We start from the raw sequence: 109,107 nt of genomic DNA on the forward strand, positions 1-109,107 counted from the left end.
CGTCCCTCCACGTGGTGCGGGGCCGTCTCGCCCCGCGCCAGCGCGCCGAGCGCGTCCAGCAGCTCGTCCCGGGACGCGCCCACGACCGCCGCGCGGTACGGGAACCGCGACCGGGTCGCCAGCGAGAACGCGACGTCGGCCGGGTCCAGCTCGGCGGCGGACGCGGCGAGCCGCGCGGCGTGGTCGCGCAGCGCCTCCGGAGAGCGCGCCGACAGCGGCCACACGGCCGGGACGTCCGGCCGCTCGGCGGCGGGCTCGCCCGGCGCCTCCTCGATGATCACGTGGGCGTTGGTGCCGCTGATGCCGAACGACGACACGGCGGCGCGGCGCGCCCGGCCCGTCTCCGGCCACGGGCGCGGCTCGGTCAGCAGCTCGACGGCGCCGGACGTCCAGTCCACGTGCGGCGACGGCGCGTCCACGTGCAGCGTCCGGGGCAGCACGCCGTGCCGCATCGCGTGGATCATCTTGATGATGCCGCCGACCCCGGCCGCCGCCTGGCTGTGCCCGATGTTGGACTTCAGCGAGCCGAGCAGCAGCGGCGTCTCGCGCTCCTGCCCGTAGGCGGCGAGCAGGGCCTGCGCCTCGATCGGGTCGCCGAGGGACGTCCCGGTGCCGTGCGCCTCGACCGCGTCCACGTCGGCGGGCGCGAGGCGGGCGGCGGCGAGGGCCTGCCGGATGACGCGCTCCTGCGACGGACCGTTCGGCGCGGTCAGGCCGTTGGACGCGCCGTCCTGGTTCACGGCCGTGCCCCGGACGACGGCGACGACCGGGTGGCCGTTGCGGCGCGCGTCCGACAGGCGCTCCAGCAGCAGGAACCCGGCGCCCTCGCTCCAGGCCGTCCCGTCGGCGGACGCGGAGAACGCCTTGCAGCGCCCGTCCGGCGACAGGCCGCGCTGGCGGCTGAACTCGATGAACGTCGCGGGCGTGGACATGACCGTCACGCCGCCCGCCAGCGCCAGTTCACACTCGCCGTTGCGGAGCGCCTGCGCCGCCAGGTGCAGCGCGACGAGCGAGGACGAGCACGCGGTGTCGACCGTGACGGCCGGGCCTTCGAGCCCGAGCGTGTAGGACACGCGGCCGGACGCGATGCTCGCCATGCTGCCGTTCCCGACGTACCCCTCGAAGCCCTCGGGGGCGGGGCGGAGCCGCGCGCCGTAGTCGTCGTACATGACGCCGGCGAACACGCCGGTGCGGCTGCCGCGCAGCGCGCCCGGGTCGATGCCGCCGCGCTCGATCGCCTCCCACGCGACCTCCAGCAGGATGCGCTGCTGCGGGTCGATGGCGAGGGCCTCGCGGGGCGAGATGCCGAAGAAGTCCGGGTCGAACGCGGGCGCGTCGTGCAGGAACCCGCCGTGCCGGGAGTAGGACGTGCCGGTGTGGTCGGGGTCGGGGTGGTAGAGGGCGTCCAGGTCCCAGCCCCGGTTCGCGGGGAACGTCGAGATGGCGTCCACGCCGTCCGCGACGAGTTTCCACAGGTCTTCGGGCGAGTTGACGTCGCCGGGGTAGCGGCACGCCATCGCGACGATCGCGATCGGGTCGTCGGCGGCGGCCGTGGCGCGGACGGTCACGGCGGCCGGACGGTCCGCGCCGCTCACCCGCCTCCGCAGGAACGCCGCGACCGCGGCCGGGGAGGGGTGGTCGAACACCAGCGTGGCCGGCAGCACCAGGCCCGTCGCGGTGTTGAGCTGGTTGCGCAGCTCGACGGACGTGAGCGAGTCGAACCCGAGTTCCTTGAACGCGCGGTCGGTGTCGAGCGCGTCCGGGGAGTCGTGGCCGAGGACGGCGGCGGTCGCGGTCCGCACCAGGGCCAGGATCTCTTCCTCCTGCGCCGGGCCGGACAGTCCCGCGAGGCGCTGCGCCAGCGAGGACGGCGCGGCCGTCGCGGCGCGGCGGGCCGGGGCGCGGACGAGCCCCCGGAACAGCGGCGACAGCGTGCCGTCGGCGGCCCGCGCCCGCAGCGCGGCGGTGTCGAGCGCGACCGCGACGACCGTCGGGTCGGCCAGGCCCAGCGCGACGTCCAGGAGCGCGAGGCCGTGTTCGGTGCCGAGCGCGGCGACGCCCTGGCGGCCGAGACGCGAGCGTCCCGCGCCCGCGTTCTCCCCGGCCATGCCGCCGGACTCGTCCCACAGGCCCCACGCGATGGACGTCGCCGGGAGGCCGCTCGCGGCGCGGTGCTCGGCGAGCGCGTCCAGGAACCCGTTGGCCGCCGCGTAGTTCGCCTGGCCCGGGTTGCCTATGACGGTCGAGATGGACGAGAACAGCACGAAGTGCGTCAGGTCCGGGTTGTCGGCGGTGAGCCGGTGCAGGGTCCACGCGGCGTCGGCCTTGGGCCGCAGGACGGTCGCGAGCCGTTCGGGGGTGAGCGACTCGACGGTCGTGTCGTCCAGCGTCCCGGCCGCGTGGATCACGGCGGTGACCGGGTGCTCGGCCAGCAGCGCGGCGAGCGCGTCGGCGTCGGTGGTGTCGCACGCGGCGATCGTGACGGACGCGCCGTGCGCGGTGAGTTCGGCTTCCAGCTCCAGCGCGCCGGGCGCGTCGGGGCCGCGCCGGCTGACGAGCAGCAGGTCTCGGGCGCCGTGCGCGGTCACCAGGTGGCGGGCGACGAGGCCGCCGAGCGCGCCGGTGCCGCCGGTGATCAGCACCCGGCCGTCCAGCGCGGGCGCCGGGGCGGCCGGGGCCGCGAGCCGGGCCAGCCGGGGCGCGTAGTGGGCGCCGTCCCGGACGGCGAACTGGTCGGTGCCGCCGGTCGCGACGGCCCGCTCGGCGGTCGCGGGGTCGTCCACGTCGGCGAGCACGATCCGGCCCGGGTGCTCGGACTGCGCCGTCCGCAGCAGGCCCCAGGCGGCGGCGACGCGCGGGTCGGGCGGGGAGTCGTCGGCGCCGACGCGCACGGCGCCCCGCGTCACGACCGCCAGCCGGCCCTGGGCGCCGGACGCGAGCCATTCCTGCACGCGGGCTAGCGCCCCGGCGGCGGCGTCCAGCGCGGTCGCGGGGTCGTCGGGGAGCCGGACGACCGTGAGGTCCCCGGCCGCCTCCTGCGCGGGCACCGGCACCCACTCGACGTGGAACAGCGCGTCGTCGGCCTCCGCCAGCGCGGCCGGGTCGGCCTGCCGCAGCGTCAGTTCCGCGACCGACACGACCGGCGCGCCCGCCGCGTCGGTGAGCGTCAGGGAGACCGCGTCCGGACCGGACGGCGTGATGCGCGCCCGCAGCTCCGTGGCGCCGCGCGCGTGCAGGCCGACGCCCGTCCACGCGAACGGCAGGCGCGGCGGCCCGGTGGGCTCCTCGCTCAGCACGACGAGGTGCAGGGCCGCGTCGAGCAGCGCGGGGTGGACGCCGAACCGCGCGGCGTCCGGTTCGAGGTCGGCGGGCAGGCGCAGGTCCACGAAGGTCTCGTCGCCGCGCCGCCAGGCCGCCGTGACACCCTGGAACGCCGGGCCGTAGGCGTAGGAGCCGTCGGCGAGGCGGTCGTAGAGGTCGGCCAGGTCGAGCGGGGCCGCGCCCTCGGGCGGCCAGACGCCGCCCTGTGGGGTGGCGGACGCGTCGTCCCAGGTCAGCGTGCCGGTGGCGTGCCGGGTCCAGGGCGCTTCGTCGTCCCCGGCGGGACGGGAGTGGACGCCGATCGTCCGTCCGCCGTCGCCGGTGACCGGGCCGACGATCGCCTGGATCTCCACCGCGCCCGTCGCCGGCAGGATCAGCGGCCGTTCCAGCGTGAGGTCGGCGAGCCGGTCGTGCCCGGTCTGGCGTCCGGCCTCCAGCGCGATCTCCACGAACGCGGTGCCGGGCAGCAGCGTGGCCCCGGCGATGACGTGGTCGGCCAGCCACGCCCGGTTCGCGAGGGACAGGCGTCCGGTGAACAGGATCTGGCCGCCGTCGGCGAGGCTGATCGGGGCGCCGAGCAGGCCGTGCGCCGCCGCGAGGCTCGTCCCGGCGTTGGGGGCGAGCCAGTACGAGCGGCGCTCGAAGGGGTAGGTCGGGACGTCCACGCGTCCGGCCGGGCCGGTGAACGCGGGCCAGTCGAGCGCGACGCCGCGCGCGTGGAGCTGCGCGAGCGCGAGGACGACCGTGCGGGCCTCGGGCCGCGACCGGCGCAGCGCCGCGAACGCCGCGTCCACGCCGTCCAGGCCCGTGCGGGCCAGCGCGGACAGGACGGGGTCGGGGCCGAGTTCGAGGAACGCGGTGACGCCCTGCGCCTGGAGTTCGCGCAGGCCGTCGTGGAAGCGGACGGCGTTGCGGATGTGGCCCACCCAGTACTCGGCGGTCGTGATGTCGCCGGTCGTGTTCGCCGCGATGGGGATCTTCGGCTGGTGGTAGGTCAGCGTGGCCGCGATCTCCCGGAACTCGTCCAGGATCGGGGCCATGTGCGGCGAGTGGAACGCGTGGCTGACCGTCAGACGCCGCGCCTTGAAGTGCTGGGCGATCTCCTCGGCGGCGGCTTCGTCACCGGAGATGACGATCGAGTTCGGGCCGTTCACGGCCGCGATGGAGACCGCGTCGTTCAGGTAGGGCTCAACCGACTCTTCGGTGGTCTGGAGGGCGATCATCGCGCCGCCGGTCGGCAGGCTTTGCATGAGCCGGGCGCGGGCGGCGACGAGTGTGCACGCGTCGTCCAGGTCGAGAACCCCGGCGACATGCGCGGCGGCCAGCTCGCCGATCGAGTGGCCGAGCAGGTGGTCGGGCTTGACGCCCCACGACTCGTACAGCCGGAACAACGCGACTTCGAGGGCGAACAACGCGGTCTGGGTGAACTGGGTGTCGTTGAGGCGGGGGTCGTCGCCGAACATGACGTCTTTGAGAGGCAGGTCGATCCGTGCGAATACTGCGTCCAGAGCCTCGGCGAAGACCGGGTAGGTCTCGTAGAGTTCGCGGCCCATCCCGGCCCGCTGGCTGCCCTGGCCGGTGAACAGGAACGCCAGCCTGCCCGATCCCGCCATCGCCCGGACGAGGCTCGGGTGTGTCGCGCCGGACGCCAGGGCGTCCAGCCCGGCCAGCAGCTCGTCCCGGTCGGCGGCCACCACGGCGGCGCGCTCCTCGAACGCCGTCCGCGTCGTCGCGAGCGAGAGCGCCAGCGCGCGCACGTCGGACGACGGGTCAGCCTCGACCAGCGCGTGCAGCGCGGCGGCCCGGTTCTGGAGCGCTCCGTCCGTCCGCGCCGACACCGGCACCGCGACCGGGCCGGTCCCGGCGGACGTCGCGGCGGGCTCGGCCGCCGGGGGCTCCTCGATGATGACGTGCGCGTTCGTCCCGCTGATCCCGAACGACGACACGCCCGCGCGGCGCGGACGGTCCCCGCGCGACCACGGCCGGGGCTCGGTGAGCAGGTCCACCGCGCCCGCCGACCAGTCCACGTGCGGGGACGGCGCGTCCACGTGCAGCGTGCGCGGCAGCAGCTCGTGCCGCATCGCCTCGATCATCTTGATGACGCCGCCGACGCCCGCCGCCGCCTGGCTGTGCCCGATGTTGGACTTCAGCGAGCCGAGCAGCAGCGGCGTCTCCCGCCCCTGCCCGTACGTCGCGATGATCGCCTCGGCCTCGATCGGGTCGCCGAGGGACGTCCCGGTGCCGTGCGCCTCGACCGCGTCCACCTCGTGCGGCGCCAGGCCCGCGCCGGCCAGCGCCCGCCGGATGACGCGCTCCTGGGACGGCCCGTTCGGCGCGGTCAGCCCGTTGCTCGCGCCGTCCTGGTTGATCGCCGAGCCCGCGAGGACCGCGACGACCGGGTGGCCGTTGCGCCGCGCGTCCGACAGCCGCTCCAGGACGAGCAGCCCGGCGCCCTCGGCCCACGCGGTGCCGTCGGCGGCGGCGGCGAACGCCTTGCACCGGCCGTCGGCGGCGAGGCCGCGCTGCTTGCCGAACTCCACGAACATGCCCGGGTTGGCCATGACGGTCACGCCGCCCGCCAGCGCCAGCCCGCACTCGCCCTGCCGGAGCGCCTGCGCCGCCAGGTGCAGCGCCACCAGCGACGACGAGCACGCGGTGTCGACCGTGACGGCAGGGCCTTCGAGTCCGAGCGTGTAGGCGACGCGGCCGGACGCCACGCTCGCGGTGTTGCCCGTCAGCAGGTAGCCGCTCAGCCCCTCCTCGGCGGCGTGCAGGCGCGGGCCGTAGTCCTGGGCGGTGGCGCCGACGAACACGCCGGTCGCGCTGCCGCGCAGCGCCGACGGGTCGATGCCCGCGCGCTCGATCGCCTCCCAGGACGTCTCCAGCAGCAGCCGCTGCTGCGGGTCCATCGCGGCGGCCTCGCGCGGGCTGATCCCGAAGAACGCGGCGTCGAACCGGTCGGCGTCGTGCAGGAACCCGCCCTCGCGGGCGTAGGTGCGGCCGGGCCTGCCGGGCTCGGGGTCGAACAGGGCGTCCAGGTCCCAGCCGCGCGTCGTCGGGAAGCCGGACACCGCGTCCACGCCGTCGGCGACGATCCGCCACAGGTCCTCGGGGGACCGGACGTCGCCGGGGTAGCGGCAGCCGATGCCGATGATCGCGATCGGCTCGTCGGCCGCGACGGTCGCGACGGCCGCGGCCGACGCGGTGCCGCCGCCGGTCAGCTCCGCCCGCAGGTGCCGGACGAGCACCTTCGGCGTCGGGTAGTTGAACAGCAGCGCGGGCGGCAGCCGCAGGCCGGTCATCCCGGCGAGGCGGTCGCGCAGCTCGACGCTGCTCAGCGAGTCGAAGCCGAGGTCCTTGAACGCCCGGTCGGTCTCGACGGCCTCCGGCGTGACGTGCCCGAGGACGATCGCGACGGCCGTCCGGACGAGGTCCAGCAGGACGCGCTCCTGCTCGGCCTCGTCCAGCCCGGCGAGCCGTCCGGCCAGTTCGCCCGCGTCGCTCCCGCCCGTGTCCTCGGACGTCTCGGCCAGGCGGAGCGCGGCGCGTGCGGCCCGGGTCGTGTCGAACCAGTACCGCTCGCGCTGGAACGGGTAGGTGGGGAGCGTGACGCGGCGTCCGCCGGTGAACGTCCGGGTCAGGTCGACGTCGCGGACGTGGGCGACCGCGGTGAACAGCGTCCGGAGTTCCGGCCGGCCGCGCCGCAGGGCCGACGCCGCGACGGCGTCGGGGAGCGCGGTCCGCGCGAGCGCCGCGAGGACGGGGTCCGGGCCCAGCTCGACGCACGCGGTCACGCGCTGCGCCTGCAATTCCTGAAGGCCGTCGTGGAAACGGACGGCGTTCCGGATGTGGTTCACCCAGTATTCGGGCGTCGTGAGATCGCCGGTCGTGTTCGCGGCGATCGGGATTTCCGGTTCGCGGTAGGTGAGCGTGGCCGCGATTTCCCGGAATTCGTCCAGGATCGGGTCCATGTGCGGCGAGTGGAACGCGTGGCTGACCGTCAGACGCCGGGCCTTGAAATGCTCGGCGATCTGCTCGACCTTTTCGGCGTCGCCCGACACGACGATGGACGCCGGGCCGTTCACCGCCGCGATGGAGACCGAGTCGTCCAGATACGGCCGGACGTCGTCCTCGGTCGCCTGGAGCGCGACCATCGCGCCGCCGGTCGGGAGGCTCTGCATGAGCCGGGCGCGGGCGGCGACGAGCGTGCAGGCGTCGTCCAGGTCCAGGACTCCCGCAACGTGCGCGGCGGCGAGTTCGCCGATCGAGTGGCCCAGGAGGTGGTCGGGCGTGACGCCCCACGACTCCAGCAGCCGGAACAGCGCCACTTCCAGCGCGAACAACGACGTCTGCGTGTACTGCGTGTCGTTGAGGCGCGGGTCGTCGCCGAACATGACCTCCTTGAGCGGCAGGTCGATGCGCTCGAACACCGCGTCCAGCGCTTCCGCGAACACCGGGTAGGTCGCGTACAGCTCGCGACCCATTCCGGCCCGCTGGCTGCCCTGGCCGGTGAACAGGAACGCCAGCTTGCCGGGCGCGGCCACCGGCACGTCGCTCGTCACGCCGTCCAGGCCCGCCAGCAGCTCGTCCCGCGTGCCGCCGACCACGACGGCGCGGCGCTCGAAGGCCGTCCGGGTCGTGGCCAGCGAGAACGCCGCGTCCGCCGAGTCGAGGCCGGCGCGCAGCCGCGCGGCGATCCGCTCCGCCTGCGCCTGGACGGCCGCACCGCTCCGGCCCGACAGCAGCAGGGGCAGCGGGCCGCGCGCCGGCGAGGCCGCAGGGACGTCCCGGGAGGGCGCCTCGGCCAGCACGACGTGGCAGTTCGTCCCGCCCATGCCGAGCGAGCTGACCCCGGCGACGAGCGGCAGGTCCGGCGCGGGCCACGGCGTCAGGTCCGTCTGGACGTCCAGCCCGAGATCGTCCAGGGGGATCTCCGGGTTCGGCGTCGCGAAGTTCAGGCTCGGCGGCAGTTCCCGGTGGTGGACGGCGAGCGCCGCCTTCAGCAGCCCGACGATGCCCGCCGCGCCCTCCAGGTGACCGACGTTGGTCTTGGCCGACCCGACCCGCAGCGGGGGCCGTCCGAGCCGCGCGGTCCCGAGGGCCGCGCCGAGCGCCGCCGCTTCGAGCGGGTCGCCGACCTTCGTCCCGGTGCCGTGCAGCTCGACGTACTGGACCTGCGCGGGCTCGACCCCGGCGTGCCCGTAGGCGAGCCGCATGACCTCGGCCTGCGCGTCCGCGCTCGGGACCGTGAGCCCGTCGGTGCCGCCGTCGTTGTTGACCGCGCTGCCGTGCAGGACGCAGTAGACCGGGTCGCCGTCGGCCAGCGCCGCCGCGAGGGGCTTGAGGACGACCGCGCCGCCGCCCTCACCGCGCACGTAGCCGTTGGCGCGGGCGTCGAAGGTGTAGCTCGTCCCGTCCGGCGACAGCCCGCCGAACTTCGCCGCGCCGACCGTGCTCTCCGGCGCCAGGTTCAGGTTCACGCCGCCCGCGATGGCCAGCGACGCCGCGCCGGTCCGCAGCGCCTCGCACGCCAGGTGGACGGCGACCAGCGACGACGACTGCGCGGTGTCCACCGTGAGGGACGGCCCGTGCAGCCCCAGCGTGTACGACACGCGGTTGGCGATGATGCCGCGGTGCAGGCCCGTCACCGAGTGCGGGGTGATGGCCTCCAGCCCGTACCGGTGCAGCAGGGTCGCGTAGTCGTCCCAGATCGCGCCGACGAACACGCCCGTGCGGCTGCCCGCCAGGTCGGCGGGGACGATCCCGGCGTTCTCCAGCGCCTCCCAGCTCAGTTCGAGGAACAACCGCTGCTGGGGGTCCATCGCGGCGGCCTCGCGGGGCGAGACGCCGAAGAACGCCGGATCGAAGTGGCCCACGTCGTCGAGGTAGCCGCCGCGCCGGGTCGGGACGAGGCCCGCGTCCTGGAGCGCCGCCGCGTCCCACCGGTCGGCGGGCGTCTCCCCGATCGCGCTCCGCCCGGCCCTGAGCAGTTCCCAGAAGGACTCCGGATCCGGCGCGCCGGGAAGGCGGCACGACATTCCGACAATGGCGATCGGCTGATCAGATCCGGTGAACCCAAAGCCACGCGTCATCTGTTGGACTGCCCCTCGTGGTGAACACCCTGTGGGAAAACACGGGCTTGCATCCCTGCCCGGTATTCAGTGTGTCGGGGCGGTCTAACAACGAACTATGAATGACCTAAAGCCCGAACCGGCGCCGGGCCTTCTGCGCGGTGAGCGACGCCGTCAGCAGGGCGCGCGGGACCTGCCGTCCGCCCGCCATCTTGAGGATCGACAGGATCGTCCACAGGCCGACCTCTCCGGTGTGCGCGGGGGAGCCGTGGACGTCGTCGTAGGCGACCACGCCCAGCGTCCGGACGTGCTCGCGCAGCAGCCGTACCTCGTCCTGCGGGATGATCTCGTCGCGCAGGCTCGCCGCGTACGCGACGGGGATCGTCAGGTTCTCCAGCGTCTCGGCCGGCAGCGCCCAGTCGCGGATCTCGTCGTAGACCTGCGACGGCTTGGTCCCGACCAGGTGCGCGAGCGTGTCCGTCGTGATGCGCGGCACCCGCGCCTGCCACGCGGTGTCGGTGAAGAACGCGCTGATCGGCGCGCACGTCGTGACGACGCCCTTGATCCGCTGGTCCCCGGCGGCGGCCCGCAGCGCGAGATGGCCGCTGAAGCTCATCGCGAGGGCGTAGGTCGTGCCGACGTCGGCGCGGTCGGCCAGCTCGTCCAGGATCGCCGACAGCAGCGACGACGACCGCGCCGAGTACGGCAGCGTGTTCTCGCCGACGCCCGGCAGCTCGATGACGACGCCCGCCAGCCCGAGCCGCGCGCCGCGCGCGAGGACGGCCGCCCACTGCTCCTTCACCGTCACGATCCCGCCGGAGACGATGAGCAGCGGCTTGCGGTCCGTCGTGGACAGGCCGCTCGTCCAGCAGCGGACGGTGCCGTCCGGGAGGTCCAGGTCGAGGCGCTCGATGCCCGGGACGTCCTTGCGCCACCGGTCGAACACCGCGAGCCCGCGCTCGTGCGCCGCGCGCCGCGCCTCGCCGTTCACGAACGGGAAGCGCGCCATCGCGTAGTGGCGGGACGCGCCGAGCAGGTCGCCCGCGCCCTCCAGCCGCTCCCCGGCGCGCGTCCACTCGACGGCCCACGAACCCGGCCCGTCGTCGTCGCTGTCGATCCGTCCGAGGATGGCCCGGTAGTGGTCGGGCGCCATCCGCTGCCCGCGCGCGTGGACCTCGACGTACTGCTTCAGCTCGGCGAGGTCGTTGGTCGTCTCGGTCACGACACCTTCTCCAAGGCCAGTCCACCCTTGATCCACTTGCTCGACTCGACCGCGATGGCGACGGCCCGGTCCTGGTCCGTCAGCCGGGGCAGGAGCCGTTCGAGCTGGAAGAACGGCAGCGCGTTCCCCGTGTTGGCCGTCTCGGCGACGACGCTGACCTCCTGCGCGTCCGGCAGCGCGAGCCGCTTGACGATGAGGTCGGTCATCTTGCCCGAGAGCTGCGGCGGGAGGAGGTAGTCGACGTCCTTCCAGTCCAGGTCGTCGAGCATCTCCTCCAGGATCTCCACCGCCATGGTCGGCACGGACTCCTCGATGGCCTTGTAGTCCTCGCCCACCGACGGCGGCGGGTCCGCGAGGTCGGCGGGGCCGTACCACTCCACGACGTGGCCGGGCTTGCGGCCGAGGCCCGTCAGGCGGACGAGCACCTTGCGCAGGACCGCCGAGCCGTCCGTCGGCGTCGTGCTCAGCACCGCCGCGCCCGCGCCGTCGCCGAACATCAGGCCGGGCACCAGCTCCGACGGCGACAGCTTCGCCGGGTCCAGGTTCAGGTCGAGGTGCTTGGTGCAGGTGTCGCCGCCGATGACGAGCGCGGTGCGGTGCCGTCCGGTCTGGAGCGCCTGCTGCGCGACGTCCAGCGCCTGGACGGCCCCGGTGCAGCCCGACTGGAGCTGGTACGTCGGGACATTGTTGATGCCGAGCTGGTCGGCGATGACGTTCACCGTCGCCGGCATGAGCTGGTCCGGGCTGGACGTGCCCATGACGATGACGTCCACGTCGGCTGTGGTGAGCCCGGCGGCGTCCAGCGCCTTCTCGGCCGCGATCCGGCCGAGGTCGGCCAGCCGGAACCGCACCTCCGCCGTCGCGAGGTCCACCGAGAAGTGGCGGTTGCGGGTGCCGACGAACGTGTCGGCCCACTCGGCGAACAGCGCGTCGCCGCCGAACCGCTCGGCCAGTTCGGCGTTCGAGATCGGGGCGCCGGGCAGCGCCGTCCCCGAGGAGAGTAGGTGTACGTCCGGCAGGTCCACGGCGTGTCCTCGCTTCCGGTGATGATCGCCCGGCTCCATGCTCACGGCCGTGGTTAAAGCCGATCTAGGGTCATCTGAAACCGTTCGTCCGCGCGGCCCGCGCCATAATCGGCGCGGGCCGCGCGGACGAACGCGTGCCGTGTGCGGCGCGCGAGGATCAGGGAGCGGCCCAGGCGGTGGGGGAGACGTAGCCGGGGTCGCCGTGGCGCCAGACGGCGCGCGGGGCCCGGCGCGGCGGCTCGGCGCCGGTCGCGGCGCGGCGGCGCAGGGCGAGCAGGACGACGGTGAGCGCGGCGAGGTCGTCGGCGTCGGCCGCGCCGCGCACCACGCGGATCTCCGGCGTCACTGCGGCTGGTTCCCGTGCTTGCGCGCGGGCAGCGGACGGTGCTTGGCCCGCAGCATCGCCAGCGCGCTCGCCAGCGCGGACCGCGTCTCGGCCGGGTCGATGACGTCGTCCACGAGCCCGCGCTCGGCCGCGTAGTACGGGTGCATCAGCTCGGTCTTGTACTCCGCGATGCGCATCTGCCGGACGGCCTCGGGATCGGCGGCGGCCGTGATCTCCCGCCGGAAGATCACGTTCGCGGCGCCCTCGGCGCCCATCACCGCGATCTCGTTCGTCGGCCACGCCAGTGACAGGTCCGCGCCGATGGACCGGGAGTCCATGACGATGTACGCCCCGCCGTAGGCCTTGCGCAGGATCACCTGGACGCGCGGGACGGTCGCGTTGCAGTACGCGTACAGCAGTTTCGCGCCGTGCCGGATGATCCCGTTGTGCTCCTGGTCCACGCCCGGCAGGAAGCCCGGGACGTCCACGAGCGTCACCAGCGGGATGTTGAACGCGTCGCAGAACTGGACGAACCGGGCCGCCTTCTCCGACGCGGGAATGTCCAGCACCCCGGCCAGGTGCAGGGGCTGGTTCGCGACGACGCCCGTCAGGTGCCCGTCGATCCGCACCAGAGCGCACACCACGTTCGGCGCCCACAGCGGGTGGACCTCGAAGAACTCGCCGTTGTCCACGATCTCGGCGATGACCGCGCGCATGTCGTAGGCGCGGCTGGACTCGACCGGGACGAGGTCAAGGAGCCGTTCGGTGCGCCGGTCCGCCGGGTCGGCGGGGACCGCGTCGGCGGGCGGCGCCTCCCGGTTGTTGGACGGCAGCAGCGACAGCAGGTACCGGACGTCGGCGAGGCAGGACTCCTCGTCGTCGTAGGCGAACGTCGCGACGCCCGAGGACGTCGCGTGGACGTCCGCGCCGCCGAGCCCGTCATGGCTGATGACCTCGCCGGTGACGGCCTGCACGACGTCCGGGCCGGTGATGAACATCTGCGAGATGTCGCGGACCATGAACACGAAGTCGGTCAGCGCGGGCGAGTACGCCGCGCCGCCCGCGCACGGGCCGACCATCACGCTGATCTGCGGGATCACGCCCGAGGCCCGGACGTTGCGCTGGAAGATGCCGCCGTACCCGGCGAGGGCGGTGACGCCCTCCTGGATCCGCGCGCCCGCGCCGTCGCACAGCCCGACGATCGGCGCGCCCGCCGCCTCGGCCATGTCCTGCACCTTGTGGATCTTGGTGGCGTGGGCCTCGCCGAGGGCGCCGCCGAAGATCCGGAAGTCGTGGGCGTAGGCGAAGACCGTCCGGCCGTTGACCAGGCCCCAGCCGGTCACGACGCCGTCGGTGTGGGGCCGCTTGGTCTCCAGCCCGAACCCGGTCGCGCGGTGCCGCCGCAGCGCCTCGATCTCGTGGAACGTGCCCGGATCGAACAGCAGCTCGACGCGCTCGCGCGCGGTCAGCTTGCCCTTGTCGCGCTGGATCTGCGTGGCCTTGGCGTTCGGCCCGGCCGCGACCCGCTCGCGCAGGAGGGTCAGCTCGGCCACCCGGCTGCGCATCGGCGGGGGACCCTGGCCTGCGGTGGCGGTCGGATCGGGAGGGAGCTGCAGCTCCTGCTCGCCGGCGATGCTCATCCTGACCCTCCGGGGAGTTCCGAGGTTGTGCTGCCTCTGCCCGAGTATCTCTGGATCTCCTTAAGCGCGCCTAGATTCCGTGGGCCGGGCCGTCCGCAGTTGGACGGCCCGGCCCACGGAAGATCAGCGCGCCGCGACGAGCAGCTCGTCGGGCGCCCGCGTCAGCAGGCCCGTCTCGACCGGCGCGAACCCGTCGGCCCAGCGCAGGTCCGGCAGGCGTTCCAGCAGGACGGTCACCGCGATCTCGGCCTCCATCCGCGCGAGCTGCGCGCCGAGGCAGAAGTGGCGGCCCGCGCCGAACGCCAGATGCGTGGACGCGCCGGTGAACTCCCGTTCCACCGCCGCGCTCCGGCGCGGGTCGAACCGGTCCGGGTCCTCGAACCGGCGCGGGTCGCGGTTGGCCGACCCCACCAGGCACGCCACCGTCGCCCCGTCGGGGACGCGCCCGCACGGCAGGTCGACCGGCCCGTCCGCCTGCCGCAGCACCACGTGGACGGGCGGGTTGCGGCGCAGCGACTCCGCCCACACCGCGCCCGCCAGCCCCGGATCGGCACGTAGTTCGGCGAGGACGTGCGGCGCTTGGAGCAGGTTCGCCAGCAGCGACGCCAGCGCCCGGTCCGTCGTCTCGCCGCCCGCGCCGAGCAGCGCGCCGCAGAATCCCTTGACCATCGAGTCGGGCAGCAGTTCGCCGTCCACGCGGACGGTGCAGAGCACCGACAGCAGGTCGTCGGCGGGCCGTGCGCGCCGCTCGGCGACGTGCGGCTCCAGGTAGGCGTACAGCTCGTCGCGGGAGGTCAGGCCGCGCGCGAGCGTCGCCGGGTCCTGCCGGTAGTTGCCGAGGTAGGAGAACCCGGCGCGGTACCAGTCCTGGAACAGCGGCGCGTCCTCGGCGGGCAGGCCGAGCGCCCGCACGACGACGTCGATCGGGAGCCGCCGGGTGAAAGCCTCGACCAGGTCGGCGTCGTCCCCGTCGGCGATCCGCGCCGCGACGTCGCCGGCGAGCCGCTCCGCCGTCGCGCGCACCGACGCCGCGAGCCGGTCCAGCGCCCGCCCCCGGAACGCCGGGGTCAGGAACGCGCGGTGCGCCGCGTGCTCGCGTCCCTCCATCTGCAGGACGGTCGGGCCGAACATGGGCGCGAGCTGCCAGGCGTAGTTGCGCGGGGTGAGGCGCGGCTCGGTCAGCGCGGCCCGGACGTCGGCGTGCCGGCTGACCAGCCACGCGTCCAGCGGCTCGTCGCGGACGAGGGGGAAGTCGTCGCGCAGCCGCTCGTACAGCGCGTACGGGTCGGTCTCGAACGACGGCCAGAGCAGGCTCGGCGGCGACTGGCGCGTGTCGACCCGCTCGGCGGCCTGCCAGTGGTAGCGCGGGACGGACCGGTGCCAGTCCAGCGAGGCGGCGAGCACGTCCGCGAGCCGTCCGGCGTAGGCGGGGTCGGCGGCCCGGCGCGCCGAGCGGAACTCCCCGGCCCGCTCGACGATCATCCGGTGGGCCGCGTCGACCGCGTCCTGCCAGGACCCGCCGCGCTCGTCGCGCAGCAGGCAGACGAGGTTCGCCGGCTCGCCGAACGCGAGGTCCTTCTCCAGCGAGTAGACGTCGTTGGTCCAGGCCAGGACGTCGGCGGCGCTCGCGCGCAGGACGGCGGGCCGCTCGCGCGCCGACAGGACGCGTCCGTCGGCGGCCTCCATGAGGTCGAAGAACAGGTCCGCGCCGAACAGGTCGCGCCGGGCCGCGACATAGCCGCGCACCTCCATCGGCTTGCCCGCCGTGCGGCGCTCCACCTGGTCGCACTGCGCCCACAGGTGGCGGGCCAGGTGCTCGCCGAACCGGTGCCGCCAGGCCGCGTCGGCGAGCGCGGCGGTGCGCGGCCACAGGTCGCCGGCGAGGTCGGCGAGCATGGGCTCGTCGTCGTGGGCGCGGTGCGCCGGGTCGGGGACGCCCCGGACGATCGCGAGCGCGGACTCGGTGAACGCGGCGAGCATCCCGTCCTGCGCCCAGGGGCCGTCGTCGATGCGGTCGTCCAGCAGCAGCACCCACAGGAACCAGTCGAGGACGACGCGGGCGCGGCCGGGTTCGGCGGCGCCGGTGAGCGCCACCCCGAGGTCGAGGTTGCGGCCCGTCATCAGGCGTTGGTGGCCGCGCGGGCCGAGGACTCCCCGGCGCAGCGCCCGGTCGCACGTCTCGGCGCGCAGCCGGTCGCCGTCGGGGCGGGGCGCGGGCGGGGGGAAGGGCAGGGTCAGGTCCGGAAGCCGGAATTCGGCTCGGATTCCGGACGTCGGGGCGCTCTCGGTCACGGGACGTCGTCCCACGTGACCGGGTCGTTCCCGGTCGTTTCGGTCGTGTCGGTCGGCACCGCCACCTCCAGGGATCGAAAAGCCGTTCGTGCCTCGAATCTCCGGGAAGGACGCAGGTAACGCCGCACCGCCGCGCCATGCTTGACCAGCGCTTTACCAACCGCCGCGCCCCGGGCAGGGCACGGTCGAGCGAGTTTCGGACGTCCCTTAAGGACCGCTTCCGAATTGCCCCGATACCGGGTTACGGATCATCCGGTCACGGGTCGCGGAGAGGAAAGAATCGCCTCCGCGAGGGAGCGCAACGACGTCCGGAACCGTTCGGTGCCGCCGTCGGCGGTGAGCGGCCCGACGAGGTCGGCGTCGAACAGGCCGAGCAGCGCGTGCGCGCAGAACGCCGCGTCCAGGTCCGGCCGCGCCGCGCCGATCAGGTCCGTGACGTGGCGGTGCCAGCGCAGGTACGTCGGGTCGGTGAACCGGTCCTGCGCGCAGGCCCGCTCGTTCGCCGCCAGCAGCGCGGTGTTGCGGGCGGCGAGGTCGGCGAGGGCGTCCAGGAACGCGGTCAGCCGCGCGCCGGGCGGGGCGCCGGGGCCGAGCGGCGGCGGGCCGCCGGCGATGCCCGCGGCGATGGCGTGCGCGCGTTCCTCCAGCAGCGCCTGGAACAGGCCGGTCCGGCTGCCGAAGCGGCGGAAGACCGTTCCTTTGCCGACGCCCGCCGCCGCGGCGACCCGGTCGAGCGAGACGTGCTCGCGGCCGTGCTCGGCGAGCAGCGCCTCGGCGGCGCGCAGCACGGCGCGGCGGTTGCGTGCGGCGTCCGCGCGTTCGGGCATCGGCCTGCCTCCCGGTTGCCGAATCGGACCGTCGGTCCGTATATTACCCGGAACGCTAACCGGACCATTGGTCCGCTTTGGAGGAACGATGCGAGCAGTGATCACCGACCCGGACGCGCCGCACGGCATGCGGATGGGGACCGTCCCCGAGCCCGAACCCGCGCCGGACGAGACCGTCGTCGAGGTCCGGCACGCGGGGGTGAACCACGGCGACCTGCGCACCGACGCCCGTCCGCCGGGGACCGTGCTCGGCGCGGACGCCGCCGGGATCGTCGTCCGCGCCGCCGCCGACGGCACCGGCCCCGCCGCCGGAACCCGTGTGATGGCGCTCGCGCCCGGCGCGTGGGCGGAGCGCGTCGCGGTCCCGGCGGGCGCGCTCGCCGAGGTCGCCGCGGCGGTGGACCTCGCCGACGCCGCCGCCGTCCCGCTCGCCGGGATCACCGCGCTGCGCAATCTGCCCGCCCCCCTCGCGGGCCGCCGCGTGCTGATCACCGGCGCGTCCGGCGGCGTCGGCCGGATGGCCGTGCAGCTCGCGGCGCGCGGCGGCGCCCATGTGATCGCCGCGGTCGGGTCGGCCGAGCGCGGCGCCGGGCTGGACGCACTCGGCGCGGCCGAGGTCGTCGTCGGACTGGACGGCGTCACCGAACCCGTGGACCTCGTGCTGGACAACGTCGGCGGGCCGCTGCTCGTCGCGGCCTGGAACCTCCTCGCGCCCGGCGGGGACCTGCGCAGCATCGGGTGGGCGTCCGGCGAGCCCGCCGTCCTGCCGCCCTACGCGACGTTCGCGCTCGGCCCCGCCCGCACCCTCCACTCGTTCGGCGACGTCACCGACCTCGCCGCCGACCTCGCGGAACTCGCGAGCCTGCACGCCTCCGGCGCGATCACCGCCGGCGTGGCCTGGCGCGCCCCCTGGGACCGGGCCGCCGACGCCGCCACCGCCCTCGCCACCCGCCGCATCGCGGGCAAGGCCGTCCTCGACGTCACCTGACCGCCGCACGGAAAACCCGTTAAGGCCGACGGACGTCCGGCGCCAGCGTGAAGAACGCCTCGCGGCTGCTGAACCTCGGGGAATCTCCGTCACCGTCTCCCGGCGACGCTCCCGCACGCCCTTCCGACGGCGTGCGCCTGGGGGTTCCGGCCGGGCCAGGTGGTGTCGATGACGCACAGCGGCTCGCTGTCGCTCGGGCACCAGGCGAACGCGTCCGGGCTGAGGCGGGCGAAGGCCAGATGGCCCGCCCACCTGCCCGAACCGCGCAACAAGCTGTTCCCCCTGCCGCTGGACGACGAGGAGGCGTGCCGCGGCTACCTCCTCCCGCGCCGGCGACGCGGAGCTGGACGCCTTCCTTCGTGCGTTCCGGGTCGTCACGCCGCTCGACCGCCGCGCTCCGGGGACCGTCCGCCGGCCGGACGTGCTCGCGGCGTGGCGCCGGGACCTCAAGCAGGAGGCTCCCTGGGTCTACAAGGACATCGGCCCGGTCGTCTCAAGCCTTGACCGGGGCGGGGTCGCCGTCCCGGTCGTGGAGTTGCGGCCGCTGCTGACCGTCAACGGATGAGACGACCGCCACGAGCAGGACGACCAGGCCGCAGCCCGCCACCAGCAGCCAGGCGGGGCGGGTCGCTTCGGCGAGGCGGGCGGTCGGCGCGCCGGTGACGAGCCCGCCCGCGACGGCGACGCCGACGGCCGCGCCGAGCTGGCGCGCGGTCGAGGTGATGCCGCCGGCGACGCCGGCGCGGGCGCGCGGGAGGCCGCCGACGGCCGTGTTGGTGATCGGGGCGTTCGCGAATCCGAAGCCGATTCCGATCAGCAGGTAGGCGAGTGCGATGAGTCGGATGTCGGTGTCGTCGCCGAGCCGTGCGAGCGGGAGGCCGCCCGCCGTGAGGAAGGCGCCGGCGAGCAGCAGCGGCGGGCGCGGGCCGTGCCGTCCGGTGAGGACGCCGGACAGCGGCGCGCACACGGTCGCCGCCAGCGCCATCGGGAGCGTGACGAGACCCGTCGCGAGGGGGGACAACCCGCGTGCGTGCTGGAGGTAGAGGGTGTTGAGCAGCAGCGTCGCTCCGAGGGCGGCGAACACCGCGACCGCCCCGGCTACGGCGGCGGCGAACGACGGGCGCCGGAACAGGCGTGGGTCGATCAGGGGTTCGTCGCGGCGCGTCTCGACCCGTCCGAGCGCTACCGCCGCGACGGCCACGACGCCGTAGCCGGCGAGCGCGGCGGGCGAGCCCCAGCCGACGCGCGGGCCCTCGATCAGCACGGCGACCGCGCCGCCCGCGACGAGCGCCAGCAGTGCCTGGCCGAGGCCGTCCAGGCGGCGCGGGCGCTCCGCGCGGGACTCCGGGACGACGAGCGCCGTGAGCACGAGCGCCGCCGCGACAACCGGAACATTGATCCAGAAGACCGACCGCCAGCCCGCCGCCGCGACCAGCGCGCCGCCCGCGAGCGGCCCGGCCGCCATGCTGACGCCGAACACCGCCGCCCACACGCCGATCGCGCGGGCGCGCTCCCGCGCGTCGGTCATCACGTTGACGACGATCGCGAGCGCCACCGGGCTCAGCATCGACGCGCCCGCGCCCTGCGCGACGCGCGCCGCGACGAGCACGCCGGCGTCCGGGGCGAGCGCGCACACCGCCGACGCGCCACCGAACACGACGAGCCCGAGACGGAACACGCGGCGGCGCCCGAACCGGTCGGCCAGAGCGCCCGACGAGACCAGCAGCCCCGCGAACGCGAGCGTGTAGGCGTCGACCGTCCATTCCAGGCCGTGCGTGCCGAGGCCGAGGCCCGCGCCGATCGCGGGCAGTCCGACGTTCACGATCGTGGTGTCGAGCCCGACGAGGAAGAGGCTCAAACAGCAGACCGCCAGGACCGTCCAGCGCCGTTCCATGGTCGCTCCTTTCGGTGGGAAGGCGACCACTGTCGGGCCGCCGCGCACGGCGCGGACAGGGATTTTGCGGGAACTGCAAAACTGGGCGGCATGGACGCCGAACTGGAAGCCACGCTCGCCGCGATCGGGCCCCGGCTGCGCGCGCTGCGCCGCGACCGCGACATGACGCTCGCGGAGCTGTCGGCGGCGACCGGCATCTCCGTCAGCGGCCTGTCGCGGCTGGAGTCGGGACGGCGGCGTCCGACGCTCGAACTCCTCATCCCGCTCGCGCGGGCGCACCGCGTCGCGCTCGACCAGCTCATCGGCGCGCCCGCGACCGGCGACCCGCGCGTCCACCTCAAGCCGCTGCGGCATCCGCGCGGAATGCTCGTGCCGCTGACGCAGTACCCGGGCCGCCTCCAGGTCTTCAAGCAGGTGATCACGCCGCGCCCGCGCAGGCTCGTGACGCACGAGGGCTACGAGTGGCTGTTCGTCCTCGCGGGGGAACTGCTGCTCGTCCTCGGCGACCGCGAGCTGACGCTGGGGCCGGGCGAGATCGCCGAGTTCGACACGGGCGAGCCCCACTGGTTCGGGCCGGCCGGGGACGGCTCGGCGGAGATCCTCCACATCTTCGGCCGGCACGGCGACCGGGCGCGGGTCCGGGCACGTCCGGACGTCTGAGGCCGACGGTCCGGCTCCCCGTTCGCGGCCGGGCGTCCGGGCACGGGCCGGGTCAGACGGCCGCGCTGCCGCCGTCCACCACGATGTCGCCGCCGGTCATCCACGCCGACTCGGCCGAGGCGAGGAAGACGGCGGCCCCGGCGAGGTCGCCCGGTCGTCCGGGCCGGCCGAGCGGGATGTCCTTGCTGCGCTCGTGCCACACGCCGGGATCGTCGCGCCACTGCGCGGCGTTGGCCTTGGTCGCGGTGAGGCCGGGGGAGATCGTGTTGACGCGGATGCCGTCCGGCGCCAGCTCGTAGGCCGCGCCGCGCGTCAGCATCGACAGCCCGGCCTTGCTGCACTGGTAGTGCGCCATCGCGCTGACCGCCTTCGTCGCGCTGATCGAGCTGATGTTGATGACGCTGCCCGGGGCGCCTGCGGCGCGCAGACGGGCGGCGAACGCCTGCGTCAGGAAGAACGGGAACCGAAGGTTGACCGTCATGACCTGGTCGTACTGTTCCGGGGTGATGTCGAGGTACGCGGTGCGGGTCAGGGTCGCGGCGTTGTTCACCAGGACGTCGATGAGTCCGAGCGCGCGGGTCGCCTCGTCCATGAGGCGGCCGGGGGCGGCCGGGTCGGCGCCGTCGAGCAGCAGGTACTCGGCGCGGACGCCGTGTTCGCGCAGCTCGGCGGCCGTTTCCCGGGCGGCGGACGCGTCGCTCAGCGCGGTGAAGAAGACGTCGCATCCCTCGCGGGCGAACGCGGTGGCGATTCCGCGTCCGACGCCGTTGGCGCCGCCGGTGACGACCGCGCGCCGTCCGCTCAACCTGCCCATCACGCACCTTCTCTCGTCGAGCCGGCCGTCAGCGCGGCGGCGACGTCCTGCGCCGTCCTGACGAACCAGGCGATTCCGGGCGACCGGCTGCCCGCCGGCCACAGCGCGAGCGTCCGGTAGGGCGCCGCGTCCCGCACCGGACGGTAGACGACATCGGGCCGGACATTGCGGACGGCCAGCGACGCGGGCACCAGCGCGACCGCCTGCCCGAGCGCGACCACCTCCAAGAGTTGGGCCGTGTCCCGCACGACCGGCCCATCGGCGGGTCGGTCCGGCTGCCCGAGCCAGAAGGCGCGGTCGAGGACGGGGGAGCCGCCCCACCGGGGCGCTGGCTCGGCGGCCAGGTCGGCGATGCTGAGGACGTCCCGCTGCGCGAGCGGGTGGTCCGGGGCCAGCGCCGCGACGCGCGGTTCGGTCGCCAGCGGTTCGGTGTCGAGTCCGTGGCCGTGGAAGCATCCGGCGAGGGCGGCGTCGGCGCGGCCGGTGCGGACCAGGTCGGCCTGCTCGCCGAATCCGCTGACGACGACGCGGAGTTCCGGCGCGTCCGGCTCCGCGCGGGCCCGCGCACCGACCTTCCGCAGCAACTCCGTCGCGACGCCCGGCTTGGCGGTCACGACGAGGGCGGCGCGGGGGAGTCCCGCCCGCCGCGTCCGGCGCACGGCGGCGTCGAGGGCGTCGAGCACGGCCGCCGCCTCCTCGGCCAGCGTCGTCCCGGCCCGCGTCAGCGCGAGCCGGGGCCCGGTGCGGTCGAACAGCGCGACGCCGAGCCGGCGCTCCAGTTGGCGGACGGCCCGCGACAGCGGCGGCTGCGCGATGCCGAGCCGTTCCGCCGCGCGGGTGATGTTGAGTTCCTCGGCGACGGCGCGGAAGTAGCGCAACTCGCGGATCTCCGGCTCCGGCATACCGTCAGGGTAGGGCGCGGCACCGATCGGGTCTTCGTCTTCCGGACGGCTCTGTGGATGGGATGGGGGCATGAAGGAAATCGCACTCGTCACGGGCGGGAACAAGGGCATCGGACGGGAGATCGTCCGCCGTCTCGCCGAACAGGGAATCGTCGTCTATCTCGGCGCCCGCGATCCGGAGCGCGGCGGCCGGGCGGTCGCGGAACTGCTCGCGGAATCGTCCGGCGCGGACGTCCGGTTCGTGCAACTCGACGTCACCGATCCGGCTTCCGTCGCCACGGCCGTCACCGCGATCGGGGCCGGGGCGGGACGGCTGGACGTGCTCGTCAACAACGCCGGAATCATGACCGAATGGGGCGTCCGGACGGCCGACGTCACCGCCGCGCACCTCCGCGAGGTCTACGAGGTGAACGTGTTCGGGGTCGTGACGGTGACGGCGGCGTGCCTGCCGCTGCTGCGCCGCTCCCGCAATCCGCGCATCGTCAACATGTCCAGCGGGCTGGCGTCGCTGACGCTGCTGAGCGACCCGTCGATTCCGCTGCGCAAATTCCTCGCCTACAGCTCGTCCAAGGCCGCTCTCAACGCCCTCACCCTGATCTACGCCGACGCCCTTCGCGCGGACGGCATCAAAGTCAACGCGGTGAGCCCCGGAATGGTCCCGACCGACCAGAACGCCGCCGCGCCTTTCCCGCGCGGCGACCGCACCCCGTCCGACGGCACCCGCGTCCCGACGCTGCTCGCGACGATCCCCGCCGACGGCCCGACCGGCACTTTCCACGGCCCGGACGCCACCATTCCCTGGTGATCCGGCGCGACGGAAGTGGACGGTGCTTCGTCCCCGCCGTTCGATACCGCCAGGCAGCCGCTCGCTAACCCTTCTTCCTCGGGGTGCGTGGTCGGGCTTCGCGGCGGGCCGAGCCGGCGGCCGGTGCACCGAGGTGCGGGGTTCAGCTGTTCTTGAAGGGGTTGAGGGTGCGTCCTGCGAGGTAGCTCAGGCGGATGGGCAGGGGTTTCATGGCGGTGGCGGAGATCTTGTTGACCAGGCCGGGGATGCACACGGGTTTTCCGTTCTGGACGGCTCTCCAGCCTTCGGCCACGACGGCTTCGGGTTGCTGCCACAGGATGCGGGGGAGATGGTCGGCTTTGTCGCGGGTGTCCATGACGTCGTGGAATTCGGTGCGGGTGAAACCCGGGCACAGGGCGGTGACGTGGATGCCGTGCGGTTTGAGTTCCATGTCGAGGGCTTGGGACGTGTTGAGGACGTAGGACTTGATGCCGGTGTAGAGGAGGCTGGCCGCGGGTGGTGCGAACGCGGCGACCGAGGACAGGTTGACGATGCGGCCCCAGCGGCGTTTCTTCATGCCGGGGATGACCAGGTGGGCGAGTTCGGTCTGGGCGGTCACCATCAGCTGGATCTCCCCGGCCAGGGTGTCCCAGGGAGTGTCGGCGAACGCGGTCTTGCCCGACAGTCCGGCGTTGTTGATGAGGACGTCGATGTCCAGGCCCTGGGCGTTCGCGTAGTCCATGATCGCCTTGGGAGCGGCGGGATCGGTGAGGTCGGCGGCGAACACCTCATAGCGCCGCCCGCCGTGCTGCCGGGTCAGCTCCGCGGCCAATTCCTGGAGGCGGTCGGTGCGGCGGGCTGCCAGCAGGAGCTGGTAGCCGCGGGCGGCGAGGTGGCGGGCGAACGTGGCGCCGATGCCGGCGGAGGCGCCGGTGATGAGCGCGGTGCGGGGGGTGGTCACCGGGAGGTTCCTTCGGTCGTGTCGGGGGTGGTGATGGTGAGAGGGCCGCTGCCGGAGAGCCGGGTGATGAGGTCGGCGCCGAACAGGGTCGCGGGCGTGTGCGCGCCGGGGCGGGGGTCGGGGGCGGCGAGGAGATCGGTGACGGCGGTGAGGGCACCGTCGATGGTCAGCCGGTAGGGGTTGGCCGTCGTGATGCGGGCGGTGGCCCACCGGCCGGCCGCATCGGTGGTCTCGCCCCACACATGGGCGGTGCCGGTGGCCCGTTCGTTCGCGTCGGGGCCCTTCACCGTCTTGTCGATCAGCTTGTGCGCGGCGGCGCGGACACCGGGACGGGCCAGCAGCCCGGCGAGGCGTCTGCTGATCCGAGTGCCGAGGATCAGCGGGGAGGGCAGCGGTAGGTAGACCTCGATGTTGGGGATCGAGGTGCTGTGGTGGGCGCTGTGGAGGTCGGCGGCCGGGAAGGCGAGCGCGGGTCTGGTGCCCTTGCCGAAGTCGATGCGGTCCGTGCGCCCACCCAGCGGGGTCACGGTGATCCTGCCGTCGATGCGGGCGCGGCCTCCGGCGGCCATCCCGTCCAGGACCGTCTTGACCGTCCCCGGGGACAGCGCCAGCGGCAGGTCGAAGCCGAGCCGCAGACCGGTGGCCTCGGGCATGGCCTGGTGGAGTGCGACGGCGAGGCAGTCGGTGGGGATGACGTCGAAACCGACTCCGGGACAGACCACGACACCAGCCGCGCGGGCCAGGCCGTCGATCTCGCGGGCGTAGGCGAAGACGTCCATCTCGCCGGTGATGTCGAGGTAGTGCGTGCGGGTGCGCACGCACGCGTCGATCATCGGGGCCGCCGTCACCGAGAACGGCCCGGCGCAGTGCAGCACCACCTCGATGCCGGACAGCCGCGCGTCGGCGTCGCGCAGGTCGAAGATCCGGTACTCCAGGCCGAGGTCCTCGGCCAGCGGCTTGACCGCCGCGAGGTTCCGGCCGGCAAGAACCGGTTCCAGGCCCCTCTCGCGGGCCTCCCGGGCGATCAGCTCACCGGTGTAACCGTTGGCGCCGTACAGCAGCCATTTCGTCACTGGGCGGCCTCCGTCCGGCCGGGCAGTTCGCGCGGGCCCGGGGTGAAGCCGCGGCGAACGGTGCCGATGTCACCGCGGTAGGCGCCGACGGGGCCGGTGAGCAGGAAAGGCAGCGGAACGCGGCGCCGCCGTGCGGTGAATCCCCACGTTCCGATGCCCAGATAGACGCCGGGCGCCGCGCGGCGGACCTCGTCGACCATGTTGATCGCCCCGCACACCGAGGCGTGAGCGCGGTAGATGAGCGTGTAGGCGGGACGGCCGTCATAGCGCGACGGTGCGATGAGCGTGTGCATCGCATAGCGCTGCCGGACGCGGCCGAACTGGCGGAAGGTGTTGTAGCCGCGTCCGGTCTGGCGGTCGACGGGCCGGAACGCCTTGCACAGCCACGGCGCGAACGGGTTCGACACCGTCGCGCGCCCGGTCACCGAGGCGAACGCGCCGGGCTGGGCCAGCAGCCGGGCGGTGTACTCCCCGTCCATCTCCTCGATGGACGGGGCGGGCAGCGTGGCGAAGAACGCCAGCAGTTCGGACGTGTCCAGCCCGAGCAGCCCGGCAGCCGTGTCGTCGGTCTCCATGGGGGTCGCACCTCGCATCTTGAGCGGTCTTCAAGAAACTTAGCGCCTCCTTGAGGACCGTTCAAGATAAGGTGTGGGGGTGCCCCGGAACCGACGCCCCCAGGACCGCGAGGAGAAACGCGAGGAGATCCTCGCCGCAGCCCGGCGGCTGTTCATCGACGACGGCTACGAGTCGGCGTCCATGGGCCAGATCGCCAAAAGCGCCGGCGTCACCGTCAACACGATCTACTGGTACTTCCGCGACAAGGACGACCTGCTCGTCGCCGTCCTGGACCGCCTGCTGACCGAAGCCCTCGCCCAGTACACGACCATCGCCGACCGGCCGCTGGGCGACCGGCTCCTCTGGGCCGTCGACCGGCTCGAACAGCTGCACGGCCTCGTCAACACCGTCCACGCCCGCGCCCCGGCCTCACCCGCCGTCCACGCCTGGCACACCGCCTTCCACGAACTCGCCGACGCCCTGATCGCCGACGACCTCCGCCAAGCCGGCGCCGCCGAAGCCGACCTCCCCGCCATGATCGCGATCGGCACCTTCGTCATCGAAGGCCTCCTCACCCACCGGCGCGACGACGCCGGCAAACGAGCCGTGATCGACCTCCTCGTCCAGAGGCTCACCACCGTGCCGACCCGAACCTGACCGGAAGCCGGCAGACCCGCCGAAGACCTTTTCGACCCCGAACCCGCGATCCTCACCGGCGCGCTCGGCAGGTTCACCCGGGTCTCCACCAAAGACCAGCGCCTCGACCGCCACTCCCTGACATGCCAGGGCTCCTCACCGGTCCGCCCGACGTCCGCGGGCCGCGCCCGAAGTCCGGCGTCGCGCACCGGAACTCGGCCAACCCCTGCGGATCCCGGCAGTCGATGACCAGCTCAGATCTACGACGAGCCGAAATCGCCCCCTACGAGCGGCCCGATTCGTGAGCGGGGACGCTAGCTCTCGTCGGCGCCCTCTCCCTGACCGGCCTTCGCAGCACGCTCGGTCGCGGTGTCGTCGGCGGCCCGCTCGCGTGCGGCGGCGAGTGCGGCTTCCGCCAGGGCGGCGCGTTCGCGCTGGGCGGCGGCGTCGGCGCGGGCGGCCGCGAGGTCGTCCTCCAGCCGCGCGCGGACGGCTCGCTGGGCGGTCGACGCGGCGGCGGCCTCCGCTCGCTCCCGTTCGATCGCGCTCCGCAACGCCGACAGCCGTCCGTCCAGCTCGACACCCCGGGCGACGGCTGCCTCACTCTCGCGCCGGGCGACGTCCAACGCCTGCTCGGCGGTCTCGGCGCGCGTGCGCTCGGCACGCGCCTCGCCCTGCGCGGTCGCCAGAGCCTCCCGCGCCGCACTCAAAGCGGCCTGTGCGTGGGAGAACTCGGCGCGCAGCGCGAGCACCTGCTCCTCCTGCCGGGCGGCGGCGGCCTGATACCGGGTGACGTCCTCCTCATGGGCGTGCCGGGCCTCACGAAGCTCGGCGGTCTTGGCGTCCCGGGCGCCCTCGGCGACCTCCTGCGCACGCTGGGCGGCGTCGCGGACCTGCTGATGGGCGGCGACGAGCGCGGCGCAGTCACTCCGGGTCCGCTCGGCGTCCGCGACGGCCCGCCGCGCCTCAGCCCGCGCGGAATCCCGCTCGGCGACCGCGGCCTCGGCCTCCTGGAAGGCCCGTCGGCGGGCCAGCTCGGCCGCCTCGGCACGCGCGTCGGACTCGGCCGCGGCCTGCCGGGCGGCGGTCGCCTCGCCCTCGGCGCGCCGGACGCGGCTCAGTGCACCTTCCTCGGCCTGCGCCAGCAACGCCAGAGCCTGCGCCAACTGCTCCTGCAGAGCGCTGATGGCGGTCGGCAACTGACGAGCGAGCGCCTCGGCCCTGGCCAGCGGCTCGTCCACTGTCGCCGCGTCCGCAGCACGCCGGTCCCTGCTGGCCTGATCGGCGTGCGCCTTGCTGCAGTACTTGGCCGGCCGCCCCCGCCGGGCCGCGGGCAAGGCCAGCTCGCACCCGTCGAGCGCGCACACACCACCGTCCACCGGTTCCACTTCGACATCCACTCGTCCAACCTACCGATCTTTAAGCGCCTCAATACGCGAAACGACTAACGCGCAACGCGAAACGCTAAATCTGAGGCTCGAAGGTCATCCATGATAATGACCCTTATCCCGGTGTGGCGGTCGAGGGAGTGCCGCGGGGCGGTCGGCCTGGCAGGTCACATCTCCTGCTCCCACCATCCGCGCGTGTCGACGCCTGAGGCGTCCGCCAGCGCCTCAAGTTCCGCGATCTCCTTGGTGGTCAGCTCGATACCTCGAGCTCGGACCAACCCATCGATGTAAGCCGCCTTCGTCACCCCGACGATCGGGGTCGTCCCCTTGGCGATCGCCCAGGCGGTGGCGACATCGGCGGCGGACGCGTTTCGGTCCTCGCCGATCGCCTTCATCCGGTCCGTCAGCGCCCGCAGCCGGGGCAGGACGCCGTTGTACACGGCCGCCCGGCTGCTGCCCTCTGGCAACGGGTTCGTCGGGCCGTACCTGCCGGTCAGCGCTCCTTGCTCCAGGACCATGTAGGCGAAGAACGGCACGTCGTGCTCGCGGCAGTAGTCGAGAACGCCCGCGCGCTCGGAGCTCCGGTACAGGAGGCTGTAGTGGTTCTGGACCGCCTCCACGCGGAAGCCAGCCTCGCCGAGGATCTGATCAGCGAGAGCGATCTCCTCCAGGTTGTGGTTCGAGACGCCGACATGCTTGATCTTGCCGCTCGTGAGCAGCGGGATCAGAGACGGCGTCCAGCGCGCCACGTCGGCGGGATTGTGGATCCAGAAGAGATCGACGTAATCGGTGCTCAGCCGGTCGAGGCTCTCCTCCAGCATGTCCGCGACCGGATCGTCGCCGTCGCCCGCGATCTGCGGGGTGAACTTCGTCGACAGCTGGTATTCGCTGCGGTCATAGCCCTTCAGCGCCTGGGCGAGGACGGTCTCCGAGCGGCCCATGCCGTACGCCACGGCGGTGTCCCACAAGGTGAACCCGTTCGAGTGCGCCTTCTCGACGACCTCCCGCAGACCGGACTCGCTCAGCTCACTGCCGAAGTAGCCGTCGCCCGGCTCGCCGCTGTCACCCCAGGCCCAGGTACCCAACGCCACCGCCGGCACAGCGAGCGTCTTGCTCTTCATGGTTCTCCTCCATCGCTTATTCCTGCGACCGTGTTGGAACTTTCGATCCCAAGGAAACCCCGGTCGCCGCCACCGGAGAAGGTCGCGCTTGTGGGGGGATAAGCTCAACCCCCTTAACGCCGTGACCAGCGGTTACCATGAATGACATGGACCAACCGGCCGGGAACCGCGAAGAAATCCGGGACTTCCTCACCCGGCGGCGCGCCAAGATCACCCCGGCGCAGGCCGGCCTCCCGACCAGCGCTCGGCGCCGGGTCCCCGGGCTGCGGCGCGAGGAGGTCGCCGTCCTCGCCGGCGTGAGCACGGAGTGGTACACGCGGCTGGAGAAGGGCCACATCGGCGGCGTGTCCGAAGACGTCCTCGACGCGGTCGCCCGCGCTCTGCGACTGGACGACGACGAACGCACCTACCTGTTCGACCTGGCCAGATCGTCGCGGCCCGCGAGCCGCACGCCGTCGCGGCGCCGGGATGTCGAGGTCCCGCCCCGCGTCCAGTGGCTGCTCGACTCCATGACGATGTCCGCGGCGTTCGTACGCAACGGCCGCACGGATATCGTCGGCGCCAACCCCCTGGCCCGGGCCCTGTTCGCGCCGATGTTCGACAGCGCCACCGCCGACAAGCACGGCCGCCCCAACATCACCCGCTATGTCTTCCTCGACCCCGGTGCGCACGACTTCTTCGTCGACTGGGACGCCGCCGGCGTCGCCACCGCCGCCCTTCTTCGCGCCGAGGTCGGACGCGAGCCCCGTGATCGGGCATTGCGGGAACTCGTCGGCGAACTGTCCACCCTCAGCCCGGAGTTCCGCAGCCAATGGGCCGCGCACGACGTCCTGATGCGCCACGACGGCGTCAAACGGCTCCAGCACCCCGACGTCGGCCACCTGGAACTGACCTTCCAGTCCCTCGACCTACCGTTGTCGGACCGAGCCGTGCACGATCTGATCATCTACACCGCCGAACCCGGCACCCCGTCCGAAGACCGTCTTAAACTCCTCACCATCTGGGCGGCAACACAGTCTCGGGCGGAACAGCCCACCGGCCATTCTCCTCAGCCCGGACCCTTCTGATTCTTCGCGGTCCGCCGCCGGGAGCCCGGAGCTCGGCCATTCACTTCAGGAGTCGGTCGGCAACTGGAGGTCAAGAGCGTTTTCGGCCGCGTCCACCTGCTCAGCATGGAGATCGGCCCGCGCGCGCCGACATTCCCGCGCAGAAGCCCTGGCGGGTCCAGAATACGGCCCGGGAAAACAGAATCAAGGGGGTCATCGTGAGCCCCGAGCCGGAGAACATATCTCTGCGGGAGCAGGGGTCGCCACGCCTTGCCGGGAAGGCGTTCCTCCCTCTGCGGGTCAGCGCTGCGATCCGGATTCCGCCGCGGGCAACCTGTCCGGTGCAGTGTCCTCGGTGACGCTCAGGTCCTGGGTTCCTATGACGGACAGCAGTTCCAGCTGCTCGGCTCCCGGGCTTCCGGGCGGTGCGGTGAACCACAGCAGGCGCTGGCGTCCGTCCTCGCTGAGCAGGTTGTAGCAGTCGAGTTCGATGACGCCGAGCGTCGGGTGGACGATCTTCTTGTGGTCCATGCGGCGCACCGCGACGTCGTGGGTGTCCCAGAGGGCTGCGAACTCCTCGCTACGACGGCGTAGCACAGCGATCATCTTCGTGACCTCCGCGTCCCTGCCGCGCCGGGCGGCCGCTGCCTGGAGGTCGGCCACGAACACCCGGGAGTGGTGGGGGTGGTCCTCGTGCGGGTATCTCTCGCGCGCCTGCGGGTCGGTGAACCAGCGGTACACGAAGCTCGCCGCCGGGCCGCGGTGTGCCGGGGACTTGCCGAGCAGGTTCCGGGCCAGGTCGTTCTCCACCAGGGTCTCGTGCAGATCGGTGATGACGCGCGCGGGCGTGTTGGACAGCCGGTCCAGGAGTCCGAGAAGTGCGGGCTGCACGTGTGCCGACGGTCCGTGTGCTGAGGGCGGGACCGGCCGTTCGGCCAGGTGGAACAGGTGGTCGCGCTCGTCGCCGTTCAGGCGCAGGGCTCGGGCGAGGGCCGCCAGGGTCTGGGGCGAGGGCTGCACGCCATTCTTTGCGCTGCCGCGTTCCAGCTCGGTGTAGTAGTCGGCCGACAGCCCCGCCAACTGGGCGACTTCCTCGCGGCGCAGCCCGGGGACGCGACGGCGCGGGCCTTGGGGGAGACCGACCTCGGCAGGACGGATGCGGTCGCGGCGTGTCCTGAGGAAGGCGCCGAGTTCTGGAAGGTTCACCCCTCCATGGTCGCGCGCGTGCCAGGCGGTAGCCAGGGGGTGGCGTCCCCTGGGTGAACGCAGCCCTGGCTAGGGGCGGGGGACCGGCCGATCGTTGAGGACGCAGCAGGGCGACGGCGAGACCGCGGCCTGATCGCATCCACCACAGGAGTCAGTAATGCCTATCCCCACTTCCGACGGGATCGCTGCCCCGGCCCAGCCGTCCGTCTCACCCCGTGTCGCGATCGTCACCGGCGGCTCGCGCGGCATCGGCCGCCGGACCGTCGGCCGGCTGGCCGCCGACGGGTACGCCGTCGTGGTCGGCTATGCCGGCAACCAGGGCGAGGCCGAAGCCGCCGTGAAGGAGGTCGTCACCAGCGGCGGCCGGGCGATCGCAGTGCGCGCGGACGTCGCCGACGAACACGCGGTGGCGGCCATGTTCGACGCGGCCGAAGCAGAGTTCGGCGGCATCGACGTCGTGGTCCACGCGGCCGGGCGGGCGCATATGGCACCGATCGCCGAGTTGGACCTGGCCGTCCTGGACGATCTGCACCGCACCAACATCCGCGGCACGTTCGTCGTCGTCCAGCAGGCCGCCCGTCGTGTGCGCCCCGGCGGCGCGATCGTGACGTTCTCCACGTCCGTGGTGGGGCTGGCCTTCCCGAACTACGGCGCGTACTCCGCCAGCAAGGGCGCGGTCGAGGCGCTGACGCTGATCCTGGCCCGGGAGCTGCGGGGCCGGGACGTCACCGCCAACACCGTCGCGCCCGGCCCCACGGCCACCGACCTGTTCCTGGACGGCAAGGACGAGGAGACCATCGCCCGCCTGTCCGCCCAGCCCCCGATGGAGCGCCTCGGTACCCCGGCCGACATCGCCGAGGTCGTCGCGTTCCTGGCCTCCTCGGCCGGCCACTGGATCAACGGACAGGTCATCCGCGCCAACGGCGGAATCATCTGAACCGCCCGCAGCCACCCCGTCGATCAACGAAAGGCCCTGCCATGAGGAACGACGGAACAGGGAAGGTCATCCTTGTCACCGGGGCCTCCAGCGGCATCGGGGCACTGTCCGTGCGTGTCCTGGCCCTCGCCGGTCACACCGTGTACGCGGGCATCCGCCAGATCGCGACCCGCAACGCGACCGCGGCAGCCGACCTGAAGCGCTACGGCATCGACCACCAGGTCGACGTGCACGCCGTCGAGCTGGATGTCACCTCCCAGGACTCCGCCGACGCCGCAGCCGACCGGATCTTCGCCGAGCGCGGCCGACTGGACGTGGTCGTCCACAACGCCGGGCACATGGTCCTGGGCGCCGCCGAGGCGTTCACCGTCGAGCAGTTCGCAGACCTGTACGACGTGAATGTTCTGGGCACCCAGCGCGTCAACCGCGCCGCCCTGCCGAAGTTGCGTGCGCAGGGCTCGGGGCTGCTGGTGTGGATCGGCAGTTCCAGCACCCGCGGCGGCTGCCCCCCATTCCTGGCCCCGTACTTCGCCGCCAAGGCCGCGATGGACGCCCTGGCCGTCAGCTACGCCGCCGAGGTGCTCCCGTTCGGCATCGACACCGCGATCGTGGTGCCCGGCGCGTTCACCACGGGCACCAACCACTTCGCCAACGCTGGCGCCCCCGCCGACGTCGACTGTGCGGAAGCCTACGACCAGCGTCACCGACCCCTGATGGAAGATCTGGGCAAGCGCCTAGCCGCGCTCATCCCTTCGGACGCCGATGTGACCGAGGTCGCTGAAGCCGTCGCGCGCCTGGTCGCGATGAAGCATGGCACTCGGCCGCTGCGCACCCACATAGACCCCAGCCGGGACGGCAGCGAAGTCGTCTCCGCGGTCGCCGACCGCGTCCGCGCGGACTTCTTCCGCCGCATCGGACTGGACAGCCTGCTCACCGCAGGCAGTTCCCTGTAACGCCCCACTGAGAGAAGGAACAACCAGCCATGCCTTTCGCGAACTTCAAGGTCCCCGAGAAGACCCTCACCCCGAAGCAGAAGGAGGAGATCGTCACCCGCACCACTGAGCTGTATGTCGAGATCTATGGCGAGCGCGCCCGCAACAACACCATGGTTCTGGTCGAAGAGGTCGCCGACGGCGGCTGGGGCATCTCCGGCAATGTGCTGACCCTCGCCATGCTCGGCGACGCGACACCGACCGACGCCGGCGAGGCCTGACCGCACCGGCCGTCATTGTGTCCCCGTCCCCGCGCCCCGGCGGACACCGCCGGGGCGCGGGGACGGACCCTGCAACCTCCCGCACACCCCCGGACCCAGCTCCGTCACCACCCTGTGCGCGAACGCCTCCTCGAACCGGCGAAGCCCCGACCCCACCACCCGCTCCACCTGCCCAGGCGTCGGAAGCTCAACATCATCACTGCGGCACCGTGGCCACAGCGCCTCCGCCAGCCGCTCCCGACTCGTCTCCGTCGGGCACATCTCATTCGCCAGCCACTTAAGCCCAGCGCGCCTCATCCGTCTCAGTCGCCAGCCGCGTAGCCCCCGCCTTGCACCGACTACGGACCGTTGAACCGGTTCGCGCGCGGCAAGATCGACTTGAACAATTTCTGGTGGCATTGGCCCGACATCCTGCGCGTCGTCGTCTCGATCTGCTCCGGTGAGGTTCGCGCCCACGACATGCTGCCGATGGCTGAAAGACAATGACCGTATGGTCCTTGATCCTGACTCGGCCTTCGAGCCCACGGTGCTACTGGAACGGATCACCGCTGCGACCGAGCGCCTGTTGGTCGCTGCCGCGACTCTCACTGATGGGGAAATGCGAGAGCCTTCTCTGTTGCCAGGCTGGTCGCGCGGGCACGTGCTGACCCATCTGGCGCGCAATGCCGACGGCGGCGCCCGGTTGCTGGGTTGGGCACGCACCGGAACACCGGCAGCCGAATATCCCGGTTTGCGGGAGCGGGAGGCTCAGATTGAGGCCGGTGCCGGGCGAAGCGCCGCCGACCTGATCGCCGATCTGCGTGCCAGTGCTGCCGCGTTCGCCGCCCAATACGCGCAGATGCCTGCCGCTGGCTGGCAGAACACCGTCCAGTGGGCCGCCGGGCAACGCCACCGCGCTGCCCGGGTCGCGGACGCCCGGCTATGCGAGGTCCTTATCCATCACCTCGACCTGCGAGTTGGTCTTACCCCCGACCACTGGCCCGCTGACTTCGTCACCTACGAACTGAAAACGGTCACCTCGGCGTTCGACACCCGCGACGACGCGCCTTCTTTGCGGCTGCACGCCACCGACACCGACATTCGATATGAGATTCGCGCCGACGATGACGCCGTGGTGGTTCACGGCCGCCAGGCGTCCCTCCTGGCATGGCTGATGGGCCGAACACCCGGCGACGACCTCATCACCGACGACGGCAATACTCCGCCCACCCCACCATTCCTCTATTGAGCCGACAGAAAAAAGCTTTGGGCCGACACGGCCACCCTGACCTGGTCGGGGTCTCCGCCGAACGCGGCGATGTTGCGCTGGACCCATTCCAGGGCCGGTCGGACCCGGGCTCGGGGCGCGCGAGTCGTTGCCCGGGCGCCCCGGAGCACATGAGTCAGAGGTTGAACCCGCCGGAGGCCTCGATGTCCTGAGCGGTGATCCAGCGGGCCTCGTCGGAGAGGAGGAACGCGATGACGGTGCCGAGGTCGTCGGCCTCGCCGACGCGGCCGAGGGCGGTGCGCGCGGCGATCGGCGCGATCACCTCGGGGTACTTCTCGAAGGCGTCGTCGGCGATACGGGTGCGGGTCGGGCCTGGCGCAACAGAGTTGACGCGGATGCCGCGGGTGCTGAGTTCCTTGGCGAGGTACTTGGTCAGGACGATGAGGCCGCCTTTCATTGAGGCGTAGGCGGAGTATCCGGCCTCGAGTCCGGAGGGCAGGGCGGAGTTACTGGAGGTGTTCACGATCGCCCCGCCGTCCTGGATGAGCGGCAGCAGTGTCTGGGTGAGCAGGTACGGGCCCTTGAGAAGGACCCGGTAGAAGCGGTCGAGCAGTTCCTCAGGGGTGTCCTCGAACATGGACATCTGTCCGAAGCCCGCGTTGTTCACGAGCCCGGTGATGGTCGTGGCGCCCCAGGTCTCAGTGAGCGTCTGCTCGAGAGATTGGCGGAAGGCGGGAAAGGTCTCGCTCGCGCCGACGTCCAGCGGAAGAGCGACGGCGGTGCCGCCGGCCTCGCGGATGCGGGCGACGGTCTCCTCAGCGCCATCCTTGTTGCTGTTGTAGATCGCGATGACGCCCGAGCCGAGCTCGGCCGCGCGGATCGCGGCGGCCTGGCCGATGCCGGAGCTGGCTCCGACGACGACGGTGATCGACATGAATGCCTCTGTCTTCCGTTATCGAGTAATGCTCGGACTATGCGAGCGCAGGCAGAGCTGCGCAACGAGCATCCCGACCATTCCAAGGCATCCGATCGACGAGGCGTGACCCCGATCCTCGCCAGGCATTGCCTGATACTGCTCAAATCTTCGAGTTTTGGGCAATGAGCTGTGTGACGATGCTTGACTGTCTTCGTGGACTTCGAGGAGCTGCGCACACTGATCGCACAGCACGCGGAACCGGGGACGAGCGAGCCCATGGACGGCGTGTTCCTCTCGTCCGAGACACAGCCGGGAGCGCCGCAGCTGTCGACGACGGGGATCGGCTTCGCGCTCATCGTGCAGGGCGCGAAGCAGCTCACCCTCGGAGCCCAGACCCTGGCCTACGGGCCGGGCGAATACCTCGTCACCTCCGTGAACCTCCCGGTCGTCGGACGCTTCACCGAAGCCAGCAAGCAGGAGCCCGCGCTGGGGTTCGGCATGACCCTGAACCCCGTCGACATCGCAGAGCTCCTTCTGACGGCCGGATCGCTGCGCCACGCAGAAAGTGGACTGCGACAGACGGCGCCGTCCGCGCTGCTCGTCGGCCGCGCCGGCGCCGAACTGATCGACGCCATCGCACGGCTCCTGCGCCTCCTCGACCGAGCTGCCGATCTGAGGGTCCTCGGCCCGATGGCGCGCCGCGAAATCCTCTGGTTGCTCCTGACCGGACCGCAGGGCGAAACCATCCGCCACCTCGGACTCGCCGACAGCAAGCTCGCCCCTATCAGCAAAGCCGTCACATGGATTCGCGAGAACGCCACGGCGCCCCTGCGCGTCGATGAGCTCGCCGCACGGGTGGGGCTGAGCACGTCCGCCTTCCACCGCACGTTCCACGCCGTGACCGGCTCCAGCCCGCTCCAGTTCCAAAAGCAGCTGAGACTCCATACCGCCCGACAACTTCTCGTGACAGGGAACAGCAGCGTCAGCCAGGTCGCCGTCGACGTCGGCTACGAGAGCGCCACTCAGTTCAACCGCGAATACCGGCGCCTGTTCGGCAACCCGCCTGGTCGCGACCGTCTCGCAGTGCTGCGTGCGCCAGGCTGAGCGCCACTGGCGACTTCGGTAAAAGAGGGCAACGCAGAGAAACCGCCCCGCCCTGTGCAGGAACGCATCGGGACGAGAAGTCGCGCCAGCATCAAACCTGGCGAACGGCTAGCGCGACTTCTCGTCCCGATGTAAGTCGGCCCCCAAGCCTCAGCTATTGGCCAGGGCGCGGTTGAGGAGGGGGAGCAGGCGGTCCCAGTGGCGTTGAAGCCCGGAAGGGCTGAAGGCATCGGTGTCGGACATGGTGAATCCGTGGACGGTGCCCGGGTAGATCTCGGAGGTGTAGTCGACACCTGCGGCATCCAGGGCCTGGTTGAGTTCGCCGAGGGCCTCGGGCGCGATGTCGGTCTCTGCGTGGCCGAAGTGGATCTGGGCGGTGAGCTTGGAGAGGTTGTCGGGCCCGACAGCGCCCACGGGGCCGTGGAATCCGGCGACGGCGGCCACCTGCCCGGGATGGGCTGCGGCGGTGCGCACCGCCAGGAGGCCGCCTATGCAATAGCCGGTCACTGCGACCGGCCCGGCACTGACCTCGGGCTGGGCGGTGAGGAACCTGAGGTAGGCGTCGGCGTCGCTCAGGACACGTTCGGTGGTGTGCGCCTCGATCAAAGGCATCACCTGGGCCATGACCGCGGGCCGGGCCTCTTCTCCGATGTATTCGGGAAGTTCGATGACCGGTGCCGGGCCGTGCCGGTAGAAGAAGTTGGGGACGAGCACGTAGTACCCGTGCCCGGCCAGTTCGCAGGCCATCTCCCGCAGTACGGGACGGATACCGAAGCCGTCCGCGTACATCAGCACCCCCGGGTGCCGGCCGCCACCGTCGGGGAAGGCGGCGAAAGCGTCGGCCTGACCGTCTGCGGCGGGAATCCGCAGGGACTTGGTGGACATGATCTCTCCTGTCGTCGTTGATGTGTCGAGCTCGTGATCAACACGACGGAGGCGGAGCCCGCGCGGCAGCGCGAGACCCTTGATCGAAGAGCGGGCCCGCACCGGCCCGCGCGGCGCTCAGGAGAGCACCGGGTCACCGATCCGTGTGTGGCGCAATGCCGTCCCGGTAGTCATCGCCACACAGCATAAGCCACCGGACGAAACGGCTGTTCCTGGTTTCCTCAACCGTCTCCGACAGCCGTTCCGTTCTTCGGCCGAGGTGTTCTCACGGGAAGCGTCCGCGTTCCAAGAGGCTGGCAGAGGCTCGTCGCGCACCGCGCAGACGTAGTGGTCGTCTTTCAAGATGTTGAGCTGGCCGCAGCTCTCGCGGTTCCGGAATACGTAGGGGAAGCGGCCTGGATGGTTGAGCCCTCCGACTCTTCGGGGCCGACGTACTGATAGCGGCGGCGTGCGTCGATGCCCAAGGCGACTGCGAACGCTGAGAATGCGGGCGCGACGAAAGGTCCGCCGCCTCGCCGTGACCGACGACATTCCACACCGTCCGAAATCTTCGCCGTCGTGACCAGGCGCAACCCCATCGCGAGGCCCGGGGGCGAGGGCTGACGGTAGGGGGCGTTCGGGGTGCGGTGGGTTAGTAGGCGGTTGGTTGGAAGAAGCCGCGGACGTAGGGGTCGTCGAGGGCGGCCAGGGTGGTGAGGTCGCCGGTTGCGACGATTTTTCCGGTGCGCATGAGGGCGACGTGGTCGGCGATCTTGGTGTCGGCGAGCATCGGGACGTCGTGGGTGATCACCAGGACGGCGGCTCCGGTGTCGGCGTACCGGCGCAGGGCGGCCCAGACGTTGTAGGCGGTGTCGGCGTCGAGGGAGGCCGTCGGTTCGTCCGCGATGAGGACGCGCGGTCTCGGCAGGAGGGCGGCGGCCAGTGCGGCGCGCTGGATCTGGCCGCCCGAGTGCTGCTTCGGGTAGAGGTCGGCCATCTCGGTCGGGTAGCGGGTGGCCGCGCAGGCTCGGGCCACCGTCCATCGTCCGTGACGTTCTTCCAGGACGCGCAACTGTTCACCGACGGTCGCCTCGGGGTCGAAGGCCGTGATGCCCGCCTGGGGGAGTCGCCCGACGGTGCCGTCGCGGAGGCGTTGCCATTCGCGCTGTCCCTTCACCGGAGCGCCCTCGATGAGCACCTGACCCTTGCTGCGCGCGGACGCGGGCAGCGAGCCGGTGAGCGCCGCCGCGGCCATGGACTTGCCGCAGCCGGACTCGCCGAGGAGGGCGGTGATCTTCCCGTCCGGCACGACGAGGTCGACGGCGTCCAGGACCGTGTCCTTCCACCGGCGCGTCGAGACGCGGACGGTCAGCTCACGCAGTTCGGCAGGCATCGGGGCGATCCGTTTCTGGAAGGGGACGCCGTCAGCGTAGGCGATCTGCCGGGTTTGTTGCGCTGCGTAGGATCGGTCGCATGGCGACACGGCTGGTGCAGATCGCGATGGACGCTCGTGACGACGCCGCGCTCGGACGGTTCTGGGCGGACGCGCTGGGCTGGGAGATCTCCAGCGAGGGGCCCGGCGTGACCAACCTCGAACCCGTGGGCTTCGACTATCCCGATCCCGCCGCCCTGTGCATCGACATCATCGTCGTCCCGGAAGCGAAGACGGTGAAGAACCGCGTCCACGTCGACCTCGCCACGACCTCCGCGGCCCACCAGGCCGAGCTGGTCGCCCGCCTGCGGGAGTTCGGCGCGACGCCCGCCGACATCGGACAGGGCGACGTCCCGTGGACCGTCCTCGCCGACCCCGAGGGCAACGAGTTCTGCGTCCTGGAGCCGCGGCCGCTCTACGAGGACACCGGGCCGATCGCCGCCGTGGTGGTCGACTGCGCGGACCCCCGGGCCGTCGCCCGGTTCTGGGACGACGCGATGGACTGGACGCTGCACGAGGCGACCGACGACCTCGCGCGGCTGCGGTCGGCTAAGGGCGTCGGCCCGTACCTCGAATTCGTCCGGACGCCGGACGCGAAGACCGTGAAGAACCGCGTCCATCTCGACGTCCGGCCCTACCCCGGCGACGATCAGGCGGCGGAGGCGGCGCGGCTGCGGACGTTCGGCGCGACCGACGTCGACCTCGGGCAGGGCGACGTCCCGTGGACGGTGCTCGCCGACCCCGAGGGCAACGAGTTCTGCGTGCTCGCTTCGCGCTGACGCGAAGCGGCCACGCTCGGAGCAGTTGCCGTACGCGGGTGACGTGCTCGGGCAGGCTCGTATCTCAGGCCTTTTCCCGCGTCCGCACCATGGCCCAGGCGACCAGCGCGCCGGCCGCGACGGTGAGCGCGAGGCCCGCGATCGTCGCCGCGTCCTGGAACTCGGAGGCCTGCCGCGTGGTCCAGTGCGGCGCGGCGATGGAGCCGGTGAACAGGGCCGCGAGGACGGTGCCACTGAGCGCAATTCCGGCGCCGGACGTGACCTCGGACGCGGTGTCGGTGAGCGCCGCGCCGATCGTCGTCCGGTTCTCGGGCAGGCCGCGCAGCACGTTGACCCCGGCGACGACGCCGACCACGCGCATCCCGGCCGCGACGAGGACGAGCGCGAGCGCGACCCACACGTAGCCGAGCCGGCCGAGCGTCCCGTAGACGGCGAGCCCGAGCACGACCGCCGCCGCGCTGAGCCACGCCGCCCGGTCGAGCCCGGCCCGCCGGACGAACGGGGACACGAACGCGCCGCCCGCGACGAGCACGACGACCTGCGGCAGCATCCCGATCGCGGCGTGCGCGGGCGTCCAGCCCCAGGCGAGCTGCAACTGGAGCGTCACCAGGTACCCGAGCCCGGCCGTCGCCAGCGCGGCGGCGGCCTTGTAGGCGAGGCCGCCGGAGACCGCCGGACGGGCGACGAGCCGCAGGTCGAGCAGCGGGTGCCGCGCCGAGCGTTCGCGGACGACGAAGAGCACCGCGCACGCGAGGGCGGCGGCGGTGGCCGTCCACGGCTCCCACGCGCCGGTGCCCTCGTTGACGAAGAGGGTGGGCGCGACGAGCGTCAGCACGATCGTGGCCGTGCCGAGCAGGGCGCCGGGAACGTCGATGGGGTCGCGGTGCAGATCCTCGGCCCGGTCCGGGGCGATGCCCGTCCGGATGCCGGCGATCGCGAGCGCGGCGATCGGCACGTTCACCAGCAGGAGGACCTGCCAGGGCGCGGCGGCGAGGACGAACCCGCCCGTCGTCGGACCGGCCGCGAGCCCGATCAGGCCGACGGTGGAGATGAGGTTGGTGGCCTTGACGCGCAGGCCGTCGTCGTCGAACAGCCGGAAGGCCAGCGCCATCGACCCGGGCGTCGTCATGGCCGCCGCCGCGCCCGTCACCGCGCGGACGGCGATGAGTTGCCCGACGGTCGTGACGAACGCGGTCGCCAGGCTCGCGGTACCGAGCAGGACCAGGCCGGCGAGCATCATGCGCCGCCGGCCGAACCGGTCGGCCGCCGCGCCGAGGACGAGCATCAGCCCGCCGAACACGACCCCGTACGCGCCCGTCACCCATTGCAGGGCGACGGTCGAGGCGTGCAGGTCGCGTCCGATCGTGGGCAGGGCGACGTTGAGGATCGAGTTGTCGAGCATCTCGAACAGGAACACGGCCGACAGCCCGGTGAGGGCGGGCCAGGCCGCGCGGAGCGACCGGGGTGCGGTGACGGTCATGGACCCTCCCTTAGGATAGAGACGTCTATCTAACGACCCTCAGCGTAGGTCGGCGCGTTAAGATAGGCAAATCTATCTAAGGAGGTGGCGGATGGCCGAGCGGCGGCGCGGCGCGGCACTGGAGAAGGCGCTCCTGGACGCGGCGTGGGACGAGCTGGCCGAGCGCGGCTACGCCGGGTTCACGATGGACGCCGTCGTGCGGCGCGCGGGCACGAGCCCGCCCGTCCTGTACCGCCGCTGGCCGGACCGGGCGGCGCTCGTCCGGGCGGCCGTCGTCCACGCCCTGAGAGAACAACGCCTGGACGTCCCCGACACCGGCAGCCTGCGCGAGGACGTCCTGACCCTCATGCGGGAGATCAACGCGACGCGCGTCCCGTTCATCACCGCCATGAGCGTGCACCTGGCCGGCTACTACCAGGAGACCGGCGACGCGCCCCTGCCCGACCCCCTGGCGACAGGCCGCAACGAAGCCCTCGACGTCCTGTTCGGCCGCGCCGCCGAGCGCGGCGAGATCGCCCCCGGCCGCCTCACCGACCGCGTCCGGTCCCTGCCGTTCGACCTGCTGCGCCACGAGATCCTGACGACGTTCGCGCCCGTCCCCGACCACGTCCTGGAGGAGATCGTGGACACGGTGTTCCTCCCGCTCGTGCGCTGACCTATTCCCGCGTGTGGAGGACGTCGCGGGCCTGTTCGGCGGCGCGGGTGATGCTCTCGCTGATGAAGTCCAGGAAGCGGGCGACGTTCTCCAGCCGCGCGGCGGCCGGGGTGCCGGGGCCGAGGACGCCGACGCCCTGGCGTGCCGCCGCGACGAACCGCGCGTTGTCGCGGGCGCTGCGGATCATCGACTGGTACCAGAGGTCGTCGTCCACGACGTAGCGCTCGCGGCGGCGGTCGTCGCGTTCGCGGCGGACGAGTTCCATGCCCTCCAGGTACGTGATCGCCTTGGACACCGACGCCGGGCTGACCTGGAGGCGCCGGACGAGTTCGGACGCGGTGAGGCTGCCCGCGTCGGTGGTGTAGAGGCAGGCCAGCACGCGCGCCATCATCTTCGGCAGGCCGCTCCGCATGAGGACGCCGGCGAGGTCCTCTTCGTAGGCGCGGACGGCCTGGGCGTCGCGTCCGTCCGTCCGGGCGGCGTCCGGTCCCGGCGCGGGCGCGGTGGGACCGCCGCGCTTGCCGCGCCGCTGGGCGGCGTGGTGCGCCAGGTCGGCGCGGTAGCCGGCGGGGCCGCCGTTCCGCATGACCTCGCGCGTGATCGTCGAGGTCGGACGGTCCAGGCGGCGGGCGATCTCCGCGTAGGCGAGCCCGTCGGCCAGCCCCAGCGCGATCTGCTGGCGGTCCTTCTGTGTGAGCCTGCCTCCGGGCACCGCGTCCTCCTTCGTCTCGGTGACACGCCACGATAGCGTTCACCACTGGTCAATGCAACGAATCCGGGGCGCGCTTGTTGCGTTACCCGCCAGAACGTTGCAACGAAATACTGCGTCTGAAGTGCAGATACACGACTTCGATGCAACATCGATGTTGCCAGAATTGAGAACGCAACGTAGCTTTTCCACTGTCGGAAACAAGCGGCCCGCAAGGAGAAGCACGATGCAGAAGTTCGCCACCCCCGCCCCGATCACCGTCGTCCTGGACGTCCCCGCCGGACGCGTCCGCCTCATCGCCGCCGACCGCGCCGACACCGCGGTCGAGGTCCTCCCGGCGGACGCCGCCAAGGGCCGCGACGTGAAGGCCGCCGAGCAGACCGCCGTCACCTGCGCCGACGGCGTCCTGCGGATCGAGGCCCCCGCGAAGAACCAGCTCCTCGGCGCGTCCGGATCGGTCGAGGTGACGGTCCAGGTGCCCGCCGGGTCCCGCGTCGAGGGCACGTCGGCGGGGGCCGAGTTCCGGGCCGTCGGCCGCCTCGGCGACGTCGCGTTCACGGGCGTCCACGGCCGGGCGAAGGTGGACGAGGCCGGGAGCGTCCGCCTGACCGCGCTCGACGCCGACGTCGAGATCGGCCGGCTCGGCGGCCCGGCGGAGATCGCGACCGAACGCGGCGCCATCCGGATCACCGAGGCCGCGGGCGGCACGGTCGTCCTGCGCACCCGGTCCGGCGACATCTCGGTCGGCGCCGCCGCCGGAGTCTCGGCCGCCCTGGACGCCAAGACCGGGCACGGCCGCGTCAGCAACGCGCTCAAGAACGACGGCACCACCGGACTCGACATCCGCGCCACCACCGACCAGGGCGACATCACCGCCCGCAGCCTCTGAGGACCCCCCTTGACGAACCTCGCCATCGCGGCGGACGGCCTGCGCAAGTCCTACCGCGACAAGATCGTGCTCGACGGCGTCGACCTGGCCGTGCCCGAAGGGACGGTCTTCGCCCTGCTCGGCCCGAACGGCGCCGGGAAGACCACCACCGTCCAGATCCTGTCCACCCTGGTCCCGGCCGACGGCGGCACCGTCCGCGTCGCCGGGCACGACCTGGCGCGCGACCCGGACGGCGTGCGCGGCGCCATCGGCGTCACCGGCCAGTACTCGGCCGTCGACAAGCTGCTCACCGGCGAGGAGAACCTGCGCCTCATGGCCGACCTCCACCACCTGCCGCGCCGGGAGGGACGTCGCCGGGCCGCCGCGCTCCTCGACCGCTTCGACCTGGCCGACGCGGCGCGCAAACCCGCCGGGACGTACTCCGGCGGCATGCGCCGCCGCCTCGACCTCGCGATGACGCTGGTCGGCGACCCGCGCGTGATCTTCCTGGACGAGCCGACCACCGGCCTGGACCCGCGCAGCCGCCGCGCGATGTGGCAGATCGTGCGGGAGCTGGTGGCGGACGGCGTCACGATCTTCCTCACCACCCAGTACCTGGAGGAGGCGGACGGCCTCGCCGACCGCATCGCGCTGCTCGACCACGGCCGGCTGATCGCCGAGGGCACCGCCGACGAGCTGAAACGCCTCATCCCCGGCGGGCACGTCCGGCTCGCCTTCGCCGACGCCGGCCTGCTCGACGCCGCGCACCGGATCGTCGGCACAGGGACCGCCGACCCCGACACGCTCACCCTGCGGGTGCCGGGCGACGGCGTGCGCGCGATCCGCGAGCTGCTCGTCGCCCTGGACGAGCACGCGATCGACGTCGCCGGGCTGACCGTCCACACGCCCGACCTCGACGACGTCTTCCTCACCCTCACCGGCCCGCAGAAGGAGCCCGTCCGATGACCGCCCTCGCCCTCGCCGCGCGCGACTCGTCCACGATGGTGCGGCGCCAGCTCAAGCGCCTGCTCCGCTACCCGTCGATGACCGTGCAGCTCGTGGTCACGCCGGTCGTCATCCTGGTGCTGTTCGTCTACGTCCTCGGCGGCACGCTCGGGAGCGGGCTCGGCGGTGGCCGTGCCGCCTATGTCGACTATGTGGTCCCGGGGATCCTGCTCATGGCTGCGGCGACGGCCGCGACCGGGACGGCCGTCATGGTCGCGACCGACATGTCCGAGGGCATCGTCGCCCGGTTCCGTACGATGCGGATCTCCCGGGCGTCGGTCCTCACCGGGCACGTCGTGGGCAGCGTCGTCCAGCAGCTCCTCGGGATGGCCGTGGTCGTCGGCGTCGCGCTGGCGATCGGCTTCCGCCCGAACGCCACGCCCGTGGAATGGCTCGCCGCCATCGGAATGCTCACGTTGTTCGTCGTCGCCATCACGTGGCTGTCGGTCGCCCTCGGAATGAAGTCGCCGACGCCCGAGGCCGCGAGCAACGCGCCGATGCCGCTGATCCTGCTGCCCTTTCTCGGCAGCGGATTCGTCCCGACCGATTCCATGCCGACCGCCCTTCGGTGGTTCGCCGAGTACCAGCCGTTCACGCCGATCATGGAGACCGTCCGGGGCCTGCTGCTCGGCACCCCGATCGGCCACGACGCCGCGATCGCCGTCGCCTGGTGCCTCGGAATCGGCGCCGTCTCCTACCTCTGGGCCAAGCGGACCTTCGACCGCGCCTGAACCCCCCCCGGGAAAAGGGGCCGCCGGACCGGCGGCCCCTTTCCTGCATCATGGGGCGATGGAGTTCCCGGAGTGGCGGCTCACCGGCGACACGCGCTTTCCCGCCGCCGCCAACATCGACGGATGCTGGCTCGTGCTGCGCATCAACGGATTCCCCGACCATCCGCTGTGGACGCCCTTCGTGGACGGCGTCGCCCGTCCGGACCTGGCGGACACCTTCCCCGGCGCGGGCCGTCCGCTGTCGGGCTCGGCGCCGCCGCTGGACGCCGGCCTCGCCGAACAGGTGCTGGCGCCCGTCCGCGCCTTCGCGGTCTACGGCAGCGAGATCGGCGAGCCCTGCGACGACCCGGTGTGCTGTCCCGTGATCTGACTCACAAACCGTCACGCCGGCGGGCGGCGCGGTGTCTTCAGGGCGAACCACCTGGAGACGGAGGACAGATCATGAGCGGAACCACGCACGTCGTCGTGATCGGCGGAGGATACGCGGGCGTCATGGCGGCCAACCGGCTGACGCGGCGCGCGGACGTCGCCGTCACGCTCATCAACCCGCGCCCGGACTTCGTGGAGCGCATCCGCCTGCACCAGCTCGCCGCCGGGACCCACGACGCGGTCGTCGAGTACCGCAAGGTCCTCGCCGGACGCGTCCGCCTGACGGTCGACACCGTCACCGCCATCGACGCCCCCGGCCGCCGCGTGACCTGCGCGTCGGGCGACACCGTCGGCTACGACCACCTCATCTACGCGGCGGGCAGCGCCGCCGGCGAGCCGCGCGTCCCCGGAGCGGCCGAGCACGCCCACCCGGTCACGACGCTGGAGGAGGCGCGGCGGCTGCGGGACGTCCTCGCGGCCGCGCCCGGGACGGCGGCCGTGACGATCGTGGGCGGCGGCCCGACCGGCATCGAGACCGCCGCCGAGCTGGCCGAACGGGGACGCGCCGTCACGCTCGTCTGCGGCGGCGCGCTCGGCCCCTACCTGCACCCGCGCGGCCGCCGCTCGGTCGCCGGACGGCTCGCGGCGCTCGGCGTGACCGTCCTGGACGGCCCCGGCACCACGGTGACGGAGGTGACGCGCGACGCCGTCCGGCTCGCCGACGGCCGCGAGCTGCCGAGCGCGGTGACCGTCTGGACCGCCGGGTTCGGCGTCCCCGACCTGGCCGCGCGCAGCGGGCTCAGCACCGACGCCGTCGGGCGCCTGCGCACCGACGAGACGCTGACGAGCGTGGACGACGTCCGCGTCGTCGCGGCCGGGGACGCGGCGGCGCCGTCGGACCTGCCGCTGCGGATGAGCTGCCAGTCGGCGACCCGGATCGGCGCGCACGCCGCCGACACGGTGCTAAACCGGATCGCGGGGGAGCGGCCCGCGCCGCTCGACCTCGGCTTCTTCGGCCAGTGCATCAGCCTGGGGCGGCGCTTCGGGATCTTCCAGTTCGCGCACCGCGACGACACCGCGACGCGGTTCCACCTCGCCGGGCGTCCGGGCGGGCGGCTCAAGGAGTTCGTGTGCGTCCAGACCGTCGAGCACCTGGCCAGGGAGGCGCGCAAGCCCGGCTCGCTGACGTGGGTCAAGGACGCCTCGCGCCGCGCCCGCCTCGCCCCGGCGGCTCCCGAGCGCGTGGCCTAGCCTGAGCCGACGAAAGGACGGGACATGAGCGACACGGCGACCGAAACATTCGTCACCTACCGCAACCTGCTGTTCACCGTGGCCTACGAGATGCTCGGCTCGGCGGCCGACGCGGAGGACGTCCTGCAGGAGACGTGGCTGCGGTGGGTGCGCGTGGACCCGGACGAGGTGCGCGACGAGCGCGCCTACCTGGTCCGGATCGCGACCCGGCAGGCGCTCAACCGGCTGCGCGCGCTCCAGCGCCGCAAGGAGTCCTACGTCGGCCCGTGGCTCCCCGAACCGCTGCTCACCGCGCCGGACGTCGCCGAGGACGCCGAACTCGCCGAGAGCATGTCGATGGCGCTGATGTTCGTGCTGGAGACGCTGTCGCCGACCGAGCGGGCGGTGTTCGTCCTGCGGGAGGCGTTCGACCTCGGGTACGACGAGATCGCGGCCGCCGTCGGGAAGACCCCGGCGGCGTGCCGCCAGATCGCGCTCCGCGCCCGGCGGCACGTCGAGGAGCAACGGCCACGGGCGGCGGTGTCGTCGGGGGCGGCGCGGGCGGCCGTGGACGCGTTCCGCCGCGCGTTCGAGACCGGCGATCCGCAGGGCGCGCTGGACGTGCTCGCGCCGCAGGTCGTCCTGGTCAGCGACGGGGGCGGCGTCAAGAAGGCCGCGGCGCGCCCGGTCACCGGGGCCGACAAGGTCGTCCGGATGCTCTTCGGGCGCGTGGCCAAGCTCGCCGGGACGCTCGCGATCGAGCCGACCGTCGTCAACGGCAGCCCGGCGCTGCTCGTCCGCCTGGACGGCGAGCTGGACGGCGTCCTGGCGGTCCGCGTCGAGGACGCCCGGATCACCGGGCTGTACTACGTGCGCAATCCGGAGAAGCTGACCCGCGTTCACACCGCGACGCCGCTCACCCTGCGCTGAGGGCGCGGACCCGTCCGGGGAAAAGAAAAAGGCAAGGGTCTCCCCTCGCCACTACCAATGTATAACACACCCGGGGGCTTGCGGCAAGACCCCGGGCGTGCTGCAAAATCTCCGGCCGGGGCCAGACCGTGCGGGGGATTCGCGTCTTCGGACCGCGCCCGGAATCTGGCCGGTAGAGCACTCACCAGGGGATGGGCGATTGATGTACGACGTGATCATCGTCGGCGGCGGGCCGACGGGCCTGATGCTGGCCGCCGAGCTGCGGCTGCACGACGCGCGGGTGCTCGTGCTGGAGAAGGAGCCCGAGCCCACCAAGGTCGTCCGGTCGCTCGGCCTGCACGTCCGCAGCATCGAGGTGATGGACCAGCGCGGCCTGCTGGAACGCTTCCTCGAAAAGGGCCGGAAGTTCCAGTTCGGCGGCTACTTCGCCGGAATCGACCGGCCGTGGCCCGAGAAGATGGACACCGCGCACTCCTACGTCCTCGGGATCCCGCAGCCGATCATCGACCGCCTGCTGGCCGAGCACGCCACCGAGGCGGGCGCCGAGATCCGGCGCGGCTGCGCGCTGTCCGGGCTGAGCCAGGACGACGAGGGCGTCACCGCCGAGCTGGCCGACGGCACGCGGCTGCGGGCGCGCTACCTCGTCGGCTGCGACGGGGGCCGCAGCACGGTCCGCAAGCTGCTCGGCGTCGGCTTCCCCGGCGAGGCCGCGCGGGCCGAGTGGCTGCTCGGCGAGGTCGAGGTCGGCGAGGACCCGCAGACCATCGCCGAGATCGTCGGGGAGGTCCGCAAGAAGCACCACATCTTCGGCGTCGGGCCGATCGGGGACGCGTTCCGCGTCGTCGTCCCGGCGGCCGAAGTGTCCGAGGGCCGGGCCGCGCCGCCGACCCTGGACGAGGTCCGCGAGCGGGTCCGGGTGTTCGCCGGGACCGACTTCGGCATCCACTCGCCGCGCTGGCTGTCGCGGTTCGGGGACGCGACGCGGCTCGCCGAGCGCTACCGGGTCGGCCGCGTCCTGCTGGCGGGCGACGCGGCGCACGTCCATCCGCCGCTGGGCGGGCAGGGGCTGAACCTCGGCGTCCAGGACGCGTTCAACCTCGGCTGGAAGCTGGCCGCCGAACTCGGCGGCCAGGCGCCCGACGGCCTGCTGGACACCTACGAGACCGAGCGTCGTCCGGTGGCCGCCGACGTGCTGAACAACACGCGGGCGCAGTCGGCGGTGATGTCGCCCGAGCCGGGCCCGCAGGCGCTGCGGCGGCTGATGGCGGAGCTGATGGAGGAGTTCGAGGAGGTCAACCGGTACCTCATCGAGAAGATCGTGGGCGTCGGCATCCGCTACGACTTCGGCTCGGGGCACCCGCTGCTCGGGCGGCGGCTGCGGGACGTGCCGTTGAAGCGCGGACGCCTCTACGAGCTGATGCGCGGCGGCCGGGGCCTGCTGCTCGACCAGACCGGACGCCTTTCGGTGGACGGCTGGACGGACCGCGTCGACCACGTCGCCGACGTCAGCGAGGAGTTGGACGCGCCCGCCGTCCTGCTGCGCCCGGACGGCCACGTCGCGTGGGTCGGCGACGACCAGGCCGACCTGGCGGCCCACCTGCCCACCTGGTTCGGCCCCGCCGCCTGAGCCCCGTCGGCCCCGCCCCGGCGGCGGGGCCGACGGTCTTTCAAAAAAGTTCGGGCGACGGTGTCGGGTCGGCGAGGGGGCGTTCGTAGCAGGGGTGAGGCCGCCCACGAGGGGCCGCCCCGAACAGCAGGGACCGACCATGAAGACGATCATCACGCGGGTGCCGCGATGACGACCATGACCGCGGCCGCGGCGCCGGCCCGTCCGGCGTCGGCCCGGACGATGTGGGCGATCCTGGCGCTGGTGCTGCTCGCCGACGCCCTGGACGTCATCGACGCGACCGTCACCAACATCGCCGCCCTCACCATCGCCGGGGACTTGAACGGCGGGCCGGACCTGATCAAGTGGCTGGGCACGGCCTACATGCTGGCGATGGGCGTGCTGCTCATGGTCGGCGGACGGCTGGGCGACAAATACGGGCAGCGCAGGCTCTTCCTGGTCGGGATGGCCGGCTTCACGGCCGCGTCGGCGGTGGCGGGCCTGGCCCCCGGCCCGGCGCCGCTGCTCGCGGCGCGGGCGGCGCAGGGGGCGTTCGGCGCCCTGCTGATCCCGCAGGGCATGGGGATCATGACGAGGACGTTCTCGCGCGCCATGCTCACCAAGGCGTTCGGCCTGTTCGGACCGCTGCTGGGCGTGGCCACCATCGGCGGCCCGGCACTGGCCGGGCTCATCATCAGCGCGGACGTGCTCGGGCTGTCGTGGCGTCCGATCTTCCTGATCAACGTGGTCCTCGGCGTGGCCGGTCTCGCGGTGGCCGTCCGGATCCTCCCGCGCGACGACGGCGACCGCGCCACGGTCGTGGACGTCCGGGGCTCGGCTCTGCTCGCGGGCGCGATGCTCGGCCTGCTGTACGGGCTGATCGAGGGGTCCGGCGACGGGTGGGGCACGGTTCCGGTCGTCTCGGTCGTCGCGGGCCTGGTGTTCTTCGCCGCGTTCGCGCGCCGTCAGTCGACGGCGTCCGATCCGCTGCTCAGGCCGTCGCTGCTGCGGAACCGCGGCTTCACGTCCGGCCTGGTCGTCGGGCTCACCGTCTTCGCCGCGACGATCGGGCTGGTCTACGTCCTGTCGCTGTTCCTCCAGGAGGGCCTGCGCGCCTCGCCGCGCGCGGCCGCCCTGACCCTGCTGCCGCTGACGGTGGGCGTGATCGGGTCGGCGTTCGCCGCGATAGGCGGCCTGGTCGCCCGGCTGGGCCGGACGCTGGTCTTCGTGGGGCTGGCGGTCATCCTGGCCGGCTGCGGGTGGGTGCTCGCCCTGGTCGCCGCCTCGGGCACCGGCGTCGGCCTGTGGACGCTCACGCCGGCGTTCTTCGTGATCGGCGTCGGGCTGGGCTGCTGCTACAGCACGATCTTCGACGTCGCCCTGGGCGACATCGACCCCGCCGAGGCGGGCAGCGCAAGCGGGTCGCTCAGCTCGATCCAGCAGCTCGCGTCCGCAATAGGATCGGCGGCGGTGACCTCGATCTTCCTCCGGGGCTCGGCGGAGGGCCTGGACCGCGCCATGACGACCAGCCTGCTCGTCGTGCTCGGCCTGATCGCCCTGAGCGTCCCGCTCGTCGCGCTGATGCCCCGCCGCGCCGCGCAGTGACCGCCGCTTTCGACATTGTTCTGACACCACGGGAGGTGACCGCGCGATGCGGTATCTGGTTTCGGTGATCGACGACAAGGACGACCCCGGCAGCACGGACAGGGGCCCCGCGATCAGCGCGTTCAACAAGCGGCTGATGGCCGAGGGCCACTGGGTCTTCGCGGGCGGGCTGGCCGACACCGACGCGGCCACGGTCGTGGACAGCCGGGGCGAGCAGGCGGTGTTCAGCGACGGGCCGTTCCTTGAGTCCAAGGAGTACCTGGCCGGCGTCTGGGTGTGGGAGGCCCCGGACCTGGACGTGGCGCTCGCCCTCGCCGCCGAGGCGTCGGAGATCTGCGACCGGAAGCTGGAAGTGCGGCCGTTCCTGTGACCGACGCCGACGCCGCGGTCACCCGCGCCCACCGGGACGAGTGGGCGCGGGTGGTCGCCGGTCTGACCAGGCGTTTCGGCGATCTCGACATCGCCGAGGAGGCCGCCGCCGAGGCGTTCGCGACCGCCGTCCAGCGGTGGCCGGCCGACGGCGTGCCGCCCAACCCGGGCGCCTGGCTGACCACGACCGCCAACCGCAAGGCGATCGACCGGATCCGCCGGGAGAGCAAGCGCGACGACAAGCACAAGGAGGCCCGGACGGTGTTCGACGACGATCCTCCCGAGCCGGTCGGCGCCATCGACGACGACCGGCTCCGGCTGATCTTCACCTGCTGCCATCCGGCGCTGGCGATGCCGACCCGCGTGGCGCTGACGCTGCGGATGCTCGGCGGGCTGACCGTCACCGAGATCGCCCGCGCGTTCCTGGTGCAGGAGACCGCGATGGAGCGGCGGATCACCCGCGCGAAGGCCAAGATCAAGGTGGCGGGGATCCCGTACCGGGTGCCGTCCGCCGAGGACCTTCCGGGCCGCCTGTCGGGTGTCCTCGCCGTCCTGTTCCTGGTGTTCAACGAGGGCTACCTGGCGACCGGCCCCGGCACCGATCCCGTGCGCCACGACCTGACGGCCGAGGCGATCCGCCTCACCCGCCTGATCCGCGCCCTCCTGCCCGACGACGGCGAGGTCGCCGGACTGCTGGCGCTGATGCTGCTCACCGAGGCCCGCCGCACCGCGCGCGTCTCGGGCTCCGGCGAACTGGTCCCGCTGGCCGAGCAGGACCGCGGGGCCTGGGACGCGTCGCTGATCGCCGAAGGGCACCGGCTGGTGCGCGAACGCCTCGCCGCTGCCGCCGCTGGCACCGCGCCGGGCCGCTACCAGATCCTCGCGGCGATCAACGCCGTGCACACGTCCGTCCGCGACATCCGCGACACCGACTGGTCGCAGGTCGTCGCCCTCTACGACCAGCTCGTCCGCCTCGACCCCTCGCCGATCGTCGCGCTGAACCGGGCGATCGCGGTCGCCGAACTCGACGGCCCGGACGTCGCCCTGGCAGCCGTCGACCGCCTAGAAGACCAGCTCGCCGACTACCACGCCTACCACGCCACCCGCGCCGACCTGCTCCGCCGACTGGGCCGCAGCGCCGAGGCGCGCACGGCCTACGACAGAGCCATACAACTAGCCGGCAACACCGCCGAGACCGCCTACCTGACCCGCCGCCGCGACCAACTGCACTAACCCCCAACCCCCACCCCCACCGACCCACGCTGACCGACGCTGCTCTGCACTGCCCAGCCGCAACGCGGAACCGCAGCGATCCCGCGGGCGAGAACCCGCCCAGCCGCTCGCCCTACAAGCTCGCCCTGATCACGCTCGACGGTGCAGCACGCGGCGGAACACCCGCCGAAACACGGAAAGGACGCGGGGCGTCCACCGAAACGCGAAGGACACGGGCGGACGCGCGCCCGGGTGCTTGCCGGGCCACGAGACGGACACATGGGCGCATGCCGGACGAACGCGGCGCGAACGGGCACGGCGCGGACGCGCAGATGCGCGGACCGGTACGGCGCGGACGCACGGACCGGCATGGGGCGGACGCACGGACCGGCATGGGGCGGGTGCGCGGGCGGGCACCGGGCAGATGTGCGGGACCGGCACGGCGCGGGCGCGCGGGCAGGCACCGGGCAGATGTGCGGGCGGACGCGGGGACGGGCACCGGGCGCAGGCGAAGGCGAAAGCAGGGCCGCCGCAACGATGCAGGCAAGCCAACCCTGTCAATGCCACTTCCTTACGCGGCTCACCGCGGGCCACAACCAACCGGAACGCCGTTCCGGCAATAATCGGAACAACGTTCCGGTTTATTCGTCGTGGATGGCGGATCAGTGATGGCCCGAACGTATACGGAACATTGTTCCGCTATCTGCATGGTTCATGACCGGAGGCCCGCGATGAGGAGGCGCACCAGGCGGCGGGCGTCGTACCGCGGGTCGGTGTCAGCGCCGATACAGAGGTTGCCGACGCCGCGCATCAGGTCGTAGGCCTCCAGGCGGGCGTGGATCTCTCCGGCCGCGACGGCCGCGTCGATCAGCCGCGCGCACACCGGCAGGAGCCGGTCGAGGAAGTAGGCGTGCAGCGCGTCGAACTCCTCCCGGTCGGAACGCAGGGCGGCGGCGAGCCCGTGCTTGGCGACCAGGAAGTCCACGAACAGGTCGATCCACCGGCCCAGTGTGGCGTGGGGGGCCGTGCCGCCTTCGAGCAGGGCGGTCCCGGCCTCGGCGCACGCCTCCACCTGGTGCCGGTAGACGGCGATGATGAGGTCCGCCCGCGTCGGGAAGTGGCGGTAAATCGTGGCCACGCCGACGCCCGCGCGGGCTGCGATGTCGCGGACCGGCGCCTCGACGCCGGACGCCACGAAGACCGCCGCCGCGGCGTCGAGCAGCGTCCGCTCGTTGCGCAGGGCGTCCGCCCGCCTGCGCGGGGCCTCGCCGTCGTCTCCCACCTGCCACCTCCGGAGATTTGCCAAAACGGAACACGGTTTCGTATCGTTGCGGAACAACGATCCGTTTAAGTCATGATGCCAGAGCGGGAGAGCCGGCGGCCAGACGGCGCACGGCCCCCGCCGGAGGAGGCACGCCATGCAGTACCGCACATTGGGCCGCACCGGGGTGCGGGTCAGCTCGCTCGCGCTCGGCGCGATGAACTTCGGCCAGATCGGACGCACCACGCAGGACGAGGCCACCGCCATCGTCGACGCGGCCCTGGACGCCGGGATCAACGTCATCGACACCGCCGACTGGTACGGCCGCGGCGAGTCCGAGGAGATGGTCGGCAAGGCCATCGCGGGCCGCCGCGACGACGTCGTCCTGGCCACCAAGGCGGGCATGCCGATGGACGACGACCCCAACCACCAAGGCGCGTCGCGCCGCTGGCTGGTCGCCGAACTGGACCGCAGCCTGCGCCGCCTCGGTGTCGACCACGTCGACCTCTACCAGGTCCACCGATGGGACCCGGCGACGAGCGACGAGGAGACGCTGTCGGCGCTGACCGATCTGCAACGCGCCGGAAAGATCCGCTCCTTCGGCTCATCGACGTTCCCCGCCTACCGGATCGTCCAGGCGCAGTGGGCCGCCCGGGAGCACCACCTGAGCCGCTACGTCACCGAGCAGCCGAGCTACTCGATCCTGCAGCGCGGCGTCGAGGCGCACGTGCTGCCGGTGGCCGAGGAGTACGGCCTCGGGGTGCTGGCGTGGAGCCCGCTGGCGTCCGGCTGGCTGTCGGGCGCGGTGCGCGAGGGCCGGGAGGTCGCCACGCACCGGGCGGCGCTGCTGCCCGACCGCTTCGACCTGTCGCTTCCGCACAACCGCGCCCGGCTTGACGCGGTGGAGCGGCTGGCGCGGGTCGCCGAGGAGGCCGGGCTGACGCTGATCCAGCTCGCGCTCGGCTTCGTCACGGCGCACCCGGCGGTGACCGTTGCGATCATCGGCCCCCGCACGCAGGACCACCTGCGGACCCAGCTCGCCGCCGCCGACACGGTGCTGCCCGCCGACGTCTTGGACGCGATCGACGCGATCGTCGCACCGGGCATCGACCTCGCCCCGCACGAGAAGTTCGACACCCCGCCCGCACTCCTCGACCCGGCCCTGCGCCGCCGCTGACAAGACGCGCACCAACGCCCCGACCGGCCACGGTCCCGCGCCGTCGCAGACCGGTCACGGCCCCGTGCCGCTGTTGGCCGGTCGCGGCCGCGTGCCCGTCGCTGACGGAAAGCGGCGGCCATCCGCAGGGAACGTGGATCGGGGTGCCTCGCTGCGCCAATGAGAAAAATCGTCATCGGGCAGTCATCGGCCTCGACGGTCAGAAAGCCGTCCTCGCTCACCCCGAGACCGTTTCATGGGTGCGTTTCGCAGGTCGAGCGTATGCGCCAACCTGTGGAACGTCGTCCGGCCTGGTCGGCGGCGCGGTGCTTCACAAGTGGCCGCCTATGAAAAGGCGCGCGGTTCCAGATCCAGTTACCGCCCACCGGAACAGGTTTCTGGCGTATTCCGGCCGTTCGCCATGAAGGTCGTCAGCGCGGCGGCGACGGCTTCGGGTTGTTCGTCGGGGATGAAGTGCCCGGCGTCGGGGATGGTGAGTCCGGTGATGTTGTCGGCCCAGGGATTGATGGACGCTGCCATGTCGGGGATGGAACCGTGGCTGCTGGAGATTCCGAGGACGGGAAATGTCAGGCGTTGGCGACTGAGTGCCTGGTGGTTCTTGCGTGCTGATTCGTGTGCTGCCCGGTAGTAGGCGAGGGAGGCTCGGAGGCCGCCGTCGGTGGCGAGGGCTGCCGCGTAGTGGTCGAAGTCGGTCTCGTCGAAGGTGCCGGGAGCGAAGGTCTTCGCCGTCAGGAACCAGTGGGCGTACTCCCGTTCGCGTCCGGCGAGCAGGATCTCGGGTAGGTCGGGCACGAGGTGGAACGCGAAGTGCCAGGTCTTGTGCGCCCGAGCCGGGTCGGTGGGAACGGTCTCGGGGAGGGTGATGCCGGGGATCCCGGCGTCGAGCAGCACGAGTCCGCGCAGTTGGCTCTGGTAGTTGAGCGCCAGGGAGAAAGCGACCCAGGCGCCGATGTCGTGGGCGACCAGCCAGTATTCGTGGACTCCGATTTCCGCGACGGCGGCATGGACGTTGGCGGCGACGGTGTGGGTGTCGTAGCCGTCATCCGGGCGTTCGGAGTGTCCTTGCCCGGGCAGGTCGATGGCGATGACGTGGAACCGGTCGGTGAGACCGGGCATGACCTTTTCCCAGGCTCGCCAGTTCTGCGGGAACCCGGCGAGCAGGACCACGGCCGGACCTTTTGGTTGGCCGCCTTCGACCGCGTGCAGATGGACGCCTCCCGCGTCGACCCAGCGATGGGTGAAGCCGTCGAGGTCGTGCAGCGGCAGGGCGGGCACCGGGTTACTGATCAAGTCGCTCACGGGGTCCTCCGTCGGTGTTGGTGTGTGCTTGTTCGGCGGTGCGTCCGAAGATGAAACGGATGACGTTGGCGGCCAGGGCTGGGCTGGAGATCCGGGTCCCGGAGACCTGATCCATCAGGCCTAGGAGCAGGACCGGAACGGTCGCCCGCGCAGGTCACGGCCACGTTCGTGATGCCCGGTTCGCGGTGCAGGACGTAGGCGACGAAGACCGGGGTGGTGGTGACCGGCCCGAAGCCGAACCGCGATGGAGTGCCCGGTCATGGCCATGGCTATAGACTAACCCATCTTGAACTGATCAGTCCAAGATGGAAGATGGACACCGCAGGGCACACCGTCGGCGAGGAAGTGCACCGTGGCAGGCAAGAAGCAGTTCGACATGGACGCGGCTCTCGACGCCGCGATGGTCCAGTTCTGGCACGCCGGGTACTCCGATACCTCGGTGGACGATCTGTCCCGGGCGACCGGCATGAACCGCAGCTCGATCTACTCCTCGTTCGGGGACAAGGACGCCCTCTTCCTGCGTTGCCTGGACCGCTATGCGGCGCGCTACGGCGAGAAGTACACCGCTGCCCTCTCGGGTGCCGACGCTGAGCCCGTCGCGGCCGTTCGCGCTTTCTTCGACGTCACATTGGAACGCATCTCCGATCCAGCGCTGCCCAACGGATGCCTGGTGGCCCAGTCGGCCATGACGGTCCCGGTGCTGAGCCCGGCGATCGCCGCGCGGGCGGAAGAGGCGCTCGGCTCCCAGCATCAGCGCCTGCGCGCGGCCCTCACAAGCGGGCGCCTCACCGATCGAGAAGCCGACGCCTTCGCCGTGCACGTGGCAGCCGTGAACCAGTCACTCGCGGTAATGAGCAGAGCCGGAACGAGCCCGGCACAACTCCAGGCCGTCGTTGATGTGACCATCGACGCGCTTGCCAAAACACTTCGGGAACACGACTAGACGCGTAAGTCCGAAGTCGATGAAATGTCGAGAGACGGGCGACGGTTATTCAAGTTGGTCGCGGGCCGGGCGCCCTGGTCGGCCGACGCCCTCGTCCCCGCGCTCGACCGACTCGGCGGCGTCCACCTTCCGCTGGGCGGCAGCATGTACGACCCCTCCGACCCCATGTCGAAAATGTTCTTCAACGTGCTGGCGATGTTCGTCGAGTTCGAGGCCGATCTGCTGATGCGCACACGCGAGGGCATCGCCGTCGCCCGCTTTTGCGGCAAACTCAAAGGCCGCGCACGCGAGCCGACCGCACGCTACCGGCGACTACCATCACCGAACTGATGGAAGCGTTCACCGTCGGCCGGGCCTTGGACCGCGCCGCCACCACCGGGCTCGGTCATGCCACGGATGCGTCATGACCACAGGCGTGCGCGTCATCGACTTCGTCGTCCGGCGGCGACCCGACCTGCAGATCCACGAGGTGGTGCCCGCCATCGACGGTCAGTTCCTCCTCGATCTGATCGACCGATTCGAGGTCGGCGCGGACATGCGGCCGGCCGGTGGCGCCTACGGTGGCCTCATCCCCGAGTACTACCGCTACGGCCCACTCGACGAGCACTTCCTGGGCAAGGAGAGCCTTGGGCTCGGCCCCAAGACGGCGGTGCTGGGCTGCGAGTGCGGCGAGGTCGGCTGCTGGCCGCTCATGACCCGGATCACGCCGACCGGGAACGTGGTTCTCTGGGACGGCTTCGAACAGATCCACCGTCCGTCCCGCGATTACACGGGCTTCGGGCCCTTCCTGTTCGACCGAGCGCAGTACGACCGAGCGCTCGACGCCTTGCTCCAGACCGAGGGGACGACATGAAGCGCCGCGAGGCTGCGCTTGATCGGGACGTGGCCACGCCGCTGGTGGCCGTCCCGCAAGGGCGCTTCCGCCAGCAGCTTTCAACAGGCGATGACCCGGCGGCCGATGGGCTGGACCTGGCACACCACCGGCCCGAACGGGCGCGCATGGATGCTGGACCACGTCCAGCGCGGCGGGCGAACCTGGACGCCGCCACCACCCCCGTCCCCCGCAAGGGTTCAGCGCCGCTGACGCTGCGCCAGCGGGCTGGTGGGACGCTGGACGGTCAAAGCCCCTGCCGGGCACCGGTCGCTGCTCCCAGAAGCGCACGTTCTCAAGGCCCTGGACACCGACGCGGTATGCGCCCTGTTCGAAGAGGCCGGACGGCTCCGATGTACGACGGCGAACAGGTCACCGGCATGGTCGCCGTACTCCCGGAGACCTTCACGGCATTGCCCTCAGATCTGCCCCGGCGCGAACAGTTGCGACTCGTCCACCGCGCTCGGTTTATAGAGCGGGACACGTACCTCTGGGGCCGAGACCACGAGCCCGAATGCGGCCCGGAGGTCTGCGGTTATACCCCCGAAGCCTCGACCGACAAGCCCCCTCCGACCACCTGACGTCGCCGACCGCGCCCCCTCGGCGGCCGACTGGTGCTCCATGTGGTCGCCGTCCTCGCGGAGGTCATGCGCGAGCTGATCGTCCGAGGCGCCCGTGAGGGCCTGGCCGCCGCGTGCGCCTGCGGCGACCCCCGGTCGGTCGTCAGCCGTGTCGGGTCGGGCGGTAGGTCAGGACCTGGGTGTTGCCGTCGAAGGTCCGGGCGTCGAGCAGTTCGAGGTCGAAGTCGTCGGCGCCGTCGAAGATGCGGTCGACGCCGGTCGATCCGGAGATCACGGGGAAGATCGTGATCTCGATGGCGTCGACCAGGTCGGCGTTCAGCAGGGCCCGGTTGAGCTTCAGGCTGCCGTGGGAGCGCAGGGGCACGTCCGATTCGGCCTTGAGCCGCTTGATCGCCTCGATGGGGTCGCCGGGCTCGATGGTGGTGTCCGGCCAGTCGAGCGGGACGGTCAGGCGGCTGGAGAGCACGGTGACCGGGGACGCGAACATGCGGGTGATCCATTCGTCGAACTGGCCGCGGTCGAAGTCCGGGTCGAGGAACGGGGCGTTCGAGGTGTAGGTGTTGGCGCCGAGCACCATGCGCAGCGGGTCGCGGTAGGCGGTGGCGCGGTGCGCGAGGAACTCGGGGCCCTGCTTGCTCCAGTAGCCGCCCCAGTCGCCGTTGTGGTTGGCGAAGCCGTCGAGCGTGGAGAAGATGTCGAAGGTGTAGGTGGCGGTCATGGTGTCTCCCTCGGGGGTCGGCAGTGCCGCGTCTTGCAGCCTCACCCTTGCTACGAACGCTTCCGGCCCGACCCGACACCGTCGGCAGGATCTTTTGAGAAACTTCCGGGACACGGCTCGGGGGACGAACGGGGTCAGGAGGGGTGGCGTGACCGGTTCCGACGATGATGTGCGCGTGGTGCCCGCGCCGTCCGCTCCTGCTGTGCCGGGTGGGGACGCGTTCGCCGAGGCCGTCGCGGTGCTGCCCGTTCTGCCGGACGACGAGCCGGGCGAGCGGTACGGGCTGCGGACGCTGACGGCGGCGTGGTTGCGCGGCCAGCGCAGCGACGCGACCCGCCGCGCCTATTTCCAGGACCTGGCGGGCTGGCTGGACCACTGTGCCCGCACCCGGCTGGATCCGCTGGCCGCGCGGCGGGCGGACGTGGACGACTGGACGGCGACGATGACCGTGGCCGTCCGGGGCGGAGGGACGCGGCCCGCGGGGTCGGCGACCAAGGCGCGCAGGCTGGCGGCGGTATCGTCCTGGTACCGGTACCTGCAGTCCAACGACGCGGCGGAGCGCAACCCGACGCTGCTGGTGCGGCGCCCGTCGGCGGCGGAGATCGAGGCGGCGGCGCGCAAGGCGCCGACGCTGAGCGTCCGGGAGACGGCGGCGCTGCTGGACGCGGCCGAGCAGCGCGCCCGCCGCGACGGCTCGGAGGCGGCCTGGCGGGACGCGGCCGTCGTGGCGCTGCTGTTCTACACGGCGCTGCGCGTGTCGGCGATCACCGGCGCGGACGTCGCGGACCTGGACACCGAGGCCGGGTACCGGGTGCTGCGGCACGCGCTGAAGGGCAAGGGCCCGGACGCGCGCGGCTACGTCCGGCTGGACGGGGACCTGTGCCGCGTGCTGGACGCCTACCTGGCCGTCCGGGGCGGCGGCGACTCGCCGTCCGGCCCGCTGCTGGTGACGACGCCGCATCCGCACGATCCGGGCCGTCCGGGCGGGAAGCGGCTCACGCAGCGGGACGTCACCAACATCCTGCGCGCGCAGGCCGAGCGCGCGGGCCTGCCCGCCGCGCGGTCGCTGACCCCGCACAGCGGACGCCGGACCGTCATCACGACGCTGCTCGGCAACGACGTGCCGCTGCCGAAGGTGCAGGACCTGGCGGGCCACGCCGACCCGCGCACGACGCGCCGCTACGACGACACCAACCACCGGCTGGCCGCGTCCCCGGTGACGGACCTGACGCGGATCATCGCGCGGCACCGGGGCGAGCCCGGCTAAGGTTTCGGCCGTTCACCCGCTTCAGGACGGAGGCCGCATGGCGCGTGCGGGCGTCACCGCCGAACGTCTCGCCCGGACGGCGGCGGAACTGGCCGACGAGTCCGGTTTCGACCACCTGACCGTCTCGGCCGTGGCGCGGCGGCTCGGCGTGAAGGACCCGAGCCTGTACGCGCACATCGCCAGCGCCCGGGACCTGAAGACGCGGGTGGCGCTGCTCGCGCTGGACGAACTGGCGGGCCGTGTCGCCGACGCGCTGGCCGGCCGGTCGGGCCGGGACGCGCTGGTCGCGTTCGCCGACGCCTACCGCGCCTATGCCCGCGAGCATCCGGGGCGATACGCGGCGGCGCGGTTCCCCCTGGACGCCGAGACCGCGGCGACGAGCGCGGCGCCGCGTCACTCGGCGATGACGCGGGCGCTGCTGCGCGGCTACGGCCTGCGCGAACCGGACGAGACGGACGCGGTGCGGTTCCTCGGCAGCGTGTTCCACGGGTTCGTAAGCCTGGAGGCGTCGGGCGGGTTCGCGCACACGCCGCGCGAGGCGGACGCGTCGTGGGCGTGGCTGCTGGAGACGGTGGACGCGGCGCTGCGGTGCCGCCGACCGGACGACGCCTGATCAGGACGCACCGGGGAACATCGCGGCGCCGGGACGCGGTCGAGCCCGAGGGCGCGGCGCTCCTCTCGCCCGATGCGGGACCGGCGGGTGCCGCGGACGGCGCCCGGACGCCATGAGGGCCGGGCAGGCTCGCTGTACACCGCGGCCAGCGTGCCGCTCGCGTGCCTGCGGGGCGGCAGCGCGTCCCGTGGAGGTGCTGACGGCAGCGTGCCGGACGCTGTTCAGGAATCCGGCGCGGTGTGCCCGGGCGTCGTGGGGACGGCGCATCGGGTGCTGGCGGTGCGCGCCTGCCGGCGGTGGGGCCGGCAGGCGCGCGTCCCGTCAGACGCCGAACGGGGCCGGGTAGCGGATCCGGCCGGCGGGGACGGGGCCGTCGCGCAGGGCGAGGGCCATGAGGGCGTCGTCCGGCACGTCGAACCCGGCGGTGATCCCGTACCGGGACGCCGGGACGAACCCGAACCTCGGGTAGTACGCCGGGTGCCCGAGGAGGACGGCGAGGGCTTCGCCGGCGTCGCGTGCCGCGCCGAGCGCGGCGGTGACGGCGGCGGTGCCCGCGCCCGTCCGCTGCCGGGCGGGGTGGACGGCGACGGGTGCGAGGGCGAGCGCGGCGGCGTCCCCGACGTGGCAGCGGGTGAGCAGGGCGTAGCCGGTGACGGGTCCGCCGGGCGGCGCGGCCGTCCACGCCAGGCCCGGCAGCCAGGCGGGGTCGCCGCGCAGCGCGTCGACCAGGTCGGCCTCGGCGGGGGTGGGGAACGCGGCGCGCACGACGGCGCGGACGGCCGCGTGGTCGGCGGGGGTCTCGGGGCGGGTCGTCCAGGTCATCGGCGGTCCTCCCGGGTGCCGCGCTCGCGGTAGATGCGCCGCTGCTCGCGGACGATCTGCTTGTGGCGGCCGGTGCGTTCGGCGCGCAGGCGGGCGTCGTCGCGGGACCGCGCCCACTCGTCCTCGCGCAGCAGCCGCCGGTAGCCGTCCAGGCGCCGTCCGGGCAGGGCGCCGGACGCGACGGCGGCCAGGACGGCGCAGCCGGGTTCGGCGACGTGCGCGCAGTCGGTGAACCGGCAGCCGCGGGCGAGGTCCTCGATGTCGGAGAAGACGTGCCGGATGCCGTCGGCGGCGTCGTGGAGCCCGACGCCCCGCAGGCCGGGGGTGTCGATGAGGGCGCCGCCGCCGGGCAGCGGGTGCAGTTCGCGGCGGACGGTGGTGTGGCGTCCCTTGCCGTCGGCGGCGCGGACGGCGCCGGTGGCGAGCCGGTCGGCGCCCAGCAGCGCGTTGGCCAGCGTGGACTTGCCCGCGCCGGACGCGCCGAGCAGTGCGACGGTGCCGGTGAGCAGGGCGCGGACGGCGTCGAGTCCGGTGCCGTCCGGGGCCGCGACGGTCCGGACGTCCACGCCGGGTGCCGCCGCGGACGCCTCGGCGGCGTCGGCGGCGGGGTCGGGGCTGCGGTCGGCCTTGGTCAGGACGATCACGGGCCGGGCGCCGCTCTCCCAGGCCAGCGCGAGCGTCCGCTCGATCCGGCCGGGGTTGACGGGCTGGTCCAGGGCGGCGACGACCGCGACGGTGTCGACGTTGGCGGCCAGGACCTGGCCGTCCGACGTGCGTCCGGCCGAGGCGCGGACGATCGCGGTGCGGCGCGGCAGGAGCGCCGCGACGTGCGGGTCGCCGGGAGTGAGGGCCGCCCAGTCGCCGGTGCAGGGCGCGAGCCCGGGGGCGCAGGCGGCGCGCAGCGGGCCGTCGGGTCCGTGGGCGTCGCAGCGTCCGCGGTCGACGGCGGTGATCCGCGCGGGGACGAGCCCGGCGGCGCGGTGGGGGGTGAACAGGGCGTTCCAGTCCTCGTCCCAGCCGAGGGAGAGGAGGTCGTGCGGGAAGTCCAAGACGGAACCTTCAGGTCGAGGTCCCGGCGGGCAGGGGTCAGCCGCGGGACCGGAGGACGACGTTGGCCGGGGCGCCGCGCAGGGCGGCGTAGGCGACGACGGCCATAGGTCGCGCCTCCCTCCGGTTGTCGTTTGCTCCGTCTGCCGTGGACGTTACCGGGCGCTCCCGGTCCCGCGCGACTGCTTTTTCGCGCCGCCGCGCGGGAACCGGAGGGCGGGGGCCGGCGGTTATCGTGGCAGGAGACCGACGAGTGGGGGCGCGGCGTGGACGGACGAGCGGACCGGGACCCGGGCGGCCCCGACGAGCCGGTGCGGGACCTGGTGACGCGGCTGGACCGCGCGGCGGCGGGCCGGCTGGAGGAGCTGTGGGCGGGCCTGCGCGACGAGCTGGCGCCCGCCGCCCGCCGGGCCGGGGCGCTGACCGAACCGGCCCGCGGCCTGGCCAAGGACGTCGCGGGCGACATGATCCGCGACCTGGCCGGCGCCAGCGCCGACACGGCCGCGGCGCGGATGCTGGACCGGCTCGCCGGGACGCCCGCGATGCGCGCGGTGGAACGCGCCGCCCACGACGCGGCGGTGCGGCTGGCGGTCGCGGCGGCCGAGCGGGCGGTGGCGGACGCGCGGGCTGTGGCGGCGTCCAACCCGGTGACCGGCGCGGCGCTGGACGCGACGACGACGGCGGTCGCGCTGGCCGGGCAGGCCGCCCAGCGCGCGGCGCGGCTGGCGGGTCCGCTGGCGGGGCCGTTCGCACGGGCGTCGTCGCCCGCGCTGGAGGCCGTCGCGGACGCGGCGGGCCGCACGGTGTCGGCGACGGTGACGGCGCCGGTGGTGCAGGCCGCGTCGCGGGCGGTCGCGGACGCGGTGCTGGACGCGGTCGCCGAGGCCGCCGTGGAGGTCGCGCTGGACGTCGGCCGGGACGTGGCGGTGCAGGTGGTGCGGGAGACGGCGCGGGAGGCCGTCCGGGGCGCGGCGACGGCGGTGCGGGCGCGCGCCGCCGACACCACGGGGCTGCGTCCGGTGTCGTCGGCGGCGGCGGACCTGGCGGTGCGCGCGGCGGGCAGCGACGCGGCGCGCACGGCGGGCGGGATGGTCGCGGCGGTCGCGGGCGGTGTCGCGGGCAGCGCGGTGGCGCGGACGGCGCGGGACCTGGCGGGCCGCGCGGCGGCGCGCGCGACGGTCCTGGCGGTCGAGGCGGTCCTCTCGGAGCTGCTGCGGGAGGCGCTGAAGGCGGCGCTGCGCGAGCGCGTGCGCGGCCTGCTGCGCGACGTGGCCCGCGATGTGGTGGTTGACGTGACCCGGACGACCTGGACGGCGGCGACCCGCCCGTCCCCGCCCCGGCCCCCCACCGCCTGCGAGGCGGCCGCCGACAGCCCCGCCCCGGCCCGCGCGGCGGCGGACGAGCCGTCACCACGGCGCATCCCGGCACCCTCAGAACCGGCAAACGACGCATGGGCCACGGCCACCCGTGCCCCGTCCGGCCCGCACACCGCCGGAAAGCCGGCGCCCGAGCAAGCACCAGACGCCCCGGCCAGCGAGCCGACGCCCCCGAATCCCGCGGCCGGACCCGCGCGGCTGACGCCCACGCCCGGCCCGGCGGACCAGCCGCCGACAGCCGGAAGGCCTGCGGGCGCACGTCCGCCGGTTCCGGAACCGGCGGACGGGTCTGCGGAGGCGGCGTCCGGCCCGGCGAACCTGCCTGGGGCGTCCGGCGAGCCTGCCAGTGCCCGGAAGCCGACGGTCTTGAAGCCGGCGGACGGATCTGTGGAGGCGTCCTCCGGCCCGGTGGACCCGCCGTCGGCGTCCGGAAAGCGCGCCGACTCCCGGAAACCGACAGTCCCGGACGTTGCGGACAAATCCGCATGGGCGAGGGCCACCCGCGAGGCGGCGGACCTCCCGTCGGCCGGAAAGCCCGCGCGCGAGACCGGGAGGCCGACGGCATCAGAACCGGTGGACGGATCAGCCTGGGCGATGGCAACGCGCGAAGCGGGCGGTCGCTCGGCGTCGCGGGACGCCGCACGCACTGACACGGCACGCCCTGACGCGGCGCAGGCGGACGACGCGTGGGCGACGGCCGTCCGCGACGCAGGACGGCCGTCGGCGGCCGGGGAGCCCGTCGTCGTCCGCAGGCCGGTGGTTCCGGAACCGGCGGACGGGTCCGCGCGGGAGGCGGCCACGCGTGCGCGGGACGCATCCGTGGTGAAGGCGCGGGCAGCGGTGCCGGACGCGGCGGGGTCGCCGTCGGTGGGAAGGCCCGCGCCGGGCGGTGCGGCCGGCGGGGCGGGCGTGCGGCGGACGCCGGTCGGGGCGGTGGGCGGTGCCGTCCGGTACGCCGTGCGGGTTCGCGCGGTGCGGCTGCCGGTGGCGCGGCTGCCGTGGGGGCTGAGGGTCGGCTGAGAAGTTCCTGAGAGCGGCATGAGAATCCCGGCGGCGGCGGTGGGGCCGCCGGGACGCGTGGTTACGGTGGGTGCATGGAGGCGGGGACGCAGGACGCGGCGGCGCGGATCCTGATCGTGGACGACGAGCCGGCGGTGCGGGAGTCGCTTGCGGGGAGCCTGGAGTTCGAGGGCTACCGGGTGGAGGAGGCCGCCGACGGGGCGCTGGCGCTGGACCGGGTCGCCGAGCGCCGCCCGGACCTGATCGTGCTGGACGTGCTGATGCCGCGGATGGACGGCCTGACGACGTGCCGGCGGCTGCGCGCGCAGGGCGAGGTGATGCCGGTGCTGATGCTGACGGCGCGCGACATGGTCGGGGACCGGGTGACGGGCCTGGACGCGGGCGCCGACGACTACCTGGTGAAGCCGTTCGAGCTGGACGAGCTGCTGGCGCGGATCCGGGCGCTGCTGCGCCGGACCGCGATGGCGGCCCCGGCTGGCGCCGAGCCGGGCGGCGTCCTGACGTTCGGGGACCTGCGGATGGACACGGTGACGCGGGAGGTGACGCGGGCGGGCCGTCCGCTGGGCCTGACGCGCACCGAGCACATGCTGCTGGAGATGTTCCTGCTGCATCCGCGGCAGGTCCTGACGCGGGAGCAGATTTTGGAGACGGTGTGGGGGTTCGATTTCGAGCCCGCGTCCAATTCGCTGGACGTGTACGTGATGTACCTGCGCCGCAAGACCGAGGCGGGCGGGCTGCCGCGGGTGGTCCACACGGTGCGGGGCGTGGGGTACGTGCTGCGCGCGTCGGCGTGAGCCGGGCGTGGCGGCCGCTGGGGCGGCTGCCGTTGCGGGGGCGGCTGGCGCTGCTGATCGCGACGGCGGTGGCGGTGGCGGTGGCGGCGTGCGCGACGCTGTCGTGGTTCCTGGTCCGCGACCAGCTCTACCGGGAGCTGGACCGCAGGCTGGGGGTGCTGGGCGGCCCGCCGGGGCGGGCGGGCGACCCCGGGCGCGGCGCGCGGTGGGCCGAGGACCTCACGCGGCTGGCGGCGGTGTGCTCCCCGGACCCCACCGAATCCGGATCAACGTTCCGTTTCCCCGGCCCGTACGACATCGTGCAGGTGGTGAAGGCCGACGGGACGCGCTGCACCGTCCCGGACGCGGGCGCGCTGACGGTGACGCGCGCGGACCGGGAGGTCGCGGCGGGCCGGGCGGCGCAGGCCGTCCACAACGGGTCGGGGGTGACGGCGGGCGGCGCGGGCACGCGGGTGCGGGTCCTGACGCGTCCGGCGGTGACCCTGGACGGGACGCGGGTGGCGCTGTCGTACGCGATCCGCCTGGACCAGGTGAACCGTCCGCTGAACGACCTGGCGCTGATGCTGAGCGCGGTGGCGGCGTTCGGGGTGCTGGTGTCGGCGGGCGCGGGACTGATGATCGCGCGGGCGTCGCTGCGGCCCGTGGACGAGCTGACCGACGCGGTGGAGCACATCGCCCGCACCGAGGACCTCGGGACGCCGATCCCCGCGCACGGCGCCGACGAGATCGCCCGGCTGAGCCGGTCGTTCAACCTGATGACGTCGGCGCTGGCGGCGTCGCGGGAGCGGCAGCGGCAGCTCATCGCCGACGCGGGCCACGAGCTGCGGACGCCGCTGACGAGCCTGCGCACCAACATCGACCTGCTGCTGCGGTCGGAGCAGACGGGCCGGGAGCTGCCGGCGGGGACGCGGCACCGGCTGCTGGTGAGCGTGAAGGCGCAGATGGTGGAGCTGTCGAGCCTGGTGGGGGACCTGCTGGAGCTGGGCCGTCCGGACGAGCGGGGCCCCGAGCAGGCGGCGGTCGCCCTCCACGAGGTGGTGGGGCGGGCGGTGGAGCGGGCGCGGCTGCGCGGCCCGGGCCTGCGGGTGGACGCGGCGGTGGAGCCGTGGTTCGTGCGCGGCGATCCGGGGTCGCTGGAGCGGGCGGTGGTGAACCTGCTGGACAACGCGGTGAAGTTCAGCCCGCCGGGCGGGACGGTGCGGGTGCGGCTGGCGGGCGGGGAGCTGGTGGTGGCCGACGAGGGCCCGGGGATCCCGGCGGCGGACGTCCCGCACGTGTTCGAGCGGTTCTGGCGGTCGCCGTCGGCGCGGAGCCTGCCGGGGTCGGGCCTGGGCCTGTCGATCGTGGCGCGGGTGGCGCGGGAGACCGGCGGGCGGGTCGCGGTGGACCGCGCGGACGGCGGCGGGGCGCTGCTGCGCCTGTCCCTGCCGGGCGGGCCCGCCGAGCCGTCCTGATTCTCATGGCGCGTTCATGCGCGCCTCACCGGTCCCCCAGACCGGGCCCCGACGGTGGAGCGCATGAGCCACCTGATCACCGAGAGCGGCGCGCGGGACGCGCCGTCCGGGCCGCCGCCGGGGCACGCGCGGCTCGTCGAGGTCGTCGTGCCCGTCCACAACGAGGAGCGGGTGCTGGCCGCGAGCGTGCGGCGCCTGCACCGGTACCTGGACGGGACGTTCCCCTACCCGTTCCGGATCACGATCGCCGACAACGCCAGCACCGACGGGACGTGGCGCGCGGCGCAGGCCCTGGCGGCGGAGCTGGAGGGGGTGCGGGCCGTCCGGCTGGACCGCAAGGGCCGGGGCCGGGCGCTGCGGCACGTGTGGAGCGGCAGCGACGCCGACGTCGTCGCGTACATGGACGCGGACCTGTCGACGGACCTGGACGCGTTCCTTCCGCTGGTCGCGCCGCTGATCTCCGGGCACAGCGACCTGGCGATCGGGTCGCGGCTGACGCGGGGCGCGGCGGTGGTGCGGGGCCCGCGCCGGGAGGTGATCTCCCGCTGCTACAACCTGTTGCTGCGGGCGGCGCTGGCGGCGCGGTTCACCGACGCGCAGTGCGGGTTCAAGGCGGCGCGGACGGAGATCGCGCAGGCGCTGCTGCCGCGCGTGGAGGACGAGGAGTGGTTCTTCGACACCGAGCTGCTGCTGCTGGCCGAGCGCAACGGGCTGCGCATCCATGAGGTCCCGGTGGACTGGGTGGACGATCCCGACAGCCGGGTGCAGGTGTGGCGGACGGCCCGCGACGACCTGCGCGGGATGGCGCGGGTGGCGCGGCGGATGCTGACGGGCGGGTTCGGCGCGCCGGTCGGCCGCCGGGACGCGGCGGCGGGCCTGCCGGCGGGGATGGCGCGGCAGCTCCCGGTGTTCGCGGTGATCGGGGCGGTGAGCACGGCGGCGCAGCTCGCCTTGTTCGTCCTGCTGCGCACGGTGCTGGGCCCGCTGGCGGCGAACGCGGTGTCGCTGGTGGTGACGACGGTCGGGAACACGGCGGCGAACCGCCGGTTCACGTTCGGCGTGACGGGGCCGGGCGGCGCGCTGCGGCACCAGGCGCAGGGCCTGCTGGCGTTCCTGCTGGGCCTGGCGCTGAGCACGGGCGGGCTGGCGGCGCTGCACGCGGCGGCGCCGGGCGCGCCGCGCGGGGTGGAGGTGCTGGCGCTGGTCGCGGCGAACGGGCTGGCGACGCTGGCGCGGTTCGTGCTGATGCGGGCGTGGATCTTCCGTCCGCGCGGCGAGGGGGGCGCGTCGTGACGGCGGCCGGGACGGAGCCGAAAGCGGCGCCGGGAGTGCTGCGCCGGGCCGCGCTCGGCGGGGACGGGCCGCGCTGGTCGCGTCCGGCGCTGTGGGCGGTGCTGGTCGCGGCGTTCGCGCTGTACGCGTGGGACCTGCCGGGCGGCGGGACGGCGAACGCCTACTACGCGGCGGCGGTGAAGAGCGCGACGCAGAGCTGGAAGGCGTTCTTCTTCGGGTCGCTGGACGCGGGGTCGTTCATCACGGTGGACAAGCCGCCGCTGGCGCTGTGGGTGCAGGCGCTGTTCGCGCGGGTGCTGGGGTTCGGCCCGTGGGCGCTGCTGCTGCCGCAGGCGCTGGCGGGGACGGCGGCGGTCGCGGTGCTGCACGCGACGGTGCGGCGGGCGTTCGGTCCGGTGGCGGCGCTGGCGGCGGCGGTGGTGCTGGCGCTGACGCCGATCACGGTCGCGATCGACCGGGACAACAACCCCGACGCCCTGCTGGTGCTGCTGCTGGTGCTGGGGGCGTGGGCGGTGCAGCGCGCGGTCACCGGGGGGCGGCTGCGGTGGCTGCTGGCGGCGGCGTTCCTGGTGGGGTGCGGGTTCAACACCAAGATGCTGCAGGCGTTCCTGGTCGTCCCGCCGTTCGCGCTGGCGTACCTGGTCGCGGCGCGTCCATCGTTCCCGCGCCGGGTGGCGCACCTGGCGGCGGCGGGCGCGGTGCTGGCGGTGTCGGGCGGCTGGTGGATGGCCGTGGTCGACGCGGTCCCGGCGGGGTCGCGGCCGTTCATCGGCGGCAGCACCGACGGGACGGTGCTGGACCTGGTCGTCGGCTACAACGGCCTCGGCCGGATCCTCGGCCGCGACGCGCCGGGCGGCGGCGCGGGCGGCGGTGCGGGGTTCGGCGGAGAGCCGGGCGCGGGACGGCTGTTCAACGACGTCGTCGGCGGCCAGATCTCGTGGCTGCTGCCGCTGGCGGTCCTGGTGCTGCTGGCCGGGGGGCTGCTGCTGGCGCGGCGTCCGCGCCGGGACGTCCAGGGCGCGGCGCTGCTGCTGTGGGGCGGGTGGCTGGCGGTCCACTACGCCGTGTTCAGTTTCGCGCAGGGCACGTTCCACCCGTACTACACGACGGCGCTGGCCCCGGCGGTCGCGGCGCTGGCCGGGGCGGGAACGGTCCTCGCCGCCGACCTGTACCGGCGGCGGCGCTGGGCGTGGACGGTTCCGGCGGGCGTGGCGGTGACGGGCGGCTGGGCGTTCGCGCTGCTGGCGCGGACGCCGGGCTGGCATCCGTGGCTGCGCTGGACGGTCGCCGCGGCGGCGGTCGCGGCGGTCGCGGGCCTGCTCGCGGCCCGGTACGCGCGGGCCGCGCGGCGGGTGCTGCCCGCGGCCGTGGCGGCTGCGGTGGTCGCGGGCCTGGCGGGGCCGGGCGCCTACGCGGTCGCGGCGGCGTCGGCGGCGTCCAACGGGACGAACCCGCTGGCGGGCCCGTCGGCGGGCGCGGGCTTCCCGGGCCGTCCGGACCGAACCGCGATGCCACCCGGCGTCCGGAACATGCCGGGCGCACCGTCCGGCGCACCGTCCGGCGCAGGGTCGGGCGCTCCGTCGGGGATGGCGCCGCGCGGCGGGCCGGGGCGGATGCGCGGCGGGTTCGGCGGCGGGCCGGGCGGCGGGGTGGACGCGAAGATGACGTCCTACCTGGAGCGGAACCAGGGGTCGGCGCGGTGGCTGGTGGCGGTGTCGAGCGCGCAGTCGGCGTCGTCGCTGATCCTGGCGACGGGCCGTCCGGTGATCGCGATGGGCGGGTTCACCGGCTCCGACCCGGCGATGACCGTGGGGAAGCTTCAGGCGCTCGTGCGGTCGGGCCGGTTGCGGTACGTGCTGGTCGGAGGCGGTTTCGGCCCGGACCGCGGTGCGGACGGCGTGAGCGCGTGGGTGCGCGAGCACGGCACGCGGGTGCCGGCGTCGGCGTACGGGGGGACGTCGGACGGCTCGTCCGTCCTGTACCGGCTGGAGGCGTCATGACCGCGGCGGCGCGGGACGGCGATCCGGTGTGGGCGCGGCCCGCGCTGGGGGTGCTGCTGGCGGCCACGGCGGCGCTGTACCTGTGGGGCCTGGGCGCGTCGGGCTGGGCGAACGCGTTCTACGCGGCGGCGGCGCAGGCCGGGTCCGAGAGCTGGTCGGCGTTCTTCTTCGGGGCGTCGGACGCGGCGGGCGCGATCACCGTGGACAAGACGCCGGGCGCGCTGTGGCCGATGGCGCTGTCGGCGCGGCTGTTCGGGGTGAACTCCTGGAGCCTGCTGGTCCCGCAGGCGCTGATGGGGGTGGGGACGGTCGCGCTGCTGCACGCGGCGGTGCGGCGGTCGCTGGGCCGGACGCCGGGCAGCGTGGTCCCGGCGCTGCTGGCGGGCGCCGCGCTGGCGGTGACGCCGGTCGCGGCGCTGATGTTCCGGTTCGACAATCCCGACGCGCTGCTGGTGCTGCTGCTGACGGCGGCGGCGTACGCGCTGCTGCGGGCGCGGGAGGACGCGCGGGCGCGGTGGGTGGTGGTGTGCGGCGCGCTGGTCGGGGCGGGGTTCCTGGCGAAGATGCTGCAGGCGTTCCTGGTGGTGCCGGTGTTCGCCGCGGTGTACCTGGCGGTGGCGCCGGGCGGGCTGCGGGGCCGGGTCGTGCGGCTGCTGGCGGGCGGTGCGGCGCTGGTGGCCGCGGCGGGCTGGTGGGTGGCGGCGGTCGCGCTGGTCCCGGCGGGGTCGCGTCCCTACATCGGCGGGTCGCAGCACGACAGCGTGCTGGAGCTGGCGCTCGGCTACAACGGGCTGGGGCGGCTGAACGGCGCGGAGACCGGCGGCCTCGGCAACCTGGACGGGGACGCGGGCTGGGCGCGGATGTTCGGCCCGGTGATCGGCGGCCAGGTCGCGTGGCTGCTCCCGGCGGCGCTGCTGCTGCTCGCGGCGGGGCTGTGGGCGGTGCGGCGGGCGCCGCGCACGGACGCCCTGCGGGCGGCCTTCCTGGTGTGGGGCGGGTGGCTGCTGGTCACCGGCGCGGTGTTCAGCTTCATGCGGGGGATCTTCCACGAGTACTACACGGTGGCGCTGGCCCCGCCGATCGCGGCGCTGACGGGGCTGGGCGCGGCGGTGCTGTGGGAGCGGCGCCGCTCCCCGGCGGCGGCGGGCGTGCTGGCGGTCGCGGTGGCGGGGACGGCGGTGTGGTCGTTCGTGCTGCTGGGACGGTCGCCGGGGTGGCTGCCGTGGCTGCGTCCGCTCGTCCTCGCGGCGGGCCTGTGCGCGGCGGCGGCCCTCGCGGCGCTGCATCTGCTGCCGCGCCGCGCGGTCGCGGCGGCGTCGTTCGCGGCGGTCGCTGCGTGCCTGGCGGGCCCCTCGGCGTACGCGGTGGAGACGGCGGGGACGCCGCACACCGGGTCGATCGTGACGGCGGGTCCGGCGGTGGCGCGCGACGGCCCGGGGCGGCGCTCGGGCCGTCCGCCCGGCGGGATGCGCGGCGCACCGCCCGGGCTGCCGCGCAACCGCCCCGGCACCGGCTTCCCCGGCGCCCCGGGCAGCGGCCGCGGCCCGGCGGACGGCGTGGCGGGCGGCCAGCGCGGCGGCGCGGCCGGTGGGCCGGGCGATGGCATGGGCGGCGGGATGGGCGGGCTGCTGGGCGCGGCGACGCCGGACGCGCAGGTGACGGCGCTGCTGCGGGCGGACGCGTCGTCGTACACGTGGGCGGCGGCGGCCGTGGGCTCCAACAGTGCGGCGGGGCTGCAGTTGGCGAGCGGCCGTCCGGTGATGGCGGTCGGCGGGTTCAACGGGACGGACCCGGCGCCGACGCTGGCGGAGTTCCAGCGGCTGGTCGCCCAGAGGAAGGTCCGCTATTTCGTCGGCGGCGCGATGCCGGGAGCGCGCGGCGGGTCGGGCGGCAGTGACGCGGCGGAGCGGATCGCGCGGTGGGTGGCGGCGTCGTTCCCGTCGCGGACGGTGGCGGGCACGACCCTGTACGACCTGACGGCCGGCCGGGTGTGACGGGTGGTGTGAGGGTGGCGGCGCGGGGCATCTGGCAGGGGGAGCCCGGCGCCGCCGGGCGGGGAGGAGCACACGATGGCGGAGGTGCTGGGCGACGCGGCGATCGCGGCGCGGCTGACGGAGCTGGCGGGGTGGGAGCGGACGGACGGCCGGATCCACCGGTCGGTGACGGCGCCGTCGTTCCTGACGGGCATCGAGGTGGTGAACGAGGTGGCGCGGGCGGCGGAGACGGCCGACCACCATCCCGACATCGACATCCGGTGGCGGACGGTGACGTTCTCGCTCACGACGCACAGCGCGGGCGGCCTGACGGCCAAGGACTTCGCGCTGGCGGAGTCGATCGACCGCATCGCCGCCCAGCACGACGCGACCTGACCCCGCCCGGGAAAGGCGTCCGACCCGCTTGCCGGACGTCTCACCAGAAGCCCGCCGTCAGGCCGGGCCGACGCCGGGCCGAACGCGCCGCGTGCGGCGCCGCGCGACCGGACCGCGCGCCCGGCCTGACGGCGCGGCGGCGGCGCGTTCCGCACGCCGCTCGCGGCCAGCGGCTCGGCGGGCTCGGCGGGCTCGGCGCGCCCCGTCGCCGGGCGGGGCCGTGCGACCGGGCTCGACGCGCGCCCTCCGACGCGCGCCCTCCGACGCGCGCCCTCCGACGCGCGCCCTCCGACGCGCGCCCTCCGACGCGCGCCCTCCGACGCGCGCCCTCCGACGCGCGCCCTCCGACGCGCGCCCTCCGACGCGCGCCCTCCGACGCGCGCCCTCCGACGCGCGCGGCAGGGTGCGCGGCGGCGGCCCGCTGACGGGAGCGATCCAAGGGTTCTGAGGGCGGGTCAGTGGGCGGCGGGTCAGTGGGCGGAGAAGCCGCCGTCCACGAAGATGGCCTGGCCGGTGACGGCGGACGCGGCGGGGCCGGCGAGGAACACGGCGGCGCCGGCGAAGTCGGCGGGGACGCCGTTGCGTCCGGTGAGGGTGCGGGCGGCGAGCGCGGCGACGCGGCCGGGGTCGGCGGACAGGTGCGCGTTCAGCGGCGTGGCGACGAACCCGGGGACGAGCGCGTTGCTGGTGACGCCGTGCGGCGACCAGGCCTCGGCCTCGGAGCGGGCGAGCGCGGTGACGCCGCCTTTGGACGCGCCGTAGGCGCCGCTGTCGGCGAACGCGCGGAACGCCTGCTGGGACGACAGGTGCAGGATGCGCCCGTAGCCGCGCCGGGCCATGCGGGGCGCGAAGTGGCGGCCGAGCAGGAACGGGGCGGTGAGGTTGACGGCGAGGGTGGTGTCCCAGACGTCGTCGCCGAGGTCGCCGAGCGGGGGCCGCAGGTTGACGGCGGCGCTGTGGACGAGGATGTCGGGGTCCCCGAACGGGACGGCGGCGTCGGCGGCGGCGCGGCGCACCTGGGCGCGGTCGGCGAGGTCGGCGACGACGTAGTCGGCGTCGTGCCCGGCGGCGCGCAGTTCCCCGGCGGTGTCGCGCAGCGCGGTCTCCCCGCGGGCGAGCAGGACGACGCGGGCCCCGGCGGCGGCGAGCGCGGTGGCGATGGCGCGGCCGATGCCGGAGCTGCCGCCGGTGACGAGCGCGACGCGTCCGTGCAGGCCGAACAGCCCGGTGAGGTAGGCGGCGGGTGTGGTCATGCGGGCACCCTATGGGCGGGCGGGGCGGCGTCGTCCATCATCGGGGTATGGACATCGCGGGCGGGTCGCTGTCGGTGCAGGAGGCGCGCGGGGAGTTCGCGCCGCGCGTGGCGTATCTGAACACCGCGTCGTACGGGCTGCCGCCGCGTGCGGCGCACGAGGCGATGCTGGCGGCCGAGCGGGACCGCGCGGCGGGCCTGATGTCGCCGGCCGGGGTGGAGGCGACGGTGCCGGTGGCGCGGGCGGCGTTCGCGCGGCTGGTGGGGGTGCCGGCGGAGCGGGTGGCGGTGGGCCCGCAGGCGTCGTACTTCGTGGGGCTGGTCGCGGCGTCGCTGCCGGCCGGGGCGCGGGTGGTGGTGGCCGACGGCGACTTCGCGTCGCTGGTGCACCCGTTCCTGGCGCGCGAGGGGCTGCGGGTGCGGTCGGTGCCGCTGGAGCGGGTCGCGGACGCGGCGTCGGACGGCGCGGACCTGGTCGCGGTGTCGGTGGTGCAGTCGGCGGACGGGCGGATCGCGCCGCTGGCGCAGGTGTCGGCGGCGGCGCGGTCGGCGGGCGCGCGGGTGCTGCTGGACGCGACGCAGGCGTGCGGGTGGCTGCCGGTGGACGCCGCGGCGGCCGACTTCGTGGTGTGCGGCGGCTACAAGTGGCTGATGGGGCCGCGCGGGACGGCGTTCTTCACGGTGGCGCCGGACGCGCTGGCGGGCGTGTGGCCGGTCGCGGCGGGCTGGTTCGCCTCCGAGGACCCGTGGGCGTCGCTGTACGCGGGGGAGCTGCGGCTGGCGCCGGACGCGCGGCGGCTGGACCTGTCCCCGGCGTGGCCGTCGTGGGCGGGGCAGGCGGCGGCGCTGGAGCTGCTGGAGCGGGTCGGCGCGGACGCGGTGCTGCGCCACGACGTGGGGCTGGCGAACCGGTTCCGGGCGGGTCTGGGCCTGCCGCCGGACGCGTCGGCGATCGTGTCGCTGCGCGTCCCGGACGGGACGGCGGCGCGCCTGGCCGAGCACGGCGTGGTTGTGGCCGAGCGGGCGGGCCGGCTGCGCGCGTCGTTCCACCTGAGCACGTCCGAGGACGACGTGGACCGCGCCCTGTCCCTGCTCACCGGCACCTGAGACCGCCGCCCGCGCGGGGCGCGCATCCGGTGGGACGAAACGGGCGTCGGGAGGCTCCCGGACGGGAAGGAAAAGGAAGTCCGGACGGCCCCGCTAAGCGGGGTGATGGTCTGGATTGTCCCGAAACGTGGCTTGTTGTTGAGGATGTCGGCGCGATGTTGTCACGGGAGTGACAACGTTCGGCGTGCAGCACGTACACAATGTGAGTGTTGCGCAACGCACAAGATACCTACCGTCGGAGACCCGGTTCCGGGCGGCGGCCCGGCTGCTGTCCGGGTGGAGGTGTGCGGTGACGTTGGTGTACGACGGGGCTCCGGTGGACGGGGCGCGCGAGGGCGCGGCGGCGCAGCCGTGGCGTGCGGTGCCGGTGGCGGAGGCGGCGTGGATGCGGGGGCATCTGCCGGCCGTGCAGGAGCTGATGGTGGCGGGCGTGCTGCGGGAGGTGCCCGAGTACGCGCGTCCGGGCGATCCGGTGTACCGGCAGGTGGTGGAGGCCGCGGTGGTCTTCGCGATGGAGCACCTGGTGCGGCTGATCGAGGACCCGGACGTGTCGTGGAAGGACGTGTACCAGGTCTACTTCGACGTCGGCTACGGGGAGGCGGTGGAGGGCCGCAGCCTGGAGCACCTGCAGAACGCGATGCGGATCGCGTCGCGGACGGCGTGGCGGTACCTGGCGGCGGAGTACCAGCGGCTGGGGCGCCCGCTGTCGCTGCTGAGCGTGATGGCGGAGGCGAACTTCGCGTACCTGGACGAGTTGTCGTCGGCGGCGGCGGCCGGGTACCGGCGGGCGCGGGAGAAGGCGGCGGGCGAGCGCGAGCAGCGCCGGCACCGGCTGCTGGGGCTGCTGCTGTCGGAGTCGCCGGTGCCCGAGGGCGTGGTGGCCGAGCAGGCGGCGATGGCGGGCTGGCCGCTGCCGCAGCGGCTGGCGGTGATCGTGCTGCGCCCGCGTCCGGGCAGCGGCGGGGAGGGCCCGTCGGGGCTGCCGCCGCAGGTGCTGGCGGGCCTGGACGGGGGCCGTCCCTGCCTGGTGATGCCCGACCCGGACGGCCCGGGCCAGTCCGAGCGGCTGACCGGCATGCTGGCGGGCTGGTCGGGCGCGGTGGGCCCGGCGGTGCCGCCGGGCGAGGCGCGGGTGTCGCTGCACTGGGCGCGGCGGGCACTGGAGCTCCCGGCCGACCCCTGCGCCGGCGCCGACGACGCGCAGCGCGTCGGCCTGGTCCGCGCGGAGGAGCGGGTCGCGGACCTGCTGCTGGAGGCGGGCGGCCGGCTGACCGAGATCGTCGCGGCGCGCCGCCTGGAGCCGCTGACGCGGACCCGGTCCCGGCACGGCGTGCGGCTGGCGGTGACGCTGCTGGAGTGCCTGAAGAACGGGTTCAACGCGACGGGCGCGGCGGCGGCGCTGCACGTGCACCCGCAGACCGTCCGGTACCGCCTGGGGCAGTTGCACGACCTGCTGGGCTTCGACATCGAGGACCCGGAGATCCGCCTGGAGCTGATGCTGCTGCTGCAGGTGTGGATCCGGCGGGAGGGCGAGCTGCCCGAGCAGCCCGCCTAGCGCGGCGTCGAGAGGGCGTTGAGAGGGTTCTGAGAGGCCGGTGGCGTTGGATGGGCGTCCATGAGCGATGACGTCCCGGCCTCCGCGCCGTCCCCCGGTCCCTCCTCCCCGCCCGCGCCGGGCCCGGCTCCGGGCGGCGGCCCGCGCCGTGCGCTTTCGGGCGGCGTCCTGAACGCGCCGCTGGTGCTGCTGGCGGCGGCCGTCGTGCTGGCCGCGGGGCTGGCGCCGGTGGAGCCCGGGGAGGCGTTCGGGCTTCCGGCGCATCCGCTGCTGGTCCACGTCCCGGTGGTGCTGGTGCCGCTGCTGTCGGCCGCGGTCGCGGCGCTGGCGGCGCGTCCGGCGTGGCGGCTCCGGTTCGGGGTCGCGGCGGGCGGGGCGCTGGTGGCGGTGATGGCGGCGACGATGCTCGCGGCGGGCGCGGGCGAGGCGCTGCGCGACGCGCGCGCCGGGGGCGGCCCGGTGCCGGCGGCGGTGGCCGAGCACGGGGAGCTGGGCGGGCAGCTCCGCGTGCTGGTGGTGGCGCTGACGGTGGTCTTCCTGGCGGTCCTGGTCCTGGACGCGCGCCGCGCCCGCGTCCCCGAGCCGGGCCGCGCGGCGGTGCTGGCGGGACGGGCCGCCGCGGCGCTCGTGGTGGTCCTGGCGGTGCTGGCGCTGGTGTGGGTGGTGCGGGCGGGCCACGCCGGCGCCGAGCTGACCTGGGGCCACGCCGACTGACCCCGCCGCCCTCCTGCGGCTCTCCCGGTCCGCGCCGCCCGGCGCGGCGCCTGCACGACCGCGCGGCTGCCGTCGCGTGTCCCCCGTCCGCGCCCGCCCTCGACGACCGCGCACGATCGCGCGCGGTTGCCGTGGCGCGTCCCCGGTCCGCCCCCGCCTTTGGCGGCCGGGCAGCCGGTCCCGCCCGCACGAACGCCCGGACGCCGGGCGTTCGTGCGGGGCCGGGCCGCGTGGGCGGTGTGGGCGTTTCCGCGGGCGTCGGCGGCGGGTGCGTGGGACGGTGGGGTCAGGCGGGCCAGCGGAGGAGGACGTGGCCCCAGGTGAGGCCGGCGCCGAAGCCGGCGAGCAGGACGAGGGCGTCGGGGGGCGGGGTGCGGGTGCGCAGGGCGTGGTGGAGGGCGTAGGGGAGGCTGGCGGCGCCGATGTTGCCGACGTCGTGGCCGGCGACGGCGATCTGGGCGGGGTCCAGGCCGGCGGCGGGGCCGAGGGTGGCGGTGAGGCGGGGGTTGGGCTGGTGGGGGACGACGAGGGCGAGGTCGGCGGGTTTGACGCCGGCGTCGTCGAGGGCGGCGGTGACCAGGCGGGGGAACGTTCCGGTGATGAAGTCGCGGACGGCGCGGCCGTCCATGTGGATGGTGTGGCCGCGGGCGGTGAGGGTGGCGGGGCTGGCGGGGGAGCGGCTGCCGCCGGCGGGGATGAGGACGTCGTCGGCGCGGGTGCCGTCGGAGCCGAGGGCCAGGGACACGATGCCGGCGGGGGGCGCGGCGGGGCCGAGGACGGCGGCGGCGGCGCCGTCGCCGAACAGGGCGGCGGTGGCGCGGTCGGTGGGGTCCAGGAAGCGGGAGTAGACCTCGACGCCGATGACCAGGGCGCGGGGCGGGGCGCCGCGCTGGGTGGCGAGCCAGCCGACGGCGGCCTGGACGCCGAACACGAACCCGGTGCAGGCGGCGGCGACGTCGAACGCGGCGGCGCGGCGGGCGCCCAGCAGGGCCTGGACGCGGCAGGCGGTGGCGGGGCCGAGTTCGTCGGGGGTGGAGGTGCCGACGACGATGAGGCCGATGTCGGCGGGGGTGAGGCCGGCGTCGGCGAGGGCGCGGCGGGCGGCGTGGGCGGCCAGGTCGGAGGCGGCCTGGCCGGGGGCGGCGACGTGGCGGGCGGCGATGGCGGTGCGGTCGGCGATCCAGCGGGGGTCCAGGCCGAGGTCGCGCGACAGTTCCTCGCTGGTGACGCGCCGGTCGGGCAGGTAGGCGCCGGTGCCGAGGACGGCGACGGGGTGGCGGGCGGCGGGCGCGGGGCCGGACGCGGGGCCGGGCGGTCCGGCCGGTGGTCGGGGCGGTGCAGGTGTCACGGGCGTTCCCCTCGGTCCGGTCCGGGCTCCGGTGCGGTGACCGGGAGCGTCGTTGGCCGTCGTTCCGGCCGGAGGCGGGCCGGGCGGCGGCCGGGGTGGTTGTCAGGCCGACCCCTGGAAGGAATAATCCCAGTTTGTAACTTTTGTTCTATATCTGTTGGCGCGCTGTCGCTTATCCACGAAGACTAGTGAGTCTTACCCAGAGGTAAGGAGACCCGCCCGTGCCGTTCGCCCCGGACTGGACGCAGGACCTGGCCCCCGATCTGAGATCCGACGACGTGTGCGCCTTCCTCTTCCCCGGGACGGGATCGGGCGGAACCCCCGACCTGACCGCGCTGTCCGCATCCGGCCACACCGCGGCGGGCCCGGCGGGCCGCCGGATCGTCGCCGACGTCCTGGACGCCGTCCAGGAGGGCCTGCCCGCCGGGTGGCCGGTGCTGCGCGGCGTCCTGCTCGACGACCCGGCCGCCTACCCCGAGGCGGCGCGCCGCCCCGGGGTCGCGCAGGCCGCCGACTACGCGTGCGCGGTCGCCGCCGACCGGGTCCTGCGCGCGGCGGGGGTCGCGCCGGCGTTCGCGGTCGGGCAGAGCTTCGGGGAGATCGCGGCGATGGTGTCGGCGGGGGTGTTCACCGTCGCCGACGGCGCCCGCATGGCCGTGAGCCTGGTGGACGTCCTGACCCGGCACGGCTCGGGCGGCGGGATGGGCCTGGTCGCCGCGCCCGAGGCCGACACCCGGGCGTGCCTGCTGCGCGCCGCCGAGCCGTCGGTGGTGATCGCGTGCACGACCGCGCCCGCCCTGACGGTGGTGTCGGGGCCGGACGAGCCGCTGGAACGCGCCCTGCACGCCGCCCGCGCCCACGGGGTGAAGGCGGTGCGGCTCGCCGTCCCGTACCTGTCGCACCACCCGTCGCTGCGCGGCGCCGACGAGGAGTGGTACACGATCATCCGGTCGGTGCCGGCGCGCCCGCCGGAGCTGCCGGTGTTCTCCCCGGTGCGGGGCGGCGCGTACCGGCCGGGCGACGACCCGCACCGCGCGCTGGCCGACTGCATCGTGCGGACGCTGCGGTTCCCCGAGATCGTCCGGGCCGTGCACCGCGCGGGCGCGACGCTGTTCGTCCAGGCCGGGCCGGGCGACGCGCTGTGCCGGGCGGTGGCGCTGTCGGTGCCCGGCGCCCGCACCTGCGCCCCCATGGCCGCCCCCGCCCCCGCCGCCGCCCGCTGAGAGGAACCGCCCATGCCCGACACCACCGACCCCGCGGACCTGGCGGGTTTCGTGCGGGGCCGCGCCGCCGCCTGGATGGACGCGGCGGTCCCGCCGGAGTTCGCGGTCGTCCCCGACGGGCTGACGGCCCGCGGCCGCCAGGCCCTGACCTACGACCGGCTGCGCCGCGCGGGCCGCGCCGCGCCGCCCGCCGCCGAGCTGCTGGCGGACCCGCACGCGCTGTGCGGGCTGCTGGAGCGCGCCGCGGTCGCCGACCCCGCCCTGTTCCACGTGATGCTGCTGCACTACACCCTCGCGCTCGCCCCGATCCTGCGGTTCGGGGCCGGGCAGGACGGCCTGGACGGCCCCCGCGACCGGCTGGCGTCGATGCGGGACGTCGGGACGCTGCTGATGACCGAGGCGGGCCGCAGCAACAGCCACCTGTCGCCGCGCACCACCGCCCGCTACGACGCCGCGTCGCGCGAGTTCGTCCTCACCACCCCCGACGCCGACGCCGCCAAGTTCCCCACCAACACCGGCCATCCCGGCGTCGCCAAGACCGCCGCCGTCTACGCCACCCTCGTCCACGGCGGACGCGAGCACGGCGTGTTCGTGTTCATCGCCGCGCTGCGGGCCGAGGACGGGACGCCTGCGCCGGGCGTCCGGATCATCGCGGCGCCCGACGGGAGCGGCCTGCCCGTCGACTACGCGGCGGTGCGGCTGGACGGCCTGCGCGTCCCCTACGAGGCGTGGCTGCGCGACGGCGCGTCCATCGACTCCGGCGGAGCGTTCCACGACCCGGCGGGCGGCGCCGCGCAGCGCCTCACCCGGTCGATGTCGGTGGGCCCGGCGGTGTGGCGGGCGGTCGTCGCGGCGTGCGCGGCGGTGACGCGCGCGTCGGCGGGGCTGCTGGCCGCGCACTCGGCGGGGCGGGTCGCGCTCGGCCGCCTGGCGCCGCTGCGGCCCCTCACCGACTACCGCAACCAGCGCGAGGCGGTGCTCGGGGCGCTGGCGTCGGCGTACGCGCTCACCGCCGTCGCCGCGCACGTCAAGGACCGCGCCGCCACCACCGGCGGAGGGGACGGCGGCGGGGGCGCGTGGGCGCCGTGGTCGGCGGTCGACCGGGACCTGGCGCTGTTCAAGGCCGCCGCGACCGTCCGCGCCGAGGACGCCGTCGCGCGGTGCCGCACCCACAGCGGCGCGCCGGGGTTCGCCGCCACCGACCGCCTCAACGCCTACCGGGGCCTCACCCACGCCTACCGCAGCGCGGGCGGCGACAACGACCTGATCCTGTTCGACACCGCCCGCGCGATGGCCTCCGGGGACCGGTACGCGCCGCCGCCCGCCGCGCCGGTCCCGGCGGGCGCCGGCCCCCTGGACCCGGAGGTGTGGCTCGGTGCCGCGGCGGCCGCCGAGCGGAGCCTGGCCGCCCGCCTCACCGACCGCGTCGCCGCCGCCACCGCGGGGGGCGCGGACCCGTTCACCGCGTGGAACGCCAACCTGTCCCTGGCCGCCGCCGCCGCGACCGCCCACGCCGACCGCACCGTCCTTGAGGTCGTCGCCGCCGCCGAGGGCGGCGCCCCGCCGCCGGTCCGGCCGCTGCTGCGGCTGTTCGCGCTGGACTGGATGGAGTCGCGCGCGGCCGTCCTGCTGAACGAGGGCGCCGCCGCGCCCGGCCTGCTGGACCGGGTGTGGGAGGCGCGCCGCGCCGCCGCCGACGACCTCCCGCCCGACCGCGCCGCCGACCTGGCCGCCGCCCTGGACCTCCCGCCCGCCATCACCGCCCCCGCGTCGTTCATCACCGCGTGACCCCGGCGGGAACCACGGCGGGGCGGGCTCCGTTGCTCGTTACAGTGCGTGCGGACGACCGACGTCCGCGCGACCGGAACCGGAGGTGGAGTGTGGGTGTCAGCCTGAGCAAGGGCGGCAACGTCTCGCTGACCAAGGAGGCCCCCGGGCTGACCGCGGTGGTGGTGGGCCTGGGCTGGGACGTGCGGACCACGACCGGCGCCGACTTCGACCTGGACGCCAGCGCGCTGCTGTGCTCGGCGGACCGCAAGGTCGTCTCGGACCGCCATTTCGTGTTCTTCAACAACCTCACCAGCCCCGACGGGTCGGTGGAGCACACCGGCGACAACCTCACCGGCGAGGGCGAGGGCGACGACGAGCAGATCAAGGTGAACCTCGCGGGCGTGCCCGCCGAGGTCGACACGATCGTGTTCCCGGTGTCGATCTACGACGCCGACGCGCGGCAGCAGAACTTCGGGCAGGTCCGCAACGCGTTCATCCGCGTGGTGAACCAGGCCGGCGGCGCCGAGATCGCCCGCTACGACCTGTCGGAGGACGCCTCGACCGAGACCGCCATGGTGTTCGGCGAGCTGTACCGCAACGGCGCGGAGTGGAAGTTCCGCGCGGTCGGGCAGGGCTACGCGTCGGGCCTGTCGGGCATCGCGTCCGACTTCGGCGTCAACGTCTGACCCCGGCCGCTCCCGGCCGGGCGCACCGAGATCCCCGGTGCGCCCGGCCCGCGCGCCCCCGTGGAGCGCCGCCCCGGGCGTCCCGCCCAGCGCGGCACCCCGCGCGGCGCACCGCCCCCGGCCCGCACCGCCACGCGTGCACCGCGCGCCGCAGTGCGACCCGGCGGGCGGGGCGCGGCGGGGCCGGGGGGCGATGTCGTGGATCGTTCCGGCCTGCGACAATGGGCGGTATGAACAAAGGCGCGCCGATCGAGTCGTGGTTGTCGGACATGGACGGCGTCCTGGTCCACGAGGGCCGCCCGATCCCGGGCGCGGCGGAGTTCCTGCAGCGCCTGCAGGCGGCGCGGCGCCCGTTCCTGGTCCTGACCAACAACTCGATCTACACGCAGCGGGACCTGTCGGCGCGGCTCGCGGCGCTCGGCCTGCCCGTCCCGACCGAGTCGATCTTCACGTCGGCGCTGGCGACGGCGGCGTTCCTGGCCGACCAGCGGCCCGAGGGGTCGGCGTACGTGATCGGGGAGGCGGGGCTGACGACGGCGCTGCACGAGGCCGGGTACGTCCTCACCGACATCCGCCCCGACTACGTGGTGCTGGGCGAGACCCGCACCTACAGCTTCTCCCAGATCACCCAGGCCGTCCGGCTCGTGGACGGCGGCGCCCGGTTCGTGGCGACCAACCCCGATCCGGTGGGGCCGTCGGCGGAGGGCTCGATGCCCGCGACCGGCGCGGTCGCCGCGATGATCACGCGGGCGACGGGCGTGGAGCCGTACTTCGTCGGGAAGCCGAACCCGCTGATGATGCGAACGGCGCTGAACCGCGTCGCCGGGCACAGCGAGAGCACCGTGATGGTCGGGGACCGGATGGACACCGACATCGTCGCGGGCATCGAGGCGGGCATGCGGACGGTGCTGGTACTGAGCGGGGTGACGGGGCGCGGCGAGGTGGAGCGGTTCCCGTTCCGCCCGACGGCGGTGGTCCCGTCGATCGCCGACGTCGCGGCGATGGTCGACGACCCGTCCCTGCTGGACCGCGACGAGCCCACCACCCACTGACCCGCCAGCCCTCCCGCAGCGCGGCGTGCGGCTTCCGTCGCGGCCGGGTCCGTGCCGGCGGGGGCGGTCTCGGGGCCGTGAGGTGCAGGTCGGGGCGGGGTCGGTCGCGGGGCGTGTCCGGGCGCCCGGTTATCCTGGCGGCGATATCCCGACATGGGCCGGTGAAGCCGGTCATCGCGGCCCGGTGTTCAGCCGTGCGCGCCGTGGCGGGGACGCCCAGACCGGCCGATCGCAGGAGTTCCGCGTGCACGAACCCGACCCGTCCCGCGCCCCGGCGGCCCGGCCGCGCCGCCGTCTGGTGTGGACGGTCGCGGGCGCCGTCGCGTGCGCGGCGGCGGTCGGTACGGCGGCCGTGGCGGTCGCCGCCCGCGACGGCGGTTCCGGCGCCGGCCGGCGGGCGGCGCGCCCGGAGGCGGCGGGGACCCGCGCGGCGCCCCGCACGCCCGCCTCGCCCAGCAGGTCCCGGTCCCCGAGACCGCGGCCCGACGGGCGGCGGCAGCCGGAGCGGGTCCGCGTGCCGGTGGCGGGGACGGGACGGTTCACCACCGCTCCCGCCGCCGCGTCCACGGCGTACCGGACCGCCGGGGCGGCCCGCACGGTCCGGTACGCCGTGGACGTGGAGGGCGGCCTGCCGTTCGACGCGGCCGTGTTCGCCGCGCAGGTCCAGCGGATCCTGAACGACCCGCGCAGCTGGGGGCACGGGGGCCGGGCCCGGTTCGTCCGCGTCGCGGGCGGCCCGGTCGCGTTCCGGGTGTCGCTGGCGAGCCCGTCGCTCACCGACCGGCTGTGCGCGCCGCTGATCACGGGCGGGGAGCTGTCGTGCCGCAGCGGCACCCGCTCGGTCATCAACGCGCGCCGCTGGGGGCAGGGCGCCGTGACCTACGGCGCGGACCTGGCGTCCTACCGCGAGTACGTGGTGAACCACGAGGTCGGGCACGCCCTGGGCCACGGCCACGAGCAGTGCCCGGGGCGGGGGCGGCGCGCGCCGGTGATGGTGCAGCAGACCAAGTCCTTGCAGGGCTGCCGGATCAACCCCTGGCCGTTCCCCGGGTGAGGAGCGCGTCGACGAGCGCGGTGAGGTCCCCGGCGAAGTGCTCGTGCCGGCCGTGGGGGTTCCAGGCGTCCCCGAGCGCGTCCAGCGTGGGGTGCGCCGACGGGTCGACGTCCCCGGTGACCAGCAGCCGCTTGCCCGTGTAGGCGGGGTGGATGCGCTGCACCAGGTCCCCGAAGCTGAACACCCACGTCACGCGGTGCGCCCGCGCCGCCTCCGGCAACGTCAGCCCGCACGCCGTCCACGCCGCGTACAGGTCCTCCATCAGCCACAGCAGCGCGGGCGCGGCGACGTCGCTGCGGCTGAGGACCTCGGTGATCCACGGCCGTCCCGCGAGCTGCCCGTGCTGCCACAGCAGCAGCGCCAGCAGCCGGTCGCGGGGCGCCTGCGGCAGCACCGGCCGCGGCAGGCCCCCGAACACCCGGTCCATCAGCAGCGTCAGCAGCTCGTCCTTGCCGCGCACATGCCGGTAGATGCTCATCGGCGCGCTCCCGACGGCGGTCGCGACGCGCCGCATCGACAGCGCGGTGCTGCCCTCCCGGGTGACGATGTCCAGCGCGGCGTCGATGATGTCCTCGCGCGTCAGCCGGTGGTCGGACAGCCCGTGGTCGCTCACGCACGCAAGTGTGACACGCCCGGCATCTCGACGGGACCGGGCCGCCGCCCCCGCCCGGCTACACTCGGCCCGTCATGCGCAGGATCCAGCGGCCCGGCTCCCACACCGTCGAGGTGCGCCGGTCCCGGTTCACCTGCACCCTCGCCCGCGTGGACGACGAGGCCGCCGCCGCCGCGTTCCTCGCCGCGCACCGCCGCGCGCACCGCGACGCGACCCACAACTGCACCGCCTACGTCGTCGGGGACCGCGGCGAGACCACCCGCAGCAGCGACGACGGCGAACCCGCCGGGACGGCCGGGATCCCGATGCTGGAGGTCCTGCTCCGCCGCGAGATCACCGGGACCGCCGCCGTCGTCACCCGCCACTTCGGCGGGGTGAAGCTCGGCGCGGGCGGCCTGGCCCGCGCCTACGCCGGCGTCGTCGCCGCCACCCTGGACCGGGTCGGGCTCGTGGAACTCCTCCCGGTCACCGACGTCACGGTCCGCGTCGCGCACACCGACGCCGGCCGGTTCCTCGGCGACCTGCACGCCCGCGGCCCCGCCCCCGGCGACGTCCGCTACGGCGCCGACGTCGCCGTCACCGTCCGGGTGCCCGCCGCCGGCGCGGCGGAGTTCGCGGCGTGGGCGGCGGCGGCGACCGGCGGCCGCGCCGCCGTCGAGCACGGCCCGGCGGGCTACGGCGAGGTCCCCGTCCCGCCCTGACCCCCGCCCTGACCCCGCTCCGCGCGGGCGGCGCGGAGGCGGCGGAGCATGCGCGCGTCGCCGAACCCGACGGCGCGGGCGGCGGCGTCGGCGGTCGCGCCCTGGGCGATCAGCGCCTCGGCGTGCTCGACGCGCAGTTCCTGCTGGTACCGCAGCGGCGTCCGCCCGGTCGCGGCGGTGAACCGGCGCGTGAGGGTCCGTTCGCTCACGCCCGCCGCCGCGGCCACGGCCGCGAGCGGGAGCGGTTCGGGGAAGCGCGCGTCGATGAGGTCCTGGGCGCGGTGCACGGCGTCGGCCAGGTGCGCCCGGTACCGCAGCATCATCCCGTCCTGCGGCTGGTCGCCGTTGCGCCGCGCGTACACGACCATCGCGCGGGCGGCGCGCGCGGCGGCGGCGGGCCCGTGCCGGACGGCGACCAGGTGCAGCGCCAGGTCGATGCCGCTGGCGATGCCCGCCGACGTCACCACCCGCCCGTCGGTGACGAACAGGACGTCCCGGACGACGCGCGCGGCGGGGTGGCGGCGCGCGAGGTCGGCGTGCAGGGCGTGGTGGGTGGTGCAGCGCCGCCCGTCCAGCAGCCCGGCGCGGCCGAGCGCGAACGCGCCCGCGCACACGCTCGCGACGGTCCCGCCCGCCGCGTGGTGGGCGCGCAGCCGCGCCGCCGTGCCCGCGCCGATCCGGCCCGGGTCGGGGTCGGCGGGGCGGCGCCGCCAGCCGGGGACGACGACCAGGTCGGCGGGGGACAGGTCCGGCCACACGGTGCCGGCGCGGACGGTCAGGCCCTGCGCGGTCGGGACGTCCTCCTGCTCGGCGACGTACCCGGCCCGGTAGGGCAGGCCGAGGTCGGCGGCGGTGGAGAACACCTGGGCGGGCCCCGCCAGGTCCAGCAGGTGCACGCCGGGGACGAGCACGAACAGCACACGCGTCACGATCCGGTCAGTGTAGGCGGCCCGCCGGGGCGAGGTCGTCCAGGGACGCGATCCGCGCGAACCGTCCCGCCAGCGCGTACTCGGTGCGCTCGGCGACCGCCGCGGCGGGCAGGGTGCGGGGGTCGGCGAGCAGCGCCGCCACGTCCTGCCCGGCCCGGACGGCGGGCGGCGCGTCGCGGTGCGCGATCGGGAACGTCGCGGTCGCGTCCGTCACGAACACCACCCCGTAGCCGAGGTCGGCGCCGACCCGCGCCGTCGTCTCGCAGCACTGCTCGGTCTGGATCCCGCACACCACCAGCTCCCCGACGCCGCGCCGCGTCAGGACCCGCTGCAGCCCGGTGGTGGTGAACGCGTTCCGGGACGTCTTGGTCAGCACCGGCTCCCCGGCCGCCGGGTCCAGGCCGTCCATGAGCCGCACGTGCCCGCTCGCCGGGTCGAACGGCGTCCCCGACCCCGGCTCGGCGTGCAGCACCCACACCACCAGGTCCCCGGCGGCGCGCGCCGCGTCCACCAGCCGGGCGGTGCGCGCGGCGATGCCGGGGCGGTCCACCGCCTCCCACAGCGGACGGCGGCGGAAGGACTCCTGGACGTCGATCACGATCAGCGCTCGGTTCATGCCCCCGATCCTCGCGCCCGGGCCGCCGCCGCGCCCAGCCACGATCACGCCGCGCACCGGAACGATCCGGTCACCCGCCCGCCGCCCGGCCCACCGCCGTCCGGCCCTTCCACATCCCGCCGCGCCCGGTGTAGTGGCGGCGCGCCGAGTCCACCGTCATCACCGCGTACAGGGCCGCGACGAGCGGCAGCGCGACCGCCCGGACCGGCGACAGCCCGTAGAACCGCAGCACCGGCACCTGCGTCGCCGCCATCACCGCCCACCCCGCCGCGCCCGCCACCGCCGCCGCGCCGTCCCCGGCGGCCGCCCCCGCGACCGCCGCGACCGGCGGCACCCCGTACAGCGCCGCCAGGCCCGCGACCGTCGCCGCCAGCAGCACGGGGGAGTAGCGGAGCTGGTGGTAGGCGCTGCGCACCACCATCGCCCACAGGTCCGCGAGCCCCGGGTAGGGGCGGCGGCTCACCACGTCCCGGGCCAGCCGCAGCTCGCACCGCGCCCCCGACCGCTTCAGCAGCCGCCCGAGCGCCACGTCGTCGATGAGCGCGCCGCCGATCGCGGCGAGCCCGCCCGCGCGTTCCAGCGCCGCCCGCCGCACCAGCATGCACCCGCCCGCCGCCGCGGCCGTCCGCGACCCGTCCCGCCCGACGCGCCGGAACGGGTACAGCTGCGCGAAGAAGTACACGAACGCCGGCACCACCGCCCGCTCCCAGCCGGTCGCGACGCTCAGCAGCGCCATCCGCGACACCAGGTCCCGGTCCCGCACCGCAGCCGCCCGCACCAGCCCCGCGACCGCACCGGGACCGTAGGCGATGTCGGCATCGGTGAACAGCACGAGCTCCGGCCGGGACCGGTCGGCGGCGCGGACGCCCTCGCTCATCGCCCACACCTTCCCCGCCCACCCGGCGGGCCGCTCCCGCGCCGCCACCACCTCCAGCCCCACCGCGGCACCTGCGGCCAGGCGCGCGGCGAGCGCGGCGGTCCCGTCGGTGCTGCCGTCGTCGACCAGCACCACCCGGAACCGCCCCGGGTACTCCTGCGCCAGCAGCGCCGGGAGCGTCCCGGGCAGCACCGCCGCCTCGTCGCGCGCCGGGACGACCGCGACGACGTCCGGCCACCCGCCCGCCGGAACCCCGCCGCACTCGCCGAAGTCCTCGCCGTCGGTGGGGGACGTCCGCCAGAAACCCCCGTGCCCCGCCGCGAGATACGCCCATGCGGCCAGCGCCGCCACCGCCGCGACCCCCAGAACCGTCACGCTCCGCAGCGTCGCACCCGCGCACCGTGCCCGTCACGGCGCCACGCGCCGCACCCGCCCGGAACCCCCGCCGCCGTCACCACCGCCGTCTCGACCGCCACGCCCGGTGCGGGCGCGGCGGTCACGGCCGGGTCCGGCCCCCGCCACCGTCCGCGACGGGAACGACGCCGCCACCCACCGCGCGATCCGCTCCGCCGCGTCGCCGCCGCCCGACGCACCGCGCGCTCCCGGCATCGCGCCGCGCCGGTCGTCCAGTCCCGCGTTCAGTCCCGCGTCCGCGTCCGGTTCAGCGTCCGGGTGCGTGTCCGGGTGCGGGGCGGGTTCAGCTCGTGTCGTTCGTCCCGTCGGGCCGTGCGCGGCGCCGCGCCGGGAGCAGCGGATGGACGCGCATCGCCGCCTCCAACTCGCCGGGCAGCTCGTCGCGGTACCGGCCCAGGGTCGACAGGTCGGCGTGCCCGAGGATCCGCCGCACCGCGTCCATGTCGGTGGCGACCGCCAGCAGGTGCGTCGCGGTGGTGTGCCGCAGCCCGTGCGGCGTCACCCCGCGCCGCCGTCCCGGCTCCACCCGTGCCAGCACCCGGTCGATGACGCCCTGCACGTCGCCGCGCGCCAGCCGCCGCCCCCGCCACGACAGCAGCAGCGCCTTGTCCTCCACGCCCCGGTCCAGCTCCCGCCGCCCCGACGCCAGGTAGGCGTCCAGCACGCTGGCGACCGCGTCGGGCAGCGGCACGTCCCGCGTCCGGCCGCCCTTCCCGAAGATCCGCCAGTACCGCACCCCGGCGTTGACGAAGAAGTCCTCCACGTTCGCGCGCGTCAGCTCCGACACCCGCGGCCCCACCGACGCCAGCAGCAGCACGATCAGCCCGTCGCGCAGCTCCGTCCGCTGGTCCGCGCGGCGCCCCGCCGCGGGCCGCGCCGCCACCAGGTTCTGCGCCGCGTCCAGCAGCCCCGCCGCCTGCTCGGCCGTCAGCGCCCGCCGCTCGGCCCGCAGCCCGCCGCGCTCACGCGCCTCCAGCGTCACCGACCCCATCGGGTTGAGCTGCACCCACCCCGCCACCGTCGCGTACCGGAAGAACGCCGACACCGACCGCCGGAACCGCGCCTGCGACGCCGCGCTCTGCGTCGCCCGCCCCGCAGGGCCCGGGCCCGCCGCCGCGCGCCGCCCGTCCGGCTTGCGCGCGAACCGCACCAGGACCGCGTCGACCGCGGTGCCGTCCAGGTCGTCCAGCACCGCCCCCGCGTCGGCCAGCTCCGCGAACGTCCCCACGTCGCGGACGTACACCTCCGCCGTCCCGGGCGCGAGCGCACCCGTCGCGGCCTTGGCGCGGACCATCTCGGCATAGCGGTCGGCGGCCTCGACCACCGTCAGGCGCAGGACATCGGCTGGACGCACGCCGCCGAACCTACCGGCCCCCTCCGACAGAACACCCCGGAACGCCGAAGGGCGGCCCCCGCCCGGGGACCGCCCTTCACGTCCGCGCCCTCAGGGGAACACGACCTCCCGGGCCGTGCTCTCGGGCGCGTGGCCCTGCGCCTCGCGCAGCGCCCGCGCGAACAGCGGGTCGCGGCGCCCCCGCCTGGCTACGGCCGTGCAGCTCACCCCGGCGGTCCTGGCGGCACGGGCCACGTACCCGTGCTCGGCGAGATCTTCCAGGAAGACGTCCACCCACACCGGGGCGGACCGCTCGGTCGTCACAGCCATCGGATCACTCACTACGCGTTCGGGGCGCCGCCGGCGCGGCGGCGCGTTTCGATATCCGCACAAGGTACTCCTGCGCGCCGCGCCCCGCACCCGGACAGGCGGTCAGGACGGCTGGACCTCGTCGAACACCGCCACCGCCCCGGCCGGGTCCGCGCTCACCAGCCGCTCCAGCCCCGCCGCCGTCCTTGCCGCCCACCGGGCCGCGCGCGCCTGCATCCGCTCCTCGAACGCCCGCACCGCCCCGTCCAGCCCGTCGGGGCCGGCGGCGGCGACCGCCTCGGCCAGCTCCGCGCCGTCCAGCATCGCCAGGTTCGCGCCCGCCCCGAGCGGCGGCATCAGGTGCGCGGCGTCGCCGAGCAGCGTCACCCCCGGGACGTGCGGCCACGCGTGCCCCACCGGCAGGACGTGCAGCTCCCGGCGCACGAACACCGTGCCACGCCGCACGAGGTCCAGCAGGGGAGCGGCCCACCCGTCCAGCAGCGCCAGCGCCCCCGCCCGCAGCGCCTCCGCGTCGCCCGGATCCACATCGGCGAGCCACCCCGGCGGCGTCCGGTGCTGGACGTACACCTTCACGTGCCCGCCGCTGCCGCGCTGCGCCACCACCCCCCGGTTCACCCCGTACGCCGCCACCGCGCCGTCCCCGACCAGACGCGCCAGGTCCGGATGGCGGGTGTCGACCTCGTCCAGCGACGTCTCCACGTACGTCACCCCCGCGTACGCCGGCCTCGCCGCCGACACCGCCGGACGCACCCGCGACCAGGCGCCGTCCGCGCCCACCACCAGGTCGAACACCTCCTCCCGCCCGTCCGCGGACCGCACCGCCGCACTGTCCCCGCGCGGCACCACCTCCGCCACCTCCCACCCCCACCGCACGTCCAGCCCGCCGAGCAGCAGGTCGCGGAGCTGGCCCCGGTCGATCTCCGGATTGGCCCGCTCGCCCGGACCCGGCCGCCAGTCGCGCAGCACCGCCCCGCCCGGGTCCAGGATCCGCATCGCCTGCCCCTCCGGACGCGCCAGCGCCCGGAACCCCGCCAGCAGCCCCGCCTTGTCCAGCGCGAGCTGCCCCAGCCCCTCGTGCAGGTCCAGCGAACCGCCCGGCGGACGCGCGGCGGGGGAGGGGTCGCGCTCCAGCACGCTCACCGCGCACCCCTTGCGCCGCAGGACGCGCGCGAACGTCAACCCGGCCGGTCCGCTCCCGGCCACCGCGATACGAAAGCTCATGGCGATACACTGTATTGTCTCGATATGGCGTATCGCAACAGTACGGTGCAACCATGACCGTGTGGGACCGCCCCGAACCGCCGCCGCGCCCCGCCCCCCTGGACCGCGCGCGCATCGTCGCCGCCGCCGTCGCGCTCGCCGACGACGGGGGACTGGACGCGGTGTCCCTGCGCAAGGTCGCCGCCCGCCTCGACGCCGGCCCGATGCGCCTCTACGGCTACATCGCCACCAAGGACGAACTCCTCGACCTCATGGTCGACGACGTCCACGCCGAGATCCTCCCCAGCGGGCCGCCCGACGGCTGGCGGGACGCGCTGCGCGGCCGCGCCCACCGCACGCGGAGCGCCGTCCTGCGCCACGAGTGGCTCGCCGACCTGCTCGGCGGCCGCCCGTCGCTTGGCCCCAACGCCCTCGCCGTCACCGAGTCCACCCTCGCCGCCCTCGACGGCCTCGCGCCGCTCGACACCGTCCTGCGCGCCGTGGCGACCGTCAGCGCCTACGTCACCGGGGCGATCCGGCACGAGGTCGCGGACCTGCGGGCCGAGCGCGCCACGGGGCTGTCCGAACGCGAATGGCAGCGCGCGTCCGGCCCCCGCGTGCGGGAGGTCCTGGCCACGGGCCGGTTCCCGGCACTGGCCAGGGCGGTGCACGACGGGGCGGACGTCGACGCCGGGACGTCCTTCTCGACCGGCCTCGAATGGGTCCTGGACGCCGTCGCCGCCAAGCTCGACCAACCGTCCGCCTGACGACCAGGCCAAACAGGTACAGATGGGTACAAACCATCACATACCCAACAGAATCCAATTTCTGTCTTGTTTCAAATCGCCCGCCTCAACACGCTCACCACAACCCTCTGACCAGCGCTTTCACCACAGACTCGCCACAAATCGGACACCGCACGATGCCGAATCCGGGGGAGAGGCACACCGCCACGAAGGTGGCCTCCACGCAGCCCGGACGGTGGGGAAGCCGCCCACGACCTGCGAGTACTCACGCCACGCGGCCGACGCGGCATGCCTCGGCGAAGCCGTCCGGCCGCTCAGGCGTCGCGGCGTCCGGGCACCCTCATGATCACCTCACGCGCACTTACCGGTCGGCGTCCCGGCTTGCGTTTGTGCGGCCGCCGACCGAGCGGCCCGAGCCGCCCGAAAGGGCAGAGCCGAGAGGACACGGCGGGTCCCAGCATGCGAGCCGCTGTGACGCGGCAGAAGCCCGTCGGCGTCTCGGCCATTGCCGGGGTCCCGGCGCGGTGATCCGGTCGGCGCACGCCGCGTGGACGTCGGCCGCGTCGTGCGTTGCTGCGGCGCGCGTTTGTGCGCTGCGAGACCACGGCGCGCGGCTCGTCCGCGCCATCGTCCGCGCCGCAGGGCCGCGTGCCGCGTGCCGCGTGCGACGGCCGCACGGCGTGCGGTGCGGCGTGCGATGGGCCGCGCGGTGTCTATGTGCAGGTGTTCACGCTGGTCGGTGCCCCTCTCCACAGCTCCCCGCAGATGCGCGATAATGTACATTATGTTAAGTAGCGCTGGTGGGGGCGGCGGGGTGTCCGTTTCGGGTGGGCCGTGAGAGGGTGCGGGGCATGCTGAGCGAGCCCGCCCCCCGCCTGTCGGTCCGCGCGCGGCGCGGCGGGGTGTCCGCCGTCGTGCTGGTGCTGCACGGCGGGCGCGAGCACAGCCGCGCTCCCGCGTCGTTCCGGCAGCCGGCGGCGCTGCGGATGGCGCCGTTCGCGTGGACGCTCGCGGCCGACGGCCGGCGGCACGGTCTGGCGGTGTGGACGCTGGGGTACCGGTTCCGGGGGTGGAACGGCGCCGACGCCTCCCCCGTCGCGGACGCGCGCTGGGCGCTGGAGCGGGTCGCGGCGGCCCATCCGGGGGTGCCGGTGGTGCTGGTGGGGCATTCGATGGGGGCGCGGACGGCGTTGCGGGTCGCGGGCGCGGAGCAGGTGCGGGGCGTGGCGGCGCTGGGCGCGTGGGTGCCGCGGGACGAGCCGGTGGAGCAGCTCGCGGGCCGCCGGGTGCTGTTCGTGCACGGCACCGGGGACCGGACGACGCCGATCTCGGGCGCCCGCCGGTACGCCGACCGCGCCCGGGACGTCGCGGACGTCCGTTTCGTGGAGGTGCCCGGTGAGGGCCACGCGATGCTGCGGCGTCCGGGGCTGTGGCACCGGGCGGTGAGCGCGTTCGCGCTGTCGTGCGCGGCGGCGGGCTGAGCGGTGGGCCGGGATCCGGAGTACCTGGCGTTCCTGCGCCGCTTCCTCGCCGACTCCGAGGCCCTGAGCCGCGCGGCGGAGCGGGACGGGCTGCGGGGCCTGGCGGCGGCGCGGGCGGTGCACGCGGCGGAGCTGGCGGCGCTCCCCCGCGCGCCGCTGCACCGGGTGGAGGACGTGGTGGCGGGCGGCGTCGCGGGACGCCTGTACGTGCCGGACAAGGGGGCGCCGCCGGGGCTGCTGGTGTTCGCGCACGGCGGCGGGTGGGTGCTGGGCGACGTGGAGTCCTACGACCCGGTGGTGCGGGCGCTGGCGGCGGCGTCGGGGGCGGCGGTGCTGTCGGTGGAGTACCGGCGTCCGCCCCGGCACCGGTTCCCGGCGGCCGTGGACGACGTCGCCGCGGCGGTGGCCGCGGCGGACGGCCTGGCGGCGCGGCTCGGCACCGGGAAGGTCGCGGTGGGCGGGGACAGCGCGGGCGGTCAGATCGCGGCGGCCGCCGCGCACCGCCTGGGGGCCGCGGGACGGCGCCCGGCGGGCCTGGTGCTGGTCTATCCGGCGGTGGACCTGCGGTCGGTGCCGTCTCCCCCGCCCGACCCGGACGGCCTGGAGTTCCCCGGCCAGGACCTGGACGGCGTCCTGGCGGCGTACCTGGGCGACGCCGACCGGACGGACCCGGAGGTGTCGCCGCTGCTGGCCCCGGACTTCTCGGTGCTGCCGCCGACGGTGGTCGCGACGGCCGGGCACGACCGGCTCCGCGCGCAGGGCGAGGCGTTCGCGGCGCGGCTGCGGGACGCGGGCGTGGAAGCGGTCCTGCTGCCGGGCGACGGCCTGGACCACGGGTTCCTCGGGTGGGGGCCGTTCGCGCGGCGCGCGGCGGACGCGGTCGCCGGTCTCGGCGCGGCCGTCCGCGCCCTGTTCACGGAGTGAGGACGCCGACGGCGAGGCGCGTCAGCGTCCCGCCGCCGCCGGCGGACCACTGGGGATGGGGTCTTACAGGGGTCCGCCGCCCCCGTCGCCCGGCCCGGGCGTGCCGGGCGGGACCGGCGACCCCGGCGGCGGGGACGGTTCGGGCGTCGTGCCGGGCGCGGGCTGCTGCGGGACGCTCATCGTCGGCTCGGGCGGCGGCGGGGGCGGCGGCGACGCCTTCGGCTCGCACGCGAACAGCACCGCCAGGAGCAGCCCCAGGACTCCGAGGACCGCGACGAGCGTCAGCGTCGCCGCGACCAGCCCCCGCTCCGGCCGCCCGCCCTCCGGCACCACCGGAACCCGCACCGGCACCGGCGGCGGGGCCAGCGCGGGCTGCGACCCCTGCCAGTGCGGACGGAACCCCGGCCCGTGCCGCGGCCCGTCCACCGCACCCAGCAGCACCGCCCGCAGAAAACGCTCCGCGCCCGCCCGCGCCGTGTCGAACTCCGTCGCGACCCACGGCGCCGGCCCGTCCGGCTGCGCCGCCACCACCGGCGCCGCACCCCCCGACGACTCCCCCGGCCCGCCCGGCAGCTCCGCGCGGATCGCCGCCCGGAACCGGTCCCGCGCCGCGGCGTCCTCGGCCGCGCCGCTGCTCAGGACCGCCACCGACGCGCGCCGCCCCGCACCGTCCACCCCGACGAACACGATCCCGGCCGCCGACTCCGACAGCCGTGCCGACAGGCGGAACGGACCCAGCACTCCCGGATCCCCCGGCGGCAGCGGCGCGGACATGGGCGCCACACTAACAACCCGATCACTGGACGGCCCTCCACCCGGGTAGGACCCGCCCCAACGGAGATCGCGTAGGGTCGGGGAAGCTCCCGCCGCACCCGCCGAGGACCAGTGAGGGAACCGCCGATGACCGTCGCCGCGCACGACGCCGACCGGGCCGCAGGGCTCCTGCGGGACACCCTTGCAGAGGTGAAGAAGGTCATCGTCGGGCAGGACCACATGGTCGAGCGGCTCGTCGTGGCGCTCCTGGCGCGCGGGCACTGCCTCATCGAAGGCGTCCCCGGCGTCGCCAAGACCCTCGCCGTCGGGTCCCTGGCCCGCGTCGTCGGCGGGACGTTCGCGCGGCTGCAGTTCACCCCCGACCTCGTCCCGTCCGACATCGTCGGGACCCGCATCTACCACCCCTCCACCGAGCAGTTCGACGTCGAACTCGGCCCGGTGTTCGTGAACTTCGTCCTCGCCGACGAGATCAACCGCGCCCCCGCCAAAGTGCAGTCCGCGCTGCTGGAGGTCATGGCGGAGCGGCAGGTGTCGCTCGGCGGCACCACCTATCCCCTGCCCGAGCCGTTCATCGTCCTCGCCACGCAGAACCCCATCGAGTCCGAAGGCGTGTACCCGCTCCCCGAGGCGCAGCGCGACCGGTTCCTCATGAAGATCGACGTGGAGTACCCCGGCGCGCACGACGAGCTGGAGATCCTGCGGCGCATGAGCGTCGACCCGCCCGCCCCCGGCCGCGTCCTGGACCCCGCCGGGCTCGCCGCGCTCCAGCGCGCCGCCGACACCGTGTCGGTCCACGACCTGGTCGCCGACTACATCGTCCGGCTCGTCATGGCCACCCGCGACCCCGCCCAGTACCACCTGCCCGACCTGCGCGACCTCATCGACATCGGCGCCAGCCCCCGCGCCACCCTCGGCCTGGTGGCGGCCGCCCGCGCCCTGGCGCTGCTGTCGGGACGCGACTACGTCCTGCCCGACGACGTCCGCGCCGTCGCCCGCGACGTCATGTCCCACCGCATCGTCCTGACCTTCGACGCCCTCGCCGACGGCGTCGACACCCGCGACGTCGTCCGGCAGATCCTCGCGACCGTCCCCCCGCCCCGCGTGGTGTGGAACCACGGCGCCGGGGTGACGCCCGCATGACCACCGGCGACGACGAACGCGAACGCGCGCGGCGCCTGGCGCCCGGCCCCGGCCTGCGGCGCCTGCACCTGGCCGTCACCCGCCGCCTGGACGGCCTCCTCAACGGCGAGCACCTCGGCCTGCTCCCCGGCCCCGGCACCGAACTCGCCGAAGCGCGCCTCTACCAGGCCGGCGAGGACGACGTCCGCCACATGGACTGGGCCGTCACCGCCCGCACCACCAACCCCCACGTCCGCGACCTCGTCGCCGACCACGAACTCGAGGCGTGGGCGCTGGTCGACCTCACCCCCAGCATGGACTTCGGCACCGCCCACCTCACCAAACGCGACCTGGCCGCCGCCGCCCTCGCCGCCGTCGGGTTCCTCACCGTCCGCCTCGGCGACCGCGTCGGCGCCTACCTCCACACCCCCGCCGGGCTCCGCCGCCTGCCCGCCCGCACCGGACGCCCCGCCCTCTACGCCCTCCTCCACACCGTCCTCACCACCCCCATCCGGCCCGCACCCGACGCCGCGACGCTCACCGCCGCGCTCACCGCCCTGGCCTCCGGCCAGACCCGCCGCGGCCTGCGCGTCGTCATCTCCGACTTCCTCCCCCAGCCCGGCGACGACCCCGAGCACCCCCCGTGGGAACGCCCCCTGCGCCGCCTCACCGCCCGCCACCAGGTCCTCGCCGTCGAGATCATCGACCCCCGCGAACTCGACCTCCCCGACATCGGCCTCCTGGACATGACCGACCCCGAGACCGGCGCCACCCACGAGATCGTCCTGGACCGCCGCACCCGCCAGCGGTACGCCCGCGCCGCAGCCGCCCACCGCGCCGCCACCCGCGCCGCCCTGCGCCGCGCCGGCGCCCACCACCTCGTCCTGCGCACCGACCGCGACTGGATCGCCGACATCGCCCGCTTCGCGCTCCGCCAGCGCCGCGCCGCCGGACGCGCCATCGCCGCGCCGGGGGTGCGCGCATGACCTTCCTGTCACCCGAGCGGCTCTGGCTCCTCGCGCTGCTGCCGCTCCTGGCCGCCGCGTACGTCCTGCTGCAGCTCCGCCGCCGCACCTACGCCGTCCGGTTCACCAACCTCGCGCTCCTGCAGCACGTCGCGCCGCGCCGCCCCGGCTGGCGCCGCCACATCGCCGCCGCCCTGTTCCTCGCCATGATCACCCTCATGACCGTCGGGTTCGCGCGGCCCGCCGGGAACGTCAAGGTCCCCCGCGACCGCGCCACGATCATGGTCGCCGTGGACGTGTCGCTGTCCATGATGGCCCGCGACGTCACCCCCTCCCGGCTCGACGCCGCCAAGGACGCCGCGAAGAAGTTCATCCAGGACCTCCCCGCCCGCTTCAACGTCGGCGTCGTCGCGTTCGCCGGGAACGCCAACCTCATCGCCGCGCCCACCACCGACCGCGCGAACGCCATCGCGTCCCTGGACCGCCTCACCCTCGCCAAACGCACCGCCATCGGCGAAGCCGTCTTCACCTGCCTCCAGGGCATCGGGTCCTTCGACGCCCAGGCCCGCCAGGACCCGCCGCCCGCCCACATCGTCCTGCTGTCCGACGGCGACAACACCACCGGACGCTCCGTCCAGGAAGCCGTCGACGCCAGCCGCGCCGCGCACGTCCCCGTCTCCACCATCGCGTTCGGCACCCCGTACGGCACCGTCGACATCGAAGGCGAGACCACCAGCGTCTCGGTCAACAAGGAGACCCTCCGCACCCTCGCCGAGAGCACCGACGGGAAGGCCTACGAAGCCGCCGACGCCGGGCAGCTCAGCGACGTCTACACCCACATCGGCAGTTCCCTGGGCTTCACCACCGAGCACCGCGACATCACCGCCCGCTTCACCGGCCTGGCCCTCCTGCTCGCCCTCGGCGCCGCCGGAACCTCCCTGTTCTGGTTCTCCCGCCTCCCCTAGCCCCGCGCGGCGCGGACACGGCACGGCTCCGCGCACGGCAGGCACGGCGCCACGTTCGGCGGACGCCGCGACGGCGCCCACCACAGCAGCACCGCCCCCGCCGCCAGACCGCACAGGGCCGCCAGGACGTGCCCGACGTCCCACAGCGTCCCGCCCCGCACCAGCGGCCCCGCCACCCCCGCCGTGACCAGCACCGCACCCGCCACCCGCGCCCGGCCCCGCATCAGCAGCACCGCCCCCGCGAGCTGCGCCACCATGATGTAGGAGACACCGACGTCGGTCGTCACCGCCAGCCACGCCGGCGCCCGCCCCGACTCCAGCGCCCCCGTCTCCACCACCGCCGTCAGCAGCGACCCCAGCACATGCCCCGCCAGCCCGATCACCACCGAACGCGGCGTCCCCCACCGCCGCTCCCCCCACGCCACCACCGTCACGAACACCAGCACGTACAGCACCAGGCCCTGGCCCTTGTCCGCCACCCACAACGCGCTGTTCGCCAGCGCCCGCAACGGCTCCCGGTGCAGATTCGCCAGATTCGTCGACTGCAACGTCGTCAACAGCTCGATCAACCGCGGCGGCGCCGACTCCTGCACCAGCGTCGACGCCGTGAACACCGCCACGTACGCGAACGTCGCCGGCGCCTCCAGCACCCACGCGTGCGCCGCCCGCGTCCACGGCGCCAGCCACCCCGCCACCCGCCCCGCAGGCCCCCACACCGCCCCCAGCCCCCGCAGCGCGTACCACGCCGCGACGACCGCGGCCACGCCCATCACCATCCCCGCACCCACGTCCGGCCCCCCTGCCCTCGACCACCGCAGCGTCCCACCCGCCCCCTCCCCCGCGCCCGCACCGACACGGACCGCGCCGCGCCCGGGACGGACGGGCGTCCCCGGACTGGTACGGTCGGCCGACGTGGGAGATCACTACTTCGCGCCGCGGCCCGGCCTGCCCGCCCGGCCCGGCGCCGTCGACCTGGTCCTGCCGGACCTGCACCTGCGGCTCGCGACCGACCGCGGCATGTTCTCCCCCGGCCGCGTCGACCCCGGCACCCGGATCCTGCTGGAGACCGTCCCGCCGCCCCCGCCCACCGGGCACCTCCTGGACCTCGGCGCCGGATACGGCCCCATCGCCCTCACCCTGGCGGCGCGCTCGCCGCAGGCGAGCGTCTGGGGCGTGGACATCAACGAGCGCGCACTCGACACGGCGAGGCGCAATGCCTCCACCGCCGGGCTTGACAATGTAAGGTTCATACTGCCGGACGAGGCCGACCCCGGCGTCCGCTACGCCGCGCTCTGGTCCAACCCCCCGATCCGCATCGGCAAGGCCGCCCTGCACGACCTGCTGAACACGTGGCTGCCGCGCCTGTCCCCCGGCGCGACCGCCCACCTCGTCGTCCAGAAGCACCTGGGCGCCGACTCCCTGCACCGCTGGCTCGACGCCTCCTACCCCACCGAGCGGATCGCGTCCCGCGCGAACTACCGCGTCCTCGCCGTCACCGCACCCCGAGAAGGAACCGCCCGATGACCAGCCCGCAGGCCGGCGCGCACCCCGGCCGCCGCCAGCTGCGCCCCACCGACGTCAAGCGCCTCAACCGCGGCTGGCGCCGCCGCACCGAGGCCCGCCTCGGGCTGCTCGCCGAGTCCGTCACGCAGCCGTTCAACATCGGGTCCCTGCTGCGCAGCGCCGCCGTGTTCGGCGTCGAGCACCTGTGGCTCGCCGGGAACGCCACCTCCCCCGACCACCGCAACGTCGCCAAGGTCGCGCTCGGCACCGAACGGCTCGTCCCCTGGACGCACGCCGGGACTCCCGCCGAGGCCGCCGCCGGGATCCGCGCGGCCGGGCTGCGGCTGGTGGCGATCGAGCTGACCGCCGACGCCGTCCCGCTGCACGACGCTCCCCTGGACGGCGACGTGTGCCTGGCCGTCGGCGGCGAGGACCACGGGGTCTCCCCCGCGCTGCTCGCCGCCGCCGACGCCGTCGCCTACATCCCCCAGACCGGGCGCGTGGGGTCCCTCAACGTCGCCGTCGCCGCCGCGATCGCGCTCGCCGAGGCGCGCCGGCGCGAATGGGCGGCCGGGCCGCCGCCCGCCTGACGGTCAGGCCGACAGGCCGTCCATCAGCGCCGCGAACTCCTCCAGCGAGATCCGCCCGTCGCGGTCCCGGTCGGCCTGGACGACGACCTCGACCGCCCGCGTGTCGGTGATCTGGCGGCCCAGCGCCGCCATCAGGCCCTTCAGCTCCGCCGGGGAGATCCGGCCGTCGCCGTCGGCGTCCACCAGCTCGAACGTCGCCCGGTACTGCTCCACGTCCGCCATCCGCGCATGCTCCTTCGTCGCTGCCGTAACAGGTGCGGGGGTGACGGTAGCAGCCCAGCCACCGTCCTTTACAAAGTAAGTCACGGGTGGGGGCGGGGACCCGCGATAATCGGGGGCGTGCCGCCCAGCTACGCCTTCCTCGACCACCCCGGTCCCATCCCCTTCGCCCACCGCGGCGGCGCCGCCGGACGCCCCGAGAACTCCATGGCCGCCTTCCAGCGCGCCGCCGAGCTCGGCTACCGCTACCTGGAGACCGACGCGCGCGCCACCGCCGACGGCGTCGTCGTCGCCTTCCACGACCGCACGCTGGACCGCGTCACCGACGGGACCGGGCCGCTGGCCCGCCTCCCCTACGCCGACGTCGCGCGCGCCCGCGTCCACGGCACCGAGCCGGTCCCCCGCATGGACGACCTCCTCGGCTCCTTCCCCGGCGCCCGCGTCAACATCGACCTCAAGGACGCCTCCGTCATCGGCCCCCTCGTCGAGGTCCTGCACCGCACCCGCGCCTGGGACCGCGTGTGCATCACGTCGTTCTCCACCCGCCGCCTCGCCCAGCTGCGCGCCCGCCTGCCGCTCTACACCGACCGGGACGTCTGCACCGCCCTCGGCCCCCGCGACCTGGTCACCCTGCGCGCCCTGTCGCTGGCCGGACGCCCCGGACCGCGCCGCGAGCGCCTCGCCGCCCTGGCCGCCGCCGGCGTCGCGTGCGCGCAGGTCCCCGCGGCCCTCGGCCCGCTGCGCGTCGTCACCGCCCCGTTCGTCGCGCAGTGCCACGCCCTCGGCCTGAAGGTCCACGCCTGGACGATCAACGACCAGCCCACCATGGACCGGCTCCTGGACCTCGGCGTGGACGGCATCATGACCGACGAGCTGGTCACCCTCCGGCACGTCATGTCCGCGCGCGGCCAGTGGCAGCACGGCCCGCCCGCCGTCCGGCCCGCGGCACCCCCCGCGGTACCTCCGGCCGGGCGCCCGTCCGGCGCCTGACCCCACGCCCGGCGCGCGGCCAGGGTCAGCGGCCGAAGCCGGGCGGACGGCGCAGCTCGGCCGCCACGCGCATCGGACGCGGCGCCGCGCGCTCCTCGGCGGGCTGCGCCGGGCTCGTGCGGGTCAGGTCGATGCGCTGCTCGCGCAGGCTGCGCAGCAGCTCCAGATCCTCGGCCGACACCAGGGCCGCCATCGGCCTCCCCCGCCGGGTGAGCAGGACCGGATCGCCGGTGTAGGCGACCCGGTTGACCAGATCGGCGAACTGGGCGCGCGCTTCCGTCACCGGGATTTCCACGGATTCATCGTATAGCGAACCGCCCTGGCCTTCCCGACCCGCGAACTGTACGTTTCGTACGTCCGCCAAACGTACAGAACGTACAGTTCATGGGAGGCATCGCATGCACCGTCCCGACGGGGACCGCCCGCCGCTGTTCACCGCCCGCACCGCCGCGCCCGCCGAGGCCCCGCCGCGCGGCGACGAGCCGATCTTCCAGCGGCTGCTGGAGCGGCGGATCGTGTTCCTCGGCCAGGAGGTCGACGACCGCGTCGCCAACCGCGTCGGCGCGCAGCTCCTGCTGCTGGCCGCCGACGACCCCGACCGCGACATCACCCTCTACGTCAACTCCCCCGGCGGCGTCGTGGACGCCGGCCTGGCCATCTACGACGTCATGCAGTTCGTGCCCAACGACATCGCCACCGTCGGCCTCGGGCTGGCCGCGTCGATGGGCCAGATGCTGCTGTGCGCGGGCGCGCCCGGGAAGCGGTACGCGCTGCGGCACACCCGCGTGATGATGCACCAGCCGCACGGCGGCATCGGCGGGACCGCCTCCGACGTCCGGATCCAGGCCGAGCAGGCCCGCTACCTGCGCCGCGTCCTCGCCGAGCGGACCGCGTTCCACACCGGGCAGCCGCTGGAGCGCGTCGAGGCCGACGGGGAGCGCGACCGCTGGTTCACCGCCGACCAGGCCCGCGAGTACGGGTTCGTCGACCACGTCGTCGACACCACCGACCGGGTCGGGACCTGACCGTCCCCGCCCGCCCCTGACCGCGATCCGCGACGGGCGGCCCAGCCGGACGAGTGCCGCGAACCGGGCGCCCGAAACCGGACACCTCGTCTCCGAGTCCGCAAACGGCAGGGTTGGAACGGCCTCCGGACGGGAATCTTGTGACCGGATCCAGCGTTGGCATGGACGACACCGCAAGCCGTCTGGGAGGCACGTGACGATGGCCGAGCGCGCACTTCGCGGCACCCGACTCGGAGCGACGAGCTACGAGAACGATCGCAACACCGACCTGGCCCCGCGCCAGGAGGTGGACTACACCTGCGGCAAGGGCCACCGGTTCACCGTGACGCTCGCCGCCGAGGCCGAGGTGCCCATGACATGGGAATGCCGGAGCTGCGGCGCGACCGCTCTCCGGGTGGACGGGGAACTGCCCCAGGCCAAGAAGGGCAAGCCCGCCCGAACCCACTGGGACATGCTGATGGAACGCCGCACCGTCGAGGACCTGGAGGAAGTCCTCGCCGAGCGCCTGGCGATCCTGCGGGCAGGCCGCCGCAAGAGCGCCTGACCCGCACGAACGCGACATCGGGGTCCGCACCACACGGTGCGGACCCCGACGCACGCCCACCCCCATCCCCCACCCACGCCCCGTCGACCCACCGCACGCCCCCACCTACGCGGCGCCTTCGACCGCGCGGCGGACATCGTGCCGGGCGCGCCGTGCGCGGCACACGCCGGGACGTTGAGCGCGGGCGAGCGGCCGGTTGTGGCCGCAACGCCCGGCCCGATGGTGCCGGCCCTGCGCCCGGCACCGTCTCGCACGAGCAGACGTGCGTGCGAGGTGGACGCCGCATGTGCGCCCCGGCAGGCGGGCGCGCCCGCCGGACGAACGGACGGCGGGGCAGCCGTGCCGCGCACGTGCGGACGCGCGTCGGCTGCGGCCGGCGCGGCCTTCCAGGCGAAGGGCAGCCGAGTGGCCAGGCCGGGTGGGCAGGGCACGCCGCCGCGCGGCCAGGGCGGCAGGGCGCGGGCGGCGCCTTCCCGCCCTTCCTGCCATGGCCACCTTTCCCGCCATGGCCGCGCGGCGGCGGGACGGACGGACGGGCCGGGCGAGCACGCGTGATGCCGCGCGAGGGCGAGCCGGGGCGAGGAGCGAAAGCAGGCGCGCCCGGCCTTATACGGGCGTGCAGAGGGGGCGCGCACGCGTGGAGGGGGCGCGGTGGCGGGCCGGGTGGGTCAGGGGCGGACGGGGAGGCCGTTTGTGCCGTCCGGGGGCGGGTCGTCGCGGACGACCTCGCCGCGCACCACCGGGCCGCGCGGCGCGTCTCCGGGGGCGGACGGGCCGAAGCCGGGCGGGAACGCGCCGCCGAACGGCGCGGGGCGCGGAAGGGTGGCGGCGCGGCGCGACGCCCAGGACAGGAACGCGCGCCGCACCAGCGGGCGCGTCAACGGCAGCACGACCAGCGCGCCAAGGACGTCGCTGACGAACCCCGGCGTGAGCAGCAGCAGCCCGCCCGTCATGACCAGGGCGGCGTCGCCGACCTCCCGGTCGGGGACCGTGCCGGTGCGGGCGGCGTCCTGCAGCGCCCGCCAGGCGCGGCGGCCCGCGCGGCGCACGATCCAGCCGCCGAGCGCGGCGGAGGCCAGCAGCAGCGCGAACGTCCACCAGCCCCCGATCAGGTGGGCCGCGCCGGCGACGGCGAGGACCTCGGCGACCGGGAGCAGCAGGATCGCGGCGAGAACGGGACGGGACGGCATGGCTCCAGCCTCGGGCGGTCGGCGCGGGACGCGGCCCGGCCGGGACGCGTCCCCTTCACACCGCTTTCAACGCGGCGGGCCCCCGGAACGTTTCCGGCGGCCGGCGGTCAGCGGCGGAAGCGCTCGGCGCGGGCCTCCACGCCCCACCGCGCGACCCGCCACGCCGCTTCCACGATGACGTCGCCGCTCATCTTGCTCTGCCCGTGGACCCGCTCGTGGAAGGTGATCGGGACCTCCACGACGCGCAGGCCCTGCCGCAGCGTCCGCAGCGCCAGGTCGATCTGGAAGCAGTAGCCGCGCGACGCGACGCCCTCCAGCCCGATCTTGTCCAGGGTCGCGGCGCGGAACGCGCGGAACCCGCCGGTCGCGTCGTGGACGGGCACGCTCAGTACCAGCCGCGCGTAGACGTTCGCGCCGCGCGACAGGACCTCGCGGCGGCGCGGCCAGTTCACGACCTTCCCGCCCGGCACCCACCGCGACCCGATGACGAGGTCGGCGTCGCGCAGGGCGCCGAGCAGCCGCGGGAGCTCCTCGGGCTGGTGGGAGCCGTCGGCGTCCATCTCGACCATGACGTCGTAGCCGTGCTCGGCGGCCCACCCGAACCCGGCGATGTAGGCGGCGCCCAGGCCGTCCTTGGCGGTGCGGTGCAGGACCTTCACGTGGTCGTCGCCGTCGGCGAGGGCGTCGGCGAGGTCACCGGTGCCGTCGGGGCTGTTGTCGTCCACGACGAGGACGTCGACGTGCGGGACGGCCGCCCGGACGCGGCCCACGATGGACTCGATGTTCTCCCGTTCGTCGTAGGTCGGGATGATCACCAGGACCCTGCCCAGGTCCGGCGTCCCGTGCGCCGCAGTCTCCATCGCGTGTCAGTTCCCCTCGTTGTCTCGTCGCCCGCGCGCCGCGACGGCGGCCGCCCCCACGGCCAGCACGGCGACGGCGGCGAGCGCGTCCTCCGGAAGCGCGCCGAGCCGGTCGGCGAGCGTGCGCCCGGTGCGCGCGGGCATCGTCGCGACCTGGACGTCGGGCGTGAACTCCCGCGACCGCGACACGATCCGCCCGTCGGGAGCCACGATCGCGCTGATGCCGCTCGTCGCCGCCACCAAGATCGTACGGCCATGCTCGACCGCGCGCAGCCGCGACATGGCGATCTGCTGCGGGGGAAGGCTCGTGCGGCCGTAGGTGGCGTTGTTGGTCTGCACGACGAGCATCTGCCCGCGCGCGACGTCGCGCACCTCCCGGTCGTAGGCGACCTCGAAGCAGATCACGTCGCCGATGGTGACGGGGCCGAGCCGCATCACGCCCGACCGCTTGCCGTGCGCGAAGTCGCGGGGGACGCGGTCGAACCGGGTGATCAGCTTCGTCAGCAGCGGACGGAACGGGATGTACTCCCCGAACGGGACGGGGTGGCGTTTCACGTAGTAGTCGCCGGGCCCGGTGACGGGGTCCCACACGATGCCGCGGTTCTCGACCTGGGTGCCGTCGGAGCTGTCGACGAGCGCGCCGACCAGCACCGGCACCCCGACGTCCTTGACGGCCTCGTCGATCGCCGCGTACGCGTCGGTCTCGGCGTAGGGGTCCAGGTCGCTGGCGTTCTCGGGCCACACCACCAGGCTCGGCCGCGCGACCTTCCCCTCGCGGATGCGGGCGGCGAGTTCGTGGGTGCGGTTGACGTGGTTGGTGAGGACGGCCTTGCGCTGCCCCTCGAAGTCCAGGCCGAGGCGCGGGACGTTGCCCTGGACCACCGCGACCGTCACGGGCCGTCCGCCGGTCGGGACCGGGACCGCGCGCGCCGCCGCGCCGAGCGCCGCGACGGCCGCGAGCGCGGCGGCGACGCCGAGCAGCGCGTTCCGGCGGCGGCCGGGCTTCCGCGCGGCGGCGACGCCGAGCGCGGCGGCGGCCAGCAGCCCGCCCACCAGGGCGGTCGCGAACGTGACCAGCGGCGCGCCGCCGACCGCCGCGTACGGGGTGAGGGGCGTGCCGGTCTGGCTGAACGCCAGCCGCGCCCACGGGAACCCGCCGAACGGGACGCTGCCGCGCACCAGTTCCTGCGCGACCCACAGCGCCGCCGTCCACACCGGCCATCCGCGCAGCCGTCCCACGGCCGCGAACCCGGCCGTCATCGGCGCGAAGTACAGGGCCTGGACGAGGCTGAGCGCGACCCACCCGTCCGCGCCGACCCGCGCGATGCCGGTGAGGACGGGCAGGAAGAACGCCGCACCCGACAGGAACCCGAGCCACGCCGCCGTCCGCGCCCGCAGCCCCCGCACCGCGAGGACCAGGACGGCGACCGCGACCGGCGCCGTCACCGTCCACCCCGCCGGGGGGAACGCCGCGAACAGCAGCGGCCCGGCCGCGGCGGCGGCCAGGGTGCGGGGCCAGCCGGCGCGCCCGCCGCGGCGCAGCCCCGCCCACCGGCGCGCCCACCGGCCGGGGCGGGCCGGGGGCGGCGGCCCGGCGTCGGGGGGGCTGCCCGCGAGGGTGTCCTGCGTCACCGCGCGTCCTTCCTGTCGCTCTGCGGGAACGCTACCGGGGACGCGCCCGCCCCACGACCGGGACCGGGCGTTCGCGCAGGAGGCAGGCGGAATTCGCGCGGGGCACGGAAGAGGACCCGTGGCATCCGTCGGGCCGGACACGCCTCACAGGCGGTGAGAACGAGGATCCGTTTTCTACTGGATGCCGCGGGTCCTTCCCGGGTCCAACCCCCGCGCGATCGGGCGGCTCCACCCAGAAGGCCCCGGAGCCCGCACCTGGCTCGTTGGCGCGGGGTGGGCGGCGTCGTGAGCGGCCGATCGGTGAGTCCGTGCTGGACCCGAGCAAAACTATCCGGTTCACCGGCCTTGTCAACCACCGCGCGCGACCTGCGCGGACCCGTCCGCGCAGGTCGCGGCGCGGATCGCGGCGCACCGAAATCGGCGCGGGCGAGACGGCCGGAACGCGCCACCGCAAAAGGCAGCGCCGCGACGGATGGTGAAACTATAGTAACCCTCGGTTAACCCTTGTGTCGGTTTCCCGGCACCTTCACCCCCGGAAGAGAGGGTCATGCCCGTCTATCTCCTCGCCGCGCTCTGCGCCGTGGCGGTCGTGCTGCTGGCCGGCCGCCTGGCGCGCAGGATGCGGCTCGGCGACGAGGACGCCGCCGCCGACGGCCCCACCAACGCCCACGCCGGATCCATGCTGTCGGCGCTGTTCCTCGCCGCGTTCGCGATCGCGATCGTCGTCCCGTGGACGACCACCGACGCCGCGCGCCTCAACACGTTCACCGAGAGCCAGGCCATCGTCGAGGCGACCTGGACCACCACCCGGCTGCCCGCCGCCGAGGGCGCGCCGCTGCGCGACGCGCTCACCGGCTACGCCCGCTTCGTCCGCGACCGCGAGTGGCCCCGCATGCGCGACGGCCGCATGGACCCCGCCGGGGACTCCGCCCTGGACGGCCTGCGCCGCCGCGCCATCGCGCTGCCCACCGACAAGGGCGACGAGCAGAGCGACGCCCGCACCGCCCTGCTGGACCAGATCGCGCAGATCTCCACCGCCCGGCACCAGCGCGGCATGGACGCGCGCAGCAGCCCGCCCGGCTGGCTCCTGGTCATCACGATCGCGACCGGCCTCGTCGTGGTGCTGCTGCCGTTCCTGTCGGGCGCGCGGCCCCGCGGGTGGACGCTCGTCCCGCTCGGCATCATGGCCGGGCTCCTCGGCGTCGGCGTGTGGCTGGCCATCGACATCTCCCACGTGTTCGCCGGGGCGCTGGCCGTCCAGCCCACCGCGTTCGCCTCCGCGCTCGCCGAGATCGCGCGCATCGGCGCGGGCGGCTGACCGTGCCGCCCTCGACGAACCCGTCCCCGCCCGGCCCCGCGCCGCGTCCGGCCCGGCGCGCGTCACCGCGCGGCCGGTGGCGGGCGGTCCTGCGGCCGGGGTGGATCCGGCCGGGCGCGCGGCGCGCCCTCGCCGTGGCCGGGGTGCTCGCGGTCGCGCCGTTCGCGCCGCTGGCCGCGTCCGCCGCGCCGCCTCCGCCGCCCGTCCCGCACCCGCGTCCCTGGCCGCATCCGCATCCTCATCCGCGGGTGATCGTGTGCCTGGACGGCGTCGCCTACGTCGGCGTGGGCGACGGCGGCGTCCGCGTGATCGTCGGCGGCGGCGTCCACTGTCCCCGGCCGCCGCACCACCACCATCCCCATCCCACCCCGACCCCGACCCCGACGCCTCCGCCGGCCAGGCCGACGCCGACACCCAAGCCCACGCCGACGCCCTCGAAGGCGCCCGCCGCGCCCGCGCCCCCCGCGCCGAGCCCGACGCCGGCTCGAGTATGGTTACCTCGCTGTCCTGGGGTTCGCACAGGGCGTTCGGCCGCCGTTCATCTTCGTGCTGCTCGCCGTGCTCGCGTTCCACCACCACGACATCGTGTACCGCGCCCGCCAGGGGCTCCG

At 74.6% G+C, this 109,107-nt stretch carries 99 protein-coding genes and 1 pseudogene (1 of these 100 running past the window's edge); 57 read left to right on the forward strand and 43 right to left on the reverse strand.

What is annotated here, in order from left to right; translation table 11 throughout:
* From BTM25_RS27505 to BTM25_RS27535, 7 genes are all read right to left on the reverse strand, one after another.
* A protein-coding gene (locus tag BTM25_RS27505; protein ID WP_103566322.1) for a type I polyketide synthase crosses the window boundary here: on the reverse strand, positions 1–9,413 show its 5' portion. The gene continues 13,564 nt to the left of window position 1, outside the view; only the first 9,413 of its 22,977 coding nucleotides appear in the window; the start codon lies at positions 9,411–9,413; the stop codon falls past the left edge of the window.
* A gap of 106 nt (positions 9,414–9,519) precedes the next feature.
* Positions 9,520–10,614 carry an alpha/beta hydrolase gene (locus BTM25_RS27510; protein ID WP_205648303.1) on the reverse strand — a complete coding sequence of 365 codons (1,095 nt, stop codon included), beginning with the start codon at positions 10,612–10,614 and terminating at the stop codon, positions 9,520–9,522.
* Positions 10,611–11,639: a 3-oxoacyl-ACP synthase III family protein gene (locus BTM25_RS27515; RefSeq protein ID WP_205648304.1), complete on the reverse strand. Its 1,029-nt coding sequence runs from the start codon at positions 11,637–11,639 to the stop codon at positions 10,611–10,613. The genes BTM25_RS27510 and BTM25_RS27515 overlap by 4 nt, the downstream gene beginning before the upstream one ends.
* Before the next feature lie 157 nt (positions 11,640–11,796).
* Positions 11,797–11,985: an acyl-CoA carboxylase epsilon subunit gene (locus BTM25_RS27520; RefSeq protein ID WP_103566327.1), complete on the reverse strand. Its 189-nt coding sequence runs from the start codon at positions 11,983–11,985 to the stop codon at positions 11,797–11,799.
* Positions 11,982–13,529, reverse strand: coding sequence for an acyl-CoA carboxylase subunit beta (locus BTM25_RS27525; RefSeq protein WP_103566587.1), 1,548 nt, complete (start codon positions 13,527–13,529; stop codon positions 11,982–11,984). Before BTM25_RS27525 ends, BTM25_RS27520 begins: the two co-directional genes overlap by 4 nt.
* Positions 13,530–13,727: 198 nt before the next feature.
* Positions 13,728–15,896 (reverse strand): cytochrome P450, encoded by a 2,169-nt coding sequence (locus BTM25_RS27530; protein ID WP_103566330.1) that lies wholly within the window; start codon positions 15,894–15,896, stop codon positions 13,728–13,730.
* Positions 15,897–16,144: 248 nt separating this feature from the next.
* Entirely contained in the window at positions 16,145–16,723 is a 579-nt protein-coding gene (locus tag BTM25_RS27535; RefSeq protein WP_103566334.1) for a TetR/AcrR family transcriptional regulator, read from the reverse strand.
* Positions 16,724–16,811: 88 nt separating this feature from the next.
* Between BTM25_RS27535 and BTM25_RS27540 the strand changes: the two genes are divergently transcribed.
* Positions 16,812–17,711 carry a zinc-binding dehydrogenase gene (locus BTM25_RS27540; RefSeq protein WP_103566335.1) on the forward strand — a complete coding sequence of 300 codons (900 nt, stop codon included), beginning with the start codon at positions 16,812–16,814 and terminating at the stop codon, positions 17,709–17,711.
* Positions 17,712–18,204: 493 nt separating this feature from the next.
* On the opposite strand, the gene BTM25_RS27545 is transcribed toward BTM25_RS27540, so the two are convergent.
* Positions 18,205–19,605, reverse strand: coding sequence for an MFS transporter (locus BTM25_RS27545; protein WP_103566338.1), 1,401 nt, complete (start codon positions 19,603–19,605; stop codon positions 18,205–18,207).
* Between the two features lie 90 nt (positions 19,606–19,695).
* Here BTM25_RS27545 and BTM25_RS27550 point away from each other — a divergent pair, with 90 nt between their 5' ends.
* Positions 19,696–20,265 (forward strand): helix-turn-helix transcriptional regulator, encoded by a 570-nt coding sequence (locus BTM25_RS27550; protein WP_103566340.1) that lies wholly within the window; start codon positions 19,696–19,698, stop codon positions 20,263–20,265.
* A 52-nt stretch (positions 20,266–20,317) separates the two neighbouring features.
* On the opposite strand, the gene BTM25_RS27555 is transcribed toward BTM25_RS27550, so the two are convergent.
* Both BTM25_RS27555 and BTM25_RS27560 read right to left on the reverse strand, forming a co-directional pair.
* A complete protein-coding gene (locus BTM25_RS27555; RefSeq protein ID WP_103566343.1) occupies positions 20,318–21,079 on the reverse strand; it encodes an SDR family NAD(P)-dependent oxidoreductase in 762 nt (253 codons plus the stop codon).
* A complete protein-coding gene (locus BTM25_RS27560; protein WP_103566345.1) occupies positions 21,079–21,981 on the reverse strand; it encodes a LysR family transcriptional regulator in 903 nt (300 codons plus the stop codon). The genes BTM25_RS27555 and BTM25_RS27560 overlap by 1 nt, the downstream gene beginning before the upstream one ends.
* A gap of 70 nt (positions 21,982–22,051) precedes the next feature.
* On the opposite strand from BTM25_RS27560, the gene BTM25_RS27565 reads away from it, so the two are divergent.
* Positions 22,052–22,786, forward strand: a complete 735-nt coding sequence (locus BTM25_RS27565; RefSeq protein ID WP_103566348.1) for an SDR family oxidoreductase — start codon at positions 22,052–22,054, stop codon at positions 22,784–22,786.
* 142 nt (positions 22,787–22,928) lie between these two features.
* Here the strand turns inward: BTM25_RS27565 and BTM25_RS27570 are convergent, their stop codons facing one another.
* The 3 genes from BTM25_RS27570 to BTM25_RS27580 are packed head-to-tail and all read right to left on the reverse strand — an operon-like array spanning position 22,929 to position 25,374.
* Positions 22,929–23,726: an SDR family NAD(P)-dependent oxidoreductase gene (locus tag BTM25_RS27570; RefSeq protein ID WP_103566350.1), complete on the reverse strand. Its 798-nt coding sequence runs from the start codon at positions 23,724–23,726 to the stop codon at positions 22,929–22,931.
* A complete protein-coding gene (locus BTM25_RS27575) occupies positions 23,723–24,799 on the reverse strand; it encodes a saccharopine dehydrogenase family protein (protein ID WP_103566353.1) in 1,077 nt (358 codons plus the stop codon). Before BTM25_RS27575 ends, BTM25_RS27570 begins: the two co-directional genes overlap by 4 nt.
* A complete protein-coding gene (locus tag BTM25_RS27580) occupies positions 24,796–25,374 on the reverse strand; it encodes a hypothetical protein (RefSeq protein ID WP_103566355.1) in 579 nt (192 codons plus the stop codon). The genes BTM25_RS27575 and BTM25_RS27580 overlap by 4 nt, the downstream gene beginning before the upstream one ends.
* Before the next feature lie 79 nt (positions 25,375–25,453).
* Between BTM25_RS27580 and BTM25_RS27585 the strand changes: the two genes are divergently transcribed.
* Positions 25,454–26,011: a TetR/AcrR family transcriptional regulator gene (locus BTM25_RS27585; protein WP_103566358.1), complete on the forward strand. Its 558-nt coding sequence runs from the start codon at positions 25,454–25,456 to the stop codon at positions 26,009–26,011.
* A gap of 293 nt (positions 26,012–26,304) precedes the next feature.
* Here BTM25_RS27585 and BTM25_RS27590 read toward each other — a convergent pair whose 3' ends face one another.
* Positions 26,305–27,390: a hypothetical protein gene (locus BTM25_RS27590; protein ID WP_146059163.1), complete on the reverse strand. Its 1,086-nt coding sequence runs from the start codon at positions 27,388–27,390 to the stop codon at positions 26,305–26,307.
* A gap of 155 nt (positions 27,391–27,545) precedes the next feature.
* Positions 27,546–28,499, reverse strand: a complete 954-nt coding sequence (locus tag BTM25_RS27595) for an aldo/keto reductase (RefSeq protein WP_103566362.1) — start codon at positions 28,497–28,499, stop codon at positions 27,546–27,548.
* 146 nt (positions 28,500–28,645) lie between these two features.
* Here BTM25_RS27595 and BTM25_RS27600 point away from each other — a divergent pair, with 146 nt between their 5' ends.
* Positions 28,646–29,566: a helix-turn-helix transcriptional regulator gene (locus BTM25_RS27600; protein WP_103566365.1), complete on the forward strand. Its 921-nt coding sequence runs from the start codon at positions 28,646–28,648 to the stop codon at positions 29,564–29,566.
* Positions 29,567–29,845: 279 nt separating this feature from the next.
* Here the strand turns inward: BTM25_RS27600 and BTM25_RS27605 are convergent, their stop codons facing one another.
* On the reverse strand, positions 29,846–30,751 hold the full coding sequence (locus tag BTM25_RS27605; protein ID WP_103566369.1) for a helix-turn-helix transcriptional regulator: 906 nt from the start codon (positions 30,749–30,751) through the stop codon (positions 29,846–29,848).
* A gap of 157 nt (positions 30,752–30,908) precedes the next feature.
* Here BTM25_RS27605 and BTM25_RS27610 point away from each other — a divergent pair, with 157 nt between their 5' ends.
* From BTM25_RS27610 to BTM25_RS27630, 5 genes and pseudogenes are all read left to right on the forward strand, one after another.
* On the forward strand, positions 30,909–31,688 hold the full coding sequence (locus BTM25_RS27610) for an SDR family oxidoreductase (RefSeq protein WP_103566370.1): 780 nt from the start codon (positions 30,909–30,911) through the stop codon (positions 31,686–31,688).
* Between the two features lie 41 nt (positions 31,689–31,729).
* A complete protein-coding gene (locus tag BTM25_RS27615; RefSeq protein ID WP_103566372.1) occupies positions 31,730–32,641 on the forward strand; it encodes an SDR family NAD(P)-dependent oxidoreductase in 912 nt (303 codons plus the stop codon).
* Between the two features lie 29 nt (positions 32,642–32,670).
* Positions 32,671–32,901 (forward strand): tautomerase family protein, encoded by a 231-nt coding sequence (locus tag BTM25_RS27620; protein WP_103566375.1) that lies wholly within the window; start codon positions 32,671–32,673, stop codon positions 32,899–32,901.
* A gap of 345 nt (positions 32,902–33,246) precedes the next feature.
* A pseudogene (locus BTM25_RS29375) lies at positions 33,247–33,387 on the forward strand (hypothetical protein); the annotation flags it as partial.
* A 4-nt stretch (positions 33,388–33,391) separates the two neighbouring features.
* Positions 33,392–34,129: a maleylpyruvate isomerase family mycothiol-dependent enzyme gene (locus BTM25_RS27630; protein ID WP_103566381.1), complete on the forward strand. Its 738-nt coding sequence runs from the start codon at positions 33,392–33,394 to the stop codon at positions 34,127–34,129.
* Here BTM25_RS27630 and BTM25_RS31005 read toward each other — a convergent pair.
* Positions 34,123–34,278 (reverse strand): carboxylesterase family protein, encoded by a 156-nt coding sequence (locus BTM25_RS31005; RefSeq protein WP_205648305.1) that lies wholly within the window; start codon positions 34,276–34,278, stop codon positions 34,123–34,125. The two genes, BTM25_RS27630 and BTM25_RS31005, sit on opposite strands and share 7 nt — an antisense overlap.
* 5 nt (positions 34,279–34,283) lie before the next feature.
* Positions 34,284–35,042, reverse strand: coding sequence for an SDR family NAD(P)-dependent oxidoreductase (locus BTM25_RS27635; RefSeq protein ID WP_103566383.1), 759 nt, complete (start codon positions 35,040–35,042; stop codon positions 34,284–34,286).
* A 195-nt stretch (positions 35,043–35,237) separates the two neighbouring features.
* Between BTM25_RS27635 and BTM25_RS27640 the strand changes: the two genes are divergently transcribed.
* The gene (locus BTM25_RS27640; RefSeq protein ID WP_103566385.1) at positions 35,238–36,128 is read left to right on the forward strand and encodes an AraC family transcriptional regulator; all 891 of its coding nucleotides are present in this window, start codon (positions 35,238–35,240) and stop codon (positions 36,126–36,128) included.
* Positions 36,129–36,278: 150 nt separating this feature from the next.
* On the opposite strand, the gene BTM25_RS27645 is transcribed toward BTM25_RS27640, so the two are convergent.
* Both BTM25_RS27645 and BTM25_RS27650 read right to left on the reverse strand, forming a co-directional pair.
* Positions 36,279–37,013, reverse strand: coding sequence for a dienelactone hydrolase family protein (locus BTM25_RS27645; RefSeq protein WP_103566388.1), 735 nt, complete (start codon positions 37,011–37,013; stop codon positions 36,279–36,281).
* 631 nt (positions 37,014–37,644) lie between these two features.
* Positions 37,645–38,385: an ATP-binding cassette domain-containing protein gene (locus BTM25_RS27650; RefSeq protein WP_103566390.1), complete on the reverse strand. Its 741-nt coding sequence runs from the start codon at positions 38,383–38,385 to the stop codon at positions 37,645–37,647.
* A gap of 80 nt (positions 38,386–38,465) precedes the next feature.
* Here BTM25_RS27650 and BTM25_RS27655 point away from each other — a divergent pair, with 80 nt between their 5' ends.
* Positions 38,466–39,203 (forward strand): VOC family protein, encoded by a 738-nt coding sequence (locus BTM25_RS27655; protein WP_103566393.1) that lies wholly within the window; start codon positions 38,466–38,468, stop codon positions 39,201–39,203.
* Positions 39,204–39,267: 64 nt separating this feature from the next.
* Here the strand turns inward: BTM25_RS27655 and BTM25_RS27660 are convergent, their stop codons facing one another.
* Positions 39,268–40,683, reverse strand: a complete 1,416-nt coding sequence (locus BTM25_RS27660; RefSeq protein ID WP_103566395.1) for an MFS transporter — start codon at positions 40,681–40,683, stop codon at positions 39,268–39,270.
* Between the two features lie 91 nt (positions 40,684–40,774).
* On the opposite strand from BTM25_RS27660, the gene BTM25_RS27665 reads away from it, so the two are divergent.
* The gene (locus BTM25_RS27665; RefSeq protein WP_103566398.1) at positions 40,775–41,338 is read left to right on the forward strand and encodes a TetR/AcrR family transcriptional regulator; all 564 of its coding nucleotides are present in this window, start codon (positions 40,775–40,777) and stop codon (positions 41,336–41,338) included.
* 1 nt (position 41,339) lies between these two features.
* Here BTM25_RS27665 and BTM25_RS27670 read toward each other — a convergent pair whose 3' ends face one another.
* The gene (locus tag BTM25_RS27670) at positions 41,340–42,050 is read right to left on the reverse strand and encodes a GbsR/MarR family transcriptional regulator (protein ID WP_103566400.1); all 711 of its coding nucleotides are present in this window, start codon (positions 42,048–42,050) and stop codon (positions 41,340–41,342) included.
* Positions 42,051–42,273: 223 nt separating this feature from the next.
* Between BTM25_RS27670 and BTM25_RS27675 the strand changes: the two genes are divergently transcribed.
* The 10 genes from BTM25_RS27675 to BTM25_RS27720 all read left to right on the forward strand — a co-directional run bounded on the left by BTM25_RS27675 (position 42,274) and on the right by BTM25_RS27720 (position 51,993).
* Positions 42,274–42,936, forward strand: a complete 663-nt coding sequence (locus tag BTM25_RS27675; RefSeq protein ID WP_103566403.1) for a DUF4097 family beta strand repeat-containing protein — start codon at positions 42,274–42,276, stop codon at positions 42,934–42,936.
* Positions 42,937–42,945: 9 nt separating this feature from the next.
* Positions 42,946–43,881 carry an ATP-binding cassette domain-containing protein gene (locus BTM25_RS27680; protein WP_103566405.1) on the forward strand — a complete coding sequence of 312 codons (936 nt, stop codon included), beginning with the start codon at positions 42,946–42,948 and terminating at the stop codon, positions 43,879–43,881.
* Positions 43,878–44,651, forward strand: coding sequence for an ABC transporter permease (locus BTM25_RS27685; protein ID WP_103566407.1), 774 nt, complete (start codon positions 43,878–43,880; stop codon positions 44,649–44,651). The genes BTM25_RS27680 and BTM25_RS27685 overlap by 4 nt, the downstream gene beginning before the upstream one ends.
* A 58-nt stretch (positions 44,652–44,709) precedes the next feature.
* Positions 44,710–45,021 carry a hypothetical protein gene (locus tag BTM25_RS27690; RefSeq protein ID WP_103566410.1) on the forward strand — a complete coding sequence of 104 codons (312 nt, stop codon included), beginning with the start codon at positions 44,710–44,712 and terminating at the stop codon, positions 45,019–45,021.
* Between the two features lie 71 nt (positions 45,022–45,092).
* Positions 45,093–46,271, forward strand: a complete 1,179-nt coding sequence (locus tag BTM25_RS27695; RefSeq protein WP_103566412.1) for an NAD(P)/FAD-dependent oxidoreductase — start codon at positions 45,093–45,095, stop codon at positions 46,269–46,271.
* Positions 46,272–46,295: 24 nt separating this feature from the next.
* Complete coding sequence (locus BTM25_RS27700; protein ID WP_103566415.1) at positions 46,296–47,180, forward strand: RNA polymerase sigma-70 factor; 885 nt, start codon at positions 46,296–46,298, stop codon at positions 47,178–47,180.
* A 202-nt stretch (positions 47,181–47,382) separates the two neighbouring features.
* Positions 47,383–48,807: a rifampin monooxygenase gene (rox, locus tag BTM25_RS27705; protein ID WP_103566418.1), complete on the forward strand. Its 1,425-nt coding sequence runs from the start codon at positions 47,383–47,385 to the stop codon at positions 48,805–48,807.
* Positions 48,808–48,975: 168 nt separating this feature from the next.
* Positions 48,976–50,391, forward strand: a complete 1,416-nt coding sequence (locus BTM25_RS27710; RefSeq protein ID WP_205648306.1) for an MFS transporter — start codon at positions 48,976–48,978, stop codon at positions 50,389–50,391.
* A gap of 46 nt (positions 50,392–50,437) precedes the next feature.
* The gene (locus tag BTM25_RS27715; protein ID WP_103566421.1) at positions 50,438–50,761 is read left to right on the forward strand and encodes a YciI family protein; all 324 of its coding nucleotides are present in this window, start codon (positions 50,438–50,440) and stop codon (positions 50,759–50,761) included.
* Positions 50,758–51,993 (forward strand): RNA polymerase sigma factor, encoded by a 1,236-nt coding sequence (locus tag BTM25_RS27720; RefSeq protein ID WP_103566423.1) that lies wholly within the window; start codon positions 50,758–50,760, stop codon positions 51,991–51,993. The genes BTM25_RS27715 and BTM25_RS27720 overlap by 4 nt, the downstream gene beginning before the upstream one ends.
* Before the next feature lie 691 nt (positions 51,994–52,684).
* Here the strand turns inward: BTM25_RS27720 and BTM25_RS27725 are convergent.
* Complete coding sequence (locus BTM25_RS27725; RefSeq protein ID WP_235828728.1) at positions 52,685–53,254, reverse strand: TetR/AcrR family transcriptional regulator; 570 nt, start codon at positions 53,252–53,254, stop codon at positions 52,685–52,687.
* Between the two features lie 136 nt (positions 53,255–53,390).
* Here BTM25_RS27725 and BTM25_RS27730 point away from each other — a divergent pair, with 136 nt between their 5' ends.
* Positions 53,391–54,410: an aldo/keto reductase gene (locus BTM25_RS27730; RefSeq protein ID WP_103566427.1), complete on the forward strand. Its 1,020-nt coding sequence runs from the start codon at positions 53,391–53,393 to the stop codon at positions 54,408–54,410.
* A gap of 354 nt (positions 54,411–54,764) precedes the next feature.
* Here the strand turns inward: BTM25_RS27730 and BTM25_RS27735 are convergent, their stop codons facing one another.
* Positions 54,765–55,709, reverse strand: coding sequence for an alpha/beta fold hydrolase (locus BTM25_RS27735; protein ID WP_235828730.1), 945 nt, complete (start codon positions 55,707–55,709; stop codon positions 54,765–54,767).
* Between the two features lie 352 nt (positions 55,710–56,061).
* Here BTM25_RS27735 and BTM25_RS27740 point away from each other — a divergent pair, with 352 nt between their 5' ends.
* The 3 genes from BTM25_RS27740 (at position 56,062) to BTM25_RS27750 (ending at position 57,505) form a co-directional block, all read left to right on the forward strand.
* On the forward strand, positions 56,062–56,652 hold the full coding sequence (locus BTM25_RS27740; RefSeq protein ID WP_103566432.1) for a TetR/AcrR family transcriptional regulator: 591 nt from the start codon (positions 56,062–56,064) through the stop codon (positions 56,650–56,652).
* Between the two features lie 54 nt (positions 56,653–56,706).
* Positions 56,707–56,982 carry a recombinase family protein gene (locus BTM25_RS29385; RefSeq protein WP_205648307.1) on the forward strand — a complete coding sequence of 92 codons (276 nt, stop codon included), beginning with the start codon at positions 56,707–56,709 and terminating at the stop codon, positions 56,980–56,982.
* 73 nt (positions 56,983–57,055) lie between these two features.
* The gene (locus BTM25_RS27750) at positions 57,056–57,505 is read left to right on the forward strand and encodes a hypothetical protein (protein ID WP_103566433.1); all 450 of its coding nucleotides are present in this window, start codon (positions 57,056–57,058) and stop codon (positions 57,503–57,505) included.
* Positions 57,506–58,246: 741 nt separating this feature from the next.
* On the opposite strand, the gene BTM25_RS27765 is transcribed toward BTM25_RS27750, so the two are convergent.
* A complete protein-coding gene (locus BTM25_RS27765; protein WP_103566438.1) occupies positions 58,247–58,822 on the reverse strand; it encodes a dihydrofolate reductase family protein in 576 nt (191 codons plus the stop codon).
* A 148-nt stretch (positions 58,823–58,970) separates the two neighbouring features.
* On the opposite strand from BTM25_RS27765, the gene BTM25_RS27770 reads away from it, so the two are divergent.
* Together BTM25_RS27770 and BTM25_RS27775 are read left to right on the forward strand one after the other, a co-directional pair.
* Entirely contained in the window at positions 58,971–60,089 is a 1,119-nt protein-coding gene (locus tag BTM25_RS27770) for a tyrosine-type recombinase/integrase (protein WP_168212265.1), read from the forward strand.
* A gap of 37 nt (positions 60,090–60,126) precedes the next feature.
* A complete protein-coding gene (locus BTM25_RS27775) occupies positions 60,127–60,702 on the forward strand; it encodes a TetR/AcrR family transcriptional regulator (RefSeq protein ID WP_103566443.1) in 576 nt (191 codons plus the stop codon).
* A gap of 321 nt (positions 60,703–61,023) precedes the next feature.
* Here BTM25_RS27775 and BTM25_RS27780 read toward each other — a convergent pair whose 3' ends face one another.
* Both BTM25_RS27780 and rsgA read right to left on the reverse strand, forming a co-directional pair.
* On the reverse strand, positions 61,024–61,524 hold the full coding sequence (locus tag BTM25_RS27780) for a GNAT family N-acetyltransferase (RefSeq protein WP_103566445.1): 501 nt from the start codon (positions 61,522–61,524) through the stop codon (positions 61,024–61,026).
* Complete coding sequence (gene rsgA / locus BTM25_RS27785) at positions 61,521–62,573, reverse strand: ribosome small subunit-dependent GTPase A (protein WP_103566448.1); 1,053 nt, start codon at positions 62,571–62,573, stop codon at positions 61,521–61,523. The genes BTM25_RS27780 and rsgA overlap by 4 nt, the downstream gene beginning before the upstream one ends.
* A 264-nt stretch (positions 62,574–62,837) precedes the next feature.
* On the opposite strand from rsgA, the gene BTM25_RS27790 reads away from it, so the two are divergent.
* From BTM25_RS27790 to BTM25_RS27820, 7 genes are all read left to right on the forward strand, one after another.
* Positions 62,838–64,967 carry a hypothetical protein gene (locus BTM25_RS27790; protein WP_103566451.1) on the forward strand — a complete coding sequence of 710 codons (2,130 nt, stop codon included), beginning with the start codon at positions 62,838–62,840 and terminating at the stop codon, positions 64,965–64,967.
* A gap of 74 nt (positions 64,968–65,041) precedes the next feature.
* Entirely contained in the window at positions 65,042–65,761 is a 720-nt protein-coding gene (locus tag BTM25_RS27795; RefSeq protein WP_103566453.1) for a response regulator transcription factor, read from the forward strand.
* A complete protein-coding gene (locus BTM25_RS30770) occupies positions 65,758–67,215 on the forward strand; it encodes a HAMP domain-containing sensor histidine kinase (protein WP_268877692.1) in 1,458 nt (485 codons plus the stop codon). Before BTM25_RS27795 ends, BTM25_RS30770 begins: the two co-directional genes overlap by 4 nt.
* Positions 67,216–67,278: 63 nt before the next feature.
* Positions 67,279–68,508, forward strand: a complete 1,230-nt coding sequence (locus tag BTM25_RS27805) for a glycosyltransferase (protein ID WP_103566456.1) — start codon at positions 67,279–67,281, stop codon at positions 68,506–68,508.
* Complete coding sequence (locus BTM25_RS27810) at positions 68,469–70,508, forward strand: ArnT family glycosyltransferase (protein WP_235828732.1); 2,040 nt, start codon at positions 68,469–68,471, stop codon at positions 70,506–70,508. The genes BTM25_RS27805 and BTM25_RS27810 overlap by 40 nt, the downstream gene beginning before the upstream one ends.
* Entirely contained in the window at positions 70,505–72,502 is a 1,998-nt protein-coding gene (locus BTM25_RS30775; RefSeq protein WP_103566459.1) for a mannosyltransferase YkcB-related protein, read from the forward strand. Before BTM25_RS27810 ends, BTM25_RS30775 begins: the two co-directional genes overlap by 4 nt.
* Positions 72,503–72,577: 75 nt before the next feature.
* Positions 72,578–72,877: a 4a-hydroxytetrahydrobiopterin dehydratase gene (locus BTM25_RS27820; RefSeq protein ID WP_103566461.1), complete on the forward strand. Its 300-nt coding sequence runs from the start codon at positions 72,578–72,580 to the stop codon at positions 72,875–72,877.
* 470 nt (positions 72,878–73,347) lie between these two features.
* Here BTM25_RS27820 and BTM25_RS27825 read toward each other — a convergent pair whose 3' ends face one another.
* A complete protein-coding gene (locus BTM25_RS27825) occupies positions 73,348–74,130 on the reverse strand; it encodes an SDR family NAD(P)-dependent oxidoreductase (RefSeq protein WP_103566464.1) in 783 nt (260 codons plus the stop codon).
* Positions 74,131–74,177: 47 nt separating this feature from the next.
* Here BTM25_RS27825 and BTM25_RS27830 point away from each other — a divergent pair, with 47 nt between their 5' ends.
* The 3 genes from BTM25_RS27830 (at position 74,178) to BTM25_RS27840 (ending at position 77,505) form a co-directional block, all read left to right on the forward strand.
* Entirely contained in the window at positions 74,178–75,236 is a 1,059-nt protein-coding gene (locus BTM25_RS27830) for an aminotransferase class V-fold PLP-dependent enzyme (protein WP_103566466.1), read from the forward strand.
* A gap of 289 nt (positions 75,237–75,525) precedes the next feature.
* On the forward strand, positions 75,526–76,791 hold the full coding sequence (locus BTM25_RS27835; protein ID WP_235828734.1) for a PucR family transcriptional regulator: 1,266 nt from the start codon (positions 75,526–75,528) through the stop codon (positions 76,789–76,791).
* Between the two features lie 60 nt (positions 76,792–76,851).
* Positions 76,852–77,505: a DUF2231 domain-containing protein gene (locus BTM25_RS27840; RefSeq protein WP_103566468.1), complete on the forward strand. Its 654-nt coding sequence runs from the start codon at positions 76,852–76,854 to the stop codon at positions 77,503–77,505.
* 286 nt (positions 77,506–77,791) lie between these two features.
* On the opposite strand, the gene BTM25_RS27845 is transcribed toward BTM25_RS27840, so the two are convergent.
* Positions 77,792–78,853: a 3-oxoacyl-ACP synthase III family protein gene (locus BTM25_RS27845; protein ID WP_103566472.1), complete on the reverse strand. Its 1,062-nt coding sequence runs from the start codon at positions 78,851–78,853 to the stop codon at positions 77,792–77,794.
* A gap of 221 nt (positions 78,854–79,074) precedes the next feature.
* Here BTM25_RS27845 and BTM25_RS27850 point away from each other — a divergent pair, with 221 nt between their 5' ends.
* From BTM25_RS27850 to BTM25_RS27870, 5 genes are all read left to right on the forward strand, one after another.
* Positions 79,075–80,076, forward strand: coding sequence for an acyltransferase domain-containing protein (locus BTM25_RS27850; protein WP_103566475.1), 1,002 nt, complete (start codon positions 79,075–79,077; stop codon positions 80,074–80,076).
* Between the two features lie 12 nt (positions 80,077–80,088).
* Complete coding sequence (locus BTM25_RS30780; RefSeq protein ID WP_103566478.1) at positions 80,089–81,864, forward strand: acyl-CoA dehydrogenase family protein; 1,776 nt, start codon at positions 80,089–80,091, stop codon at positions 81,862–81,864.
* Between the two features lie 92 nt (positions 81,865–81,956).
* Positions 81,957–82,532, forward strand: a complete 576-nt coding sequence (locus tag BTM25_RS27860; RefSeq protein ID WP_103566480.1) for a TerD family protein — start codon at positions 81,957–81,959, stop codon at positions 82,530–82,532.
* Between the two features lie 230 nt (positions 82,533–82,762).
* Positions 82,763–83,584: an HAD-IIA family hydrolase gene (locus tag BTM25_RS27865; protein WP_103566483.1), complete on the forward strand. Its 822-nt coding sequence runs from the start codon at positions 82,763–82,765 to the stop codon at positions 83,582–83,584.
* Between the two features lie 244 nt (positions 83,585–83,828).
* Positions 83,829–84,638 carry a DUF3152 domain-containing protein gene (locus BTM25_RS27870; RefSeq protein ID WP_235828736.1) on the forward strand — a complete coding sequence of 270 codons (810 nt, stop codon included), beginning with the start codon at positions 83,829–83,831 and terminating at the stop codon, positions 84,636–84,638.
* Here the strand turns inward: BTM25_RS27870 and BTM25_RS27875 are convergent.
* The gene (locus BTM25_RS27875) at positions 84,613–85,251 is read right to left on the reverse strand and encodes a TetR/AcrR family transcriptional regulator (RefSeq protein ID WP_103566484.1); all 639 of its coding nucleotides are present in this window, start codon (positions 85,249–85,251) and stop codon (positions 84,613–84,615) included. The two genes, BTM25_RS27870 and BTM25_RS27875, sit on opposite strands and share 26 nt — an antisense overlap.
* A 74-nt stretch (positions 85,252–85,325) precedes the next feature.
* Between BTM25_RS27875 and BTM25_RS27880 the strand changes: the two genes are divergently transcribed.
* A complete protein-coding gene (locus BTM25_RS27880) occupies positions 85,326–85,952 on the forward strand; it encodes an IMPACT family protein (protein WP_103566487.1) in 627 nt (208 codons plus the stop codon).
* On the opposite strand, the gene BTM25_RS27885 is transcribed toward BTM25_RS27880, so the two are convergent.
* From BTM25_RS27885 to BTM25_RS27910, 6 genes are all read right to left on the reverse strand, one after another.
* Positions 85,925–86,881 carry a GlxA family transcriptional regulator gene (locus BTM25_RS27885; RefSeq protein ID WP_103566489.1) on the reverse strand — a complete coding sequence of 319 codons (957 nt, stop codon included), beginning with the start codon at positions 86,879–86,881 and terminating at the stop codon, positions 85,925–85,927. The two genes, BTM25_RS27880 and BTM25_RS27885, sit on opposite strands and share 28 nt — an antisense overlap.
* A gap of 7 nt (positions 86,882–86,888) precedes the next feature.
* A complete protein-coding gene (locus tag BTM25_RS27890) occupies positions 86,889–87,497 on the reverse strand; it encodes an isochorismatase family protein (protein ID WP_103566492.1) in 609 nt (202 codons plus the stop codon).
* 70 nt (positions 87,498–87,567) lie between these two features.
* Positions 87,568–88,749 carry a glycosyltransferase gene (locus BTM25_RS27895; RefSeq protein ID WP_103566493.1) on the reverse strand — a complete coding sequence of 394 codons (1,182 nt, stop codon included), beginning with the start codon at positions 88,747–88,749 and terminating at the stop codon, positions 87,568–87,570.
* A 322-nt stretch (positions 88,750–89,071) separates the two neighbouring features.
* Positions 89,072–90,142: a tyrosine-type recombinase/integrase gene (locus BTM25_RS27900; protein ID WP_103566496.1), complete on the reverse strand. Its 1,071-nt coding sequence runs from the start codon at positions 90,140–90,142 to the stop codon at positions 89,072–89,074.
* 90 nt (positions 90,143–90,232) lie between these two features.
* Complete coding sequence (locus BTM25_RS27905) at positions 90,233–90,451, reverse strand: hypothetical protein (RefSeq protein WP_103566497.1); 219 nt, start codon at positions 90,449–90,451, stop codon at positions 90,233–90,235.
* Between the two features lie 102 nt (positions 90,452–90,553).
* Complete coding sequence (locus BTM25_RS27910; RefSeq protein WP_103566500.1) at positions 90,554–91,672, reverse strand: FAD-dependent oxidoreductase; 1,119 nt, start codon at positions 91,670–91,672, stop codon at positions 90,554–90,556.
* Between the two features lie 53 nt (positions 91,673–91,725).
* Between BTM25_RS27910 and BTM25_RS27915 the strand changes: the two genes are divergently transcribed.
* From BTM25_RS27915 to BTM25_RS27925, 3 genes are all read left to right on the forward strand, one after another.
* Entirely contained in the window at positions 91,726–92,418 is a 693-nt protein-coding gene (locus BTM25_RS27915) for a TetR/AcrR family transcriptional regulator C-terminal domain-containing protein (protein ID WP_103566503.1), read from the forward strand.
* An 830-nt stretch (positions 92,419–93,248) separates the two neighbouring features.
* Positions 93,249–93,878, forward strand: a complete 630-nt coding sequence (locus BTM25_RS27920; RefSeq protein WP_103566506.1) for an alpha/beta hydrolase — start codon at positions 93,249–93,251, stop codon at positions 93,876–93,878.
* Between the two features lie 3 nt (positions 93,879–93,881).
* Positions 93,882–94,802: an alpha/beta hydrolase fold domain-containing protein gene (locus BTM25_RS27925; protein WP_103566508.1), complete on the forward strand. Its 921-nt coding sequence runs from the start codon at positions 93,882–93,884 to the stop codon at positions 94,800–94,802.
* Positions 94,803–94,865: 63 nt separating this feature from the next.
* Here BTM25_RS27925 and BTM25_RS27930 read toward each other — a convergent pair whose 3' ends face one another.
* Positions 94,866–95,576 (reverse strand): hypothetical protein, encoded by a 711-nt coding sequence (locus BTM25_RS27930; RefSeq protein ID WP_103566511.1) that lies wholly within the window; start codon positions 95,574–95,576, stop codon positions 94,866–94,868.
* Between the two features lie 126 nt (positions 95,577–95,702).
* On the opposite strand from BTM25_RS27930, the gene BTM25_RS27935 reads away from it, so the two are divergent.
* From BTM25_RS27935 to BTM25_RS27945, 3 genes are read left to right on the forward strand one after another with little or no spacing between them, the layout of a single operon-like run.
* On the forward strand, positions 95,703–96,716 hold the full coding sequence (locus tag BTM25_RS27935) for an AAA family ATPase (protein ID WP_103566513.1): 1,014 nt from the start codon (positions 95,703–95,705) through the stop codon (positions 96,714–96,716).
* The gene (locus BTM25_RS27940) at positions 96,713–97,681 is read left to right on the forward strand and encodes a DUF58 domain-containing protein (RefSeq protein WP_103566515.1); all 969 of its coding nucleotides are present in this window, start codon (positions 96,713–96,715) and stop codon (positions 97,679–97,681) included. The genes BTM25_RS27935 and BTM25_RS27940 overlap by 4 nt, the downstream gene beginning before the upstream one ends.
* Entirely contained in the window at positions 97,678–98,625 is a 948-nt protein-coding gene (locus BTM25_RS27945; RefSeq protein WP_103566517.1) for a VWA domain-containing protein, read from the forward strand. The genes BTM25_RS27940 and BTM25_RS27945 overlap by 4 nt, the downstream gene beginning before the upstream one ends.
* Here BTM25_RS27945 and BTM25_RS27950 read toward each other — a convergent pair.
* Positions 98,622–99,401, reverse strand: a complete 780-nt coding sequence (locus tag BTM25_RS27950; RefSeq protein ID WP_103566520.1) for a rhomboid-like protein — start codon at positions 99,399–99,401, stop codon at positions 98,622–98,624. The two genes, BTM25_RS27945 and BTM25_RS27950, sit on opposite strands and share 4 nt — an antisense overlap.
* Positions 99,402–99,537: 136 nt before the next feature.
* On the opposite strand from BTM25_RS27950, the gene BTM25_RS27955 reads away from it, so the two are divergent.
* Positions 99,538–100,149, forward strand: a complete 612-nt coding sequence (locus tag BTM25_RS27955; RefSeq protein ID WP_103566522.1) for a class I SAM-dependent methyltransferase — start codon at positions 99,538–99,540, stop codon at positions 100,147–100,149.
* Positions 100,146–100,718 carry a TrmH family RNA methyltransferase gene (locus tag BTM25_RS27960; protein WP_103566525.1) on the forward strand — a complete coding sequence of 191 codons (573 nt, stop codon included), beginning with the start codon at positions 100,146–100,148 and terminating at the stop codon, positions 100,716–100,718. The genes BTM25_RS27955 and BTM25_RS27960 overlap by 4 nt, the downstream gene beginning before the upstream one ends.
* 3 nt (positions 100,719–100,721) lie before the next feature.
* On the opposite strand, the gene BTM25_RS27965 is transcribed toward BTM25_RS27960, so the two are convergent.
* On the reverse strand, positions 100,722–100,940 hold the full coding sequence (locus BTM25_RS27965; RefSeq protein ID WP_103566527.1) for an EF-hand domain-containing protein: 219 nt from the start codon (positions 100,938–100,940) through the stop codon (positions 100,722–100,724).
* A 117-nt stretch (positions 100,941–101,057) separates the two neighbouring features.
* On the opposite strand from BTM25_RS27965, the gene BTM25_RS27970 reads away from it, so the two are divergent.
* Positions 101,058–101,927 carry a glycerophosphodiester phosphodiesterase gene (locus BTM25_RS27970; RefSeq protein WP_205648308.1) on the forward strand — a complete coding sequence of 290 codons (870 nt, stop codon included), beginning with the start codon at positions 101,058–101,060 and terminating at the stop codon, positions 101,925–101,927.
* 25 nt (positions 101,928–101,952) lie between these two features.
* On the opposite strand, the gene BTM25_RS27975 is transcribed toward BTM25_RS27970, so the two are convergent.
* Positions 101,953–102,222, reverse strand: coding sequence for a type II toxin-antitoxin system Phd/YefM family antitoxin (locus BTM25_RS27975; protein WP_103566532.1), 270 nt, complete (start codon positions 102,220–102,222; stop codon positions 101,953–101,955).
* 103 nt (positions 102,223–102,325) lie between these two features.
* Between BTM25_RS27975 and BTM25_RS27980 the strand changes: the two genes are divergently transcribed.
* Complete coding sequence (locus BTM25_RS27980; RefSeq protein ID WP_103566535.1) at positions 102,326–102,952, forward strand: ClpP family protease; 627 nt, start codon at positions 102,326–102,328, stop codon at positions 102,950–102,952.
* A 199-nt stretch (positions 102,953–103,151) separates the two neighbouring features.
* Positions 103,152–103,496, forward strand: coding sequence for an RNA polymerase-binding protein RbpA (locus tag BTM25_RS27985; protein WP_103566595.1), 345 nt, complete (start codon positions 103,152–103,154; stop codon positions 103,494–103,496).
* Between the two features lie 668 nt (positions 103,497–104,164).
* On the opposite strand, the gene BTM25_RS27990 is transcribed toward BTM25_RS27985, so the two are convergent.
* The 3 genes from BTM25_RS27990 to lnt form a co-directional block, all read right to left on the reverse strand.
* On the reverse strand, positions 104,165–104,686 hold the full coding sequence (locus tag BTM25_RS27990; protein WP_103566537.1) for an FxsA family protein: 522 nt from the start codon (positions 104,684–104,686) through the stop codon (positions 104,165–104,167).
* 107 nt (positions 104,687–104,793) lie between these two features.
* On the reverse strand, positions 104,794–105,546 hold the full coding sequence (locus BTM25_RS27995) for a polyprenol monophosphomannose synthase (RefSeq protein WP_103566540.1): 753 nt from the start codon (positions 105,544–105,546) through the stop codon (positions 104,794–104,796).
* 6 nt (positions 105,547–105,552) lie between these two features.
* The gene (lnt, locus tag BTM25_RS28000; RefSeq protein WP_103566542.1) at positions 105,553–107,178 is read right to left on the reverse strand and encodes an apolipoprotein N-acyltransferase; all 1,626 of its coding nucleotides are present in this window, start codon (positions 107,176–107,178) and stop codon (positions 105,553–105,555) included.
* Positions 107,179–107,725: 547 nt separating this feature from the next.
* Here lnt and BTM25_RS28005 point away from each other — a divergent pair.
* Entirely contained in the window at positions 107,726–108,496 is a 771-nt protein-coding gene (locus BTM25_RS28005) for a bestrophin-like domain (RefSeq protein WP_103566544.1), read from the forward strand.
* Positions 108,497–109,107: the final 611 nt, after the last annotated feature.

It is taken from the genome of Actinomadura rubteroloni (genome assembly GCF_002911665.1).
GTDB classification, from domain to species: domain Bacteria; phylum Actinomycetota; class Actinomycetes; order Streptosporangiales; family Streptosporangiaceae; genus Spirillospora; species Spirillospora rubteroloni.

Excerpts from the sequence above, each read along its gene's own strand:
- BTM25_RS27525 (WP_103566587.1), bottom strand. The coding sequence starts at position 13,529 with ATGCGCAGCCGGGTGGCCGAGCTGACCCTCCTGCGCGAGCGGGTCGCG.
- BTM25_RS27535 (WP_103566334.1), bottom strand. The coding sequence starts at position 16,723 with ATGCCCGAACGCGCGGACGCCGCACGCAACCGCCGCGCCGTGCTGCGC.
- BTM25_RS27540 (WP_103566335.1), top strand. The coding sequence starts at position 16,812 with ATGCGAGCAGTGATCACCGACCCGGACGCGCCGCACGGCATGCGGATG.
- BTM25_RS27545 (WP_103566338.1), bottom strand. The coding sequence starts at position 19,605 with ATGGAACGGCGCTGGACGGTCCTGGCGGTCTGCTGTTTGAGCCTCTTC.
- BTM25_RS27550 (WP_103566340.1), top strand. The coding sequence starts at position 19,696 with ATGGACGCCGAACTGGAAGCCACGCTCGCCGCGATCGGGCCCCGGCTG.
- BTM25_RS27555 (WP_103566343.1), bottom strand. The coding sequence starts at position 21,079 with ATGGGCAGGTTGAGCGGACGGCGCGCGGTCGTCACCGGCGGCGCCAAC.
- BTM25_RS27560 (WP_103566345.1), bottom strand. The coding sequence starts at position 21,981 with ATGCCGGAGCCGGAGATCCGCGAGTTGCGCTACTTCCGCGCCGTCGCC.
- BTM25_RS27565 (WP_103566348.1), top strand. The coding sequence starts at position 22,052 with ATGAAGGAAATCGCACTCGTCACGGGCGGGAACAAGGGCATCGGACGG.
- BTM25_RS27580 (WP_103566355.1), bottom strand. The coding sequence starts at position 25,374 with ATGGAGACCGACGACACGGCTGCCGGGCTGCTCGGGCTGGACACGTCC.
- BTM25_RS27595 (WP_103566362.1), bottom strand. The coding sequence starts at position 28,499 with ATGAAGAGCAAGACGCTCGCTGTGCCGGCGGTGGCGTTGGGTACCTGG.
- BTM25_RS27600 (WP_103566365.1), top strand. The coding sequence starts at position 28,646 with ATGGACCAACCGGCCGGGAACCGCGAAGAAATCCGGGACTTCCTCACC.
- BTM25_RS27610 (WP_103566370.1), top strand. The coding sequence starts at position 30,909 with ATGCCTATCCCCACTTCCGACGGGATCGCTGCCCCGGCCCAGCCGTCC.
- BTM25_RS27615 (WP_103566372.1), top strand. The coding sequence starts at position 31,730 with ATGAGGAACGACGGAACAGGGAAGGTCATCCTTGTCACCGGGGCCTCC.
- BTM25_RS27620 (WP_103566375.1), top strand. The coding sequence starts at position 32,671 with ATGCCTTTCGCGAACTTCAAGGTCCCCGAGAAGACCCTCACCCCGAAG.
- BTM25_RS27630 (WP_103566381.1), top strand. The coding sequence starts at position 33,392 with ATGGTCCTTGATCCTGACTCGGCCTTCGAGCCCACGGTGCTACTGGAA.
- BTM25_RS27635 (WP_103566383.1), bottom strand. The coding sequence starts at position 35,042 with ATGTCGATCACCGTCGTCGTCGGAGCCAGCTCCGGCATCGGCCAGGCC.
- BTM25_RS27645 (WP_103566388.1), bottom strand. The coding sequence starts at position 37,013 with ATGTCCACCAAGTCCCTGCGGATTCCCGCCGCAGACGGTCAGGCCGAC.
- BTM25_RS27650 (WP_103566390.1), bottom strand. The coding sequence starts at position 38,385 with ATGCCTGCCGAACTGCGTGAGCTGACCGTCCGCGTCTCGACGCGCCGG.
- BTM25_RS27655 (WP_103566393.1), top strand. The coding sequence starts at position 38,466 with ATGGCGACACGGCTGGTGCAGATCGCGATGGACGCTCGTGACGACGCC.
- BTM25_RS27660 (WP_103566395.1), bottom strand. The coding sequence starts at position 40,683 with ATGACCGTCACCGCACCCCGGTCGCTCCGCGCGGCCTGGCCCGCCCTC.
- BTM25_RS27665 (WP_103566398.1), top strand. The coding sequence starts at position 40,775 with ATGGCCGAGCGGCGGCGCGGCGCGGCACTGGAGAAGGCGCTCCTGGAC.
- BTM25_RS27675 (WP_103566403.1), top strand. The coding sequence starts at position 42,274 with ATGCAGAAGTTCGCCACCCCCGCCCCGATCACCGTCGTCCTGGACGTC.
- BTM25_RS27685 (WP_103566407.1), top strand. The coding sequence starts at position 43,878 with ATGACCGCCCTCGCCCTCGCCGCGCGCGACTCGTCCACGATGGTGCGG.
- BTM25_RS27690 (WP_103566410.1), top strand. The coding sequence starts at position 44,710 with ATGGAGTTCCCGGAGTGGCGGCTCACCGGCGACACGCGCTTTCCCGCC.
- BTM25_RS27695 (WP_103566412.1), top strand. The coding sequence starts at position 45,093 with ATGAGCGGAACCACGCACGTCGTCGTGATCGGCGGAGGATACGCGGGC.
- BTM25_RS27700 (WP_103566415.1), top strand. The coding sequence starts at position 46,296 with ATGAGCGACACGGCGACCGAAACATTCGTCACCTACCGCAACCTGCTG.
- rox (WP_103566418.1), top strand. The coding sequence starts at position 47,383 with ATGTACGACGTGATCATCGTCGGCGGCGGGCCGACGGGCCTGATGCTG.
- BTM25_RS27710 (WP_205648306.1), top strand. The coding sequence starts at position 48,976 with ATGACGACCATGACCGCGGCCGCGGCGCCGGCCCGTCCGGCGTCGGCC.
- BTM25_RS27715 (WP_103566421.1), top strand. The coding sequence starts at position 50,438 with ATGCGGTATCTGGTTTCGGTGATCGACGACAAGGACGACCCCGGCAGC.
- BTM25_RS27730 (WP_103566427.1), top strand. The coding sequence starts at position 53,391 with ATGCAGTACCGCACATTGGGCCGCACCGGGGTGCGGGTCAGCTCGCTC.
- BTM25_RS27750 (WP_103566433.1), top strand. The coding sequence starts at position 57,056 with ATGACCACAGGCGTGCGCGTCATCGACTTCGTCGTCCGGCGGCGACCC.
- BTM25_RS27765 (WP_103566438.1), bottom strand. The coding sequence starts at position 58,822 with ATGACCGCCACCTACACCTTCGACATCTTCTCCACGCTCGACGGCTTC.
- BTM25_RS27775 (WP_103566443.1), top strand. The coding sequence starts at position 60,127 with ATGGCGCGTGCGGGCGTCACCGCCGAACGTCTCGCCCGGACGGCGGCG.
- BTM25_RS27780 (WP_103566445.1), bottom strand. The coding sequence starts at position 61,524 with ATGACCTGGACGACCCGCCCCGAGACCCCCGCCGACCACGCGGCCGTC.
- BTM25_RS27795 (WP_103566453.1), top strand. The coding sequence starts at position 65,042 with ATGGAGGCGGGGACGCAGGACGCGGCGGCGCGGATCCTGATCGTGGAC.
- BTM25_RS27805 (WP_103566456.1), top strand. The coding sequence starts at position 67,279 with ATGAGCCACCTGATCACCGAGAGCGGCGCGCGGGACGCGCCGTCCGGG.
- BTM25_RS30775 (WP_103566459.1), top strand. The coding sequence starts at position 70,505 with ATGACCGCGGCGGCGCGGGACGGCGATCCGGTGTGGGCGCGGCCCGCG.
- BTM25_RS27820 (WP_103566461.1), top strand. The coding sequence starts at position 72,578 with ATGGCGGAGGTGCTGGGCGACGCGGCGATCGCGGCGCGGCTGACGGAG.
- BTM25_RS27825 (WP_103566464.1), bottom strand. The coding sequence starts at position 74,130 with ATGACCACACCCGCCGCCTACCTCACCGGGCTGTTCGGCCTGCACGGA.
- BTM25_RS27830 (WP_103566466.1), top strand. The coding sequence starts at position 74,178 with ATGGACATCGCGGGCGGGTCGCTGTCGGTGCAGGAGGCGCGCGGGGAG.
- BTM25_RS27840 (WP_103566468.1), top strand. The coding sequence starts at position 76,852 with ATGAGCGATGACGTCCCGGCCTCCGCGCCGTCCCCCGGTCCCTCCTCC.
- BTM25_RS30780 (WP_103566478.1), top strand. The coding sequence starts at position 80,089 with ATGCCCGACACCACCGACCCCGCGGACCTGGCGGGTTTCGTGCGGGGC.
- BTM25_RS27865 (WP_103566483.1), top strand. The coding sequence starts at position 82,763 with ATGAACAAAGGCGCGCCGATCGAGTCGTGGTTGTCGGACATGGACGGC.
- BTM25_RS27880 (WP_103566487.1), top strand. The coding sequence starts at position 85,326 with ATGCGCAGGATCCAGCGGCCCGGCTCCCACACCGTCGAGGTGCGCCGG.
- BTM25_RS27890 (WP_103566492.1), bottom strand. The coding sequence starts at position 87,497 with ATGAACCGAGCGCTGATCGTGATCGACGTCCAGGAGTCCTTCCGCCGC.
- BTM25_RS27905 (WP_103566497.1), bottom strand. The coding sequence starts at position 90,451 with ATGGCTGTGACGACCGAGCGGTCCGCCCCGGTGTGGGTGGACGTCTTC.
- BTM25_RS27910 (WP_103566500.1), bottom strand. The coding sequence starts at position 91,672 with ATGAGCTTTCGTATCGCGGTGGCCGGGAGCGGACCGGCCGGGTTGACG.
- BTM25_RS27915 (WP_103566503.1), top strand. The coding sequence starts at position 91,726 with ATGACCGTGTGGGACCGCCCCGAACCGCCGCCGCGCCCCGCCCCCCTG.
- BTM25_RS27920 (WP_103566506.1), top strand. The coding sequence starts at position 93,249 with ATGCTGAGCGAGCCCGCCCCCCGCCTGTCGGTCCGCGCGCGGCGCGGC.
- BTM25_RS27930 (WP_103566511.1), bottom strand. The coding sequence starts at position 95,576 with ATGTCCGCGCCGCTGCCGCCGGGGGATCCGGGAGTGCTGGGTCCGTTC.
- BTM25_RS27935 (WP_103566513.1), top strand. The coding sequence starts at position 95,703 with ATGACCGTCGCCGCGCACGACGCCGACCGGGCCGCAGGGCTCCTGCGG.
- BTM25_RS27940 (WP_103566515.1), top strand. The coding sequence starts at position 96,713 with ATGACCACCGGCGACGACGAACGCGAACGCGCGCGGCGCCTGGCGCCC.
- BTM25_RS27945 (WP_103566517.1), top strand. The coding sequence starts at position 97,678 with ATGACCTTCCTGTCACCCGAGCGGCTCTGGCTCCTCGCGCTGCTGCCG.
- BTM25_RS27950 (WP_103566520.1), bottom strand. The coding sequence starts at position 99,401 with ATGGTGATGGGCGTGGCCGCGGTCGTCGCGGCGTGGTACGCGCTGCGG.
- BTM25_RS27960 (WP_103566525.1), top strand. The coding sequence starts at position 100,146 with ATGACCAGCCCGCAGGCCGGCGCGCACCCCGGCCGCCGCCAGCTGCGC.
- BTM25_RS27965 (WP_103566527.1), bottom strand. The coding sequence starts at position 100,940 with ATGGCGGACGTGGAGCAGTACCGGGCGACGTTCGAGCTGGTGGACGCC.
- BTM25_RS27980 (WP_103566535.1), top strand. The coding sequence starts at position 102,326 with ATGCACCGTCCCGACGGGGACCGCCCGCCGCTGTTCACCGCCCGCACC.
- BTM25_RS27985 (WP_103566595.1), top strand. The coding sequence starts at position 103,152 with ATGGCCGAGCGCGCACTTCGCGGCACCCGACTCGGAGCGACGAGCTAC.
- BTM25_RS27990 (WP_103566537.1), bottom strand. The coding sequence starts at position 104,686 with ATGCCGTCCCGTCCCGTTCTCGCCGCGATCCTGCTGCTCCCGGTCGCC.
- BTM25_RS27995 (WP_103566540.1), bottom strand. The coding sequence starts at position 105,546 with ATGGAGACTGCGGCGCACGGGACGCCGGACCTGGGCAGGGTCCTGGTG.
- BTM25_RS28005 (WP_103566544.1), top strand. The coding sequence starts at position 107,726 with ATGCCCGTCTATCTCCTCGCCGCGCTCTGCGCCGTGGCGGTCGTGCTG.